Origin of the sequence: Pseudomonas pseudonitroreducens (assembly GCF_021603645.1) — a bacterium.
GTDB classification, from domain to species: Bacteria; Pseudomonadota; Gammaproteobacteria; order Pseudomonadales; family Pseudomonadaceae; genus Pseudomonas; species Pseudomonas pseudonitroreducens.
This window is the reverse complement of the sequence record NZ_BQHJ01000002.1, coordinates 338,853-454,195: the sequence shown is the minus strand read 5'-3', so window position 1 is coordinate 454,195 and position 115,343 is coordinate 338,853. Positions and strand designations below refer to the sequence as shown.

General features: G+C 65.3%; 88 protein-coding genes and 1 riboswitch (2 of these 89 cut by a window edge). Of the genes, 57 read left to right on the top strand and 31 right to left on the bottom strand.

Going from position 1 to position 115,343, the window contains the following annotated elements; all coding sequences use genetic code 11:
- Both metK and L6D89_RS06165 read right to left on the bottom strand, forming a co-directional pair.
- Window positions 1-488 carry the 5' end (the start) of a methionine adenosyltransferase gene (gene metK / locus L6D89_RS06170; protein ID WP_236171197.1) on the bottom strand. It extends 703 nt beyond the left edge of the window, so only the first 488 of its 1,191 coding nucleotides appear in the window; the start codon lies at window positions 486-488; its stop codon lies beyond the left edge, outside the window.
- A 17-nt stretch (window positions 489-505) separates the two neighbouring features.
- On the bottom strand, window positions 506-1,507 hold the full coding sequence (locus tag L6D89_RS06165; RefSeq protein ID WP_236171198.1) for an ArsR/SmtB family transcription factor: 1,002 nt from the start codon (window positions 1,505-1,507) through the stop codon (window positions 506-508).
- A 250-nt stretch (window positions 1,508-1,757) separates the two neighbouring features.
- On the opposite strand from L6D89_RS06165, the gene tkt reads away from it, so the two are divergent.
- From tkt to L6D89_RS06125, 8 genes are all read left to right on the top strand, one after another.
- Window positions 1,758-3,755, top strand: a complete 1,998-nt coding sequence (gene tkt, locus L6D89_RS06160; RefSeq protein WP_236199101.1) for a transketolase — start codon at window positions 1,758-1,760, stop codon at window positions 3,753-3,755.
- Between the two features lie 93 nt (window positions 3,756-3,848).
- The gene (gene epd / locus L6D89_RS06155; RefSeq protein ID WP_236199100.1) at window positions 3,849-4,895 is read left to right on the top strand and encodes an erythrose-4-phosphate dehydrogenase; all 1,047 of its coding nucleotides are present in this window, start codon (window positions 3,849-3,851) and stop codon (window positions 4,893-4,895) included.
- A gap of 28 nt (window positions 4,896-4,923) precedes the next feature.
- Complete coding sequence (locus L6D89_RS06150; RefSeq protein ID WP_236199099.1) at window positions 4,924-6,087, top strand: phosphoglycerate kinase; 1,164 nt, start codon at window positions 4,924-4,926, stop codon at window positions 6,085-6,087.
- A gap of 423 nt (window positions 6,088-6,510) precedes the next feature.
- On the top strand, window positions 6,511-6,846 hold the full coding sequence (locus tag L6D89_RS06145; RefSeq protein ID WP_236171203.1) for an MliC family protein: 336 nt from the start codon (window positions 6,511-6,513) through the stop codon (window positions 6,844-6,846).
- Between the two features lie 120 nt (window positions 6,847-6,966).
- A complete protein-coding gene (fba, locus tag L6D89_RS06140; RefSeq protein ID WP_024764154.1) occupies window positions 6,967-8,031 on the top strand; it encodes a class II fructose-bisphosphate aldolase in 1,065 nt (354 codons plus the stop codon).
- Window positions 8,032-8,133: 102 nt separating this feature from the next.
- Window positions 8,134-8,565 carry a hypothetical protein gene (locus tag L6D89_RS06135; protein WP_236199098.1) on the top strand — a complete coding sequence of 144 codons (432 nt, stop codon included), beginning with the start codon at window positions 8,134-8,136 and terminating at the stop codon, window positions 8,563-8,565.
- 37 nt (window positions 8,566-8,602) lie between these two features.
- Window positions 8,603-9,373, top strand: a complete 771-nt coding sequence (locus L6D89_RS06130; RefSeq protein WP_236199097.1) for a class I SAM-dependent methyltransferase — start codon at window positions 8,603-8,605, stop codon at window positions 9,371-9,373.
- Window positions 9,374-9,422: 49 nt separating this feature from the next.
- Window positions 9,423-9,917, top strand: coding sequence for a YgjP-like metallopeptidase domain-containing protein (locus L6D89_RS06125; RefSeq protein ID WP_236199096.1), 495 nt, complete (start codon window positions 9,423-9,425; stop codon window positions 9,915-9,917).
- Here the strand turns inward: L6D89_RS06125 and L6D89_RS06120 are convergent.
- Both L6D89_RS06120 and L6D89_RS06115 read right to left on the bottom strand, forming a co-directional pair.
- Window positions 9,911-10,378: a hypothetical protein gene (locus tag L6D89_RS06120; RefSeq protein WP_236199095.1), complete on the bottom strand. Its 468-nt coding sequence runs from the start codon at window positions 10,376-10,378 to the stop codon at window positions 9,911-9,913. The genes L6D89_RS06125 and L6D89_RS06120 overlap by 7 nt on opposite strands.
- A gap of 176 nt (window positions 10,379-10,554) precedes the next feature.
- Window positions 10,555-12,984 carry a penicillin-binding protein 1A gene (locus L6D89_RS06115; RefSeq protein WP_236199094.1) on the bottom strand — a complete coding sequence of 810 codons (2,430 nt, stop codon included), beginning with the start codon at window positions 12,982-12,984 and terminating at the stop codon, window positions 10,555-10,557.
- Window positions 12,985-13,169: 185 nt separating this feature from the next.
- Here L6D89_RS06115 and L6D89_RS06110 point away from each other — a divergent pair, with 185 nt between their 5' ends.
- From L6D89_RS06110 to hemE, 11 genes are all read left to right on the top strand, one after another.
- Window positions 13,170-14,234, top strand: a complete 1,065-nt coding sequence (locus L6D89_RS06110) for a pilus assembly protein PilM (protein ID WP_236171208.1) — start codon at window positions 13,170-13,172, stop codon at window positions 14,232-14,234.
- The gene (gene pilN, locus L6D89_RS06105; protein WP_236171209.1) at window positions 14,234-14,827 is read left to right on the top strand and encodes a type 4a pilus biogenesis protein PilN; all 594 of its coding nucleotides are present in this window, start codon (window positions 14,234-14,236) and stop codon (window positions 14,825-14,827) included. Before L6D89_RS06110 ends, pilN begins: the two co-directional genes overlap by 1 nt.
- Entirely contained in the window at window positions 14,824-15,474 is a 651-nt protein-coding gene (pilO, locus tag L6D89_RS06100; RefSeq protein ID WP_236199093.1) for a type 4a pilus biogenesis protein PilO, read from the top strand. The genes pilN and pilO overlap by 4 nt, the downstream gene beginning before the upstream one ends.
- Window positions 15,471-15,995: a type 4a pilus biogenesis lipoprotein PilP gene (gene pilP, locus L6D89_RS06095; protein ID WP_236171211.1), complete on the top strand. Its 525-nt coding sequence runs from the start codon at window positions 15,471-15,473 to the stop codon at window positions 15,993-15,995. Before pilO ends, pilP begins: the two co-directional genes overlap by 4 nt.
- Before the next feature lie 53 nt (window positions 15,996-16,048).
- Window positions 16,049-18,181 carry a type IV pilus secretin PilQ gene (locus tag L6D89_RS06090; RefSeq protein ID WP_236199092.1) on the top strand — a complete coding sequence of 711 codons (2,133 nt, stop codon included), beginning with the start codon at window positions 16,049-16,051 and terminating at the stop codon, window positions 18,179-18,181.
- Between the two features lie 8 nt (window positions 18,182-18,189).
- Window positions 18,190-18,708 carry a shikimate kinase AroK gene (gene aroK, locus L6D89_RS06085; protein WP_236171213.1) on the top strand — a complete coding sequence of 173 codons (519 nt, stop codon included), beginning with the start codon at window positions 18,190-18,192 and terminating at the stop codon, window positions 18,706-18,708.
- Between the two features lie 50 nt (window positions 18,709-18,758).
- Entirely contained in the window at window positions 18,759-19,865 is a 1,107-nt protein-coding gene (aroB, locus tag L6D89_RS06080; RefSeq protein ID WP_236199091.1) for a 3-dehydroquinate synthase, read from the top strand.
- Window positions 19,866-19,871: 6 nt separating this feature from the next.
- A complete protein-coding gene (locus tag L6D89_RS06075; protein WP_236199090.1) occupies window positions 19,872-21,545 on the top strand; it encodes an AAA family ATPase in 1,674 nt (557 codons plus the stop codon).
- 462 nt (window positions 21,546-22,007) lie between these two features.
- The gene (gltB, locus tag L6D89_RS06070) at window positions 22,008-26,453 is read left to right on the top strand and encodes a glutamate synthase large subunit (RefSeq protein ID WP_236171216.1); all 4,446 of its coding nucleotides are present in this window, start codon (window positions 22,008-22,010) and stop codon (window positions 26,451-26,453) included.
- Between the two features lie 27 nt (window positions 26,454-26,480).
- Entirely contained in the window at window positions 26,481-27,899 is a 1,419-nt protein-coding gene (locus L6D89_RS06065) for an FAD-dependent oxidoreductase (RefSeq protein WP_017520506.1), read from the top strand.
- A 188-nt stretch (window positions 27,900-28,087) separates the two neighbouring features.
- On the top strand, window positions 28,088-29,152 hold the full coding sequence (hemE, locus tag L6D89_RS06060) for a uroporphyrinogen decarboxylase (RefSeq protein WP_236199089.1): 1,065 nt from the start codon (window positions 28,088-28,090) through the stop codon (window positions 29,150-29,152).
- Between the two features lie 316 nt (window positions 29,153-29,468).
- Here hemE and gabP read toward each other — a convergent pair whose 3' ends face one another.
- Both gabP and L6D89_RS06050 read right to left on the bottom strand, forming a co-directional pair.
- A complete protein-coding gene (gabP, locus tag L6D89_RS06055; protein ID WP_236199088.1) occupies window positions 29,469-30,860 on the bottom strand; it encodes a GABA permease in 1,392 nt (463 codons plus the stop codon).
- Window positions 30,861-31,103: 243 nt separating this feature from the next.
- Window positions 31,104-32,435, bottom strand: a complete 1,332-nt coding sequence (locus L6D89_RS06050; RefSeq protein ID WP_236171219.1) for an MFS transporter — start codon at window positions 32,433-32,435, stop codon at window positions 31,104-31,106.
- 394 nt (window positions 32,436-32,829) lie between these two features.
- Here L6D89_RS06050 and L6D89_RS06045 point away from each other — a divergent pair, with 394 nt between their 5' ends.
- Both L6D89_RS06045 and L6D89_RS06040 read left to right on the top strand, forming a co-directional pair.
- Entirely contained in the window at window positions 32,830-33,735 is a 906-nt protein-coding gene (locus L6D89_RS06045) for a LysR family transcriptional regulator (protein ID WP_236199087.1), read from the top strand.
- Between the two features lie 423 nt (window positions 33,736-34,158).
- Entirely contained in the window at window positions 34,159-34,926 is a 768-nt protein-coding gene (locus L6D89_RS06040; protein ID WP_236199086.1) for a ParA family protein, read from the top strand.
- Window positions 34,927-34,930: 4 nt separating this feature from the next.
- On the opposite strand, the gene L6D89_RS06035 is transcribed toward L6D89_RS06040, so the two are convergent.
- The 10 genes from L6D89_RS06035 to L6D89_RS05990 form a co-directional block, all read right to left on the bottom strand.
- Window positions 34,931-35,740 carry a universal stress protein gene (locus tag L6D89_RS06035; RefSeq protein ID WP_236199085.1) on the bottom strand — a complete coding sequence of 270 codons (810 nt, stop codon included), beginning with the start codon at window positions 35,738-35,740 and terminating at the stop codon, window positions 34,931-34,933.
- A 76-nt stretch (window positions 35,741-35,816) separates the two neighbouring features.
- Window positions 35,817-36,263 (bottom strand): YiiD C-terminal domain-containing protein, encoded by a 447-nt coding sequence (locus L6D89_RS06030; protein ID WP_236171223.1) that lies wholly within the window; start codon window positions 36,261-36,263, stop codon window positions 35,817-35,819.
- Window positions 36,264-36,348: 85 nt separating this feature from the next.
- Complete coding sequence (trxC, locus tag L6D89_RS06025; RefSeq protein ID WP_236199084.1) at window positions 36,349-36,783, bottom strand: thioredoxin TrxC; 435 nt, start codon at window positions 36,781-36,783, stop codon at window positions 36,349-36,351.
- Window positions 36,784-36,892: 109 nt separating this feature from the next.
- On the bottom strand, window positions 36,893-38,677 hold the full coding sequence (locus L6D89_RS06020; protein ID WP_373874933.1) for a methyl-accepting chemotaxis protein: 1,785 nt from the start codon (window positions 38,675-38,677) through the stop codon (window positions 36,893-36,895).
- 505 nt (window positions 38,678-39,182) lie between these two features.
- Window positions 39,183-40,460 carry a bifunctional O-acetylhomoserine aminocarboxypropyltransferase/cysteine synthase gene (locus tag L6D89_RS06015; protein WP_236199082.1) on the bottom strand — a complete coding sequence of 426 codons (1,278 nt, stop codon included), beginning with the start codon at window positions 40,458-40,460 and terminating at the stop codon, window positions 39,183-39,185.
- A 122-nt stretch (window positions 40,461-40,582) separates the two neighbouring features.
- Complete coding sequence (selO, locus tag L6D89_RS06010) at window positions 40,583-42,043, bottom strand: protein adenylyltransferase SelO (protein ID WP_236199081.1); 1,461 nt, start codon at window positions 42,041-42,043, stop codon at window positions 40,583-40,585.
- Window positions 42,044-42,101: 58 nt separating this feature from the next.
- The gene (gene mscK, locus L6D89_RS06005) at window positions 42,102-45,452 is read right to left on the bottom strand and encodes a mechanosensitive channel MscK (protein ID WP_236199080.1); all 3,351 of its coding nucleotides are present in this window, start codon (window positions 45,450-45,452) and stop codon (window positions 42,102-42,104) included.
- Between the two features lie 83 nt (window positions 45,453-45,535).
- Window positions 45,536-47,278 carry a potassium/proton antiporter gene (locus L6D89_RS06000; RefSeq protein WP_236171229.1) on the bottom strand — a complete coding sequence of 581 codons (1,743 nt, stop codon included), beginning with the start codon at window positions 47,276-47,278 and terminating at the stop codon, window positions 45,536-45,538.
- A gap of 104 nt (window positions 47,279-47,382) precedes the next feature.
- Window positions 47,383-48,060, bottom strand: a complete 678-nt coding sequence (locus tag L6D89_RS05995) for a hypothetical protein (protein WP_236171230.1) — start codon at window positions 48,058-48,060, stop codon at window positions 47,383-47,385.
- A 183-nt stretch (window positions 48,061-48,243) separates the two neighbouring features.
- Window positions 48,244-50,046 carry an acyl-CoA dehydrogenase gene (locus L6D89_RS05990; RefSeq protein WP_236199079.1) on the bottom strand — a complete coding sequence of 601 codons (1,803 nt, stop codon included), beginning with the start codon at window positions 50,044-50,046 and terminating at the stop codon, window positions 48,244-48,246.
- A gap of 178 nt (window positions 50,047-50,224) precedes the next feature.
- Here L6D89_RS05990 and L6D89_RS05985 point away from each other — a divergent pair, with 178 nt between their 5' ends.
- A complete protein-coding gene (locus L6D89_RS05985; RefSeq protein WP_236199078.1) occupies window positions 50,225-51,061 on the top strand; it encodes a 23S rRNA (adenine(2030)-N(6))-methyltransferase RlmJ in 837 nt (278 codons plus the stop codon).
- A gap of 192 nt (window positions 51,062-51,253) precedes the next feature.
- On the opposite strand, the gene msrA is transcribed toward L6D89_RS05985, so the two are convergent.
- From msrA to aceE, 4 genes are all read right to left on the bottom strand, one after another.
- Entirely contained in the window at window positions 51,254-51,901 is a 648-nt protein-coding gene (msrA, locus tag L6D89_RS05980; RefSeq protein WP_236171233.1) for a peptide-methionine (S)-S-oxide reductase MsrA, read from the bottom strand.
- A 132-nt stretch (window positions 51,902-52,033) separates the two neighbouring features.
- Complete coding sequence (locus L6D89_RS05975) at window positions 52,034-54,733, bottom strand: putative bifunctional diguanylate cyclase/phosphodiesterase (RefSeq protein WP_236199077.1); 2,700 nt, start codon at window positions 54,731-54,733, stop codon at window positions 52,034-52,036.
- Between the two features lie 285 nt (window positions 54,734-55,018).
- On the bottom strand, window positions 55,019-56,659 hold the full coding sequence (aceF, locus tag L6D89_RS05970; protein WP_236199076.1) for a dihydrolipoyllysine-residue acetyltransferase: 1,641 nt from the start codon (window positions 56,657-56,659) through the stop codon (window positions 55,019-55,021).
- Between the two features lie 11 nt (window positions 56,660-56,670).
- Window positions 56,671-59,319, bottom strand: a complete 2,649-nt coding sequence (aceE, locus tag L6D89_RS05965) for a pyruvate dehydrogenase (acetyl-transferring), homodimeric type (protein WP_045216080.1) — start codon at window positions 59,317-59,319, stop codon at window positions 56,671-56,673.
- Between the two features lie 244 nt (window positions 59,320-59,563).
- Between aceE and glnE the strand changes: the two genes are divergently transcribed.
- The 12 genes from glnE (at window position 59,564) to L6D89_RS05905 (ending at window position 74,183) form a co-directional block, all read left to right on the top strand.
- Window positions 59,564-62,509: a bifunctional [glutamate--ammonia ligase]-adenylyl-L-tyrosine phosphorylase/[glutamate--ammonia-ligase] adenylyltransferase gene (glnE, locus tag L6D89_RS05960; protein WP_236199075.1), complete on the top strand. Its 2,946-nt coding sequence runs from the start codon at window positions 59,564-59,566 to the stop codon at window positions 62,507-62,509.
- A gap of 301 nt (window positions 62,510-62,810) precedes the next feature.
- Window positions 62,811-63,854 (top strand): lipopolysaccharide heptosyltransferase II, encoded by a 1,044-nt coding sequence (waaF, locus tag L6D89_RS05955; RefSeq protein ID WP_236199074.1) that lies wholly within the window; start codon window positions 62,811-62,813, stop codon window positions 63,852-63,854.
- A complete protein-coding gene (waaC, locus tag L6D89_RS05950; protein WP_236199073.1) occupies window positions 63,851-64,924 on the top strand; it encodes a lipopolysaccharide heptosyltransferase I in 1,074 nt (357 codons plus the stop codon). The genes waaF and waaC overlap by 4 nt, the downstream gene beginning before the upstream one ends.
- Window positions 64,921-66,042, top strand: coding sequence for a glycosyltransferase family 4 protein (locus L6D89_RS05945; RefSeq protein WP_236199072.1), 1,122 nt, complete (start codon window positions 64,921-64,923; stop codon window positions 66,040-66,042). The genes waaC and L6D89_RS05945 overlap by 4 nt, the downstream gene beginning before the upstream one ends.
- Before the next feature lie 33 nt (window positions 66,043-66,075).
- Window positions 66,076-66,882, top strand: coding sequence for a lipopolysaccharide core heptose(I) kinase RfaP (gene rfaP / locus L6D89_RS05940; RefSeq protein ID WP_236171241.1), 807 nt, complete (start codon window positions 66,076-66,078; stop codon window positions 66,880-66,882).
- Complete coding sequence (locus L6D89_RS05935) at window positions 66,882-67,616, top strand: lipopolysaccharide kinase InaA family protein (RefSeq protein ID WP_236199071.1); 735 nt, start codon at window positions 66,882-66,884, stop codon at window positions 67,614-67,616. Before rfaP ends, L6D89_RS05935 begins: the two co-directional genes overlap by 1 nt.
- Entirely contained in the window at window positions 67,613-68,368 is a 756-nt protein-coding gene (locus tag L6D89_RS05930) for a lipopolysaccharide kinase InaA family protein (protein ID WP_236171243.1), read from the top strand. The genes L6D89_RS05935 and L6D89_RS05930 overlap by 4 nt, the downstream gene beginning before the upstream one ends.
- Window positions 68,365-69,852 (top strand): lipopolysaccharide kinase InaA family protein, encoded by a 1,488-nt coding sequence (locus L6D89_RS05925; protein WP_236199070.1) that lies wholly within the window; start codon window positions 68,365-68,367, stop codon window positions 69,850-69,852. Before L6D89_RS05930 ends, L6D89_RS05925 begins: the two co-directional genes overlap by 4 nt.
- Window positions 69,853-69,857: 5 nt before the next feature.
- Entirely contained in the window at window positions 69,858-71,612 is a 1,755-nt protein-coding gene (locus tag L6D89_RS05920; RefSeq protein ID WP_236199069.1) for a carbamoyltransferase family protein, read from the top strand.
- Between the two features lie 63 nt (window positions 71,613-71,675).
- Complete coding sequence (locus L6D89_RS05915; protein WP_236171246.1) at window positions 71,676-72,662, top strand: glycosyltransferase family protein; 987 nt, start codon at window positions 71,676-71,678, stop codon at window positions 72,660-72,662.
- Window positions 72,659-73,342 carry a hypothetical protein gene (locus tag L6D89_RS05910; RefSeq protein WP_236199068.1) on the top strand — a complete coding sequence of 228 codons (684 nt, stop codon included), beginning with the start codon at window positions 72,659-72,661 and terminating at the stop codon, window positions 73,340-73,342. Before L6D89_RS05915 ends, L6D89_RS05910 begins: the two co-directional genes overlap by 4 nt.
- Before the next feature lie 37 nt (window positions 73,343-73,379).
- Window positions 73,380-74,183 (top strand): hypothetical protein, encoded by an 804-nt coding sequence (locus L6D89_RS05905; RefSeq protein WP_236199067.1) that lies wholly within the window; start codon window positions 73,380-73,382, stop codon window positions 74,181-74,183.
- Between the two features lie 81 nt (window positions 74,184-74,264).
- Here the strand turns inward: L6D89_RS05905 and L6D89_RS05900 are convergent, their stop codons facing one another.
- Window positions 74,265-75,185, bottom strand: a complete 921-nt coding sequence (locus L6D89_RS05900) for a glycosyltransferase family 2 protein (protein WP_236171249.1) — start codon at window positions 75,183-75,185, stop codon at window positions 74,265-74,267.
- 471 nt (window positions 75,186-75,656) lie between these two features.
- Here L6D89_RS05900 and L6D89_RS05895 point away from each other — a divergent pair, with 471 nt between their 5' ends.
- Window positions 75,657-77,054, top strand: a complete 1,398-nt coding sequence (locus L6D89_RS05895) for a hypothetical protein (RefSeq protein WP_236199066.1) — start codon at window positions 75,657-75,659, stop codon at window positions 77,052-77,054.
- Here L6D89_RS05895 and L6D89_RS05890 read toward each other — a convergent pair whose 3' ends face one another.
- Complete coding sequence (locus L6D89_RS05890; RefSeq protein ID WP_236199065.1) at window positions 77,055-77,702, bottom strand: lipopolysaccharide kinase InaA family protein; 648 nt, start codon at window positions 77,700-77,702, stop codon at window positions 77,055-77,057.
- A 99-nt stretch (window positions 77,703-77,801) separates the two neighbouring features.
- Between L6D89_RS05890 and msbA the strand changes: the two genes are divergently transcribed.
- The 6 genes from msbA to L6D89_RS05860 all read left to right on the top strand — a co-directional run bounded on the left by msbA (window position 77,802) and on the right by L6D89_RS05860 (window position 86,348).
- Window positions 77,802-79,631: a lipid A export permease/ATP-binding protein MsbA gene (gene msbA, locus L6D89_RS05885; RefSeq protein ID WP_236199064.1), complete on the top strand. Its 1,830-nt coding sequence runs from the start codon at window positions 77,802-77,804 to the stop codon at window positions 79,629-79,631.
- 22 nt (window positions 79,632-79,653) lie between these two features.
- Complete coding sequence (locus tag L6D89_RS05880) at window positions 79,654-80,550, top strand: GNAT family N-acetyltransferase (protein ID WP_236199063.1); 897 nt, start codon at window positions 79,654-79,656, stop codon at window positions 80,548-80,550.
- A gap of 153 nt (window positions 80,551-80,703) precedes the next feature.
- Window positions 80,704-82,116 carry a PIG-L deacetylase family protein gene (locus L6D89_RS05875; RefSeq protein WP_236199062.1) on the top strand — a complete coding sequence of 471 codons (1,413 nt, stop codon included), beginning with the start codon at window positions 80,704-80,706 and terminating at the stop codon, window positions 82,114-82,116.
- An 87-nt stretch (window positions 82,117-82,203) separates the two neighbouring features.
- A complete protein-coding gene (gene hldE, locus L6D89_RS05870) occupies window positions 82,204-83,628 on the top strand; it encodes a bifunctional D-glycero-beta-D-manno-heptose-7-phosphate kinase/D-glycero-beta-D-manno-heptose 1-phosphate adenylyltransferase HldE (protein WP_054906316.1) in 1,425 nt (474 codons plus the stop codon).
- A 220-nt stretch (window positions 83,629-83,848) separates the two neighbouring features.
- Window positions 83,849-85,132, top strand: coding sequence for an acyl-CoA dehydrogenase family protein (locus L6D89_RS05865; protein ID WP_236199061.1), 1,284 nt, complete (start codon window positions 83,849-83,851; stop codon window positions 85,130-85,132).
- 10 nt (window positions 85,133-85,142) lie between these two features.
- Window positions 85,143-86,348: an acyl-CoA dehydrogenase family protein gene (locus L6D89_RS05860; protein ID WP_236171256.1), complete on the top strand. Its 1,206-nt coding sequence runs from the start codon at window positions 85,143-85,145 to the stop codon at window positions 86,346-86,348.
- A 137-nt stretch (window positions 86,349-86,485) separates the two neighbouring features.
- On the opposite strand, the gene L6D89_RS05855 is transcribed toward L6D89_RS05860, so the two are convergent.
- The 4 genes from L6D89_RS05855 to L6D89_RS05840 all read right to left on the bottom strand — a co-directional run bounded on the left by L6D89_RS05855 (window position 86,486) and on the right by L6D89_RS05840 (window position 90,257).
- Entirely contained in the window at window positions 86,486-87,397 is a 912-nt protein-coding gene (locus tag L6D89_RS05855; RefSeq protein ID WP_236199060.1) for an NUDIX hydrolase, read from the bottom strand.
- A 330-nt stretch (window positions 87,398-87,727) separates the two neighbouring features.
- Window positions 87,728-88,531, bottom strand: a complete 804-nt coding sequence (locus L6D89_RS05850; protein ID WP_236199059.1) for an aldo/keto reductase — start codon at window positions 88,529-88,531, stop codon at window positions 87,728-87,730.
- Window positions 88,528-89,703 (bottom strand): NAD(P)/FAD-dependent oxidoreductase, encoded by a 1,176-nt coding sequence (locus L6D89_RS05845; RefSeq protein ID WP_236199058.1) that lies wholly within the window; start codon window positions 89,701-89,703, stop codon window positions 88,528-88,530. The genes L6D89_RS05850 and L6D89_RS05845 overlap by 4 nt, the downstream gene beginning before the upstream one ends.
- 221 nt (window positions 89,704-89,924) lie before the next feature.
- Complete coding sequence (locus tag L6D89_RS05840; RefSeq protein WP_045216137.1) at window positions 89,925-90,257, bottom strand: DMT family transporter; 333 nt, start codon at window positions 90,255-90,257, stop codon at window positions 89,925-89,927.
- Window positions 90,258-90,399: 142 nt separating this feature from the next.
- Between L6D89_RS05840 and L6D89_RS05835 the strand changes: the two genes are divergently transcribed.
- Both L6D89_RS05835 and waaA read left to right on the top strand, forming a co-directional pair.
- Window positions 90,400-91,284, top strand: coding sequence for a LysR family transcriptional regulator (locus L6D89_RS05835; RefSeq protein ID WP_054906323.1), 885 nt, complete (start codon window positions 90,400-90,402; stop codon window positions 91,282-91,284).
- A gap of 237 nt (window positions 91,285-91,521) precedes the next feature.
- Window positions 91,522-92,793 (top strand): lipid IV(A) 3-deoxy-D-manno-octulosonic acid transferase, encoded by a 1,272-nt coding sequence (gene waaA, locus L6D89_RS05830; RefSeq protein ID WP_236199057.1) that lies wholly within the window; start codon window positions 91,522-91,524, stop codon window positions 92,791-92,793.
- A 280-nt stretch (window positions 92,794-93,073) separates the two neighbouring features.
- On the opposite strand, the gene L6D89_RS05825 is transcribed toward waaA, so the two are convergent.
- The 3 genes from L6D89_RS05825 to L6D89_RS05815 form a co-directional block, all read right to left on the bottom strand.
- Window positions 93,074-93,667 carry a helix-turn-helix domain-containing protein gene (locus tag L6D89_RS05825; protein ID WP_236199056.1) on the bottom strand — a complete coding sequence of 198 codons (594 nt, stop codon included), beginning with the start codon at window positions 93,665-93,667 and terminating at the stop codon, window positions 93,074-93,076.
- Window positions 93,668-93,773: 106 nt separating this feature from the next.
- A complete protein-coding gene (locus L6D89_RS05820) occupies window positions 93,774-95,723 on the bottom strand; it encodes an oxidoreductase (protein WP_236199055.1) in 1,950 nt (649 codons plus the stop codon).
- 70 nt (window positions 95,724-95,793) lie between these two features.
- Window positions 95,794-96,144: a cupin domain-containing protein gene (locus L6D89_RS05815; protein WP_236171262.1), complete on the bottom strand. Its 351-nt coding sequence runs from the start codon at window positions 96,142-96,144 to the stop codon at window positions 95,794-95,796.
- A 351-nt stretch (window positions 96,145-96,495) separates the two neighbouring features.
- On the opposite strand from L6D89_RS05815, the gene L6D89_RS05810 reads away from it, so the two are divergent.
- Together L6D89_RS05810 and L6D89_RS05805 are read left to right on the top strand one after the other, a co-directional pair.
- Window positions 96,496-97,569 carry an ABC transporter substrate-binding protein gene (locus L6D89_RS05810; protein WP_236199054.1) on the top strand — a complete coding sequence of 358 codons (1,074 nt, stop codon included), beginning with the start codon at window positions 96,496-96,498 and terminating at the stop codon, window positions 97,567-97,569.
- A gap of 65 nt (window positions 97,570-97,634) precedes the next feature.
- Window positions 97,635-98,423, top strand: coding sequence for a class II aldolase/adducin family protein (locus tag L6D89_RS05805; protein WP_236171264.1), 789 nt, complete (start codon window positions 97,635-97,637; stop codon window positions 98,421-98,423).
- A gap of 598 nt (window positions 98,424-99,021) precedes the next feature.
- Here L6D89_RS05805 and L6D89_RS05800 read toward each other — a convergent pair.
- A complete protein-coding gene (locus tag L6D89_RS05800) occupies window positions 99,022-100,476 on the bottom strand; it encodes a TolC family outer membrane protein (protein ID WP_236199053.1) in 1,455 nt (484 codons plus the stop codon).
- Between the two features lie 173 nt (window positions 100,477-100,649).
- Window positions 100,650-100,757: riboswitch (TPP riboswitch) on the top strand.
- A 112-nt stretch (window positions 100,758-100,869) separates the two neighbouring features.
- Here L6D89_RS05800 and thiC point away from each other — a divergent pair.
- Both thiC and cytX read left to right on the top strand, forming a co-directional pair.
- Window positions 100,870-102,750 carry a phosphomethylpyrimidine synthase ThiC gene (thiC, locus tag L6D89_RS05795; RefSeq protein WP_236199052.1) on the top strand — a complete coding sequence of 627 codons (1,881 nt, stop codon included), beginning with the start codon at window positions 100,870-100,872 and terminating at the stop codon, window positions 102,748-102,750.
- A 116-nt stretch (window positions 102,751-102,866) separates the two neighbouring features.
- On the top strand, window positions 102,867-104,153 hold the full coding sequence (cytX, locus tag L6D89_RS05790; RefSeq protein WP_236199051.1) for a putative hydroxymethylpyrimidine transporter CytX: 1,287 nt from the start codon (window positions 102,867-102,869) through the stop codon (window positions 104,151-104,153).
- Window positions 104,154-104,370: 217 nt separating this feature from the next.
- Here cytX and L6D89_RS05785 read toward each other — a convergent pair whose 3' ends face one another.
- Window positions 104,371-105,123, bottom strand: a complete 753-nt coding sequence (locus tag L6D89_RS05785) for an RsiV family protein (RefSeq protein WP_236199050.1) — start codon at window positions 105,121-105,123, stop codon at window positions 104,371-104,373.
- A 216-nt stretch (window positions 105,124-105,339) separates the two neighbouring features.
- Between L6D89_RS05785 and L6D89_RS05780 the strand changes: the two genes are divergently transcribed.
- From L6D89_RS05780 to L6D89_RS05735, 10 genes are all read left to right on the top strand, one after another.
- Window positions 105,340-105,957 carry an NUDIX domain-containing protein gene (locus L6D89_RS05780; RefSeq protein ID WP_017520423.1) on the top strand — a complete coding sequence of 206 codons (618 nt, stop codon included), beginning with the start codon at window positions 105,340-105,342 and terminating at the stop codon, window positions 105,955-105,957.
- Complete coding sequence (locus L6D89_RS05775) at window positions 105,948-106,406, top strand: DUF1249 domain-containing protein (protein WP_045216166.1); 459 nt, start codon at window positions 105,948-105,950, stop codon at window positions 106,404-106,406. Before L6D89_RS05780 ends, L6D89_RS05775 begins: the two co-directional genes overlap by 10 nt.
- 170 nt (window positions 106,407-106,576) lie before the next feature.
- A complete protein-coding gene (cpdA, locus tag L6D89_RS05770) occupies window positions 106,577-107,386 on the top strand; it encodes a 3',5'-cyclic-AMP phosphodiesterase (RefSeq protein WP_236199049.1) in 810 nt (269 codons plus the stop codon).
- 75 nt (window positions 107,387-107,461) lie between these two features.
- A complete protein-coding gene (locus tag L6D89_RS05765; RefSeq protein WP_236199048.1) occupies window positions 107,462-108,091 on the top strand; it encodes a YqiA/YcfP family alpha/beta fold hydrolase in 630 nt (209 codons plus the stop codon).
- 11 nt (window positions 108,092-108,102) lie between these two features.
- A complete protein-coding gene (parE, locus tag L6D89_RS05760; protein ID WP_236199047.1) occupies window positions 108,103-109,998 on the top strand; it encodes a DNA topoisomerase IV subunit B in 1,896 nt (631 codons plus the stop codon).
- On the top strand, window positions 109,998-111,038 hold the full coding sequence (locus tag L6D89_RS05755; protein ID WP_236199046.1) for an esterase-like activity of phytase family protein: 1,041 nt from the start codon (window positions 109,998-110,000) through the stop codon (window positions 111,036-111,038). Before parE ends, L6D89_RS05755 begins: the two co-directional genes overlap by 1 nt.
- Window positions 111,035-111,559, top strand: a complete 525-nt coding sequence (locus L6D89_RS05750) for a retropepsin-like aspartic protease family protein (protein WP_236199045.1) — start codon at window positions 111,035-111,037, stop codon at window positions 111,557-111,559. Before L6D89_RS05755 ends, L6D89_RS05750 begins: the two co-directional genes overlap by 4 nt.
- A 7-nt stretch (window positions 111,560-111,566) precedes the next feature.
- Window positions 111,567-113,831 carry a DNA topoisomerase IV subunit A gene (parC, locus tag L6D89_RS05745; protein ID WP_236199044.1) on the top strand — a complete coding sequence of 755 codons (2,265 nt, stop codon included), beginning with the start codon at window positions 111,567-111,569 and terminating at the stop codon, window positions 113,829-113,831.
- Window positions 113,832-113,982: 151 nt separating this feature from the next.
- Entirely contained in the window at window positions 113,983-114,705 is a 723-nt protein-coding gene (locus L6D89_RS05740; RefSeq protein WP_236171275.1) for a PqiC family protein, read from the top strand.
- 245 nt (window positions 114,706-114,950) lie between these two features.
- On the top strand, window positions 114,951-115,343 hold the 5' portion of the coding sequence (locus L6D89_RS05735) for an ArnT family glycosyltransferase (protein WP_236199283.1). Its footprint extends 1,164 nt past the window's final position; only the first 393 of its 1,557 coding nucleotides appear in the window; it begins with the start codon at window positions 114,951-114,953; its stop codon lies off the right edge, out of view.

Genomic DNA, 115,343 nt, shown 5'->3' with positions numbered 1-115,343 from the left:
CGCAGCCACGGCAGCAGGCCGGATTTGCGGGCCTCGGCCTGGCGCTCCACCAGACGGTGGGAGAAGCAGATCGGTGCGGGCATCAGCACGTCGGTTTCATTGCTGGCGTAGCCGAACATCAGGCCCTGGTCGCCTGCGCCCTGGTCTTCCGGCTTGGCGCGGTCGACGCCCTGGTTGATGTCCACGGACTGCTTGCCGATGATGTTCAGCACGCCGCAGGTGGCGCCGTCGAAGCCGACGTCGGAGCTGTTATAGCCGATGTCGATGATGACTTTGCGCACCAGCTCTTCCAGGTCGACCCAGGCAGAGGTGGTGACTTCGCCGGCGATGATCGCGACACCGGTCTTCACCAGGGTTTCGCAGGCCACACGGGCGTATTTGTCCTTGGCGATGATGGCGTCGAGCACCGCATCGGAAATCTGGTCTGCGATCTTGTCCGGATGGCCTTCGGAGACGGATTCGGAGGTGAAAACAGAGTATTCGCTCATCTAACGGTTCCTATCATTTACCGGTGGGTGAGGACGCTTCGCGAATCCGGTTTGGCGAAGTGCCGCACCTGGATCTGAAAGCCATTGCGTAAACCGATGTAAACACTTTCGCCGGACGCAAGCCCGGCGGCTTCGGCCCAGAGGGCCAGGTCTTCCTGTTCGAACCCCAGCCAGAGATCACCACAGGCCTCTCGGGCCCAGCTCTGGTCGTGGCTGCAGAGTTCGGTCACCAGCAGGCTGCCACCGGGCTTCACCAGGTGTGCCAGCTGCTTCACGGCCTCCGCGGGTGCGGCGAAGTGATGCAGCACCATGTTCAGCACCACGCAGTCCGCCGCGTCGTCGATGTCCTGCAAGGCATCGCCCAACCGCAGTCGGACGTTGTTCAGGCTTTCGCTGGCGCAACGTTGCCGTGCCATTTCGAGCATGGTCTCGCTGTTGTCCAGCGCCGTGACCTGATCGAAACGCCGGGCCAGCTCGGGGAGGAAACCTCCGTCGCCGGGGCCGACTTCCAGCGCTGTGGCGCCGGGGGCGAAGCTCAGTGCATCGAGCAGCGCCAGCACGCTTTCGCGGTATTGCGGCAGTCCTGCGATCAGGTCCTGGGTCGCCTGGAACTTCTCTGCACTGCGGGCGAAGTAGTCGCGGCTGACGGTGGCACGCTGGGCATGTACACCATCGATGCGGGCGCTGACGTCATCGGCCAGTGCCAGTTCGTCGACTTCTTCGAGCAGCGCCCCATGCAGCGTGCCGCCCAGGCTGTCGCCCTGGGGCAGGGCGCGGCGATAAAAAATCGCGTTGCCTTCGCGGCGGGTGGCGACCAGGCCGGCCTGGGCCAGCACCTTGAGGTGGTGGCTCATGCCCGACTGGCGGACGGCAAAGATATGCGCCAGTTCCAGCACGCCGAACGAATCGTTGGCCAGCACCCGCAGGACGTTCAGCCGCAGCGGATCGCCGCCGGCCTTGCACAGGGCGGCCAGCTGGTCGCAATCGTCGTGGCGGATTTCGGGCAGGCGCAGGCTCATAGGTCGCGCAGTCTAGTCGCGGCTTTCAGGGCGGGCAATAGCTGTATCAAAAAGTTTTGATATTGGAGACGAAAGGCAGCTACAGGCTACAGGCGACAAGCAGCAGGCGGTTGCCGGCCAGGACCTGCGGCCTGCCGCCTGTAGCCTGCAGCCCGAATCTCATTGCCCCGCAGGGCCTGGCTGGGCGAAAATACCGGCCTTTTTTCATTCCCTTCGATCTTTCGAAGCAGCCCCCGCAGGAGATTCAGCGATGCCCAGCCGTCGTGAGCGAGCCAACGCCATCCGCGCATTGAGCATGGATGCCGTGCAGAAAGCCAACAGCGGCCACCCCGGCGCCCCCATGGGCATGGCGGATATCGCCGAAGTCCTCTGGCGTGACTACCTCAAGCACAACCCGAGCAACCCGCAGTGGGCTGACCGCGACCGCTTCGTGCTGTCCAACGGCCACGGCTCGATGCTGATCTACTCGCTGCTGCACCTCACCGGCTACGACGTCACCGTCGACGACCTGAAGAACTTCCGCCAGATGCACTCGCGCACCCCGGGCCACCCGGAGTACGGCTACACCGCCGGCGTCGAGACCACCACCGGCCCCCTGGGCCAGGGCATCGCCAACGCCGTGGGCATGGCGCTGGCCGAGAAGGTACTGGCCGCACAGTTCAACCGCGACGGTCACAGCATCGTCGATCACTACACCTACGCCTTCCTCGGCGATGGCTGCATGATGGAGGGCATCTCCCATGAAGTCGCCTCGCTGGCCGGCACCCTGCGCCTGAACAAGCTGGTCGCCTTCTACGACGACAACGGCATCTCCATCGATGGCGAAGTCCACGGCTGGTTCACCGACGACACTCCCAAGCGCTTCGAAGCGTACGGCTGGCAGGTGATCCGCAACGTCGACGGGCATGACGCCGACGAAATCAAGACCGCCATCGAGACCGCCCGCAAGAGCGATGCGCCGACCCTGATCTGCTGCAAGACCATCATCGGCTTCGGCTCGCCGAACAAGCAGGGCAAGGAAGAAAGCCACGGCGCCGCCCTGGGCGTCGACGAAGTGGCCGCCACCCGCGCCGCGCTGGGCTGGAACCACGCGCCGTTCGAAATCCCCGCAGACATCTACGCCGAGTGGAGCGCCAAGGACACCGGCGCCACCCGCGAAGCCGAGTGGAACAAGCGCTTTGCCGCCTACCAGGCCGCGCATCCGGAACTGGCTGCCGAGTTCGAGCGCCGGGTTGCCGGTGAGCTGCCGGCCGACTTCGCCGAGAAGGCCGCTGCCTACGTCGCCGACGTCGCCCTGAAAGGCGAGACCATCGCCAGCCGCAAGGCCAGCCAGAACGCCCTGAACGCCTTCGGCCCGCTGCTGCCGGAACTGCTGGGCGGCTCCGCGGACCTCGCCGGTTCCAACCTGACCCTGTGGAAAGGCTGCAAAGGCGTGAGCGCCGATGACGCCAATGGCAACTACCTGTTCTACGGCGTGCGCGAGTTCGGCATGAGCGCCATCATGAACGGCGTGGCCCTGCACGGCGGCTTCATCCCCTACGGCGCGACCTTCCTGATTTTCATGGAATACGCCCGCAACGCCGTGCGCATGTCCGCTCTGATGAAGCAGCGCGTGCTGTACGTGTTCACCCACGACTCCATCGGCCTGGGCGAAGACGGTCCGACCCACCAGCCGATCGAACAGCTGGCCAGCCTGCGCCTGACCCCGAACCTGGACACCTGGCGCCCGGCCGATGCCGTGGAGTCCGCGGTGGCCTGGAAGTACGCCATCGAGCGTGCTGGTGGCCCGTCCGCGCTGATCTTCAGCCGCCAGAACCTGCCGCACCAGCCGCGTGACGCCGCCCAGTTGGCCGACGTAGCCCGCGGCGCCTACGTGCTGAAGGACTGCGACGGCGAGCCGGAGCTGATCCTGATCGCCACCGGCTCCGAAGTCGGCCTGGCCGTCCAGGCGTTCGACAAACTCAGCGCCGAAGGCCGCAAGGTGCGCGTGGTTTCCATGCCGTCCACCAGCGTCTTCGATCAGCAGGACGCCGGCTACAAGCAGGCCGTGCTGCCGGTACAGGTTGCTGCGCGCATCGCCATCGAAGCCGCTCACGCCGACTACTGGTACAAGTACGTGGGCCTGGAAGGCCGCGTCATCGGCATGACCACCTTCGGTGAGTCGGCCCCGGCCCCGGCGCTGTTCGAGCACTTCGGCTTCACCGTCGAGAACGTGCTGGAAGTCGCCGCCGAGCTGCTCGAAGCCTGATCGAGGCTTCATTGTAGGAGCGAGCTTGCTCGCGAACCGCTTCGCTCGACTCACGGGCAGGTTCGCTCCTATGAAGATCACCAAGGGATAACAATGTCCAAGCGCCCTTACCGAGTTGCCCTCAACGGCTACGGCCGCATCGGCCGCTGCGTGTTCCGTGCCCTGCACGAGCGCGGCGCCAAGGCCGGTTTCTCCATCGTCGCCCTGAACGACCTGGCGGACCTGGCCAGCCTCGAATACCTGACCCGCTTCGACTCCACCCACGGCCGCTTCCCCGGCGAGGTGAGCGTGGCCGACGGTTGCCTGCATGTGGGCGGCGATTGCGTGAAGGTGTTCCGCGAGGCCGAGCCTGAGGCCATCGACTGGCGCGCCCTGGACGTCGATCTGGTGCTGGAATGCTCCGGCGTCTACAACACCCGTGCAGACGGCGAGCGCTTCCTCGGCGCCGGCGCGCCGCGGGTACTGTTTTCCCAGCCGATGGCCAGCGAGGCGGACATCGACGCCACCGTGGTCTTCGGCATCAACCAGCAGGGCCTCTCCGGCGCCGAAACACTGGTTTCCAACGCCTCCTGCACCACCAACTGCAGCGTGCCGCTGCTCAAGTTGCTGAACGAGGCGGTGGGCATCGAGTACGTCTCGATCACCACCATCCATTCGGCGATGAACGACCAGCCGGTGATCGACGCCTACCACCACGAAGACCTGCGCCGCACGCGCTCGGCCTTCCAGTCGGTGATCCCGGTGTCCACTGGTCTGGCGCGCGGCATCGAGCGCCTGCTGCCGGAACTCGCCGGGCGAATCCAGGCCAAAGCCATTCGAGTACCGACGGTGAACGTCTCGGCTCTGGACATCACCCTGCAGGTCTCCCGCGATACGTCCGCCGAGGAGATCAACCGCGTGCTGCGCCAGGCCGCCAGCGAAGGCCCGCTGAAAGGCCTGCTGGCTTACACCGAGCTGCCGCACGCCAGCTGCGATTTCAATCATGACCCGCACTCGGCCATCGTCGATGGCAGCCAGACCCGCGTTTCCGGCCCCCGCCTGGTGAACGTGCTGGCCTGGTTCGACAACGAGTGGGGGTTCGCCAACCGCATGCTCGACACTGCAGGGCACTTCCTGCAGGTCGCCGCTACTGAACGTTAATCAAACAGCCCCTACAGGACTGACTGTCATGACCGTGTTGAAGATGACCGACCTCGACCTCCAAGGTAAGCGCGTACTGATCCGCGAAGACCTCAACGTTCCGGTGAAGGACGGTGTGGTCAAGAGCGACGCGCGCATCCTGGCCTCGCTGCCGACCATCAAGCTGGCTCTGGAGAAGGGCGCGGCGGTGATGGTCTGCTCGCACCTGGGTCGCCCGACCGAAGGCGAGTTCTCCGCAGAGAACAGCCTGCAGCCGGTTGCCGAGTACCTGTCCAAGGCCCTGGGCCGCGCTGTGCCGCTGGTCAAGGACTACCTGGGCGGCGTCGAGGTGAAGCCGGGTGAAGTCGTGTTGTTCGAGAACGTGCGCTTCAACAAGGGCGAGAAGAAGAACGCCGACGAACTGGCCCAGCAATACGCCGCCCTGTGCGACGTGTTCGTCATGGACGCCTTCGGCACCGCCCACCGCGCCGAGGGTTCCACCCACGGCGTAGCCAAGTTCGCCAAGGTCGCCGCTGCTGGCCCGCTGCTGGCCGCCGAGCTGGAAGCCCTGGGCAAGGCCCTGGGCAACCCGGCGCGCCCGATGGCCGCCATCGTCGCCGGCTCCAAGGTCTCCACCAAGCTCGACGTGCTGAACAGCCTGGCGCTGATCTGCGACCAACTGATCGTCGGCGGCGGCATCGCCAACACCTTCCTCGCCGCGGCGGGCCACAAAGTCGGCAAGTCGCTGTACGAAGCCGATCTGGTCGACACCGCCAAGGCCATTGCCGCCAAGGTCAGCGTACCGCTGCCGGTGGACGTGGTGGTTGCCAAGGAGTTCGCCGAGACCGCCGTTGCCACCGTCAAGGACATCGCTGACGTGGCCGACGACGACATGATCCTGGACATCGGCCCGAAGACCGCCGCCCAGTTCGCCGAGCTGCTGAAGACTTCCAAGACCATCCTCTGGAACGGTCCGGTCGGCGTGTTCGAGTTCGACCAGTTCGGCGAAGGCACCAAGACACTGGCCAAGGCCATCGCCGAAGGTTCCGCCTTCAGCATTGCCGGCGGTGGCGACACCCTGGCTGCCATCGACAAATACGGCATCGGCGAGCAGATTTCCTACATTTCCACCGGTGGTGGTGCCTTCCTCGAGTTCGTCGAGGGCAAGGTCCTGCCGGCCGTGGAAGTACTGGAACAGCGCGCCAAGGCCTGAGCCGGCGCGCTGCCGGGGCGACAGTAAAGCAAACCTCCGCGACATCCTCGGGTCACAAGCCTTGTACGGATGCCAAGGAGAACGGTCATGCGAGCTGTCACCCCTCTGTTGTCGTTTTGCCTCGTGCTGGTGGGTTGCGCCGGAGGCGGCGGAACACCCAGTACCTGTGAAGTGATGAGCCCGCCCGCGGTCATGGTGCCTTCGGACCAGAACCGCGAGCGGGTGGAAAGCCAGAGTAGCGGCGATCCGACTCCTGACCAGAAGCCGGTGAACTGCCCCTGAGGCCTCGCCCGGCGGTCGGGATCACGAACTGGCAGTGCCGTCCGCGCCCTGGCGCAGGCGGCACTGGCGTTCCTGCGGCGGGACGGGCAATCTGGCGCATTGGATATCCGGCGGCGCGTCCGCCCGAAGGAGAGTCGCCCGATGCTGCGTTATATCGTCCCGGCCCTGGCCCTATCGCTGGTGGCGGGCTGCTCGAGCCATTCGTCCGGCGGCAAGTCGGCTTCGGGCAGTGGCTGGAACCACTGGGTCTGTGACAGCAAGGCCGAGGTGCAGTGGCGCTACGTCGATCCCAGCAAGTCGGTGGTCGACCTGAAGCTGGGTGAGGACGACGTTGTCCATCACCTGGAAGAGGAACCCGGCGGCTCCGGCGCTTTCTATAGCGACGGGCTGATCGGCTTGAGCATCAAAGGCGACCAGGGCCTGGTCTACTGGGTCGAGAGCAACGACCTGATCGGCCGTGGTTGCAAGGCGCCCTGAGCGCCGATTGTCCGGCGTGTGCCGGAAGACTTGAACACGGCCTGCCCCTGCGGCAGGCTTCCAAACTTGTAGTTAAGGGGCTCGTGTAACCGAGCCTGACTTCTGGGAGAAGCGAAGACCATGGCACTCATCAGCATGCGCCAAATGCTGGACCACGCCGCCGAGTTCGGCTACGGCGTTCCGGCTTTCAACGTCAACAACCTGGAGCAGATGCGCGCCATCATGGAAGCGGCCGACAAGACCGATTCCCCGGTGATCGTGCAGGCTTCCGCCGGTGCCCGCAAATACGCCGGTGCGCCCTTCCTGCGCCACCTGATCCTCGCGGCCATCGAAGAATTCCCGCACATCCCGGTGTGCATGCACCAGGATCACGGCACCAGCCCTGACGTCTGCCAGCGCTCCATCCAGCTAGGCTTCAGCTCGGTGATGATGGACGGCTCGCTGAAGGAAGACGGCAAGACCCCGGCCGACTACGAGTACAACGTCCGCGTGACCCAGCAGACCGTTGCCTTCGCCCACGCCTGCGGCGTATCCGTGGAAGGTGAGCTGGGCTGCCTGGGCTCCCTGGAAACCGGCATGGCCGGCGAAGAAGACGGCGTGGGCGCCGAAGGCGTGCTGGACCACAGCCAACTGCTGACCGACCCGGAAGAAGCCGCTGACTTCGTCAAGAAGACCCAGGTCGACGCCCTGGCCATCGCCATCGGCACCAGCCATGGCGCCTACAAGTTCACCAAGCCGCCGACCGGCGACGTGCTTTCCATCGAGCGCATCAAGGAAATCCACAAGCGCATCCCCAACACCCACCTGGTGATGCACGGCTCCTCCTCGGTGCCGCAAGAGTGGCTGAAGGTGATCAACGAGTTCGGCGGCGACATCAAGGAAACCTACGGTGTGCCGGTCGAGGAAATCGTCGAAGGTATCAAGCACGGTGTGCGCAAGGTCAACATCGACACCGACCTGCGCCTGGCCTCCACCGGTGCCATCCGCCGCATGATGGCCGAGCAGCCGAGCGAGTTCGACCCGCGCAAGTTCTTCGCCAAGACCATCGTCGCCATGCGTGATATCTGCATCGCTCGCTACGAAGCCTTCGGCACCGCCGGCCATGCCTCGAAGATCAAGCCGATCTCCCTGGAAGGCATGTTCCAGCGCTACGCCAAGGGTGAGCTGGTGTCGAAGGTCAACTGATCTCGAGCCCGGTTCCCGCTCTCGCTCTGTTTCTGAACAGCTGGAGAGCTGAAGAGCCCCGCCCTGCGGGGCTCTTTCGTATCCGCCAGAAGGAAATCGCCGATGCTGCGTGCGTTGCTTTCCATCCTGCTGCTGACGCTCGTCGCCGGCTGTTCGTTGCGCCCGGCCGAGCCTGTTGCGCCGCCACCCAAGCTGCCAGTGGACTTGCCAGTGGACGCGCAGAACTGCCTGACTCACCAGGAGTGCACGCTGAAGACCTCACGCACCCTGCTGTTCGTCTTCGATTACGCTGAGGCGGGCGCAGCCCTGGTGGAGAACGAGAACCGCGTGCTCAGTACTCCCGAGAAAGCGCCGAAGAAAGGCTGGCCGGCCATTCGTATCCAGCTGGCCGATCCGGACGGCGGTCGCTTCGAGTTTTCCAGCGAGTGCCGACAGAAACGCTGCCGGGTCAAGGAATCGCGCCTGCTCAGCTGCTACCGTGACTATCTTGATGGAAAGACCAGTCTTGACGGCAAGGCCTGCCGGTTGCGCTGAGCGCTGGTGCTCAGCTCGGGCGGGCTCTGGAGGCACAATGACGGATGTACATGGCAGTGCGCGGGAGGGTTACGCCCGCGAGGCGAAGACATACGCCCACGGGCGCCCCGACTACCCGGACGAGTTGCTGGGCTGGCTCGGTGAGGAACTGGAGGTCGGCGCTGGCAAGGAGGTCGTCGATCTTGGCGCAGGTACCGGCAAGTTCACCTCGCTGCTGGTGCGCACGGGCGCGCAGGTCACCGCTATCGAACCGGTGGCGGCGATGCGCGAGCAACTGGGCGAGAAGTTGCCAGCGGTGAAGGTGCTCAACGGTACCGCCCAGGCCATTCCGCTCGCGGCGCACAGAGTCGATGCGTTGACCTGCGCTCAGGCTTTCCACTGGTTTGCCGACGAGCGCGCGCTGCGTGAGATTCATCGCGTCCTGCAGCCGGGCGGCCACCTGGGCCTGGTCTGGAATGTGCGCGATGAGCGGGTGGACTGGGTTGCCGAGATGGCGCGCATCGTCGAGCGCTATGAAGGCAGCACGCCGCGTTTCCACACCGGGCTGTGGCGTCAGGCCTTTTCTGGCGCGCGCTTCGAGCCGCTGCGCCTGCGCGAGTTCAGCTACCAGCACGTGGGGCCGCCGGAGCAGGTGATCGTCGCGCGAATCCTCTCGGTGAGCTTCATTGCCATGTTGCCGCAAGAGCAGAAGCAGCGTGTCGCCGAGCAACTTCGCGAGCTGATCGCCAGCCATCCGGACCTCAAGGGACGCGACGAGATCGCGGTGCCCTATCGCACCGAGGCCTACAGCACTCGCGCGCTGTCCTGATTGGCGAATGGGGTAGACTGGTGGCTGTTTCCTCCGCCAGTCGCTCCCCATGTCGCCGCTTCGCTATCTCCAGGCCTATCCGCCGCAACTCCAGGACCAGGTGCGCCAGCTCATCGAGCAGGATCGTCTCGGCGAGTACCTGGAGCGCCGCTACCCCGGTCGCCACGACGTGCAGAGCGACAAGGCGCTGTACAGCTACGCCATGGACCTCAAGCAGCAGTACATGCGCACCGCGCCGGCAGTGGACAAGGTGCTCTACGACAACAAACTGGACGTGGTGCAGCGTGCCCTGGGGCTGAACACGGCGATCTCGCGGGTGCAGGGCGGCAAGCTCAAGGCGAAGAAGGAAATCCGCGTTGCCTCGCTGTTCAAGGAGGCGGCCCCCGAGTTCCTGCAGATGATCGTCGTCCATGAGCTGGCGCACCTGAAGGAGCGCGACCACAGCAAATCCTTCTACCAGCTTTGCGAGCATATGCTGCCCGGCTACCACCAGTTGGAGTTCGACTTGCGCGTCTACCTGACCTGGCGCGACCTGCCTCAGTAATAGAGGCGCCCCAGGTAGAACAGCCCCAGGCACCAGGGCAGCAGCAAGGCGAGGCCGAGGTAGCGTAGCGCTTTGCGCGGACCGCCCTCGCCCTGGTTCAGCCAGTGGATACCCGCCAGCGCCACGGCGTAGACCGCCAGGCCCGCCAGCAGCAGCTCGTATTGTTCTGTCGTCGGTGATACCGGGCCGAGGTGGGTATGGGTCAGGTGCCATGCGCAAAGGATGATGGCCGGTACCAGGAGCAGCAATGCCACCAGGATTCGCCCTGCGAGCCGCAGCAGGAAAGCGATGAACAGCCCGGCCAGGCCGGCGCTGGCAATCAGCACGGCAAACAGTTGGTCCAGATAGACGAGATCAGGGGCGGGTTCGAGCGAACGGGGCTGCGCGAGCAGGCGTAGCAGAGGTGCGCCAAGCATGAGGGCGATCAGGCAGAACAACCAGCCAAGCAGGGGGCGCGGCATTCGAAGCTCCTGATGAAGTTGCTGCGGGAAGCCCCTGACGCGCCGGATGGGGTCGGTCGTCTGGGGTTGTTCGCCGCCGCAAAGCCCAGATTAATCAATGATTTGGCTAAATGCCATGATTTTATCGGGAATGATTCCCGAAAATGAGAAGGCCCCTCCTGGGAGGGGCCTTTGCGTCAGAACAGATCGATCGGCGCTTCTTCGTCGGCTGGCATGCCGCTGCCGGGAGCGCTGCCGGGCGCGAGTTCGTTCATCGAGGGTGGCGTGTCTTCGTTCTTGAACAGTTCGAAGTACGCTCCCGGCGTGCCCGGAGGCGCTGCGCGGCCGGTGACCGGATCGATCCGCAGGCTGACCAGGCCAGGTGGCTCGGGCAGCAGGTGCGACGGCTTGTCTTTCAATGCCGCGCCCATGTAGCGCATCCAGATCGGCAGGGCGACGTTGCCACCGTACTCGGCGCGGCCGAGGCTTTCCGGCTGGTCGAAGCCGACCCACACGGTGGTCATGAAGTCGGCATTGAAGCCGGAGAACCAGGCATCCTTCGACTCGTTGGTGGTGCCAGTCTTGCCCGCCAGGTCATCGCGCTTGAGTGCCAGGGCGCGACGGCCGGTGCCGCGCTTGATCACGTCCTGCAGCATGCTGGTCATGATGTACGCGGTGCGGGCATCGATGACGCGCTCGGCGGCTGCCGGCTCGATGGTGGTCTTGGCCTGGCTCGGGTCATCGTTGCCGAAGGCGTCGGTGGCGGCCGGTTGCGGCGGGGTTTGCACCTGTTCCTCGTTCTGCGGAATGCTCGGCGGGTTGGCCTGGTACAGCACCTGCCCATCGCGGCTCTCGATGCGCTGCACGACGTGAGGTGAAACCTTGAAGCCGCCGTTGGCGAAGACGGTCCAGGCGCTGGCGATTTCCATCGGGGTCAGGGTGGCGGTGCCCAGGGCCATGGAGAGGTTCGGCGGCAGGTCATCCTTGTTCAGGCCGAACTTGCTGATGCAGTCGCGTGCGCGATTGACGCCCAGGGCCTGGAGGATGCGGATCGAAACCATGTTGCGCGACTTGTACAGTGCCTCACGCATGGGGATCGGGCCGAGGAAGGTATTGGTGTCGTTCTTCGGGCGCCAGACCTTGTCCAGGTACTCGTCGTAGAACACCACTGGCGCATCGTTGATCAGCGAAGCGGCGGTGAAGCCGTTGTCCAGCGCGCAGCTGTAGATGAACGGTTTGAAGCTCGAGCCGGGCTGGCGACGCGCCTGGGTGGCGCGGTTGTAGTTGCTCTGCTCGAAGGAGAAACCGCCCACCAGCGCCATGATCGCGCCGTCCTGCGGGTTGAGCGACACCAGCGCGCTCTGCGCGGCCGGTACCTGGGACAGGCGCAGCGAGCCATCGTCCTTGCGCTGCACGCGGATCACGTCACCGGCCTGTACTACATCGCTGGGCTGGCTGGGCATGCGGCCCATGCTGTTGTTGCTCAGATAGGGACGGGCCCACTTCATGCCGTCCCAGCTCAGGGCTTCTTCCTTGCCGTCGCGGGTCATGACCATGGCGCCGCTCTTCTCGACCTGGGTAACGATGGCCGGCTCCAGGCCGCCCAGCGGGCGCTGCTGTGCGATGGCCTGGCGCCAGGCGTCACGAGTCTTGCCGGGGAGGCGGGTTTCCGGGCCGCGGTAGCCGTGGCGCTGGTCGTAATCCTGAAGGCCTTCGCGCAGGGCGGTGTTGGCGTCTTCCTGAAGATTGCTGCGCACTGTGGTGTAGACGCGATAGCCCTCGGTGTAAGCATCGCCACCGAAACGACCGACCAGCTCGGCGCGGGCCATCTCGGCGATGTAGGGGGCTGTCAGCTCTGGCGTCTGGACGTGATAAGAAGCGCCGACCGGCTCCTGAATCGCGGCCTGGTAGCGCTGCTGGTCGATGAAGCCGAGCTTGAGCATGCGCTCGAGAATCCAGTTGCGCCGTTCCAGGCTTCGCGCGGCGTTGGCCAGCGGGTTGTAGCGCGAGGGTGCCTTGGGCAGGCCGGCGATCATCGCCATCTGCGCCAGGCTCAAGTCTTTGATGGATTTGCCGTAATAGACCTGAGCGGCGGCTTCCACGCCGTAGGCGCGGTTGCCCAGGTAGATCTTGTTGACGTAGAGCTCGAGGATTTCGTCCTTGGTGAGCGAGCGCTCGATCTGCAGGGCGAGCAGTATCTCGTTGATTTTGCGGGAGAAGCTTCGCTCGTTGGTGAGGAAGTAGTTCTTTGCCACCTGCATGGTGATGGTGCTGCCGCCGGTCTGTATGTGACCGGTTTTCAATAATTGCGCGGCAGCACGCATCAGGCTTTTGACGTCCACGCCATAATGGTTGGCGAAATTGTCATCTTCAGCCGATAACAGTGCGTGGGTGAAATCCGGGGGGATTTCAGCAAATCGAATCGGCGTTCGGCGCATCTCGCCAAACTCTGCTATCAATTTGTTATCAGCACTGTACACGCGCAGCGGCATCTGCAACCGCACGTTGCGCAAGGCCTCCACGGACGGGAGGTTCGGGCTGAGGTACAGATAGGCGCCGCTGAAACTGAGCAGCACTCCACAAATAATGGTGACGCAAGTCCACCACAGAAACTTCAGCAGGCGCATCGGAAGGTCTTGGATTTCCAGAGAAAAGAAAGAGTTAAGCGGATGGCGCGGTAAAAAGGGAAAAGCTGATCACATTATAAGCAGTTTTTTTGCTGGCGAGCCATTTGCGAAGCTGTCAAGTCTGGTATCTAATGTGGAAAAACATAAATCGTCCGTAAGTCTCGGATGCTGATAGGAAATCAGTCGTGCTAGGGCTCTTCAATAAGAAAGCGAACACGCTGCTGGGGATAGACATCAGTTCGACTTCGGTCAAACTTCTCGAATTGAGCCGCTCTGGAGGCCGCTACAAGGTAGAGGCCTACGCTGTCGAGCCGCTCCCGCCCAATGCAGTGGTAGAAAAGAACATCGCTGAGCTGGAGGGTGTCGGCCAGGCGTTGTCACGCGTGGTCGCCAAGGCGCGCACCGCCGTGAAAACGTCTGCGGTCGCGGTTGCCGGCTCGGCGGTTATCACTAAAACCATCGAGATGGACGGTGGGCTCTCTGATGATGAGCTGGAAAACCAGCTCACGATCGAGGCCGACCAGTACATCCCCTATCCCCTCGAAGAGGTCGCGATCGACTTCGAGGTGCAGGGCACGTCCGCGCGCAATGCGGATCGCGTCGATGTTCTTCTCGCCGCTTGTCGGAAGGAGAACGTCGAAGTGCGCGAGGCTGCGCTGGCGCTCGCAGGTCTGACGGCCAAGGTCGTCGACGTCGAGGCCTACGCGCTGGAGCGAGCGTTCAGTCTGCTGGGAGACCAGTTGGGCGGCAATGCCGACGAGCTCACAGTTGCGGTGGTCGACATCGGCGCCACCATGACCACGCTGAGCGTCCTGCACCACGGTCGCACCATCTATACGCGCGAGCAGCTTTTCGGCGGGCGCCAGCTTACCGAGGAAATCCAGCGTCGTTATGGACTGTCGGTCGAGGAAGCCGGTCTTGCCAAGAAGCAGGGCGGTCTTCCGGATGACTACGACAGCGAGGTGCTGCAGCCGTTCAAGGATGCCGTGGTTCAGCAGGTATCCCGTTCGCTGCAGTTCTTCTTCGCCGCCGGCCAGTTCAACGATGTGGACTACATCCTGCTGGCGGGAGGCACTGCGTCCATCCCTGACCTGGATCGCCTGATCCAGCAGAAGATCGGTACTCCGACCCTGGTGGCCAACCCGTTCGCCGACATGGTGCTGAGCGGCAAGGTCAACGCCGGTGCGCTGGCCAGTGATGCGCCCGCGCTGATGATTGCCTGCGGTCTGGCGATGAGGAGTTTCGACTGATGGCACGCATCAACCTATTGCCGTGGCGGGAGCAGCTGCGTGAGGAGCGCAAGCAGCGCTTCCTGGTGATCCTGGGCGCTGTGTTGCTGGCTTCCGGAGCCGTGATCTTCCTGGGCGACCAGTACTTCAATTCGGCCATCGAGAACCAGAATGCGCGCAACGATTTCCTGCGCAAGGAAATCGCCGTGCTGGATGCGCGGATCAAGGAGATCAGCGAGCTGAAGACTCGCCGCCAGCAACTGCTGGAGCGGATGAAGATCATTCAGGACCTGCAAGGCAACCGTCCGATCATTGGCCGGGTGTTCGATCAGTTGGTTCGCACTTTGCCGGACGGCGTGTACTACACCGGCCTGAAGATGAACGGGAAGTCCATCGCCATTGCCGGCGCGGCCGAGTCCAACAATCGCGTGTCCAATCTCATGCGTAATCTGGACTCCTCGGAGTGGCTGACATCGCCGAACCTGACCGAGGTGAAAGCAGTTACCCAGGGTGCCCTGGATCAGGCGAACGTGTTCCAGCTGACGGTGCAGCAGACCCAGCCCGGCAGCGAGGATCAGGATAAGAAGAGCGCTGCGCAAGGAGCCAAGAAATGAGTCTGGCCAGTTCTCTGGAGAGCTTGCGCAAGATCGATATCAACGATCTTGACTTCAACAACGTCGGCTCCTGGCCAGCGGCGGTCAAGTTCATCGCCTGCGTACTGGTGGTGGCCGTGGTGCTGGCGCTTGGGTACAACTTCCATCTCAAGGAGCTGCAGGAGCAACTCGACCAAAATCGCGAGGAAGAGCAGACGCTCAAGCAGCAGTTCTCGGCCAAGGCATTCCAGGCTGCGAACCTGGATGCCTACAAGGTGCAGATGAAGGAGATGGAAGAGTCCTTCGGTGCCCTGCTGCGGCAGCTGCCGAGCGATACCGAGGTGCCAGGGCTGCTGGAGGACATCACGCGTACAGGCCTGGGCAGTGGTCTGGAGTTCGAAGAGATCAAGCTGCTGCCGGAAGTCGCGCAGCAGTTCTATATCGAGCTGCCGATCCAGATCAGCGTCGTGGGCGGGTACCACGACCTGGCAACCTTCGTCAGCGGTGTGGCCAGCCTGCCGCGGATCGTCACGCTGCATGATTTCGAGATCAAGCCGGAAAGCCCGGATAGCACCTCGAAGCTGCGCATGAGCATCCTGGCAAAAACCTATCGGTACAACGACAAGGGCGTGAAAGTAGCTGCCCCGACTGCAGGAGCCAATAAATGAGGGGGCGCCTGATTATCTGCAGTTTCCTGCTCCTGACTTTGAACGGTTGTGGCTCGGGAGGCGATTTCGCCGACTTGCAAGCCTACCTGGATGAAGTCCGGGCGCGTCCCAAGGGCGCTATCGAACCATTGCCGAAGTTCCAGGCCTACGAGGCGTTCACCTACAGCGCCTCGTCCCTGCGTAGCCCGTTCCAGCCGCCGGTGAAGATCGACCTGGCGGTGAAGCAAAAGGGCAACAAGGTCGTCAAGCCTGACGAAACCCGGGTCAAGCAGTTCCTCGAGGGGTTCAACATCGAAACCTTCGAAATGGTCGGTACCCTGGCCAAGGACAGTCAGGTATTTGCCCTCGTCAAAGGTGCAGGAGGGGTGCACCGAGTGCGAGTGGGTGACTACCTTGGGCGCAACGACGGCAAGATCGTTGCGATCAGCGAAGCCAAGATCGACGTGATTGAAATCGTTCCTGATGGTGAGGGCGGCTGGCTGGAGCGTCCGCGCAGCCTGACTCTCAAGGAACGCTCCTAAGGGCGGGGATGAACATGGATAACAAACAGCAGTCTGCACGACGGATTCAGACGATGAATAGAAAGCTTTCCCGCCTGGGCATTTCCGTGCTCGCGGCCGTATTTGCGCCGGCCCTGCTGGCCGCGAACCTGCAGAGCGTCGATGTCGCAGCCCTGCCGGGCGACCGCGTGGAGCTGAAACTCGGCTTCGACGAGCCGGTGGCTGCGCCGCGTGGTTACACCATTGAGCAGCCGGCGCGCATCGCGCTGGACCTGCCAGGCGTGCAGAACAAACTGGGCAGCAAGAACCGCGAGCTGGGAGTGGGCAATGCCCGCAGCCTGACCGTGGTCGAGGCCAAGGACCGTACCCGCCTGATCGTCAATCTGAGCACCCTGGTGCCATACACCACGCGTGCCGAAGGTTCGAACCTGTACGTCGTGGTCGGCGGGGCCGGCGCAACTTCCAGCTCCTACGCTTCTGCTGCACCGTCTTCCGCGCCGGTTGCCAAACCGGCCCAGCCCAAGCCTTACATTCCGGCCGGCAAGGCGATCCGCAATATCGACTTCCAGCGCGGTGAGCAGGGCGAAGGCAACGTCGTGATCGATCTGTCCGATCCGACTGTCAGCCCCGACATTCAGGAACAGGGCGGCAAGATTCGCCTGGACTTCCCGCGTACCCAACTGCCCGACAACCTGCGTGTTCGTCTGGACGTGAAGGACTTCGCCACGCCGGTGCAGTTCGTCAACGCCTCCGCTGCCGGTGACAAGGCGAGCATCTCTATCGAACCCACCGGCCTGTACGATTATCTCGTTTACCAGACCGACAACCGCATGACCGTCAGCATCAAGCCGCTGACCCAGGATGATGCGGAGAAGCGCAAGAAGGACACCTTCGCCTACACCGGCGAGAAGCTGTCGCTGAACTTCCAGGACATCGATGTCCGTTCGGTCCTCCAGCTGATCGCTGACTTCACCGACCTTAACCTGGTCGCTTCCGACACTGTTCAGGGCAGCATCACCCTGCGCCTGCAGAACGTGCCGTGGGACCAGGCGCTGGACCTGGTGCTGAAGACCAAGGGGCTGGACAAGCGCAAGGTCGGTAACGTCCTGCTGGTCGCTCCGGCGGACGAAATTGCCGCTCGCGAACGCCAGGAGCTCGAAGCGCAGAAGCAGATTTCCGAACTGGCCCCGCTGCGCCGTGAGCTGATCCAGGTGAACTACGCCAAGGCGTCGGACATCGCCAAGCTGTTCCAGTCGGTGACTGGTGCCGGTGGAGCGCCGGGTGCTGGTGGCGCGGATAATCGTGGTTCGATTACTGTCGACGATCGCACCAACGCCATCATCGCCTACCAGACCCAGGATCGACTGGACGAGCTGCGTCGTATCGTGGCCCAGCTGGACATTCCGGTTCGCCAGGTGATGATCGAAGCTCGTATCGTCGAAGCATCGGTCGACTACAGCAAGAGCCTCGGGGTTCGCTGGGGTGGCGCCTTCACCTTCGGCAACTGGGCCAGCTGGGGCAAGGACGGCAACATTGGTGTAGGTGGTAGCAACGGTACCAGCTGTGGTCCGTTCACCGGTGGGTGTACGCTGCCGACCACCAACAACTCGCCGACTCCCTCTGTCGACCTGGGCGCGACCAACGCCACCTCCGGCATTGGCATCGGCTTCGTGTCCAACAACGCGATTCTCGACCTGCAGCTGTCCGCCATGGAGAAAGGCGGCAACGGCGAGGTGGTTTCCCAGCCGAAGGTCGTCACTTCCGACAAGGAAACCGCGAAGATCCTCAAGGGCTCGGAGATTCCGTATCAGGAAGCCAGCTCGAGTGGTGCGACTTCGGTGTCCTTCAAGGAGGCGGCGCTGTCCCTGGAAGTGACTCCGCAGATCACTCCGGACAACCGCATCATCATGGAAGTGAAGGTCAACAAGGACGAACCGGACTACGCCAACGCGCTGAACGGCGTGCCGCCGATCAAGAAGAACGAAGTCAACGCCAAGGTACTGGTCAACGATGGCGAAACCATCGTGATCGGTGGTGTGTTCTCCAACACCCAGACCAAGGCAACCGACAAGGTTCCGTTCCTGGGCGACGTTCCGTTCCTGGGCCGACTGTTCCGTCGCGACTCGGTAACCGACAGCAAGAACGAGCTGCTGGTTTTCCTTACTCCGCGGATCATGAATAATCAGGCCATTGCAGTCGGCCGTTGATCAATGTCGTGTCCAATTTGATTCTGGTAGGCCCGATGGGTGCTGGTAAAAGCACCATCGGGCGTCTTCTCGCCAAAGAGCTTCACCTCGTCTTCAAAGATTCGGATAAAGAGATCGAGCAGCGCTGCGGAGCCAACATCCCCTGGATATTCGATGTCGAGGGCGAGGCTGGTTTCCGCGAGCGTGAGCAAGCGATGCTGGCCGAGCTGTGCGATGAAGGGGGCATGGTAATCGCCACGGGCGGCGGCGCGGTCATGCGCGACGCCAATCGCCTGATCCTCAAGAATGGCGGCAAGGTGATCTACCTGCATGCCTCGGTCGAGCAGCAGATCTCGCGCACGGCGCGCGACAAGAATCGCCCATTGCTGCAGAAGCCCAATCCGGAACAGATCCTTCGTGACCTCATGCAGATGCGCGATCCGCTTTATCGCGAAATTGCCGACGTGATCATCGAAACCGACGAGCGGCCTCCGCGTCATGTCGTTCTGGAGATCATGGAGCGTCTGCGTGAGCTGGAGCGCCATTAACGGCGCTGCAATCTGCGGTATCCTAGTCCCCTTTCTTGCCTGGGGGTTTCATGCGCACACTCAATGTCGATCTGGCCGATCGCAGCTACCCGATCTATATCGGTGAGGGGCTGCTGGATGATCTGCGCTACTTCGAGCCGCACATCCGCGGCCGCCAGGTAGCCATCGTCACCAATGAAACCATCGCGCCGCTGTACCTGGATCGACTGCAGAAGACCCTGGCCGGCTACAAGGTCACCACGGTCGTGCTGCCTGATGGCGAGGCCTACAAGCAGTGGGAAACCCTGCAACTGATTTTCGATGGCCTGCTGACGGCGCGCCATGACCGCAAGACCACGCTGATTGCCCTCGGCGGTGGCGTGATTGGCGATATGACCGGCTTTGCGGCGGCCTGCTACCAGCGCGGAGTCGATTTCATCCAGGTGCCGACCACGCTGTTGTCCCAGGTGGATTCTTCCGTCGGTGGCAAGACCGGCATCAACCACCCGCTGGGCAAGAACATGGTCGGGGCCTTCTACCAGCCCCAGGCCGTGGTCATCGATACCGCGACCCTGAAGACCTTGCCGCCCCGCGAGCTGTCGGCGGGCCTGGCGGAAGTGATCAAGTACGGTTTCATCTGCGACGAGCCCTTCCTCACCTGGCTGGAAGCGCATATGGACGATCTGCTGGCGCTGGAGACGGGCGCGCTGACCGAAGCCATCGAGCGCTCCTGTGCGGCCAAGGCGCGGGTGGTCGGTGCCGACGAGAAAGAAACCGGGGTCCGCGCCACGCTCAACCTGGGCCACACCTTCGGTCACGCCATCGAGACCCACATGGGCTATGGCGTCTGGCTGCACGGCGAAGCGGTGGGAGCGGGAACCGTGATGGCACTTGAGATGTCGCATCGGCTGGGATGGCTGACAAAGGCCGAACTCGATCGCGGTATCCGTCTGCTGGCCGCGGCGAAGCTGCCGGTGATCCCGCCGCAGGAAATGAATGCCGAGCATTTTCTCGAGCACATGGCTGTCGACAAGAAAGTGCTCGATGGCCGTCTGCGTCTGGTATTGCTCCAAGGGCTGGGGGGCGCGGTCGTAACCGCCGAATTCCCCCGTGAGATTCTGGAAGAAACACTGCGCGCTGACTACCAGGCACTGGTCGGTCAGGCAGGAGAACACTGAGGTCCCATGTCCAGCTTGCATGCCGATGAGGCCTTCCTGGCCCACTACCAGTTCAGCCACGACCCGTTCGCACCGCGGGTTCCGGGCTTCAAGTTCTTCCCGGCGCAGCGCAAGCCCGTACTGGGCCAGCTGCACCATCTGGCGCGCTACAGCCACCTGCTGCTGGCCGTCACCGGTCCACTGGGTAGCGGCAAGACCCTGCTGCGCCAGGCCCTGGTCGCCAGCACCAACAAGGACGCGGTTTCCAGCGTGGTGATTTCCGGCCGTTCGGTGACCGACGAGGCCACCTTGCTGCGCCAACTGGCGCAGGGCCTGGGCATCACCCAGACGAGCATCGAAGCGATCCTTGCCAAGGTTGCCCAGTTGGCGATCACTGGCCAGGACGTCTACCTGCTGGTGGACGACGCTGAACAACTGCGCGATGACGCCCTCGAAGTCCTGCTGTTGCTGGCTGCCGGCAATTCCGAGGCGCGCCTGCACGTCTTCCTGTTCGGCGAGCCCGAGCTGTTGTCGCGCCTTGAGGTGCTGTCCGAAGGCGAGGAACGCTTCCACGCCATAGAGCTGCAACCGTACAGCGAGGACGAAACCCGCGAGTACCTGGCGCAGCGCCTGGAAGGCGCGGGGCAGGGTATCGAACTGATTTCTGCTGACTTGCTTGGGGATATCCACGAGCAATCCGGCGGCTGGCCGGGCACCATCAACCAGACCGCCCGCGACGCCATGATCGAAGCGATGCTGGCGGACCGCAGCGGCGAGCGCAAGGCAGTCGGTGCCGGCTTCAAGCTGCCGAAGAAGCACCTGGCCATCCTCGGCGTGGTTGCCATCGGCGTCATCGCTGCCTGGTTCATGCAAGGCAAGACCACCAAGCCGGAGACAGCCAGCAACAGTGCTGCGCAGACTTCCTCGCAGTTGCCGCTGGGCAATGGCACCGCACCGCAACCGGATACCCAGGGCGGTAGCCCGTCCGTCGAGTTCGCCGGTTCCAATCAACCCGTGCCGCTGCCCCTGGTGGGCGACAGCCAGCCGGTGATTCGCGAGCCGATGGCCCAGGCCGGCGGCCAGGAAGATGCCGATGAAGGCGGCATGCCGTCCGCAGCCATTCCGCCGACCGTGACCACCAGCGCGCCACCGGTGACGCCGCTGGCGAACAACGGCCCGAAACCGCTGAACCCGGTACCGCCGGCTCCGGCCCAACAGCAGGCGGCCATTCAACCGGCTCCGACCCCCGCGCCCACGCCGCGCCCAGAGCCGGTCAAGCCTGCCGCCACTGCACCGGCCAAACCGGTCCAGGCTGCCAAGCCGGCGGCGAGCAAACCCGCCACTACGGTTGCCAGCGCCAAGCCGGCGACCGCCGCCAGCAAGCCCGGCGCTGCCACTGGCAGCGCCGGCGGCAGCAGTTGGTACCAGTCCCAGGCCGGGTCGCGCTACTCCGTTCAGGTGCTGGGCACCGGCTCCGAAGCCAGCGCCAAGGCCTTCATCAGCCAGCAGGGTGGTGGTGACTACCGCTACTTCCGCAAGAACCTGCAGGGCAAGCCGTTCTACGTGGTGACCTACGGCAATTTCGCTGACCGCAATGCCGCCCAGGCCGCGATCAAGAAGCTGCCGGCGAAGATCCAGGCCTCCAAGCCCTGGGCCAGGCCGTTCTCCAGCATCCAGCAGGACATTGCCGGCGCGCGCTGAAAGGTTGCACTGTCGCAATACTGAAAAAGCCGAGCCCCGTATCCTGGGGCTCGGCTTTTTTATTGGCTTGTTTCTTTTGCTGCATTCTTATAAAAATGCGACATCGGGTGTCAGCAGTGCGTCAAAAAAATTCAGTGACGTCGCTTTCCCCGTGTGTACAATGACCTCCCTTTGCCTATCGGAAACTCGCCGCTTGAGCGAGTAGACAGGCGAAGTGCTTGAAGAGGGTCTGCTGACGTTTCGTCATGGCCAGGGCCGGAACCGCCGCTACGTTGGGTAAGACGTGGCACCTCGCGCGGAACGGTCATTCCAGGTGAACCAGGGGCATAAGCGGCGCTGCACGATAGATGCGGCCCGAGCCTTTAGGGTGCGCGGGAAACGAGCCTGCACGGCGAAACAGGGCGATGGCGAAACGTCAGCAGACCCTGGAATTTATAAAAGTTTTGCCGGTGAGAGTTCCCTATGAAAGCAGGTCTGTACCATCCTGAGACGTTCAAGGATAACTGCGGATTCGGTCTGATCGCCCATATGACGGGCGAGGCAAGCCACGAACTTCTGCAAACCGCCATCGAAGCACTGACCTGCATGACCCACCGAGGTGGGATCAACGCGGACGGGAAAACCGGGGACGGCTGTGGGCTGCTGATCCAGAAGCCCGACCAGTTCCTGCGCGCCGTGGCCAAGGAATCCTTCGCGACCGAGTTGCCCGGCCAGTACGCCGTGGGCATGGTCTTCTTCAACCAGGATCCGGTGAAAGCCGAAGCCGCCCGCGCGAACATGAATCGCGAGATCGAGCGCGCCGGCCTGAAGCTGGTCGGCTGGCGCAAGGTGCCGATCGACACCAGCGTCCTGGGTCGCCTGGCGCTGGAGCGCCTGCCGCAGATCGAGCAGGTGTTCATCGGCGGTGAAGGCCTGTCCGACCAGGAATTCGCGGTCAAGCTGTTCAGCTCCCGTCGCCGCTCCTCCGTGGCCAACGCCGAGGACGCCGATCACTACATCTGCAGCTTCTCGCACAAGACCATCATCTATAAGGGCCTGATGATGCCGGCGGACCTCGCCGCCTTCTATCCGGACCTTTCCGACGAGCGCCTGAAGACCGCCATCTGCGTCTTCCACCAGCGCTTCTCGACCAACACCCTGCCGAAATGGCCGCTGGCCCAGCCGTTCCGCCTGCTGGCGCACAACGGCGAGATCAACACCATCACCGGCAACCGCAACTGGGCCCAGGCCCGTCGCGCCAAGTTCGCCAACGAGTGGATGCCCGATCTCGACGAGCTCGGCCCGCTGGTCAACCGCGTGGGTTCCGACTCCTCCAGCATGGACAACATGCTCGAACTGATGGTCACCGGCGGCATGGACATGTTCCGTGGCCTGCGCATGATCATTCCGCCGGCCTGGCAGAACGTCGAGACCATGGACGCCGACCTGCGTGCGTTCTATGAATTCAACTCGCTGCACATGGAGCCGTGGGACGGCCCGGCCGGCGTCGTGCTGACCGACGGCCGCTATGCCGTCTGCCTGCTCGACCGCAACGGCCTGCGCCCGTCGCGCTGGGTCACCACCAAGAACGGCTACATCACCCTCGCCTCGGAAATCGGTGTGTGGGACTACAAGCCCGAGGACGTCATCGCCAAGGGCCGCGTCGGCCCGGGCCAGATCCTTGCGGTGGATACCGAGACCGGCCAACTGCTGCAGACCGAGGACATCGACAACCGCCTGAAGTCGCGCCACCCGTACAAGCAGTGGCTGCGCCAGAGCGCGCTGCGTATCCAGGCCACCCTGGACGACGACCAGGGCGTTGCCAGCTACGACGGCGACCAGCTCAAGCAGTACATGAAGATGTTCCAGGTCACCTTCGAAGAGCGTGACCAGGTGCTGCGCCCGCTTGCCGAGCAGGGCCAGGAAGCAGTCGGCTCGATGGGCGACGACACCCCGATGGCGGTGCTGTCCAAGCGCATCCGCTCGCCCTACGACTACTTCCGTCAGGTCTTCGCGCAGGTCACCAACCCGCCGATCGACCCGCTGCGCGAAGCGATCGTGATGTCCCTGGAAACCTGTTTGGGGATAGAGCAGAACATCTTCGAAGAGTCCCCGCACCACGCCAACCAGGCGATCCTGACCACCCCGGTGATCTCCCCGGCGAAGTGGCGGACCCTGATGAACCTGGAGCGTCCGGGCTTCGACCTGCACCACATCGACCTGAACTACGACGAGTCGGTCGGCCTCGAAACGGCCGTGCGCAACATCGCCGATCAGGCCGAAGAAGCCGTACGCGCCGGCAAGGTACTGCTGGTGCTCTCGGATCGTCACATCGCCCCCGGCAAGCTGCCGGTGCATGCGGCCCTGGCTGTTGGCGCCGTGCACCACCGCCTGGTGCAGACCGGCCTGCGTTGCGACTCCAACATCCTGGTGGAAACCGCTACCGCCCGTGATCCGCACCACTTCGCGGTGCTGGTGGGCTTCGGCGCGTCCGCGGTCTACCCGTTCCTCGCCTACGAGGTGCTGGCCGACCTGATCCGCACTGGCGAAGTGCTGGGCGACCTCTACGAGGTGTTCAAGTACTACCGCAAGGGCATCTCCAAGGGGATGCTGAAGATCCTCTCGAAGATGGGCATCTCCACCATCGCCTCCTACCGTGGCGCCCAGCTGTTCGAAGCCATCGGCCTGGCCGACGAAGTTACCGGCCTGTGCTTCCCGGGCACCCCGAGCCGCATCCAGGGCGCGCGCTTCCTCGACATCGAGAACGAGCAGAAGCTGCTGGCCAACGAAGCCTGGAACAACCGCAAGGCGATCCAGCAGGGCGGCCTGCTGAAGTTCGTCTACGGCGGCGAGTACCACGCCTACAACCCTGACGTGGTGAATACCCTGCAGGCAGCCGTGCAGCAGGGCGACTACGCCAAGTTCAAGGAGTACACCGGGCTGGTGGACAGCCGTCCGGTGTCGATGCTGCGCGACCTGCTGAAGGTGAAGACCGTCGAGCAGCCGCTGAGCCTGGACGAGATCGAGCCGCTGGAGTCCATCTTCAAGCGCTTCGACGCGGCCGGCATCTCCCTCGGCGCCCTGTCGCCGGAGGCTCACGAAGCCCTGGCCGAGGCGATGAACCGCCTAGGCGGCCGCTCCAACTCCGGTGAGGGCGGTGAAGACCCGGCGCGCTACGGCACGCTGAAAAGTTCGAAGATCAAGCAGGTGGCCACCGGCCGCTTTGGCGTGACCCCGGAGTACCTGGTCAACGCCGAAGTCCTGCAGATCAAGGTGGCCCAGGGCGCCAAGCCCGGCGAGGGCGGCCAGCTGCCCGGCGGCAAGGTCAACGGCCTGATCGCCCGCCTGCGCTATGCGGTGCCCGGCGTGACCCTGATCTCGCCGCCGCCGCACCACGACATCTACTCCATCGAAGACCTCGCCCAGCTGATCTTCGACCTCAAGCAGGTCAACCCGCAGGCGCTGGTCTCGGTGAAACTGGTGTCCGAGCCCGGCGTCGGCACCATCGCCGCCGGCGTGGCCAAGGCCTATGCCGACCTGATCACCATTTCCGGCTACGACGGCGGTACCGGCGCCTCGCCGATCACCTCCATCAAGTACGCGGGTTCGCCGTGGGAGCTGGGCCTCGCCGAGGCGCACCAGACCCTGCGCGGCAACGACCTGCGCGGCAAGGTGCGGGTGCAGACCGACGGCGGCCTGAAGACCGGCCTGGACGTCATCAAGGCCGCCATTCTCGGCGCCGAGAGCTTCGGCTTCGGTACCGCGCCGATGATCGCCCTGGGCTGCAAGTACCTGCGTATCTGCCACCTGAACAACTGCGCCACCGGCGTCGCCACCCAGAACGACAAGCTGCGCAAGGACCACTTCATCGGTACCGTGGACATGGTGGTGAACTTCTTCACCTTCATCGCCAGCGAAACCCGTGAGTGGCTGGCCAAGCTCGGCGTGCGCAGCCTGGAAGAACTGATCGGCCGCACCGACCTGCTGGAAATCCTCCCGGGCGAGACGCCCAAGCAGGGCAACCTCGACCTCACGCCGCTGCTGGGCAGCGACCTGATCCCGGCCGAGAAGCCGCAGTTCTGCGAAGTCGAGAAGAACCCGCCGTTCGACCAGGGCCTGCTGGCCGAGAAGATGGTCGACCTGGCCCGTGCCGCCATCGAAGGCGCCAAGGGCGGCGAGTACGAACTGGATATCTGCAACTGCGACCGTTCCATCGGCGCGCGGATTTCCGGCGAGATTGCCAAGGTCCACGGCAACCAGGGCATGGCCAAGGCGCCGATCACCTTCCGCTTCAAGGGCACAGCAGGCCAGAGCTTTGGCGTGTGGAACGCTGGCGGCCTGCACCTGTACCTGGAAGGCGACGCCAACGACTACGTGGGCAAGGGCATGACCGGCGGCAAGCTGGTCGTCACCCCACCCAAGGGCAGCCCGTTCAAGTCGCAGGAGTCGGCCATCGTCGGCAACACCTGCCTCTACGGCGCCACTGGCGGCAAGCTGTTCGCCGCCGGCACCGCGGGCGAGCGCTTCGGCGTGCGCAACTCCGGCGCCCATGCCGTGGTGGAAGGCACCGGTGATCACTGCTGCGAATACATGACCGGCGGTTTCATCTGCGTGCTGGGCAAGACCGGCTACAACTTCGGCTCCGGCATGACCGGTGGCTTCGCCTATGTCCTCGACATGGACAACACCTTCGTCGACCGCGTGAACCACGAACTGGTGGAAATCCAGCGGATCAGCGGCGAAGCGATGGAAGCCCAGCGCAGCCACCTGCGCAAGGTGCTGGTCGAGTACGTGGCGGAAACTGCAAGCGAGTGGGGCGCAAACGTCCTGGAAAACCTGGACGACTACCTGCGTCGGTTCTGGCTGGTGAAACCCAAGGCGGCAAGCCTGGGCTCGCTCCTGACCAGCACCCGTGCCAACCCGCAATAAGCGCCTGAAGTTTGATGAGGTCTTGAAATGTCTGAACGTCTGAATAACGACTTCCAGTTCATCGAAGTCGGGCGCAAGGATCCGAAGAAGAAGCTCCTGCGCCAGCGCAAGCGCGAGTTCGTGGAAATCTACGACCTGTTCAAGCCGCAGCAGGCGGCTGACCAGGCCCACCGCTGCCTGGGCTGCGGCAACCCGTACTGCGAGTGGAAGTGCCCGGTGCACAACTTCATCCCCAACTGGTTGAAGCTGGTCTCCGAAGGCAACATCCTCGCCGCTGCCGAACTGTCCCACCAGACCAACACCCTGCCGGAAGTCTGCGGCCGGGTGTGCCCGCAGGATCGCCTGTGTGAAGGCGCCTGCACCCTGAACGACGGCTTTGGCGCGGTCACCATTGGCTCGGTGGAGAAGTACATCACCGATACCGCGTTCGCCATGGGCTGGCGCCCGGACATGTCCAAGGTCAAGCCTACCGGCAAGCGTGTCGCCGTGATCGGCGCTGGCCCGGCTGGTCTGGGCTGCGCCGACGTGCTGGTGCGCAACGGCGTGACCCCGGTGGTGTTCGACAAGAACCCGGAAATCGGTGGCCTGCTGACCTTCGGCATCCCCGAGTTCAAGCTGGAGAAGCAGGTGCTCTCGCGCCGTCGCGAAGTCTTCACCGGCATGGGCATCGAGTTCCGCCTGAACACCGAGATCGGCAAGGACGTAACCATGGAGCAATTGCTCGATGAGTACGATGCCGTGTTCATGGGCATGGGCACCTACACCTACATGAAAGGCGGCTTCCCCGGCGAGGACCTGCCCGGCGTACACGATGCGCTGGACTTCCTGATCGCCAACGTGAACCGCAACCTGGGCTTCGAGAAGTCGCCGGAAGACTTCGTCGACATGAAGGGCAAGCGCGTCGTGGTACTGGGCGGTGGCGACACCGCGATGGACTGCAACCGCACCTCGATTCGCCAGGGCGCCAAGAGCGTGACCTGTGCCTACCGCCGCGACGAAGAGAACATGCCCGGCTCGCGCAAAGAGGTGAAGAACGCCAAGGAAGAGGGCGTGAAGTTCCTCTTCAACCGTCAGCCCATCGCCATCGTCGGCGAGGACAAGGTGGAAGGCGTGAAGGTGGTCGAGACTCGTCTTGGCGAGCCCGACGCCCGCGGCCGTCGCAGCCCCGAGCCGATCCCGGGCTCCGAGGAAATCATCCCGGCGGAAGCCGTGCTGATCGCCTTCGGCTTCCGCCCGAGCCCGGCGCCGTGGTTCGACCAGCACCAGGTGGAGATCGACAGCCAGGGCCGCGTCATCGCCCCGGCCGCCGCGCAGTTCAAGCACCAGACCAGCAACCCGAAGATCTTCGCCGGTGGCGACATGGTCCGCGGTTCCGATCTGGTGGTGACCGCGATCTTCGAAGGCCGCACGGCCGCCGAAGGTATCCTCGACTACCTGGGCGTCTGAGCGTGATTTCGTAGGATGGGTGGAGCCTGCGATACCCATGCAGTTGATGGGTATCGCTTCGCTCCACGCCATCCTACGAAGGTAGGCCGCTGCGGCAGAATGCCGCGATGGACGAAAGGCACGGCACCCGCCGTGCCTTTTCGTTTGGGCTTTGCGAAAATGCCCGCACTTTTTTTCCGGATGCCGTTATGACTGCCCTGAAGAACGATCGCTTCCTCCGCGCCCTGCTCAAGCAGCCCGTCGATGTCACCCCTGTCTGGATGATGCGCCAGGCCGGCCGCTACCTGCCGGAGTACCGCGCCACCCGCGCCAAGGCCGGTGACTTCATGAGCCTGTGCATGAACCCGCAGATGGCCTGCGAGGTGACCCTGCAGCCGCTGGATCGTTACCCGCAACTGGACGCTGCGATCCTCTTCTCCGACATCCTCACCATCCCCGATGCCATGGGTCAGGGCCTGTTCTTCGAAACCGGCGAAGGTCCGCGCTTCAAGAAGGTCGTGACCACCCAGGCTGACATCGACGCCCTGCCGATCCCCGATCCGGAGAAGGACTTGGGTTACGTGATGGACGCCGTGCGCACCATCCGCCGCGAGCTGAACGGCCGCGTGCCGCTGATCGGCTTCTCCGGCAGCCCCTGGACCCTGGCCACCTACATGGTCGAAGGCGGTTCCAGCCGCGATTTCCGCAAGACCAAGGCGATGCTCTACAACAACCCGCAGGCCCTGCACGCCCTGCTGGACAAGCTGGCGCAGTCGGTCACCAGCTACCTTAACGGGCAGATCCTTGCCGGCGCGCAGGCAGTGCAGATCTTCGACTCCTGGGGCGGCGCGCTGTCGGCGGCGGCCTACCAGGAGTTTTCCCTGGCGTACATGCAGAAGATCGTCGACGGACTGATCCGCGAGCATGAAGGTCGTCGTGTGCCGGTAATTCTCTTCACCAAGGGCGGTGGCCTGTGGCTGGAGTCCATGGCCAATACCGGCGCTGAAGCGCTGGGCCTGGACTGGACCTGCGACATCGGCAACGCCCGCGCCCGCGTCGGCGACAAGGTAGCCCTGCAGGGCAACATGGACCCGGCGGTGCTCTACGCCAAGCCAGACGCCATCCGCACTGAAGTGGCGCGTATCCTTGGCGCCTACGGCAATGGCACTGGCCACGTGTTCAACCTCGGCCATGGCGTTACCCCGGAAGTCGACCCGGCTCACGCCGGGGCCTTCTTCGAGGCGGTGCACGAGCTGTCGGCGCAGTATCACTGAGCCTGATGCCGAACTGAAAAAGCCCCGCGGATGCGGGGCTTTTTCGTTTCTGGCTCCGGGGTTCGCGAGCAAGCTCGCTCCTACAGGCCGCGCTATTTTGTAGGAGCGAGCTTGCTCGCGAACCGCCCCGGCACCGGCCCTGCCGATGAATCGCGGACGGAGTCCGCCCCTACGAAAGGGCCGATCTGAGCGCAGGAGGGGACTCCGTCCGCGATCGGCCTGAATGGCGCAATGGATTATGCTGCAATGAAAAAGCCCCGCTCAGAAGCGGGGCTTTTTCATTCCCTCATGGAGCCTCAAGCCCCATCAGGGCGCATCACGCCGCATCGCCCACCAGGCCGGCGGCGCGCTGTGCCTTGCGGCGGTTGGACACCAGCAGACCCGAGCAGACCACCACGACGGTCAGCAGGGTAGTGGCGACTACCTCCATGCGGTGATCCGGGCGGATCAGCATGATCACCAGGGCGCCAACGATGAAGATGATCACCGCCCAGGTCAGCCAGGGGAACAGCCACATCTTCAGCTTCAGCTGGTGGCCCTGGGCGAGCAGCTTCTTGCGCATGCGCAACTGCGACAGGGCGATCACCAGGTACACCAGCAGGGCGATGGCGCCGGAGCTGGCCAGCAGGAAGTTGAAAACTTCGGCCGGGGCCAGGTAGTTGGCGAAGGTGCAGAGGAAGGCCATGGCGGTGGACAGCAGCACGGCGTAGACCGGGGTGCGGCTGGCGCTGGTCACCTGGGCGATCTTCGGCGCGTCACCGCGCTTGCTCAGCGAATACATCATGCGCGAAGCGGTGTAGAGCGCCGAGTTCAGGCAGCTGGTCACCGAGACCAGCACGATGATGTCGACGATCAGCTTGGCGTACGGGATGTGCAGGTGTTCCAGCACGGTCTGGTAGGAGCCCATGCTCACCAGGCGCGGGTCGTTCCACGGCACCAGGCAGACCACGATCAGGATCGACAGCAGGTAGAACAGCGCGATACGCCAGATCACCGAGTTGGTGGCGCGGGTGATCTGTTGCTCCGGGTCCTTGGACTCGGTGGCGGCGATGGTGACGATTTCCGAACCCATGAAGGAGAACATGGTGGTCAGCAGCGCCGCGAGCACGGCGCCCCAGCCCTTGGGCAGGAAGCCTTCGCTGGTCAGGTGGCCGATGCCGGAGACTTCGCTGTTGGGCGAGAAGCCAAAGATGGCCGCGCAGCCCAGCACCAGGAAGGCAATGATCGAGACGACCTTGATCAGCGCCAGCCAGAACTCGAACTCACCGTAGTTCTTCACGCTGAACAGGTTGGTCACGGTCAGCGCCGAAGTGATCAGGAAGGCCAGCACCCAGATCGGTGCGCCGGGGAACCAGGCGTGGATGATCGCCGCAGCGGCGTTGGCTTCCAGCGGGATTACCAGGACCCAGAACCACCAGTACAGCCAGCCGATGGTGAAACCGGCCCAGTGGCCGATCGCGCGGTCGGCATAGGTGGAGAAAGAGCCGCTGTCCGGCTGCGCGACGGCCATTTCGGCCAGCATGCGCATCACCAGGACCACCAGCAGGCCGGCGATCAGGTAGGAAACCATGACGGCGGGGCCGGCTTCGGCGATGGCATGGCCGGAACCTACGAACAGGCCAGCGCCAATGGCACCGGCGATCGAAAGCATCGTGACGTGACGATTTTGCAGGCCTTGGGAGAGCCCTGAAGAGGGGGTGCTGCTCATGCTTTACCTACAACTACGGAGGGAATTGCGTACTGCGGGAGTCGAGGTCCGTTTCAGGATTCCAACAAGTCGTTCGAGATTGTGAACGCAAGGATCGCGCCACATCTTGTTACGACTTAAGTCGTAGGTTGGGAATTTATCCCACAACGCCCGCCTGGCAGGCGTTGTCGGATCTGAGATAAATGTCTTTGCACGACCGTTCCATGTCGTTTTCAGGCATGCAGAGCTTGCTGTGTGTAGAAACTACCCAATCTTGCGGAGTGTGGGCAGGTCTCTGGGTAACACTGGCAGGCGAGCCAGGTGCAAGGCTACTGCCACGGCAATTGCCAGAAGGCCGGCTATGAACAGTCCCACGCCGTTCCAGCCATAGTGGTGCCAGAACACCCCGCCGGCGGTACCGGCGACGCTGGAGCCGACGTAGTAGCAGAACAGGTACAGCGAAGAGGCCTGGCCCTTGGCTGTCAGGGCGCGGCGGCCAATCCAGCTGCTGGCCACCGAGTGCGCGCCGAAGAAACCGAAGGTGAACACCAGCAAGCCGACCAGCACCAGGGCCAGCGGTTGCAGCAAGGTGATCAGTACGCCGCCGAGCATCAGCGCGATCATCGCCCAGAGCACCTTGCGCCGACCCAGGCGGTCGGCCAGGGAGCCGACCCAGGCCGAGCTGTAGATGCCCGACAGGTAGACCAGCGAGAGCACGCCGACGATGGCCTGGCTCAGGTGGTAGGGCTCTGCCAGCAGGCGATAGCCGATGTAGTTGAACAGGGTGACGAAGGCGCCCATCAGCAGGAACGCTTCGAGGAACAGCCAGGGCAGCCCGGCATCGCGGAAGTGCCCGATGAAACCCTCGATCAGCCGGCGCGGCTTGAGCGGTGCCGGGCGGAAGTTCTTCGATTCGGGCAGGATGCGCCAGAACAGCAGCGCTGCGGCCAGGGCGAGCACGCCCAGGGTGGCCAGCGCCACGTGCCAGTTCACGTAGTCCACCAGCACGCCGCTGATCAGCCGGCCGCTCATGCCGCCGATGGCGTTGCCGCCGATATACAGCCCCATGGACAGGCCGATGTGCTGCGGGTGGATTTCCTCGGAGAGGTAGGTCATGCCCACCGCCGCCAGGCCGCTGAGTGACAGGCCGAGCAGCGCGCGCATGGCCAGCACGCCGTGCCAGGTCGGCATCAGCGAGCTGCCGAGGGTGAACAGGGCGGCGAGGACCAGCGAAGCGACCATGATCGACTTGCGCCCGATGGCGTCGGAGATCGGCCCGGTGACCAGCAGGCCGAAGGCCATGGTGATGGTGGAGATCGACAGCACCAGGCTGCTCTGCGCGGCGCTCAGGCTGAAGGCCTCGGACAGTACCGGCATCATCGGCTGCACGCAGTAGAGCAGGGCGAAGGTGGCGAAGCCGCCGGAGAACAGCGCCAGCGAGGTGCGCATGAATTCCGGGGTGCCTTTCTCGATGTAGGTTTCGAGTTCTTCGACGACGCGTACCACGTCGCCGTTCGCCTCGTGCGCGGCTTCCAGCAGGCTCGCCGGATCGTTCGCAGCCGATGGTTCCTCAACGACAGGCGGCTTGGCCGCCATGGGATGTTCTTCCCGCAAAGCCCGCAGGGCAGGTTGACTCACGACACACCTCAGGTTGGTAAAAGCAGGAGGGCCTGGAATGGCGGCAAGGGCCCGCGCGGCCAGGCAGGGAGCAGGTTGGTAGTCGTTATTGGGCTTGTGTGGAAAGGATAAGGAGCGGGCTTTATTATTTCCAATATATTAATCGACACGTTTGATTCGTTTTGCGAATCAAACGCCTGTGACGTCGGGTCAACGGCTGGTTCGCGAGCAAGCTCGCTCCTACAAGGCTCACGCCGTCGTTAACCTGTAGGAGCGAGCTTGCTCGCGAACCGCACGGCACGGGGCTCGACCTATCGCGGACAAAGTCCGCTCCTACCCAGTCCGGAACACCGGCGCTCCAGATGGGGGAAACATGGAACTGCGACACCTGCGTTATTTCATCGCCGTGGCGGAGGAGCTGCACTTCGGCCGTGCCGCCGAGCAACTGGGGATTTCCCAGCCGCCGCTGAGCCAGCAGATCCAGGCGCTGGAAGAAGAGATCGGCGCGCGCCTGCTGGAGCGCACCAACCGACGGGTGGCGCTGACCGAGGCCGGCAAGCTGTTTCTCGACGAAGCGCGGCAGGTGCTGCAGCAGGTAGACCACGCCGTGCTCCTGGCGCGTCGCGCGCATCAGGGCGAGATCGGCGAGCTGAAGGTCGGCTTCACCGCGTCGGCGCCTTTTACCTCCAGCATCCCGCGCGCGATCCTGGCGTTCCGCCAGGCGTATCCGGATGTGCACCTGGATCTGCAGGAGCTGAGCAGCGGACAGGCCGTGCAGGCGCTGCTGGAGGAGCGTGTGCAGGTCGGCCTGATTCGTCCGATCCCGCTGCCGGAAACCCTGGAAGCCGTGGAGCTGTTCAGCGAACCGCTGGTGGCCGTGCTGCGCGCCGATCATCCACTGGCGCAGGCCAGCCAGGACGGCCTGGAGTTCGCCGAGCTGGCGGATGAGCCTTTCGTGTTCTTCCCACGCAGCTACGGCACCGGCCTCTATAGCCAGTTGATGGCGCTGTCGCGACAGGCCGGTTTCAGCCCGCGCATCGCCCAGGAGGCGGGCGAGGCGATGACCATCATCGGCCTGGTCGCGGCGGGGCTGGGTGTATCGATGCTGCCGGCGTCGTTTCGTCGTACGCGGGTGGACGGCGTGGTCTATCGCACCCTGAGCGACCCGGGCGCGACCAGTTCGGTGTGGCTGGTGCGGCGGCGCAACGAGCCGTCGCGCCTGGCGCAGTCGTTCTTCGATCTGGTGACCCAGGAGGTCCAGGCCGGCAGGGCTGGTTGACGGATCAGGGCTCGCTGCCCAGCAGGCTTTGCTGGTACTCGACGCAGTGAGCTTTCCCGGCAGGAGTGCCTGGTCCTGTTCGTCCCGCGCCAGGCAGGCGTCTGCTCGATATCGAATAACGCCGCTCTTGTGGACCCTTGGCATCCCGGTCGACAAATGAGACTTCCCCGACCCGCCAGGAGCTTCGTCGACACGGATCATGGCGCAATATCGGCATTGCCGCGGACGTGCAGAAGTCAAGCAACGTGCGCTGACAAAGTCTTGGGAAGGTTCTCAATTCGCTGTCGCACCGGCTGCGAAGCTTGTGCAGAGAGTCCGCAACCGCTGAGCGGTATACCCAGCCGAGGGGTGAAGTGTGCTCGCCCTTGTCATGGGCTTTGCATAGAATCCCCCAGCACTCGAATGTTCCTGGAGGGATGGCTGATGCGACGCGTGGTGTTCAATCAGAAGGGCGGGGTCGGCAAGTCCAGCATCGCCTGCAACCTGGCGGCAGTGAGCGCGGCGGAGGGCTATCGGACATTGCTGGTGGACCTGGATGCCCAGGCCAACTCCACGCATTACCTCACCGGTCTGACCGGCGAGGACTTGCCGGTGGGTATCGCCGACTTCTTCAAGCAGACGCTGTCGTCCGGACCGTTCAGCCGCAAGGGCAAGGTGGACATCTACGAGACACCGTTCGACAACCTGCACATCGTCACCGCCAGCCCGGAGCTCGCGGATCTGCAGCCCAAGCTCGAGCAGAAGCACAAGATCAACAAGCTGCGCAAACTGCTGGACGAACTGGCCGAAGACTACGACCGGATCTACCTGGACACCCCGCCGGCACTTAACTTCTATACGGTTTCCGCACTGATCGCAGCGGATCGCTGCCTGATCCCCTTCGATTGCGACAGCTTCTCCCGCCAGGCGCTGTACGGCCTGCTGCAGGAGATCGAGGAACTGAAGGAAGACCACAACGAGGACCTGGAGGTCGAAGGCATCGTGGTCAACCAGTTCCAGCCGCGCGCGACCCTGCCGCAACAGCTGCTGGACGAACTGGTGGAAGAGGAATTACCGGTGCTGCCGGTGTACCTGATGAGCTCGGTGAAGATGCGCGAATCGCACCAGGCCTGCACCCCGCTGATCTTCCTCGAGCCGCGGCACAAGCTGACCCAGCAATTCGTCGAACTGCACAACCTGCTGGAAGCCTGAGCGGTTACTGGCTGATCAGCACATCACAGGGCGGCCGGCGCAGGAAATAACGCGTCGCGCTGCCCAGCATGGCCTGCTCGATGGCGCCACGGCTGCGACTGCCGAGTATCAGCAGGTCCGGCGCCCATTCGCGCAACGCCGTCTCCAGCGCCTGCTGGGCGGTTCCCTGCTGCACCGCACAAAGTAACTGCGGCCCGCTGGGCGGGACCTGTGCGCGCTCATCCTGCAGTGCCTGGCGCAACAGCTCGCGCTGGGTCTGCAGATGACTGTCGGCGCGACCGGCCTTCTTGCCTGGCTGATAGGCGTTGAGCGCGAGCAGCTCGGCGGCGGGTGTGAGCAATCGATAGCCGGCGCGCCAGGCCTGGCAGGAGCAGTGCGACAGGTCCAGCCCGGCGAGGGCCTTGGCGTAAGGCGCAGCGGATTCCTCGACAGCCAGCAGGATCGGCGCGCGGCAGTGCCGGGCGATGCGCTCCAGGGTGGTGCCGTCGAAGCGCTCCAGCAGTTGCTGGTGGTGCGCGCCGATCAGCAGAAGGTCAGCGCCCAGCTCCTGCACCGCCTCGGTCACGTTATTGGCTGCGCGGCCCTGGCGGATCAGCAACTGGCAGTCGCCGAGACCACTGCTGCGTGCTGCATCGCGCAGCGCCACCTCGGCAGCTTCGCGGACCGTGGCCATCATGCGGTCGGGGAAGAATTCCTCGATCACGTGCAGCAGCGTGACGCTGGCGCCGTGCTGGCGGGCCAGTTGCGCGGCGCGGCGCACGGCGATGTCCGCCTCGACACTGAGGTCGTGGGCGACGAGCAGGTTCCTGTACATGGTGGGCTCCCTCTGTGGCGCTTCTACTGTCGCGCCACGTAGGAAATTTCACCTTGATGCAGGGCAACCCCCGGATTCAGCGGCTGCGCAACTGATAGATGGCGTGGCTTTCGGCAACCACGTTGCCCTCGTCGTCCTTCAGTTGCAGGTCGAGAACGAACTCTGATTTGCCCTGGTGCGTGGCTTCCTCGCCGATACGCTGGATTTCGGCTTCGCTGAGCTGCGCGTCGACGGTCACGTCACTGGCCGCCGGGCGCAGGAAGCGCAGGCCGGCTTCCTTGACGATGGGGTAGAAGCGCCGGGCGTCGAAGCTGGTCAGCATGAGCACGCCACCGGGCAACTCGGCCACGGTGAACAGGGCGCCGGCGTACATGTTCTGGATATGGTTCTCGTTGCCCTTGAGCGGCATGCGCAGGCGCACGTGGCCAGGCTCCAGCACCTCGGCCTTGAGGCCGGTGCGCTTGACGAAGGCGATGTGCTCTTCGGTGAGCTGGCGGATGAAGTCTTCGGGGTAGGAAGGCATGGGCTTGCTCCGTTGGCTTTCGCCCAAGCCTAGCCGCCCGGCGCGGCCTGGCAATGACCGCGCGGATTGACCGAAACGCTCGTCCTCAGAGGCCCTGGCGGGACAGCCAGTCGAGCAACTGCGGCAGCGGCATCGCACCGCTCTGCCGCGCCACTTCCTGGCCGTTGCGCAGCAGGATCAGGCTGGGAATCGAGCGAATGCCCAGGCGTGCGGAAAGGTTCGGATTGGCATCGCTGTCCAGCTTGGCCAGGCGCACCTTGCCCGACAACCGCGCCGCGGCCTGCTCGAACACCGGCGCAAAACCCTTGCACGGCCCGCACCAGTAGGCCCAGACGTCCACCAGCAACGGCAGATCGCCCTTGGCCTGGGCGGCGAAACCGGCTTCATCGAGGTCGAATGGCGTATCCAGCACGATCGGCGACTGGCAGCGCCCACAGCTGGGCGAATCACCCAGCCGCGCGGCAGGGACGCGGTTCAGGCCGTTGCAGTTAGGGCAGGGGATGATCAGGGGATCGGACATGGCGGGGCTCCAATGGCAATAGAGCAAAGATGGAGCCTTGGCGGGCGGATCTCAACGGTGCGATGTGTGCTTTTCCGAAGAGGGGCCGACTGGCGTCGGCCCATTCACATCACACGCGGAAATGGCTGACCAGCGTCTGCAACTGCCCACCCAGGCGCGCGAGTTCGACGCTGGAGGCGGCGACTTCTTCGTTGGCGGCGGCGGTCTGTTCGGAGACGTCGCGGACGTTGACCACGCTGCGGCTGATCTCCTCGGCCACGGCGCTCTGCTCTTCGGCGGCGGTGGCGATCTGCTGGTTCATCGCCTGGATATTGGAGACGGTGCGGGTGATTTCACCGAGGGATTCGCCGGCCTGGCGGCTCAGCGCGACGCTGTTGGCGGTGAGTTCGCGGCTGCCGAGCATGACGCTGGAGACCTGGCGGGTGCCGCTCTGCAGGCCGGCGACCAGGGCTTCGATTTCTTCGGTGGATTGCTGGGTGCGCTGGGCCAGCCCGCGCACTTCGTCGGCGACCACGGCGAAGCCGCGACCGGCCTCGCCGGCGCGGGCGGCTTCGATGGCGGCGTTGAGGGCCAGCAGGTTGGTCTGTTCGGCCACTGATTTGATCACATCCATTACCTTGCCGATCTTCTCGCTTTCCTGCTCCAGGCGCTGCATCGCCTCGGCGGAACGTTCGACTTCCTCGGCCAAGCGCTCGATCTGCTCAACGGCCTTGTTCACCACACGGTCGCCGTCCTGGGCCTGGTGGTCGGCGGCGGAAGCGGCCTGGGAAGCCTGCTCGGCATTGCGCGCGACTTCCTGCACGGTGGCGGACATCTCGTGCATGGCGGTGGCAACCTGGTCGGTCTCGATCTTCTGGGTGTTGGCACCGGCGCTGGTCTGCTCGGTGACGGCGGAGAGCTCCTCGGCGGCGCTGGCGATCTGGGTGACGCCGTCGCGGATACCGCCGATCAGTTCGCGCAGGCTCTGGCTCATGCGCTGCATGCTCTGTTGCAGGCGGCCGAGTTCGTCGCGGCGGCTGACCTGAATGGTCTGCGACAGGTCGCCGGCGGCGATGCGGTCGACCACCGCCATGGTGTCGTGCAGCGGCCGGGTGATCTGGCGGGTGATGATCAGCGCAGCAATGCTGCCCAGCACCAGCGCGAGCAGGGTTACCAGGGTTTGCAGGCTGCGGGCGCGCGCGCTTTCGGCGTCGCGGCGATCAAGCTGCAACTGGTAGAGATTTTCGCTGATCTTGACGATGTCCTGGCCCTGGGTGGTCATTTCCTTGCGCGCCTGGACGATGCTGGCCATGTTGCCGCGCAGGGTGGTGACCGCGTCGCGATAGGCGCGCAGGGCCGTGCCCAGTTGCTGGACGTATTGCGCTTCGGCGACGCCGAGGACGTTTTCCAGGGCCGGCAGGCCGGCAATGCTTTCGTCGAGGCCACGGGTCACGCCGTCACCGTTGCTGGTGAGCGCGTTGGCGAGGTAGTCGCGCACGTCGTAGCGGGCCTGCAGCAGGTCTTCACGGGTACCGGTGATGGCCTGGAAGCGCGTGGCGCGCTCCTCGTCCGCCGGGGCCTTGAGGATGTCCTGCTGGATCGTGGCCGTCAGTTCGGCGGCGCGGGCAGCATTGTCCTGCAGGGTGCGGCGGGTGATGCCGGCGCTCTGGTAGCCGGCGCGCATGGCTGCCAGGGACTTCTCGTAGTCGGCGATGATGCCGCCGAGCTGGTCGAGCATGCGTACGTTCTCCGGGCTGACGAAGGAGGCACGCAGTTTCTGCTGCTGCGCCTTGAAGTCGGCCAGGGTGGACATGACGTTGGCGGCTTCCTGCTCGGCGCCGTCGGCGATCATGTATTGCAGGCGGGTGATGCGCAGCTTGGTGAGGCGCGAGTTGAGCTCGGTGATGTCGCTCATCCAGTTGCTGCGGTCGATCAGCGAGCCCAGGCCGACCCAGCTGACGATAGCGAGGATGGCGGTGAAGGCGAGGACCAGGCCGAAGCCCAGGGCCAACTTGAGGTTCACGCTCAAGTTGGAAATCCAGCTGTTCATTGACGATCTCCAGGAAAGGTTGTGTGAAGTCAGGCCGTTCGGAGATTGTTCTTGTTGGGGGCCAGGGTGGCGAACCACGTCCAAGCCCTATCGGCAGGATCGGGCGGAACCGTATGGTCACGGGCGAAAAAAGTTATCCACCGGCCGGCGCCTGGAAGGCGGGTCGGAAGGAAAGGGGCAGGGGAAAGGCGGACGAAATCCCTGTTCGCTGGCGTGTCGCGGGGTGCGGTCGCGCGCTGGCTTGCGGCGCTGGGCGGCATTCTACGGAAAGGCAGGCAGGGCGTCTGCAAGATGATGGCAAAGAGATATTGCAGGGGCCGCTGACCCGCGGATGAGGCGCCGGACTGGCGCCTCATCCGGTTGCCACGGGTCAGGCCTTGGCGGCGTCCAGCGCCTGGGCAAGGTCGGCGAGGATGTCGTCGATGTGCTCGATGCCGATGGACAGGCGCACCATGTCGCGTGGTACGCCGGCCTTCTCCAGCTCCTCGTCGTTGAGTTGACGGTGGGTGGTGGAGGCGGGGTGGCAGGCCAGGGACTTGGCGTCGCCGATGTTGACCAGGCGTACCACCAGATTCAGCGCGTCGATGAAGCGCGCGCCGGCTTCCTGGCCGCCCTTGATGCCGAAGGAGAGGATCGACGCGGGCTTGCCGCCCATGTAGCGCAGCGCCAGTTCCTGTTCGGGATGGTCGGAGAGGCCGGCGTATTTCACCCAGCTGACCTGCGTATGGTCCTGCAGGTATTGCGCGACCTTCAGCGCGTTGTCGCAGTGGCGCTCCATGCGCAGGGCGAGTGTTTCCAGGCCTTGCAGGATGAGGAAGGCGTTGAACGGCGAGAGCGCGGCGCCGGTGTTGCGCAGCGGCACGACGCGGCAGCGGCCGATGAAGGCGGCGGGGCCGAAGGCTTCGGTGTAGGTAACGCCGTGGTAGGACGGATCGGGCGTGTTGAGCAGCGGGAAGCGCGCCTTGTTTTCGGCCCAGGGGAATTTGCCCGAGTCGACGACGATGCCGCCGATGCTGGTGCCGTGGCCGCCGATGTACTTGGTCAGCGAGTGCACGACGATGTCCGCGCCATGCTCGAACGGGCGGCAGAGGATCGGGGTGGCGACGGTGTTGTCGACGATCAGTGGCACGCCGTGGCGGTGCGCGGCATCGGCCAGGGCCTGCAGGTCGACGATGTTGCCCGCCGGGTTGCCGATGGATTCGCAGAACACCGCCTTGGTGCGCTCGTCGATCAGCGCTTCGAGGGCGGCAATGTCGTCATGGGCGGCGAAGCGGGTCTGGATGCCGAAGCGCGGCAGCGTGTGGGCGAACAGGTTGTAGGTGCCGCCATAAAGTTTGGCCACCGAAACGATGTTGTCGCCGGCTTCGGCGACGGTCTGGATGGCGTAGGTGATGGCGGCCATGCCCGATGCCACCGCCAGCGCCGCGACGCCGCCTTCCAGCGCGGCGACGCGCTCCTCCAGCACCGCGTTGGTGGGGTTCATGATGCGCGTGTAGATGTTGCCGGCGACCTTCAGGTCGAACAGGTCGGCGCCGTGCTGGGTGTCGTCGAAGGCGTAGGAGCTGGTCTGGTAGATCGGCACGGCCACGGCCTTGGTGGTCGGGTCGGGGCTGTAGCCGGCGTGGATGGCCAGGGTTTCCGGTTTCATTGTTCGAGCGTCCTTGTGGCAGAAAGCCCCGAGGATGCGAGCGGCGCCCGGCCCCGGTCAATGACCGGGAGCAATGTGGCCGGGGCGTCGCTAGATCGCTTTTGGCTGAGCTTATAACCGGCTCAGGACGAGCAACTGATCTCCAGGTGCTTGCCCCAGTCCGGCGGGCGGCGGGTGAAGTGCTCGGCATCCGGCTGCTCTTCGAAGGGCTTGCTGAGCACTTCGTGCAGGCGCCGCACCACGCTGTAGTCGCCCTGTTCGGCGGCCGTGATGGCCTCCTGGGCGAGGTAGTTGCGCAGCACGTAGAGCGGGTTGACGGCGTGCATGCGCGCGCGGCGTTCGTCCTGGCTGCCGCCTTCGCGTTCGGCGCGCGCTTGATAGTCGGCGGCCCAGGCGTCGAAGCCGGCGAGGTCGACGAAATCTTCGCGTACCACGGCCAATGCTTGCTCAGGCGCCTGATCGCCGAGGCGGCGGAAGAACAGCGAGTAGTCCACGGCGCCTTTCTGCATGGTTTGCAGCAGGCGCTGCACCAGCTCCAGATCGCCGTCTTCGGCGCTGCTGAGGCCCAGGCGACGGCGCATCAGGTCCAGGTAGTGCGCCTGGTACAGCGGCAGGAACAGGTCGAGGGTGGCGCGCAGGTCGTCGACTTCGACGAAGGGCGTCAGCGCCTGGCCCAGTGCGGCGAGATTCCAGTGGGCGATCGGCACCTGGTTGCTGAAGGAGTAGCGGCCGCTGTCGTCGGAGTGGTTGCAGATGTGGTTGGCGTCGAAGTCGTCGAGGAAGGCGTAGGGGCCGTAGTCGAAGGTAATGCCGAGGATCGACATGTTGTCGGTGTTCATCACGCCGTGGCAGAAGCCGTAGGCCTGCCAGTAGGCGATCATCTGCGCGTTGCGCTCGATCACTTCGCGGAAGAACGCCAGGTAGGGCTTTTCGTTGTCCAGGCACTGCGGGAAGTACGAATTGAGAACGAACTCGCCGAGTGTCCTCAGGTGCTCTTCCTGCTTGGTGTAGTAGAAGTACTCGAAGTGGCCGAAGCGCACGTGGCTGGGGGCCATGCGCAACAGCATGGCGCCGGTTTCCCGAGTCTCGCGCCATACCGTGGTGCTGGAACCGGTGACGCACAGGGCACGGCTGCTGGGGATGCCGAGGGCGGCGAGGTATTCGCTGGCAAGGAACTCGCGGATCGACGAGCGCAGCACGGCGCGACCATCGCCCATCCTGGAATACGGCGTCTGGCCGGCGCCCTTGAGGTGCAGGTCCCAGTGCTCGCCGGCGTCGTTCACCACTTCGCCCAGCAGCAGGCCGCGGCCGTCGCCCAGGCGGGGGTTGTAGGAGCCGAACTGGTGCCCGGAATAGACCATGGCGCGCGGCTGCGCTTCCGACCAGAGCTTGTGGCCGGCGAAGATTTCGGCGAACACCGGGTTGTCCGCTTCGCTCGGGTCGAGGTCGAGCAGGGCCATGGCCGAGGTGCTGGCAACGACCAGGCGCGGATCGGCGATGGGATCAGGCAGGACTTCGGTGGAGAACACATCGCCCAGGCGGGCGAAGCGGTTATCGAAGACGAGTTCGTCGAGCTTTTTCACAGGTTAACTCCGGACATGTCCGAGCATTGTGCTCGGACATGTCCGAAGGCGTCCACCCTCAGGCCTTGTCGCCGTCAGGCTTGGCCGACAGTTTCACCGGCGTGGCGGCGGGTTGCTGCTGCCCGACGATGACCTGGGCTTCCTGGCCCTGGAAGTTCTTCAGGAACACGTCGACCTGGTTGAACGCCATGTCGATGCCGGCCTCGCGGAAGGCCAGGGCGATGCGCGTGAGGGTTTCGTCCACCGCCGGGTTGCGGTCGCCCAGCTCGCGCACGTGGAAGCGCAGTTCGTAGTCGAAGGTGCTGGCGCTGATGGTGGTGAAGTACAGCACCGGCTCCGGGTCGCGCAGGATGCGGGGGTTGGCGTGGGCGGCTTCCAGCATGATCTTGCGCGCCAGCGGCAGGTCGCTCTCGTAGGCCAGGCCGATCTTGATGGTCACCCGCGTCACCGTATCGCTCAGCGACCAGTTCACCAGTTGGCCGGTGATGAAGGTCTGGTTGGGGACGATGATTTCCTTGCGGTCGAAGTCGGTGATGGTGGTGGCGCGGATGCGGATGCGGCTGACCGTGCCGGACAGCGTACCGATGGTCACCACGTCGCCGATCCGTACCGGGCGCTCGAAGAGGATGATCAGGCCGGAGACGAAGTTGGAGAAGATCGCCTGCAGGCCGAAGCCGAGGCCGACCGAGAGCGCAGCCACCAGCCATTGCAGTTTGTCCCAGCTCACCCCGAGGGTGGACAGCGCGCTGACGATGCCGACGCCGCTGATGGTGTAGGAGAGCAGGGTGGTGATGGCGTAGGCACTGCCCTGGGCCAGAGTCAGGCGCTGCAGCACCAGCACTTCCAGCAAGCCGGGGAGGTTGCGCGCCAGGGCGACGGTCACCGCGGCGATCACCAGCGCCATGATGAAGTCACTGAGGCTGATCGGCGTGGTGGACGCTGCGTCGCCGGTGCCGCTGGTGTACTGGTAGAGCGTTACGTTGTCGAGGTAGGAGACCACGCTGATCAGGTCGGCCCAGACCCAGTACAGGGTGACCACGAAGCCGATCAGCAGGCCCAGGCGGATCAGGCGCATGGACTGCTCGTTGATCTGCTCGATGCCCAGGGTCGGTTCCTCGACGACGACTTCGCTGCCCTCGATGCCTTCCTTGGGCGCGTTCTGCCGTTTCGACAGGGCGCGCTGGTAGGCCAGGCGGCGGGCGGCAACGCCCATGCCGCGGACGAAGGTGGCTTCCACCACCATCCAGAACATCAGCAGGAACAGGGTGTCGATCAGGCGGTCGGTGAGCTTGAGCGCGGTGTAGTAGTAGCCGAAGCCCACTGCGAGGAACAGCGCTACCGGCAGGGCGGTGAAGCCCAGGCCGACGATCATCTTGATCATCGACGGGCGCTCGCTGGACGGGCTGTTGAACAGCAACTGGGCGAGCAGCCAGGTCATGGCGCCGTAGCCGAACAGCACCACGGCGATGCCGATCACGTCATCGGCCAGCGACGCCGGGGAGTGCTCGGCGACAGTGACCACGGCGACCAGCGACATCACCACCAGCCCCAGGCGGCGCATCAGCTTGCCGAGGAACTGCACCTGCGCCTGGCTCCAGTGGAAGTGCCGCTCGGCGATGCCGCCGGGGCGCAGGATGCGGTGCGCGGTGTAGAACACCAGCCACACCTGCGCCATCTCCAGCAGCGCGCTGCCCAGTGTGGCGTTCTGGCCGCGGGCGTCGAGCAGCAGGGCGAGGCCGGCGATGCCCAGCGCCAGGGTGCCGGGCAAGGCCAGCAGCACGGCGAGCAGCAGCGCCAATGGCGTGTGCGCCTGGCTGTCGCGCTTGAAGTGGCCGATGTCGTCGTTCAGCGACTCCAGCTTGTCGTAGAGGAACCGGCGCTTCCACAGCAGCCCGGCGACCAGCAGGAGCAGGGGCAGGAACAGGAAGGGGCGGTCGATCAGGCCCTCGAACAGCTCCTTGACGCCCGAGCCCCAGGGCACTTCGGCCAGTTGGTGGTGCAGCAGGCTCGGGGTCATCTTGAACCAGGACAGGTCCAGCGGGCGGTTGCTGGGAATCCAGAACATCTGCTCGTCGAGGGTGGCGCGCAGGCTGTCGCTGGTTTCCTTGAGCTGCTTCTGGTTCAACTGCAGGGTGATGGCTTCGTTGAGCAGTGCGTTCAGCTCGTGGTTGAGACGCTCCATCAGCTCCAGGCGGGTGTCCACCAGCTCGCCGAGGTCGTGGCGCAACTGCGGGGTGACGCTTTCCTGGGGTTGCTGGGCCAGCAGGTTGTCGAGGTAGACCTGGGTGTTGTTGATTTCGTCGCGCTTCTGGTTCAGCTCGAACTGGTACAGGCGCAGGTCGGCGATCTCGTCGGCGAGGTCCTGGTCAGTCTTGATCACGGGCAGCGACTGCTTCTGCTGGTAGAGGATCTTGGCCAGCAGCAGGCTGCCGCGCAGCACGTTGATCTGTTCGTCCAGGGCCTGTTCGCCCTGGGTCAGGTTGTCCAGTTGCTGCTTGGCTTCGAGGTTGCGCCGGGTCAGGGTGTTGAGGCGGTCGGTGGTGCGCAGCAGGTAGTCGGAAAGCTTCAGGTTGGCGGCGCTCTGCTGGCTCAGCAGGCTGTCGGTGCCGGCGGCCTGGCTGTCCTTGGACAGTTCGGCGACGGTCTTCTCCGACTGTTCGCGGCGCTTGTCGCTGATCATCGCCTGCAGTTCGAGGGTCTCGCGCTCCTCGCGGCCGATGCGCTCGGCCAGCAGGTCGCGCTGGCTGGAGGCCAGGTCGAGCAGCAGGTTGTTGCCGGCCAGTTGCTGGCGCAGCAGGAGATTCTGCGAGGTGAGCATGGCCTGTTCGGCCAGTAGCTCGTTGCGGCGCTCATCCGAGATCGGCTTGGCGCCTTCCTTTCCAGCCTTGATCAGCCCGGCGATTTCCAGCAGGCGTGTCTGGTTCTTGCTCAGGTCGGCCTGGGCCCGCTCCGGTCGGGTCTGCGCGGTGAGGATCTCGCTCTTGGCATCGACCATCTCCTTCTGCCAGGCGGCGAGCTGGGTGGACTGCTCGTTGAGCAGCATTTCCAGCTGGGTCGCGCTGGAGCCGTTGTAACGCTGGCTGGCAGGCTTCTCGCTGCTGGCCTTGAGGCGACCGAGCGCCTTCTGGTTCTCGTTGATCAGCTTGGGCGCATCGGCCAGCCGGCCCTTGAGTTCAAGCAGCTGCTTCTCGCTGTCGGCCTTGGCCGCCAGCAGCTTCAGGGTGTTCTCCAGGCTTGCCTTGATCGGCTTGGCCTCGGCATCGGCCAGCTTGCGGTCGGCCAGGCTGTCGAGGCTCTGCTGCACCTTTTCGGCGCTCGGCGGAGAGGTATCGGCGGCCAGCGCGGGCAGGCCGATGAGTGAGCCGCCCAGCAGGACGGCGGTCAGAAGGGTACGCAGCAGGAATGACATGGTCGCGGGTGGCGGCTCGTGCGGAAAGTGGGCAGAGGGTAGTGCTGGCGGGCCGGCACCCGCAAGCGGGTACCGGTGGGCGGTCAGAGGAACAGACCGGGGCCGGGACGGCCTTCCGGGAATTTGACCCCGACCTTGCGGATCTTGTTCCCGTCCAGGGCGGCCACGGTCCAGGTCAGGCCGTTCCATTCCACCTGGTCGCCGATGATCGCCTGGCCGCCGATCTCATGGGCAATGAAGCGGCCGAGGTTCTGTTCGCCGTCCACGCCTTCCAGCTTCAGGCCATAGAGCGAGGCCACGGCGGAGAGCTGGGCGTCGCCCTCAAGCACGAAGTCACCGAAGAAGCGCGCGCTCAGGCCGCGATCCGGCGCCTGGCTGAACAGTTTGCCCAGCGGCGACAGATCGTGCTCGTGGCCGATCACGCAGAGGATGTCGTCGGCCTCGAGGATGGTGCTACCGGACGGGTGCAGCAACTGGGTGCCACGGAACAGTGCGGCGATACGGGTGCCTTCGGGCATCTTCAGCTCGCGCAGGGCGGCGCCGATGCACCACTTCTCCTTGCTCAGGTGGTAGACGAACAGCTCCCACTCGCTGGTCGGGTGGACTTCCAGGCCGGCGCGGGAGATCGGCGCCGGGTCCGGCGGCACTACCACGCGCAGCAGCTTTGCGGCCCAGGGCAGGCTGGTGCCCTGCACCAGCAGCGAGACCAGGACGATGAAGAAGGCCACGTTGAAGAACAGCTGGGCATTGGGCAGCCCGGCCATCAGCGGGAACACCGCGAGAATGATCGGCACCGCGCCGCGCAGGCCGACCCAGGCGATGAAGGCTTTTTCGCGGCCATGGAAGGCGCGGAATGGGGCAAGGCCCACCAGCACCGACAGCGGGCGGGCAAACAGAATCATCCATAGCGCCAGGCCGAGGGCGGGCAGGGCGATGGGCCAGAGGTCGTGGGGCGTGACCAGCAGGCCCAGTACGAGGAACATGCCGATCTGCGCCAGCCACGCCATGCCGTCGAGCATGTGCATGATGCCGTGGCGCGAGCGGATCGGCTGGTTGCCCAGTACCAGGCCGCACAGGTAGATGGCGAGGATGCCGCTGCCATGCACGGCGTTGGCCACGGCGAAGATCAGCAGGCCGCCGCTGATGGCCAGCAGCGGGTACAAACCGTTGGCCAGGTGGATGCGGTTGATCACCTGCAGCAGCAGCCAGCCGCCGCCCAGGCCCAGCACCGAGCCGATGCCGAACTCGCGCAGGAAGTGCCAGAGGAAGCTCCAGGACAGGCCGCTTTCGCCGTGGGCGAGCATGTCGATGAGGGTGACGGTGAGGAACACCGCCATGGGGTCGTTGCTGCCCGATTCGATTTCCAGGGTCGCGGTGACCCGCTCGTTCAGGCCCTTGCCGCCCAGCAGCGAGAACACCGCGGCGGCGTCGGTGGAGCCGACGATGGCGCCGATCAGCAGACCTTCCATCCAGCTCAGCTTGAACAGCCAGGCAGCGGCGATGCCGGTCAGGCCGGCGGTAATCAGCACGCCGGCGGTAGCCAGGGAAAGCGCCGGCCAGAGCGCCACGCGGAAGCTCGAGACCCGCGTGCGCAAACCGCCATCCAGCAGGATCACTGCCAGTGCCAGGTTGCCCACCAGGTAGGCCATGGGGTAGTTCGAGAAGCCGATGCCGCCAGGGCCGTCAGTGCCCGCGATCATGCCTACGGCGAGGAAGATGACCAGGATCGGGATGCCCAGGCGCGAGGACAGCGAGCTGACCAGGATGCTCATGCCGATCAGCACAGCAGCGATCAGGAAATAGCTGTTGATGGCCACGGCATCCAAAAGGTCGATCTCCGGCGCAAATGAGGGGGGAGTGGCGACACTACGCGAGGATCAGGATGCAGGCCGCATGCCAATCGATTCTAACCTGCGGATTTACAAGGCTGTCAAAGGTTTGTTGAGGACCGTTCGGCGGTGCTGTCGAGCCAGCTCCCGCTGTTCTGCCAGGTCGGCACCAGGTTGAATGTGGGGAGCGCGGTGGGCGCCCAGCTGAGCGCCTCTTCCAGTGGCAGCTGCACGGCATCCAGGCAGGCTTGCCGGTCCCGCTGCAGGGTGGCGCGGGCCTTGCTGATCTCGCCGGCCGTGTACTGCCCCTGGCTGGCGCCCAGTGCGCGTATCTGTGTGTGCCAGAGGTGCCGGGCCGAGCTGCCCGTGACGCCGCAACTGCCCAGCGGGTCGTAGTAGGAGGAGCCGAACTGTGCATAACCGGCGTTGACCAGGGCATTGAAGTAACGGCTCTGCGAGGCAATCGACGTGTGGTCCCCGCCGCGCAGCACGGCAATGCCGTCGTTCATGGCCTTGTCGATGTTCTTCAGGTAGTCGTCGGCGTGCTCGAAGGCTTCCGTGCTGGGCGTGCTGTAGATCGGTGCGGAACTCGGGGAAAGTGCAGCGTAGCGCTGCTTGCCGTCGTCACTCGAACCGGTATTGAACAGCACGAGTGTGCAGCCCAGCGCCACGGCGATGGCAACTACCGGAAACAGCGTCTGGCAGCGACGGCGGAAGGAACGGCTGGTAAGCGTCTGGATGGCCATGGTCGTGAGGTGCGTGAATTTCGCGGACGCCATTCAACGGCATCCTCCTCAGGCCTTGCAGTCGGTCGAGTCAGAGTTATCGGTGGGAATATTCCCTCATTCTGCTGGGCTGTTGTCCCTCAACTTGTGAGGCGCCCGGAAGGGCTGGAATGAGCGGGTTTTCCCGGGCATAAAAAAGCCCCGGACGTGACCGGGGCAGAAGGCACATGCGGGGACCTAGAACCAGGCGTCCTGCATGCTGAAACAGGTGTCGTCGCGGGCTTCGAGCAGCGCCAGGTCGTGGTGGCAGGACGGCACTTCCCAGGTCAGGAAGTAGCGCGCGGCCTGCAGCTTGCCGCGGTAGAAATCGGTGTCGGCGGCGTGGCCGCGCGCCAGCCCTTCCTCGGCGCGAATCGCCTGCTCCAGCCAGCGCCAGCCGATCACGGCATGGCCGAAGACCTTCAGGTACAGCGCCGAGTTGGCCAGGCCCTGGCCTACGCGACCCTGCATCAGGTCGCCGAGCAGGCTCAGGGTGGTCGCCGAGAGGCGCGCCATCAACTGCTCCAGCGGTTCGCGCAGCTTGTCCAGCGAGGTGTGCGCCTGGGCGCGCTCGCAGGTCTGGTTGATCAGGCGGGTCAGTTGCTTGAGGCCGGCGCCGTTGTTCTGCGCCAGCTTGCGGCCGAGCAGGTCCAGCGACTGGATGCCATGGGTACCTTCATGAATCGGGTTCAGGCGGTTGTCGCGGTAGTACTGCTCGACCGGGTACTCGCGGGTGTAGCCGTGGCCGCCGAGAATCTGGATCGCCAGTTCGTTGGCCTTCAGGCAGAACTCCGAGGGCCAGGATTTGACGATCGGGGTGAGCAGGTCGAGCAGTTCATGGGCCTGCTTGCGCTCCTCCTCGGTGGGCAGGGTTTCGCAGTCGTCGACCAGACGCGAGGCGTACAGGCCCAGGTCGAAGGCGCCCTCGACGTAGGCCTTCTGGGTCAGCAGCATGCGCTTGACATCGGTGTGCTGGACGATGGCGACCGGCGCCGAGGTCGGGTCCTTGGCGTCCACCGGGCGGCCTTGCGGGCGCTCGCGGGCGTATTCCAGGGAATACAGGTAGCCGGCGTAGCCGAGCATGATGGCGCCCATGCCGACGCCGATGCGCGCCTCGTTCATCATCTGGAACATATAGGCCAGACCGTGGTGCGGCTTGCCGACCAGGTAGCCGACGCATTCGCCCTTGTCGCCGAAGTTCAATGCGGTGGACGTGGTACCGCGCCAGCCCATCTTGTGGAACAGGCCGGCCAGGGTCACGTCGTTGCGTGCGCCGAGGGAGCCGTCGTCGTTGACCAGGAACTTGGGCACGATGAACAGGCTGATGCCCTTCACGCCGGGCGGTGCGTCCGGCAGCTTGGCCAGCACCATGTGGACGATGTTCTCCGACAGCGGGTGGTCGCCGCCGGAGATGAAGATCTTGTTGCCCTTGATCCGGTAGCTGCCGTCGGTGGCCGGCTCCGCTCGGGTACGGATGTCGGCCAGGGACGAGCCCGCGTGCGGCTCGGTCAGTGCCATGGTGCCGAAGAAGCGCGCCTCGATCATCGGCTGCAGGAACAGGCGTTTCTGCTCGTCGCTGCCGAACGTCTCGATCAGGTGGCTGGCGCCCATGCTCAGCATCGGGTAGGACGAGGTGGCGATGTTGGCCGACTGGAAGTGCGCGAAGCAGGCGCGCGACAGCAGGTGCGGCAGTTGCATGCCGCCCTGTTCGAAGCTGCGCGAGGCGTTCTGGAAACCGGCCTCGTTGAAGGCGTCCACCGCCGGCTTCACTTCCGGGATGAGTACCGCGCCGCCGTCGACGTACTGCGGTTCGTTCTCGTCGTTCTTGCGATTGTGCGGGGCGAACAGCTCCTCGGCGATGCCGCGCGCCGTGGACAGGGCGGCATCGAAGGTCTCGCGGTTGTGGTCGGCGAAGCGTTCGCGCTGGGTCAGGGCCTCGGCGTCGAGCACTTCGTAGAGTTCGAAAGCGAGGTTGCGGGAGCTGAGCAGGGTCTCGGACATGGATCGACCTCCGTGGGAATCGCCGCAGTCTAGTCTGGTGAATGAAGCGCGCACAGAATCATCCATGAGCGTGATAAAGGGCTAAAACACCCGGGCTCCCGGCCGGCGCCGGCGACGGCGGGCTCGCACCGCACCGGCCACAGGACCTAAACTGCGCGCCTTGAGGAGTCCGCTATCGATGAACTACCGCCACGCCTATCACGCCGGCAACCACGCCGACGTGCTGAAACACATTGTCCTCGCCCGCATCTTCGCGCTGATGGCGCGCAAGGACACACCCTTCGCCTACCTCGACAGCCATTCCGGCATCGGCCTGTACGACTTGCTGGGCGATGAAGCCAGCCGTACCGGCGAGTGGGAGTCGGGCATCGGCCGCCTGGTTGAGCGCGATGACCTGCCGGAGTTGCTGCAGGACTACCTGGGCGTCGTGAGTGCACTGAATCCCGATGGCGGCCTGGAGTTCTACCCGGGCTCGCCGGAGCTGGCGCGCCGCCTGACCCGCCCGCAGGACCGCGTGCTGCTCAACGAGCTGCACCCCGAGGATGGCCGTCTGCTCAAGGCCAACATGGCCGGCGAGCGGCGCATCTCGGTGCACCAGGGGGACGGCTGGCTGCTGCCCCGAGCCTTCCTGCCGGTAGCGGAGAAGCGTGGTGTGCTGCTGATCGACCCGCCCTTCGAGCAGCCTGACGACCTGGAACGCTGTGTAGCCGCGCTGGACGAGGCCATCGGCCGCATGCGCCAGACCGTGGTCGCCATCTGGTACCCGATCAAGGATCGCCGCCAGCTCAAGCGCTTTTACCAGCGCCTGGAGAAGAGCTCGGCGCCGAAGATGCTCCGCGTGGAGTTGTGCGTGCATCCGGCCGACACGGCGGACCGCCTGAATGGTTCCGGGCTGGTCATCGTCAACCCACCGTGGCCGCTGGATGAAGAGCTGCGCGGGCTGTTGCCGTGGCTGGCCCAGACGCTGGCGCAGAGTGAAGGCAGCAGCCAGCTGGAATGGCTGATCGCCGAATGAAAAAAGCCCCGGCAGTGCCGGGGCTTTTTCTTGGCGGTGACCGTGACGGTTCAGTGTGGCTCGGACCGATCGCGGACGGAGTCCGCTCCTACGCTACGGATGAGCCAGGTGCCCGTGTAGGAGCGAGTTTGCTCGCGAACCGATCTTGCAGCGGGGTTGTTCGCGAGCAAGCTCGCTCCTACAGGTATGGGTTTACGCCGGCAGGCACACGCCCGTGCCGCCCAGGCCGCAGTAGCCGTTGGGGTTCTTCGCCAGGTATTGCTGGTGGTAGGCCTCGGCGTAGTAGAACGGCGGCACCTCGCGGATTTCCGTGGTGATCTCGCCATAGCCCTTGGCGCTCAGTTCCTTCTGGAAGGCTGCGCGGCTGGCGTCGATGGCGGCTTTCTGCGCCTGGTCGAACCAGTAGATCACCGAGCGGTACTGGGTGCCGGTGTCGTTGCCCTGGCGCATGCCCTGGGTCGGGTCGTGGGATTCCCAGAACACCTTCAGCAGTGCCTCGATGCTGGTTTCACGCGGGTCGTAGGCCACCAGAACCACTTCGCTGTGGCCGGTCAGGCCGGAGCAGACTTCGTCGTAGGTCGGGTTCGGCGTGAAACCGCCGGCATAACCCACCGCGGTGACCCACACGCCCGGCTGTTGCCAGAAGCGTCGTTCGGCACCCCAGAAGCAGCCCAGGCCGACAACGATCTGCTGCACACCGGCGGGGAAGGGCGCGCTCAGCGGATGACCATTGACGTAATGCGCTTCAGGCACTGGCATCGGGCTTTCGCGCCCGGGCAGGGCCTGGGCGGAGCTGGGCAGTTCCAGTTTGTGGGCAAGTATTTGCGAGCGCAGGGTCATGGCATTCGTCTCCTCTGGATAGGGGCGGCAATAGACTCGGGTACTCGCCGAAGATTACAGCGTTTGTTTTGCTTTGCGGGAGGTTTGAGACAACTCGCGAGGATGGCTGCGGGCACGCCGCGCCAGGGCGCCTCACTGCGGGCGGCAGGGGTAGCGCTGCAGGCTGGAGGAAAGGTCGTGGCTGGGGATCGGCTTGTCGAACAGGTAGCCCTGGCCGATGTCGCAGCGGTTGCGCCGCAGGAAAGCCAGCTGGGCGGCGGTCTCGACGCCTTCGGCGACCACCTGCAGCTTGAGGTTGTGGGCCATGGCGATCACCGCCGAGGTGATTTCCATGTCGTCCTGGTTGTCCGGGATGTCCTTGATGAAGCTGCGATCGATCTTGATCACGTCGATGGGGAATTTCTTCAGGTAGCTCAGCGACGAGTAGCCGGTGCCGAAGTCGTCCATGGCCAGGGTCAGCCCTAGGCTCTTCAGGCGCTCCAGTTGCTGGCGGGTGTCGTCGGTGGCGTCCAGCAACAGGCTTTCGGTGAGCTCCAGCTCCAGTTGGCTGGCCGGAATGCTTTCCTCGTGGAGGATCGCGGCGATGGAACCGACCAGGTCCGGATCGCTGAATTGCTTGGGCGACAGGTTGATCGCCATGTGCAGGTCGCCCAGCCCCTTGGCGGCCAGCTCGCGGACCTGGCGACAGGCCTGGCGGATCACCCACTTGCCGATGGGGATGATCAGCCCGGTTTCCTCGGCGACGCTGATGAACTGGTCCGGGCGAATCATGCCCTTCTCCGGATGCTGCCAGCGCAGCAGGGCTTCCAGGCCGAGCAGCGCGCCGCTGCGCAGGCAAAGCTTGGGCTGGTAGTGCACGGCCAGTTCGTCCTGCACCAGCGCGCGGCGCAAGTTGCTTTCGACGAACAGCTTGTAGCTGGCCTCGGCGGTCATCGCCTCGGTGAAGGTCTGCACCTGGTGCTTGCCGTTGGCCTTGGCCTTGTGCAGCGCCAGACCCGCGTGCTTCATCAGCGTCTGCGGGTCCTGCCCGTGCTGCGGCGCGTAGGCGATGCCCACGGAGCCGGTGATGCTGATCAACTGGTTGTCGACGAACAGTGGCTTGTCGAGCACGTCGAGGATCTGCGCGGCAACCTTCTCGCCACGGCCGGCCACGGATTCTTCCAGCAGCACGGCGAACTCGTTGCTGGCGAAGCGCGCCAGGGTGGCGCTGTCGCTCAGGCTGCTGCGCAGGCGCCGGGCGAGGTTGGCCAGCAGCTTGTCGCCGGTCTGGTGGCCGAGGCTGTCGTTGATCCGCTTGAAGTTGTCGATGTCCACCAGCAGCAGGCTCAGCGAATGTTCGCTGCCCACTTGCAGGCGCTCTTCCAGGGCATTGATGAAGAAGTGCCGGTTGGCCAGGCCCGTGAGGTTGTCGCGGTAGGCGAGCTTCTCGATGTGCTGCTGGGCCAGTTTGCTCTGGGTGATGTCTTCGTAGATGCCGATGTAGTGGGTCAGCTCGCCCTTGTCGTCGTAGACCTTGGACAGCGATAGCTGGCCCCAGTAGGGCTCGAGGTTCTTGCGCCGGCTGCGGAACTCGCCTTGCCAGCTGTTCTGCGTGACCAGGGTGGAGCGCGCGTCGAACAGCAATTCGCTGAGGTTGGCCAGCGCCGGCAGCTCGGGCAGGCGGCGACCGCGGACTTCGTCGGCGCCGTACTGAGTGATGGCGGTGAAGCTCGGGTTGACGTACTCCACCAGGCCGTCGCGGTCGATCAGCAGGAAGGCGCTGGCGCTCTGTTCGACAGCGCGCTGGAACAGATGCAGGGCGCTGGAGACGTTGCGCCGCTCGTGGTTCATCAGCACCTGGGCATACTGGTCGGCCAGTTCGCCGGCGAAGGCGATTTCGTCGCTCTGCCACATGCGCACTTCGCCGACGTGTTCCAGGCAGAGCACGCCGACTACTTCGCCGCCGACGCGGATGGTGGCGTCGAGCATGGCGCTGATGCCCTGTGGGCGCAGGTAGCGCATGGCCAGTTCCTGGGTACGCGGGTCCTGCTGGGCGTTGTGAGCGTCGATGGCGCGGCCGCTGTGCACCGCGTCGAGGTAATTGGGGAAGTTGCTGGCGTCGATGTCCTGCGGCTTCTCGTACTGGTCGGTGTCGCGGCGGTAGATGGTCACCGCTTCCAGGCGATGGTCCGGGTGCAGGCGCCAGATGCCGGCGCGGGCCACGTCGTAGGCCTCGCAAGCGGCCTGGGCGATCAGTTGCGCGGCTTCGAGCAGCGGGTCGCTGGACAGGTAGCGGTGTCGCGCCAGGCGCACGATGAGGTTCTGCTGGGTGCGCGAGCGCACCAGGTGCTGCAGGTGTTCGTCCTGGGAGCGCTGGTACATCTCCAGGGACATCTTCAGGCGGATGTTCTGCGCTTCCAGGTCCAGCAGGCGCGGGTCCAGCTCGGTTTCGTGTTCGTCCGCCTCGGTCTGCAGCAGGTAGCCGTGCAGCAGTTGGCGGCCGTGTTGCTGGAACGCCTCGCCAACCTCCAGCACGTTCAGCGTGCCGCGCGGCGAGTGGAGCAGGTAGCGCACCCGGTAGCGGCCGTCCCTGAGCAGTTGCTGCTGCACTTGCTCATGCAGGCGATGGCGCGCCTCGGGCTCCATCAGGCTGGCGTAGGGGGCGTCGAGAATGCCGCAGAGGTCCTGGGCCGGCACGCCGATCTGCCGCTCGCAGCCAGGGTCGAGGAACAGCAGGGTCCAGCTGGGTTCGTTCAGGCGCTCGAAGCGCAGCATCCCGAGCCTCGAAGGGACGGGAAGCTGCGTGACAACCTCGGCCGCCTGACGGCTGGCGGCATCGGGATGACTCTTCATGCGCGGGAGATTTCCAGGGTGCTGGACGAGGTACATGGCCTCGCCCGACTTCTATGGGCGTTGGCAAGATTTGCATGAGGCACGGGGCCATGACAAGCCAAGACTGTATCGGCCGTCACGCAGCGAAGTTGAGTGCGGTGCGGCCGCGAGGCCGAGCCGCCGGTCAGAATCGTGCGGGCAAAAAGAAGCCCCGCCATCCGGCAGGGCTGGAGAGTACGAGCGTGGCGTGCTCGTCGAGAGGAGGGCCGGCGTGGCCGGCCTTTGCAACACTTACAAGAGCAACACTTACAGCAGCAGGGTGCGGATATCACCCAGCAGGTCGGACAGGCGCTTGGTGTAGCGCGCAGCAGCGGCCCCGTTGATCACGCGGTGATCGTAGGACAGCGACAGCGGCAGCATCAGACGCGGCTGGAAGGCCTTGCCGTCCCACACCGGCTGCATGGTCGCCTTGCTGACACCGAGGATTGCCACTTCCGGCGCGTTGACGATCGGCGTGAAACCGGTGCCGCCAATGTGGCCGAGGCTGGAGATGGTGAAGCAGGCGCCCTGCATGGCGTCGGCGGAGAGCTTCTTGGTGCGCGCTTTTTCCGCCAGTTCGGCGGCCTCGGCGGCCAGTTGCAGCAAGCTCTTCTGGTCGACGTTCTTGATCACCGGTACCAGCAGGCCGTCCGGCGTGTCCACGGCGAAGCCGATGTTCACGTACTTCTTGCGGATCAGCGCCTTGCCGCTGGGGGCCAGCGAGCTGTTGAAGTCCGGCATTTCCTTGAGCAGGTGGGCACAGGCCTTCAGCAGGATCGGCAGCACGGTCAGCTTGACGCCAGCCTTCTCCGCCACGGCTTTCTGGGCCACGCGGAAGGCTTCCATCTCGGTGATGTCGGCCGAGTCGAACTGGGTCACGTGCGGCACGTTCAGCCAACTGCGGTGCAGGTTGGCGGCGCCGACCTGCATCAGGCGGGTCATCGCCACTTCTTCCACTTCGCCGAACTTGCTGAAGTCGACTTCCGGGATCGGCGGGATGCCCGCGCCACCGGTAGCGCCAGCCGGCGCGCCGGATTTGGCGCGCTGCAGTTGTTCCTTGACGAACAGCTGCACGTCTTCCTTGAGGATGCGGCCTTTCGGGCCGGTGCCTTTGACTTCGCTCAGCTCGACGCCGAACTCGCGGGCGACCATGCGCACCGCGGGGCCGGCGTGGACCTTGGCGCCGTCACGGCTGGGCGCGCCCACCGGAGCGGCTTCCGCAGCCTTGGCCGGTGCAGCGGCCGGTACCGGAGCGGCGGCAGGAGCGGCAGCGGCCGGAGCAGCCGCCGGAGCTGGTTCAGCGGCAGCCGGGGCAGCAGCGCCCGCGACCTTCAGCTTGAGGATCAGGTCGCCGGTGCCGACTTCGTCACCGATCTTGATCGACACGCTCTCCACCACGCCGGCAGCCGGCGAGGGGATTTCCATGCTGGCCTTGTCCGACTCCAGGGTGATCAGCGACTGGTCGGCTTCGACCGTGTCGCCGGCTTTCACCATGACTTCGATGACGTTGGCCTTGCCGGCGGAGCCGATGTCCGGGACGTGGATGTCCTGGACGCTGGCGCCAGCGGCGGGCGCGGCAGCCGGCGCCGGGGCAGCGGCCGGAGCCTCTGCCTTCGGAGCCTCGGCGGCCGGTGCCGGAGCTTCGGCCTTGGGCGCTTCGGCGGCAGCCGAACCTCCCTCGACTTCCAGCTCGAGGATCTCGTCGCCTTCCTTCAGGGTGTCGCCCACCTTGATCTTCAGGCTTTTCACCACGCCGGCTTTCGGCGAGGGAATCTCCATGCTGGCCTTGTCGGATTCCAGGGTCAGCAGGCTCTGGTCGGCCTCGACGGTGTCGCCGACCTTGACCAGCAGTTCGATGACTTCACCCTGACCATTGCCGATGTCGGGTACACGAATCAGTTCGCTCATCGTGCCTCTCCTCAGCAGTCCAGCGGGTTGCGTTTTTCGGGGTTGATGCCGAACTTGGCGATGGCTTCGGCCACGACCTTGGGTTCGATATCACCGCGATCGGCCAGGGCTTCCAGCGCGGCCAGCACCACCCAGTGGCGGTCGACTTCGAAGAAGTCGCGCAGCTTGCGGCGGCTGTCGCTGCGGCCGAAGCCGTCGGTGCCCAGGACCTTGAATTCCTTGCTCGGAACCCACTGGCGGATCTGCTCGGCGTAGAGCTTCATGTAGTCGGTGGAGGCGATGACCGGGCCCTTGCGGCCGGACAGGCACTCTTCGACGTAGCTCTGCTTGGGCTTCTGACCCGGGTGCAGGCGGTTCCAGCGCTCCACGGCGAGGCCGTCGCGGCGCAGTTCGTTGAAGCTCGGAACGGACCAGACGTCGGCGCCGATGCCGAAGTCTTCGCGGAGGATCTTCGCGGCGGCTTCGACTTCGCGCAGGATGGTGCCCGAACCCAGCAGCTGCACGTGATGCGCGGCGTCCTTCTTGTCCTCATCGAGCAGGTACATGCCCTTGATGATGCCTTCCTCGGCGCCCTTGGGCATGGCCGGCTGGACGTAGTTCTCGTTCATCACGGTGATGTAATAGAAGATGTCCTGCTGCTCTTCGATCATCTGCCGCGAGCCTTCGCGGATGATCACCGCCAGCTCGTAGGCGTAGGTCGGATCGTAGGTGCGGCAGTTCGGGATGGTCGCCGCCAGCAGGTGGCTGTGACCGTCTTCGTGCTGCAGGCCTTCACCGTTGAGGGTGGTACGGCCGGCGGTGCCGCCGATCAGGAAACCGTGCGCGCGGCTGTCGCCTGCGGCCCAGGCCAGGTCGCCGATACGCTGGAAGCCGAACATCGAGTAGAAGATGTAGAACGGTAGCATCGGCTGGTTGTGCGTGGAGTACGAGGTACCCGCGGCAATCCAGCTGGACATGGCGCCGGCTTCGTTGATGCCTTCCTCGAGGATCTGACCTTTCTTGTCCTCGCGGTAGAACATCACCTGGTCCTTGTCGACCGGCTCGTACAGCTGGCCGACGGAGGAGTAGATGCCGAGCTGGCGGAACATGCCTTCCATACCGAAGGTACGGGCTTCGTCGGGCACGATCGGGACGATGCGCGGGCCGAGTTCCTTGTCCTTGACCAACTGCGAGATGATCCGCACGAAGGCCATGGTGGTGGAGATTTCGCGGTCGCCCGAGCCGTCGAGCATGGCCTTGAGGGTTTCCAGCGGGGGAACCGGGACCTGGAAGCTCTTCTCGCGGCGCACCGGCATCACGCCGCCCAGCGCGGCACGGCGGGAAGCCAGGTACTTGGCTTCGGCGCTGCCTTCTTCGGGGCGGTAGAACGGCAGGTTTTCCAGATCGGCATCCTTGATCGGGATGTCGAACTTGTCGCGGAACGACTTCAGGGACTCGACGTCGACCTTCTTGACGTTGTGCGCGATGTTCTTCGCTTCGCCGGAACCTGTGCCATAGCCCTTGATGGTCTTGGCCAGGATGACGGTCGGCTGGCCCTTGTGGTTGACCGCCTGGTGGTAGGCCGCATAGACCTTGTAGGGGTCGTGGCCGCCACGGTTGAGTTTCCAGACTTCCTCGTCGGAGAGGTCCTTGACCATCTCCAGCAGCTCCGGACGCGCACCGAAGAAGTGCTCGCGCACGTAGGCGCCGTCTTTGGCCTTGTAGTTCTGGTACTCGCCGTCGATGACCTCGTCCATGCGCTGCTGCAGCAGGCCGGCGGTGTCCTTGGCGAACAACGGGTCCCAGAAGCGACCCCAGACCACCTTGTTGACGTTCCACTCGGCGCCACGGAACACGCCTTCGAGTTCCTGGATGATCTTGCCGTTGCCGCGAACCGGGCCGTCGAGGCGCTGCAGGTTGCAGTTGATGACGAAGATCAGGTTATCCAGCTTCTCGCGGCCGGCCAGGGAGATCGCGCCCAGGGATTCCGGCTCGTCGCACTCGCCGTCGCCCATGAAGCACCAGACCTTCTGCTTGCCGGCGGGAATGAAGCCGCGGCTTTCCAGGTACTTCATGAAACGCGCCTGGTAGATCGCCTGGATCGGGCCCAGACCCATGGATACGGTCGGGAACTGCCAGAAGTCCGGCATCAGCCAGGGGTGCGGGTAGGAGGACAGGCCGTTACCGTCCACTTCCTGGCGGAAGTTGTTCAGTTGGTCTTCGCTGATGCGGCCTTCGAGGAAGGCGCGGGCGTAGACGCCGGGGGAGGCGTGGCCCTGGAAGAACACCAGGTCGCCGCCGTGTTCGTCGGTCGGGGCCTGGAAGAAGTAGTTGAAGCCTACGTCGTAGAGAGTCGCCGAGGAGGCGAAGGAGGAGATGTGGCCACCCAGATCCGGGTCGTTCTTGTTGGCCTTCATCACCATCGCCAGGGCGTTCCAGCGCACCAGGGAGCGGATCCGGCGTTCCATGAACAGGTCGCCGGGCATGCGCGCTTCGTGGGTGACCGGGATGCTGTTGCGGTACGGCGTGGTGATGGCGTAGGGCAGTTGGGTGCCGGACCGGCTGGCCAGCTCGCCCATACGGGTCATCAGGTAATGGGCGCGGTCTTCACCTTCACGGTCCAGGACCGATTCCAGGGCGTCCAGCCATTCCTGGGTTTCGACGGGATCGAGGTCTTGCATGGCTTGCTCCAGGGCGGAAAGGCTTCCAGAATCGGAAGCCAGTAGATCGTTGCCGATAGCTGCGCCAACCTCGTGGGCGACGCGGCGAATTCTTGGAAGTGCTCCGGGGGTACGCCCGGCGGGTTGTAGTTTTACTACAAATCGCCAGCGGATACATCCCTCCCCTCGAAAAAGTTAGTAGTAAAACTACAGGGGCACGAAAAGATAGGAATGCCGGCGCCTCGCCGACCACTCAGGATAGACCATGAGCCTGCCGTCCCTGGCCGCTTTGCCGGCCACTCTGAAGCCTCTCGCCGAGCGAGCTGAGCAGAATTTTCGCACCGCCATCGCCGCCTCTTCTCCCGAGCAGATCGCCAGCTTCGAAGCCTGGTCCGACGAGCGGCATGCCGATTTCTCCCGCGTCACCGCCGGCAGCGATTTCGTTGCCGAGCAGGTCCAGCGCGATCCTGCCTTTCTATTGGAGCTGGCCGCGACCGGTGAGCTGGAGCGTGGCCTGCAGCCCGGCGAGATGGGGGCGCAGCTGGAAGCGCTGCTGGCCGATTGCGCCGACGAAGACGAGTTGGGTCGCCGCCTGCGCCGTTTCCGTCGACGCCAGCAGGTGCGCATCATCTGGCGCGACCTGAGCCGCCGCAGCGACCTGGCCGGTACCTGTCGCGACTTGTCCGACCTCGCCGACGCCTGCATCGACCAGTCCCTGGCCTGGCTCTATCAGCGCAATTGCCAGCAGTTCGGCGTGCCCATCGGCCATCGCTCGGGGCTGCCGCAGAAGATGATCGTGCTGGGCATGGGCAAACTGGGCGCGGGCGAGCTCAATCTGTCGTCCGACATCGACCTGATCTTCGGTTATCCCGAGGGTGGCGAGACCCAGGGCGCCAAGCGCGCGCTGGATAACCAGGAGTTCTTCACCCGCCTGGGGCAGAAGCTGATCAAGTCGCTGGATGCCATCACCGTCGAGGGCTTCGCCTTCCGCGTCGACATGCGCTTGCGCCCCTACGGCTCCAGTGGTCCGTTGGTACACAGCTTTGCCGCGCTGGAGCAGTACTACCAGGACCAGGGGCGCGACTGGGAACGCTACGCGATGATCAAGGCGCGCGTGGTCGGCGGTGACCAGGAAGCCGGCCAGCGCCTGCTCGAACTGTTGCGCCCGTTCGTCTACCGCCGCTACCTGGACTTCTCCGCCATCGAGGCGCTGCGCACCATGAAGCAGCTGATCCAGCAGGAGGTGCGGCGCAAGGGCATGAGCGAGAACATCAAGCTGGGCGCCGGCGGCATCCGCGAGGTGGAGTTCATCGCCCAGGCCTTCCAGCTGATCCATGGCGGCCGTGACCTCAGCCTGCAGCAGCGGCCGTTGCTGCGCGTGCTGGCGATCCTCGAAGGGCAGGGCTACCTGCCGCCGCAGGTGGTCGCCGAACTGCGCGAGGGCTACGAATTCCTGCGTTACGCCGAGCATGCCCTGCAGGCCATTGCCGATCGGCAGACGCAGATGCTGCCGGAAGACGAGTTCGAGCGTATTCGCGTCGCCTTCATCATGGGCTTCGCCAACTGGTCGGCTTTCCACCAGGCGATCAACCAATGGCGAGAGCGCATCGACTGGCACTTCCACCAGGTCATTGCCGACCCGGATGAAGACGAGGACGGCAAGGTCGATACCACCATTGGTGGCGAGTGGATTCCGATCTGGGAGGAAGCGGTGGACGAGGAGTCCGCCTGCCGCCAGTTCGCCGACACCGGCTTCGCTGAGCCGGCGCTGGCCTGGAAGCGCCTCACTGACCTGCGCCATGGTGCGCAGGTGCGCGCCATGCAGCGCCTGGGACGCGAGCGGCTGGATGCCTTCATGCCGCGCCTGCTGAACATGATCGCCGAGCGCGGGCCGGCCGATGTGCTGCTGGAGCGCACGCTGCCGCTGATCGAAGCAGTGGCGCGGCGTTCGGCTTACCTCGTGCTGCTAACCGAAAACCCCGGCGCGCTGGAGCGCCTGCTGACCCTCTGTGCGGCGAGCCCGATGGTGGCCGAGCAGATTGCCCGCTTCCCGATCCTGCTCGACGAACTGTTGAATGAAGGACGGCTGTTCCGTCCGCCGCAGGCTGCCGAACTGGGCGCCGAGTTGCGCGAGCGGCTGACGCGTATTCCCGCGGACGACCTCGAGCAGCAGATGGAGACCCTGCGCCACTTCAAGCTCGCCCACGGCCTGCGCGTTGTGGCCTCGGAGATCGCCGGCACCCTGCCGTTGATGAAGGTCAGCGACTACCTGACCTGGCTGGCCGAAGCGATCCTCGAGCAGGTGCTGAGCCTGACCTGGGACCAGCTGGTACAACGCCACGGCCGCCCGACCCGGGCCGACGGCACGCCTTGCGATCCGGATTTCATCATCATCGGCTACGGCAAGTCCGGCGGCCTGGAGCTGGGCCACGGTTCGGACCTGGACCTGGTATTCATCCACGACGGCGACCCGCAGAGCGAGACCGACGGCGAGAAGTCCATCGACGGCGCGCAGTTCTACACGCGCCTGGGGCAGAAGATCATCCACTTCCTCACCGCGCAGACGCCCTCGGGCATGCTCTATGAAGTGGATATGCGCCTGCGCCCGAGTGGCGCTTCCGGGCTGCTGGTCAGTTCGCTGCGCGCCTTCGAGGCCTATCAGCTGGGCGAAGCCTGGACCTGGGAGCACCAGGCGCTGGTGCGTGCTCGCGTACTTGCCGGCTGCCAGCGGGTGGCCAGGGCTTTCGAGGCGATCCGCGCGAAGGTGCTGGGCCAGCAGCGCGACCTGGCCGAGCTGCGCAAGGAGGTCAGCGAGATGCGCGCCAAGATGCGCGACAACCTCGGCACCCCGAGCACCGCCGCCGGTACCGCACCGAATGCCTTCGAGGCCGCGGCCCCGTTCGATCTCAAGCAGGATGCCGGTGGTATCGTCGATATCGAATTTATGGTGCAATACGCGGCCCTGGCCTGGTCGTGGCAGCACCCGGAGCTGGTGGAGTTCACCGACAATATCCGCATTCTGGAAGCGCTGGAGCGGGTCGGGTTGATGTCCGGCGAGGATGTCCTGAAGTTGCAGGATGCCTACAAGGCCTACCGGGCGGCGGCGCACCGATTGTCCCTGCAGAAGCAGCCGGGCGTGGTGAGCGGCGACCACTTCCATGCCGAGCGGCGCATGGTGATGCAGATGTGGAAAGCCTTCGAGCTGACCTGATTCGCTGCGATTTCCCTCCCCAGGGCTTTTGAACGATGGAGCCAGCATCCGGCGGGATGGTGATCGCCGGAGCAGGCCGCGCTGCCAGTCGCTTGCGCAGGTCTATAGATGTCAGGAGCAAGGCGCGTGATGCCATTGCGCCAGGTCACAGGGAGTGACGAAATCCGCCCGGCCGGTTTGCCGGCTGGGCTAGACTGCCGGCATTCGATGCTCGGCACCCGACCGTGAGGGCACGCGCTGCACGGCTGGATGAATGGAGTACGGGGAGGCGAGAGCCTCCCCGGTCGTTTCTGGAAAAGGCATGAGAATTCTGATCGTAGGCCCCTCCTGGGTGGGCGACATGGTGATGGCGCAGACACTCTTCCAGTGTCTGAAGCAGCGGCATCCGGACTGCGTGATCGACGTGCTGGCGCCCGACTGGAGCCGGCCGATCCTCGAACGCATGCCCGAGGTGCGCCAGGCCCTGAGTTTCCCGCTCGGCCATGGTGTGCTGGATATCGCCGCGCGCCGGCGCATCGGCAAGTCCCTCAAGGGTCAGTACGACCAGGCCATCCTCCTGCCCAATTCGCTCAAGTCGGCGCTGGTGCCATATTTCGCCGGCATCCCCAAGCGCACCGGCTGGAAGGGCGAAATGCGCTACGGCCTGCTCAACGACATCCGAACGCTCGATAAAGAGCGCTACCCGCTGATGATCGAGCGCTTCATGGCACTGGCTTTCGAGCCGGGTGCCGAGCTGCCGCAACCTTATCCACAGCCGCGCCTGGCCATCGACCCGCAGAGTCGCGAGGCCGCACTGGCCAAGTTCGGCCTGAGCCTGGACCGCCCGGTGCTGGCGCTGTGTCCCGGCGCCGAGTTCGGCGAGGCCAAGCGCTGGCCGGCCGAGTATTACGCCAAGGTCGCCGAGGTGAAGATCCGCGCCGGCTGGCAGGTGTGGATCTTCGGCTCGAAGAACGATCATCCCGGCGGTGAAGATATCCGCATGCGGCTGATCCCCGGCCTGCGCGAAGAGTCGGTGAACCTGGCCGGCGAGACCGCCCTGGCCGAGGCCATCGACCTGATGTCCTGCGCTGCTGCCGTGGTCACCAATGACTCCGGCCTGATGCATGTGGCTGCCGCACTCAACCGCCCGCTGGTGGCGGTTTACGGTTCCACTTCGCCGCAGTTCACCCCGCCGCTGGCCGACCAGGTGGAAATCGTCCGCCTGGGTCTGGACTGCAGCCCGTGCTTCGATCGCGTGTGCCGCTTCGGCCACTACAACTGCCTGCGCGAACTCAAACCGCGCCCAGTGATCGAGGCGCTGGACCGACTGGTTGCCGACCCGGTGGACGTGGAAAGCGCCGAATGAGGGTCCTGCTGATCAAGACCTCGTCCCTGGGCGATGTCATCCATACCCTGCCGGCGTTGACCGACGCCGCCCGCGCCATTCCCGGCATCCAGTTCGACTGGGTGGTTGAGGAAGGCTTCGCCGAGATTCCTGCCTGGCATCCGGCCGTGGCCCAGGTGATCCCGGTGGCGATCCGTCGCTGGCGCAAGAACCTCTGGCAGACTCTCAAGAGCGGCGAGTGGAGCCGCTTCAAGCGTCGCCTCAAAGAGGTCGACTACGACCTGGTGATCGATGCCCAGGGCCTGCTCAAGAGCGCCTGGCTGACCCGCTACGTGCGCCGTCGTACTGCGATCGCCGGGCTGGACCGGGAGTCGGCCCGCGAGCCGGCTGCCAGTCGCTTCTATAACCGCACCTATCCGGTCGCCTGGGGCCAGCACGCCGTCGAGCGTGTGCGCCAGTTGTTCGCCCAGGCGCTGGATTACCCGTTGCCCGCTGGCACCGGCGATTACGGCCTGGATCGCAATCGCCTGCTGGACGCGGTGGAGACCGAGCCCTACCTGGTATTCCTGCATGGCACCACCTGGGTGACCAAGCATTGGCCGGAGGTCTACTGGCGTGAGCTGGCCCAGCGTATGGGCGAGCGCGGCTGGAAAGTCCGCCTGCCCTGGGGCAACGAAGCCGAGCGGCAGCGCGCCGAACGGCTGGCCGAAGGCTTGGAAAACGCCTCGGTGCTCCCCAGATTAAGCCTTGCCGGCATGGCCAAGGTGCTGGCCGGCGCCTCCGCCTGCGTGGCGGTCGACACCGGACTCGGACACCTGGGCGCTGCCCTGGACGTGCCGACGCTGTCGTTGTTCGGCCCGACCAATCCTGGTCTCACCGGCGCCTACGGGCGTTCGCAGGTGCACCTGGCCAGTGACTGGCCTTCGTGCGCGCCCTGCCTGCAGAAGACCTGCACCTACCAGCCGACGGCCGAAGACAAGCGCCAGTTCGACCTGCGGCATGAACAGCCTCTGTGCTTCACGCGGCTGAACCCGCAGCGCGTGTCGACCCAGCTGGAGGCACTGCTGCTGGCCCCGGAGACGCTTCGATGACCCTGGCTTTCGTCCTCTACAAATATTTCCCGTTCGGCGGGCTGCAGCGCGATTTCATGCGCATCGCCCTGGAGTGCCAGCAGCGCGGCCACGCGATCCGCGTCTACACGCCGATCTGGGAAGGCGAGGTGCCGCCCGGTTTCGATGTGCGCGTGGCGCCGGTGAAGTCCTTGTTCAACCATCGCCGCAATGAAAAATTCAGCGCCTGGCTGGCGGCGGACCTCGCGCGCTCGCCAGTGGATCGGGTGATCGGCTTCAACAAGATGCCTGGTCTGGACGTCTATTACGCCGCTGACGGCTGCTTCGAGGACAAGGCGCAGACCCTGCGCAATTCCTTCTACCGTCGCTGGGGCCGCTACAAGCACTTCGCCGATTACGAGCGCGCGGTGTTCGCCCCGGAATCGAAGACCGAGATCCTGATGATCTCCGAGGTTCAGCAGCCGCTGTTCATCAAGCATTACCGCACGCCCGCGGCGCGCTTCCACCTGCTGCCCCCGGGCATCGCCCAGGACCGCCGCGCACCGGCCAACGCCGGCGAGATTCGCGCCGAGTTCCGCCGCGAGTTCAAGCTGGCAGAGGATGACCTGCTGCTGGTGCAGATCGGCTCCGGCTTCAAGACCAAGGGCCTGGACCGCAGCCTCAAGGCGCTGGCATCGCTGCCTCGTTCGCTGCGCAAGCGCACACGCCTGATCGCCATCGGCCAGGACGATCCCAAGCCCTTCCTGCTGCAGGTGAAGGCGCTGGGCCTGTCGGACAACGTACAGATTCTCAAGGGGCGCAGCGATATCCCGCGCTTCCTGCTCGGCGCCGACCTGCTGATCCACCCGGCGTACAACGAGAACACCGGTACCGTGCTGCTGGAAGCGCTGGTGGCCGGGCTGCCGGTGCTGGTCACCGACGTCTGCGGCTATGCCCATTACATCGACGAGGCGAAAGCCGGTCGTGTGGTGCCGTCGCCCTTCGAGCAGGAGCGCCTGAACGGCATGCTCCAGGAGATGCTGGAAGACGACGCCGCGCGTGCCGACTGGTCGCGCAATGGCCTGGCCTACGCCGATAGCGCCGACCTCTACAGCATGCCGCAGCATGCGGCCGACGTGATCCTGCGGGGGAACGCATGAAGCATCGTGCTCGCTCCTACAAAGGCGCTGCCCATGAAGCTTGAGCTGCACGAACCGTTCAAAAGCCTCTGGGCCGGCAAGGACCCGTTCGCCGAAGTCGAGCGCTTGCAGGGCAAGGTCTATCGCGAGCTGGAAGGCCGCCGCACGCTGCGTACCGAAGTCGACGGGCGCGGTTTCTTCGTGAAGATTCATCGCGGCATCGGCTGGGGCGAGATCGTCAAGAACCTGTTCAGCGCCAAGCTCCCGGTGCTCGGCGCGGGCCAGGAGCAGCGTGCCCTGGAGCGCCTGCACCAGGCCGGCGTGGCGACCATGACCTCGGTGGCCTATGGCGAGCGTGGCGGCAATCCTGCCAGCCAGCATTCCTTCATCGTCACCGAGGAACTGGCGCCGACCACTGACCTGGAAGTGCTGTCGCTGGATTGGCTGCAGCAGCCGCCGCAGCCGCGCTTGAAGCGCGCGCTGATCGCCGAGGTGGCGAAAATGGTCGGCACCATGCACCGCGCCGGGGTCAACCACCGCGACTGCTACATCTGCCACTTCCTGCTGCACACCGATCGCCCGATCAGCGCCGATGACCTGCGCCTGTCGGTGATCGATCTGCACCGCGCCCAGACCCGCGCCGCCACGCCACGCCGCTGGCGCAACAAGGACCTGGCGGCGCTGTATTTCTCGGCGCTGGACATCGGCCTTACGCGCCGTGACAAATTGCGCTTCCTGCGTGGTTACTTCCTGCGCCCGCTGCGTGACATCCTCCGCGAGGAGGCCGCGTTGCTGGCGTGGATGGAGCGCAAGGCAGCCAAGCTCTACGACCGCAAGCAACGTTATGGAGACCTGCTCTGATGGCCGGCTGGGTACTCGAAGCCGACTACCAGCATCTCGCCGCCGAATTCGGCAGCCTGGATGCCGTGTTCGCCCTTGAAGGCGAGCGCATCACCAAGGATGCGATGTCCGACGTGGTGCGCGTGGAGCGCGACGGTGTGCGTTATTACGTCAAGCGCTACCGCAAGCCGGGCAAGGGCTTGCGTCGCTATCTGCCGCGCCCGCGGGTGAAGGCCGAGTGGCAGAACCTCAAGCAGTTCGCCAAGTGGGGCATACCGACCGCGCAAGTGGTGGCCTATGGCCTGGAGCGCGTCAACGGTGGCTTCTCCCGCGGCGCAATCATTACCCGCGAGCTGGTGGGCACCGAAGATCTGCACGCCCTGGCCCGGCGCGACGATCCGCGCCTGAAGGATCACGCCTGGGTCGAACATGTCATGCGCCAGCTGGCCGGCTACACGCGAACCATGCATGACCACCACTTCACCCACAACGACCTGAAGTGGCGCAACATTCTGGTGGATGGAAACGGCACGGTGTACTTCATTGATTGCCCGATTGGCGATTTCTGGATCAGCTTCATGCTGCGCTACCGGATCACCAAGGACCTGGCCACCCTCGACAAGGTCGCCAAGTACCACCTTTCCTACACGCAGCGCCTGCAGTTCTATCTGCTCTACCGGCGCCGCGAGCGATTGAATGCATCGGACAAGCAACGTGTCCGGCAGATCGTCCATTTTTTCGAGGGACGCGAGTGAAGGATTTCATTGCTGAGGACGACCAGGCTCTGCTGGAAAGCAACGCCCTGGCCGATTTCGACGCCCTCTGGGACCTGCAACTGGTGGCCGTGGATGAGCCCAACACCGAGCGCGGTGGCTGGAGCAGCGTGTACCGCCTGGAGCTGGATGGCACCGCCTACTACCTCAAGCGCCAGAGCAACCACCTGACCCGCAGCCTGAAGCGCCCGCTGGGCGAGCCAACCTTCAGCCGCGAGTTCCGCAATATCCAGCGCTACCATCAACTCGGCATCCCCTCCATGCAGGCGGCCTTCTTCGGTGCGCGGCAGATCGGCGGCGAGCGCCGCGCAATCCTCATGACCCGCGCCCTGGACGGCTGGCGCGACCTGGACAGCCTGCTGCAGGGTTGGTCGAATCTGCCCGCCGAGCGCCGCCAGGCCATCCTGCGCGCCTGCGGCATGCTCGCCCGGCGCCTGCATGAAGCCGGGCAGATGCACGGCTGCTTCTATCCCAAGCACATCTTCCTGCGGGAAACCGACGACGCCTTCGAGGCGACCCTGATCGACCTGGAGAAGACCCGCCCGCTGTGGTTCGGCCAGCGCGACCGCGTGCGCGACCTCGAACCGCTGCTGCGCCGCGCGCCGGACTGGAACGAGAGCGACGTGCGCCACCTGCTCGCGGCCTACCTGGGCACCGCTTCCAGCGGCCCGGAGGTCGACGACTGGTACCGCCGCCTCGGTGCGCGCCGCAAGAAGAAGGAAAACCGCGCATGAGGTTGTCCGCCCTGCGCGATGCCGGCCGTGCCCCGGCGCTGCCCCTGCGCATCGAGCTGGAAGATGGCGCCGGCCCGGCCGAACTGCGCCTGGACAACCTGTTGCGGGTACTGCCTGGGCAGCGCTACGTTGCTGCGGCCAATTGGCGCGGCCGCCCGGTGCTGGCCAAGCTGCTGGTCGGTGGCAAGGCCGCGCGACACTTCCAGCGTGAGCGCGACGGCGTGCGCCTGCTGGCCGAGCAAGGCCTGACCACGCCGGCATTGCTGGCCGACGGGCTGAAGGACGGCGAGGGCGGCTGGTTGCTCTTCGAGTTCCTCGACAATGCCCAGAGCCTCTGGGACGCCTGGCGTGCCGTGGAAGGCGAGCCGCTGCTGTCCGACGGGCAGAGCGCCGTCATTGCCGAAGCGCTGACGGCCATCGCCCAGCTGCACGCCAAGGGCCTGTGGCAGGAAGACCTGCACCTGGACAACCTGCTGCGCCACGCCGGCAAGCTGTACCTGATCGACGGTGCCGGCATCCGTGCGGAAACACCCGGTCAGCCGCTGTCGCGCAAGCATGTGCTGGAAAACCTCGGGGTGTTCTTTGCCCAGTTGCCGGCCAGTCTCGATCCGTTCCTCGAAGAGCTGCTGATCCACTATCTGTTGGCCAACGGCGAGCACGCGCTGCCGCTGGAGGCGCTGCAGAAGGAAATCGCCAGGGTTCGGCGCTGGCGCGTCGGCGACCTGATGAAGAAGATCGCCCGTGACTGCAGCCAGTTCAGTGTGTTCAAGGGCCCGTTCGGCCTGCGCGCGGTGCGTCGCGAGGAGGAGGAGGGCCTGCAGCCGCTGCTGGCCGACCCCGACGCGTTCATCGCCAGGGGGCACCTCTACAAGACCGGCGGCGCCGCGACAGTCGCCAAGGTCGAGCTGAATGGCCGGCCACTGGTCATCAAGCGTTACAACATCAAGAACCTGCTGCACTGGTTCAAGCGCTTCTGGCGTCCCAGCCGCGCCTGGGGCGCGTGGCGCGAGGGCAACCGCCTGGCCTTCCTCGGTATCCCCACGCCGCGTCCGCTGGCGGTCATCGAGCGCCGCTGGCTCTGGCTGCGTGGCCCGGCCTTCCTGATTACCGATTACCTGGCGGGTCAGGATATAATCGACCGTTTCAAACCCTACCTGGAGCAACAGGCAGGGGGCGGCCTGCCGCCGGAGACAGACCTTGCAGCCCTGGACAGACTGTTCGCGGCGCTGGTGCGCGAGCGCATCAGCCACGGCGACCTGAAGGGGCACAACCTGTTCTGGCAGGAGCAGGGCGAAGGCGGGCAGTGGTCGTTGATCGACCTCGATGCCATGCAGCGCCACTCGCGAGAAGCGAGCTTCGCCCGCGCCTATGCCCGCGACCGTGCGCGCTTCCTGCGCAACTGGCCAGAGGGCAGCGCACTGCACCGGCTGCTCGACGAACGTTTACCGCGGGTGCCCGGCACCCGCCCAGATGAAAGAGGCTAGACCCTGTGGCATTGACCATCCTCGGCCTGTCCGGCGCCGTAAGCCATGACCCTTCCGCCGCCCTGTACATCGACGGCAAGCTGGTCGCGGCCGTCGAAGAAGAGCGCTTCGTCCGCGACAAGCACGCGAAGAACCGCATGCCCTACGAGTCGGCCAAGTTCTGCCTGGAACAGGCCGGGATCAAGCCGTCGGATGTTGACGTGGTGGCCATTCCCTTCGCCCCCATCAGCATCTTCGACAAGGCCCGCTGGCACTACGCCAAGCGTTACGCCTATGCGCCCGACCGCGCGCTGGACGCCATCCTGCTCGGCAACCGTCGCTACCACCGCTACTACAAGCGTATCCAGTGGTGCCTGCAGCAGCTGGGCTTCGACCTGAAGAAGGTCAAGATCCAGCCGGTCGAGCACCACCTGGCCCACGCCTCCAGTGCCTACCACTGCTCGGGCTTCAAGGAGAAGACGGCGATCCTCGGGATCGACGGCAAGGGCGAGTACGCCACCACATTCTTCGGCTACGGCGAGAACGGCAAGATCCACAAGATCAAGGAGTTCTACGATCCGGACTCCCTGGGCGGCCTGTACGGTGCGATCACCGAGTACCTCGGCTTCGACATGCTCGACGGCGAGTTCAAGGTCATGGGCATGGCGCCCTACGGTGACGCCAGCAAGTACGATTTCTCGCGTCTGGCCAAGTTCGAGAACGGCGAGCTGACCATCAATACCGACTACGCCAACGTCATCGGCTTCCGTCGCTACAAGGAAAAGGGCAAGGGCTACTACTTCTCGCCCAAGCTGATCGAATGGCTCGGCCCGAAGCGTGAAGGCGACATCGCCGACGATCCGTACATCCACTATGCCGCCAGCATCCAGGCTCTGTTCGAGAAGCTGGCGCTGGAGATGATGGATTACTACCTGGGCGACATCATCCGTGAAACCGGCAAGGTCGCCTTCGCCGGCGGTTGCGCGCTGAACGTCAAGCTCAACCAGAAGATCATCGCCCGTCCCGAGGTCAAGGAGCTGTACGTGCAGCCCGCGGCCAGCGACGCCGGCACCGCGGTTGGCGCCGCCGCCTATGTCTCCTGGGAGCGTGGCGTGCCGGTCGAGAAGATGGAACACGTCTACCTCGGCCCGGAATACAGCAACGAAGACGTCATCGCCGCCTGTGCCCGTCACGAGGCCAAGCCGCAGTGGCGCAAGATCGACAACGTGCCTGAGCACATCGCCAAGGTGCTGGTCGAAGGCAATCCGGTGGCCTGGTTCCAGGGCCGCATGGAGTTCGGCCCGCGTGCCCTGGGCGGCCGCTCGATCATCGGTTGCCCGAGCATCACCGGCGTGGCCGATCGCATCAACGCGCAGATCAAGTTCCGCGAGCGCTGGAGGCCCTTCTGCCCGTCGATGCTGGATACCGTCGGCCCGCAGATGTTCAAGATCGACCACCCGGCGCCGTTCATGACCTTCACCTTCGAGGTCAACGAGGAGTGGAAGACCCGCGTGCCGGAAGTCGTCCATGAAGACGGCACCTCGCGTGCCCAGGTCCTCAAGCGCGAGTTCAACCCGCGCTACTACGACATGATGAAGGAGCTGGAGAAGCTCACCGGTAATGGCGTGGCGCTCAACACCTCGCTGAACCGCCGTGGCGAGCCGATGATCTGCTCGCCGACCGATGCGCTGAACATGTTCTACGGCTCGGACCTGCAGTACCTGATCATGCAGGACATCCTGGTAGTCAAGGAAGGCACCGCCGTCAGCCAGGCCGACTGAGTCCGCCAGGCTGTTTCCAGCCGGCTCCGCCAGGGGCCGGTTTCCATGTCGGGAAGACACGTCGTGAAAGTGATGTTGATGGTGATGGACGAGCAGAGGGTCATCCTCGATCGTCTTTATGAGGTCATCCAGAGCAATTGCTCCGAGTGCGAGATTCATCGCCTGAGCAAGGCGCAGCAGATGAACCTGGGACCCTACCTCATCGCCGCCGATTACCGTCGTTTCGACCGGATCGTGATCTTCTCGCGCCTCAAGCGCATGGTGCCCCAGCTCGCCGTGCTGCGCTGCCTGCCCAACCTGGTGATCCTCGAGCACGACGCCTACCAGAACTACATGCCTGGCAGTAAGTATCGCGGCAAGTACTCGGCGCTGCTGCACAAGCTTCCGGGGGCGCGCATTCTTGTGTCGGGCGCACTGGTGGCCCAGCGCCTGGCGGACGAAGGGATCGACGTGCGTTTCGTCTCCAAGGGCTATGACGAGGAGATGCTGCGCAATATCGGCAGCGAACGCGATATCCCGGTCGGTTTCCTCGGCAGCCTGAAGAGCAGCGAGTACAGCCAGCGCAAGGACATGCTGGAGAGCATCGCCGAGCGCGTGCCGATGCTCATCACCCGCACCGCTTCCGGGGCGGAGTATCTGCAGACGCTCAACCGTATCGCGATCTTTGTCAGCGCCGATATCGGCATGGGCGAGTTCATGATCAAGAACTTCGAAGCCATGGCCTGTGGCTGCGTCCTGCTGGCCTGGAGCCAGGGCGAGGAAGACCGCCTGCTGGGCTTCGAGGACATGCGCAACGTGGTGTTCTATCGCTCGGTCGACGAGGCGGTGGAGCGCATCCAGCAGCTCCAGGCAGACCCTGAGCTGGCCGCGCGGATTGCCCGGGCCGGTCAGGCCTTCGTCGAGGAGCGCTACACCTTCGCCCGGGTGGGCAAGGATCTTGCGGCCGCCATCGCCGAACCCCTGCACGGTTGGTCCATGCCCGGGGCGCTGACCCGCTGGTGGGCGCGTATGCGCTTCGGCTTTGCCGTCGAGGCGAAAGGTCGATCGTGAGCCGGAGTAGTCATACCGCGGAATGGGTTGAAGACAACCTGCCGCCGGAGCTGAGGGCTGTCCTCGGTTGCGCCGAGCGAGTCATCCTGGTCGCGAACAACCCGGCGATCAGCGCCAGGGATTTCGAGGCACTGGCGCTTGGCCCGCGCGATGTCGTGGTGAGCTTCAATACGGCGGTCAAGGCCGAGTTGCTGAGCGCCGAGACGGTCAACGTATTCGTCCATGGCTACCACGGGCAGGACTTCCATTTCTTCGGATTGCCGTGCCGCCCTTGCATCACGAGGCTGTTCGAGCAGTCACCGCAGCGCTGCTTCAGCCTGCTGGTGGGAGTGGTCAACCCGATGTCGGCGCTGCCGCGGGTGGCGATCTACGAGGATCGCATCCCATTGCCCAGCCTGCTCGACTACCCCCGCATACGCCCCAGTGGCAAGCCGTTCGCCGGCCCCTCCACCGGGTTCAACGCCATGGTGCTGTTCGACTGGTTGCGTGGCAGGCCCGGTTACTCCTACGAGTTGCTCGCCCTGGGCTTTTCCAACGAAGCGGGCACTCTCTGGAAAGGACATGCGTGGGACTACGAGCGCGCCTGGATGCAGGCTTCCCGCGTGCGTGTGATTGCCCTGGAGAACACCGGCAAGCGCTGGTGGTGGCCTTGGCGTTTTAGAGGCAGGAAAGGTCAATGAGCGGCTGTCAGTCGAACTTTTTCAGCGGAGTCGGGCTGTGAAGATTGCCGTCGCCTTCTTTGGTATTCCGCGCAATTCCGACCTGTGTTTTCCGCAGATTCAGCGCAACGTCCTGCAGGCTCTGCCGGCCACTGCGCAGGTGTCGTGCTTCTACCATCTCTATCGCCTGCAGCAGGTGTTCAACCCCCGTTCCGGCGAGGCGGGTGTGCTGGGCGAGGAGAACTTCGCTCCTTTCCAGGGGATGACCGGTCTGATCGAAGAGCCGGAGCTTTGCCTCGAGCGTTGGAATTTCGAAGCGATAAAGCAGCGCGGGGATACCTGGAAGGATGATTTTCGCTCCATCCGCAACCTGATTCACCAGCTCAATTCCCTGCACCAGGTGACTTCGCTGCTGGCGCCGACGGATCCGGACTTCGTCGTGTATGTCCGTCCGGATATCTTCTTCCACGACCCGTTGCCAGGCTATGTGTTTGACCAGCCACAGCGGCGCCGCAAGAACGTCTATGTGCCGAACTGGCAGTGGTGGGGCGGGCTCAACGACCGCTTTGCCATCTGTGGTCGCGAGATGTACCGGGCCTACGGCTGCCGGGCCGAGGAAATGCTGAACTTCTGTGATGCAAGCGGACGCTCGCTGCACTCCGAGCGCCTGCTGAAGTTCGCCTTGCAGCGCCACGGCGCGCGGGTCTGCCTGATGGATACCACTGCCTCGCGGGTGCGCATCGACGGGCAGTTCGCCGAGGAGCCATTCTCACCCAAGCGCTCCATGGGCAAGCGCGAGAATCGATACTTCCACAAGGGCGCACGGCTGCGCACCTGGCTGGACAGGTACGGCATTCTCTAGGTTCTGCGGCTGAAGGCCCGGAGCGGGCCGGGTATCCGCTGAACCTGCCCAGCCCGGTCGGGTCGAGCAGGTTGCAAGGTCCTACTTGGCGACTTTCTTCCTGCGCTTGGCATTGAGCCAGAGGCGCAGCGCCTTGCGCGTATAGGACAGCTTGAAAACGACTCGCCAATCGCGCTTGAGGGCCATGCGGAAGAAGTGTTTGGCCGAAGGGTCGTCGTCCGTCAGGTAGGCTTCGCGGAACAGCGACAGGCAGCGTTGCGTGTAATAGGCCTTGCTCAGCCGCTGCCAATCGCCATCGAGGCGTCGGAAGACTTCCTCGACCAGCTCCACCCCGATCTGCTTCGAGTAGTGGAACTGGTGGCGCAGGCTGTCATCGTGGCGGTGGATGGTCGCCAGGGGTTTTTCCAGGATGGTGCAGGGATAACTGGCCAGCACCTGCGCAAACACCGGGATGTCCTCGGCATTGCGGAAGTTCTCCGGATACAGGCCGCGCTCGAACACCTCCCGATGCATGACGCAGGCACCGTTGGAGAGGTTGATGTTCTTGTCGATGAGATAGCCGCGCACCCGTTCCTGCGGCGTCTGCGGCAGCGCCTGGGGCGTGCGCTCGACCGTTCGGCCGCAGGTCTTTGCCAGGTAGCCGCCAATCACCATGCGGCTGTGCGGGAACTGCTCGATGTGCTGACGCGCGGCTCGCAAGGCCCCGGGCGCCATTTCATCGTCGGCGTCGAGGAAGATCAGGTAGTCCCCTCGGGTTTCGGCAATTCCGCGATTGCGCACGCTGGCGAGCCCGCCGTTTTCCTTGCGCAGGCTGCGGAAATTGCCGAACTGGTGATGAAGGGCCTCGATCAGCGCCGGCGTATCGTCCGAGGAGCCATCATCGATGATCAGCAACTCGCTGTGCTCATCCAGTTGAGCGGCGACGGATTCGACCGCGCGGCGAAGCACGTGCGCATAGTTGTACGCGGGAATTACAACGCTGATCAGTGGTCTTGCTGTCATGAGAAGAGCGTCATTGCGTAGCTGTCCATCCACTAGCTGGCATCAGAATATGCGAGGCTGCGATCTGCTCCGGGGCATTCGTCACAGCAAATTCAAGTTAAGTCGCAGTGCCTTGTGCCTGCTTGGCCCTGGAGTGACTCGACGCGAGTGCTGCTGCACAAGTTGTTCCGGGGCGACGAATAGTATCCTGTTGAAAGACTTGTATCCAAGGTTCTACAGACGGTCAGATGCGCTTGCGGCGTTCTCCCCGGAAAACCTGTGCCCAGCGTCGTTTCGGCGTCTCAGGCGAGGGAGAGTGCTTGGTCCGGGTTGATTCTTTGAGCAGGAAACTGCTGAATGCTGCCTTTCTGGTGATTCATATCCGAGATGAAGGGTTTCATGGGTAGTCATGTAGTCGGGCGTTCGTTTTTTTCCACGGCCAGCGAAGGAAAGCTGCTGTGGTGCGTTTTCCTTGCCAGCCTCGTTTTGTCATTGATTGCATCCCTCTGCAACCCGATCATCGGGCGTGATGCAGCGCTGTACATGGATCTGGCGGGCATCTACCAGCAGCAGGGTGTCACCGGGGCGTTACAGCGCTTCGACTGGCCCTGGTTCTCCGTGCTGCTGGGCCTGACCAGCCAACTGACGGGCTTGAGCTTCGAACTGCTCGCCCGGGTGTTCTGCGAGTTGCTCACTGCGCTCGCCTGTGTTGCCTGCGTCGACCTGGTCCGGCGCACTCGCCCGGAAGTCCTGCCCTGGGCCTGCCTCGCCGTGCTGGCGGTCCCGGCATTCAACGAATATCGCGGTGACATCCTGCGGGAGAACGGTTTCTGGGCGTTCTCGCTGATCGGCCTGTGCTACATGCAGAGCTGGCTGCAACAGCGCCGCCCGCGCAGTTTGTTATTGGCCGGCCTGGCTATCGTCCTGGCGGCGGCGTTTCGCTTCGAGGCCGTCTACCTGCTGCTGATCGTGCCGCTGGTGGAGGTGTTCAAGGCTCGCGGGGATGATCCTGTGCGTCGTGGTTTGCGCTTCGCCACCGGCGTGGCGTTGGTGGGCGCGGGCGCCGCTGCGTTGCTCTGGGCCAGCCGGCATGGCCTGTTGCCCCAGGGACGAGTGGCGGACCTGGTGGGCTACCTGAACCTGTCGGGCGTCTGGCATAACTTCTACGTGTTCGCGGATGGCGTGGCGAGGGCGATGCCTTTCGAGTATGCCCGTGACAGTGCTCCGCAGATCATCTTCTTCGGCCTGCTGGGTTACGTGGCGAGCAAGGTGCTCAGTGCCTTTGGCGTGCTGCTGGTGCCGCTGCTCGTGGGCACCGCTGCGCAGTGGCGCGAGCGGGAAAGCCGCTGGCTGCTGCTGGATCTCGCTGCCTTTGGCTACATCGCGTTGTTGCTGGTTTTCACCTTGAGCCACCTGTTCCTGTCGAGCCGCTACGTGGCCTTCGCCGCGTTCCTCCTGCTGCCGCGGGTTGCCTGGGGGCTGAGCCTGATGGCGCAGCGCTGGCCGCGCATCCGGATTGCCCTGGTGACGATCCTGGTGCTGATGGCCGTGGCTAACGTGGTGTCGTTTTCTGCGCCCAAGACACACTTGCGCGACGCCGGTCACTGGGTAGGCGAGCACCTGCCGAAGACGGCGCGTGTCTTTCAGGATGACAATCGGGTGAGTTACTACGCCGGCTGGGGGTATGGCCGCGAGGGGCTGGAGAGCGATCAGGCGCTGGCGCTGACCGGCAATGGGGCCTACGAGTACTTCGTGCTGGATCTCAAGCGCAAGGCCAGCGAGCAGTTGCCGGCGCTGGAAAAGCGCGGGCTGGTGCCGCTCGCGACCTTCCACAATCGCAAGGGCGAGACTTATGTCGTCCTGCGTCGAGCTGGTGCACAGCAGCCCTGACTAGGGCTGCTGCAGCGTTTGCTCCAGTGAGCCGGGCGGCCAGGGCATGGCGCTGGCCTGCCGATAGCCCTGGCAGAGCTGTGCCCCACCGTCTGCCAGCAGCCATGCCCTGTCCTGCGTGTAGCGCAGCATATGGGCGAAGTTGCGTTTGCGCTGCAGTCGGTTCAGCGCCCGGCGCTGGGTCTTCATGTCCGCTATGTCGATCAGGCCCAGTTCGCCCTCGGGGGTCTGCACGACGTTGCCCAGGTGCAGCGAGCGGAAATACACCCCGCAGTCGTGCAGCCTGGCGATGAGCGAGCCGAGTTGCTGGCGCAGTTGCTCGTCAGTCTGGCCGGCGCTGATCAATTGGCGCAGGGTCAGGCCGGGCAGCGGCTGGTAGTGCACGACGTCGCGGGCGATATCGGTGATGCGATGGACACCGATGATCTGCGGGCAGGGCACTCCCAGCTTGTGCAGGGTGCTGGCGTTGTCCGCGAATCGCTGCGCATAGGGATAGAACGCCGCGGAAGAGATCAGGCGCTTGCGGCGGAACAGTTTGAGGAAGTTGCCATCGGCCAGGCGCAGGACCTTGTCGCCATGCTTGTCGGCTTCCACAACCTGGGCGCCAGCGCGCAGCGATTCGTAAGCGGAGAGAGCGAGGTCTTGCATAACGGGTCCCTGAACGGTAGCCGGCTATAGTAGCCCAGCCGCCGGGCAAACGAGAGCGCTGTGTTATAATCCCCGACCTTTTAAGCGTGCGATTCCTCCATGTCCGGTAAAGAACCCCAGGCGCCTTCGAGCCTGAAGATCTACTTCCGACTGCTGACCTATGTGCGTCCGTACATCGGCATGTTCCTGCTCAGTATCGTCGGCTTCCTGATCTTCGCCGCGACCCAGCCGATGCTGGCGGGCATCCTCAAGTACTTCGTCGACGGCCTGGCCCATCCGGATGCCAAGCTGTTCCCCAACGCCCCCTGGGCCTGGCTGCGTGATCTCTCCCTGCTCTATGCGGTTCCGCTGCTGGTGGTGCTGATCGCCGTCTGGCAGGGCATCGGCTCGTTCCTCGGCAACTACTTCATCGCCAAGGTTTCCCTGGGCCTGGTCCAGGACCTGCGCATCGCCCTGTTCAATAACCTGCTGACGCTGCCCAACCGCTATTTCGACAGCAACAACTCGGGCCATCTGATCTCGCGCATCACCTTCAACGTGACCATGGTCACCGGCGCCGCCACCGACGCCATCAAGGTGGTGATCCGCGAGGGGATGACCGTGGTCTTCCTGTTCCTCTCGCTGCTGTGGATGAACTGGAAGCTCACCCTGGTGATGCTGGCGATCCTGCCGATCATCGCCGTGATGGTGACCAGCGCCAGCCGCAAGTTCCGCAAGCAGAGCAAGAAGATCCAGGTGGCCATGGGCGACGTGACCCATGTGTCCTCCGAAACCATCCAGGGCTACCGCGTGGTCCGCAGCTTCGGCGGCGAGACCTACGAGCGCCAGCGCTTCCAGAATGTCACCAGCGAGAACACCAAGAAGAACCTGCGCATGAACAAGACCTCGGCGATCTACACGCCGATGCTGCAGCTGGTGATCTACAGTGCGATGGCTGTGCTGCTCTACTTCGTGCTGCTGTTGCGCGGGGATGCCACGGTCGGTGACCTGGTGGCGTACATCTCCATGGCGGGCCTGCTGCCCAAGCCGATTCGCCAGTTGTCGGAAGTCAGCTCCACCATCCAGAAGGGTGTGGCGGGTGCGGAGAGCATCTTCGAGCAACTCGACGAGACGCCCGAAGTGGACAACGGCACCCTGGAGCGCGATCGCGTCAAGGGCCGACTGGAAGTGAAGAACCTCAGCTTCACCTACCCGGGTACCGAGCGAAAGGTCCTGAACGAGCTGAACTTCAGCGTCGAGCCGGGCCAGATGGTGGCGCTGGTCGGTCGTTCCGGCAGCGGCAAGTCGACCCTGGCCAACCTGATCCCGCGCTTCTATGACCACAGCGAAGGGCAGATCCTGCTCGATGGCACGGACGTCGAAGACTACAAGTTGAGCAACCTGCGCCGCCACATCGCCCTGGTGACCCAGCAGGTCAACCTGTTCAACGACAGCGTGCTCAACAACATCGCCTACGGCGACCTTGCCAGCAGGCCGCGCGAGGCGGTGGAAAAGGCCGCCGAGGACGCCTTCGCCCGCGAGTTCATCGACCGCCTGCCCGAAGGCTTCGACACCGAAGTCGGCGAGAACGGCGTGATGCTCTCCGGTGGCCAGCGTCAGCGCCTGGCGATTGCCCGCGCGCTGCTCAAGGATGCGCCGGTGCTGATCCTCGACGAGGCCACCTCGGCGCTGGATACCGAGTCCGAGCGGCACATCCAGGCCGCCCTGGAGAAGGTCATGGAAGGCCGCACCACGCTGGTCATCGCCCACCGCCTGAGCACCATCGAGGCGGCGGACCTGATCCTGGTGATGGACCAGGGGCAGATCGTCGAGCGCGGTACCCACGACCAGTTGATTGCCCAGAACGGCTATTACGCCCGCCTGCACGCCCGTCAGTTCGCCGACGATCCGGTGGATGGCGGCGAGCTGAGCGTCGAGCAGCCGGTATGACGATGGTGCGGATTTCCCAGGCATGCTGAACCGACTGCGATTCTTCCGCGAACGCGGCTGGACGCCCATCGCGGCGGCCGACTATGCCGCCGCCTGGCAGCGCTTCGGCGGCAGCGTCGCCACCCACCCGGATGTAGTCGAACGCCTGGCCGGCCTGGCCGGCATTGCGGTGCGCTACCTGGGCTGGTTCGAAGGCAACGAGCTGCGCGCTGCCGTACCGACCTGGGGGCGCCACCTGGCGCTGTCCAAGGACGTGCTCAAGCGTGAGGGCAGGAAGGCGCTGTTCGACCTGGGCAATGCCGAGATCATCCTGCCGATCGCCGAAGGCGCGCGCATCGAGCTGCGCCATCAGGTGCGCTACCTCTCCGAGCTCAATCGCGAGCAGGTTGGCGACGCCCGCGAGCAACCCGAGCAACTGGCGATGAACCGCGCGCCGGCCGATTTCTCGAAGAAGTTCCGCTACAACCAGCGCCGCGAACAGCGCCTGCTGGAAGAGGCGGGCGGCGTGCTGCAGCCCATGAGCGAGCTGAGCCCCGAGGAGCAGGCGCGCATTTATGCCGACCTGTTCCAGCGCCGCTGGGAGTTCGAGGTGCCGGGCAAGGCGCGGCTGGCCGAAGTGTTCAGCCTGATGCGCGAATTCATGCGTGGCTCCCTGGTACGCCTGGACGGCGAGCCGGTAGCGATCCAGATTCTCTATCGGGTCGAGGCGCCGAAGTGGATCAGCGTCGAGTACATCAACGGCGGCGTGGCTCCGGAAAACCGCGAGTTCAGCCCCGGCAGCGTGCTCAGTTTCGTCAATACGCAAGAGGCCTGGGCCGAGGCCGAGGCGCTGGGCAAGCCGCTGCGCTATTCCTTCGGCCGCGCCGACCGCGAGTACAAGGATCGCTGGTGCCACCGCGTGCCGGTGTTCCAGGTCTGACTTCAGGCTCTTCGTAGGAGCGAGCTTGCTCGCGAATAGCTCAGCCGCAGAGTTGGGTTCGCGAGCAAGCTCGCTCCTACAGCCCACCTGCAACGCCCTTACCTGATTGCGGGAGCGAACTTCGTCCGCGATTGGTTTTAACGGAGAACGATCATGAGCGCCCGCAAGCAGCAACTGCTCAAACAGCACCGCCGCAAGAAGCGCGCGGTCCTGCTCGTCGCCTTGCTGGCGCTGATCCTGCTGGGCATCTTCGCGCCCTGGTGGAGCGTGCCGCTGGCCGTGTTTCTCGGCTGGCTCGCCCATGAAGCCTGGTTTGCCGACCACCTGTTCTATTCGCCGCGCGATGACTACCGCTACGACTTCCCCGAGGGCTCCGTCGCCCTGCCGGTGTCCCTTGGCTCGCACGGCCTGCACGTAGCCACCGGCGCGTTGCCGGAGAACGAGGAAACGCTGGTGCTGGAGATCGAGGTGAAGGCCTCGCTGCTCGGCCGCTGGCTCGACCCGCAGGTGCTGATCGAGGGCGTCGAGGTTGATCGTCAGGACTTCGAGCGCGGCGTCAGCGGCAAGCGCTACCTCAACCTCTCCGGCCAGGGCGAAGCGCTGCGCGCCGGACATCTGCGCATTCGCGGCCGCCATTGCCGGCTGGCGCAGCACGGTGTGCTGCATGCCTTCCATAATCCGGACTACGCACAGAAGCGCCTGTTGATCATCGCGCCCCACGCGGACGATGCCGAACTGGCCGCCTTTGGCCAGTACAGCCGCTGCCCGGAGGCCTGGATCGTTACCTTGACCCAGGGCGAGATCGAGGCCGAGCACTACCAGCGCCTGGGTCTGGACAAGGCCGCTGCGGCGCGCCTGAAAGGCCGCCTGCGGACCTGGGACAGCATTGCCGCTCCGCTCTGGGGCGGCGTGCCGGCCGAGCGTTGCGTGCAGCTGGGCTACTACTGCCTGCAACTGCCGGCCATGGCGGCCGAGCCGAGCCAGGCGTTCGGCTCGAAAGAGTCCGGCGAGACCGACATCCGCAGCGTGCGCGGCTTCAATCCGTTCCCCCTGCCGGGTGACAGCGACGGCGCGCCGACCTGGCTCAACCTGGTGGCTGACCTGACCACGCTCATCGAGCACATCCGCCCGGAAGTGATCCTCACCGCGCACCCGGAGCTGGACCCCCACGCCGACCACGTGCACGCCACCCGCGCGACGCTGGAGGCGATCGGCCGCAGCAGCTGGAAGCCGCAGGCCCTGCTGCTCTACGCCAACCACCTGCACGACAACGACCGCTGGCCCATGGGCCCGGCGGACGGCGGCATCGCCCTGCCACCCTGTATCGAGGCATTGCCGGCCGACCCGCTGTGGAGCCCGGTGCTGGATCCCGCGGCGCGCATCGACAAGGCCCAGGCCCTGGCCCTGCAACACGACCTGCAGACCCCGCTGACCGGCAAGAAGCGCCTGCGCCGGCTGATTCAGCGCGTGCTCGCCGGGCGCCAATGGCCGGTCACCGGCGACGACGAGTTCTTCCGCAAGGCGGTGCGGCGCCACGAGTTGTTCTGGGTGCGCAAAGTCCCGTAGAGATTGCCGTGACCGCCCGGTGCCCGGCGCAAGTCGCAGCGGGCGGCTATGGTATTATCCGCGGCGATTTCGACCTGCGGAGTTCCCATGAAATTGACCATGCCCCGTTTCGACCAGGCCCCCGTTCTAGTAGTCGGCGACGTGATGCTCGACCGCTACTGGCACGGCGCGACCTCGCGCATCTCGCCCGAGGCGCCGGTGCCCGTGGTGCGGGTCGAGCAGCATGAGGACCGCCCCGGTGGCGCCGCCAACGTCGCGCTGAACCTCGCCGCCCTCGGCGCCCCGGCCTTCCTGGTCGGCGTCACCGGCGTCGACGAAGCCGCCGACAGCCTGAGCGACAGCCTGCAGGCGGTGGGCGTGACCACCCGCTTCCAGCGCATCGCCGGGCAGCCGACCATCGTCAAGCTGCGGGTCATGAGCCGTCACCAGCAACTGCTGCGCGTGGACTTCGAGGAAGCTTTCCGCACCGACGCCGTGGCGCTGTCCGCCGATGTCGAGGCGCTGCTCGACCAGGTCCGCGTGCTGGTGCTCTCCGACTACGGCAAGGGCGCGCTGAAGAACCACCAGGCGCTGATCCAGGCCGCTCGCCAGCGCGGTATCCCGGTGCTGGCCGACCCCAAGGGCAAGGACTTCGCCATCTACCGTGGCGCCAGCCTGATCACCCCGAACCTCTCCGAGTTCGAAGCCATCGTCGGTCGCTGCACCGACGAGGCTGACCTGGTCGCCAAGGGCCAGCAACTGATGACCGAGCTGGAACTCGGTGCGCTGCTGGTCACCCGTGGCGAACACGGCATGACCCTGCTGCGCCCCGGCCACAGTGCCCTGCACCTGCCGGCCCGCGCGCGCGAAGTGTTCGACGTCACCGGCGCCGGCGACACGGTGATTTCCACCCTGGCCGGCGCTATCGCCGCCGGTGAGGACCTGCCGCAAGCCGTGGCCCTGGCCAACCTGGCCGCCGGCATCGTTGTCGGCAAACTCGGCACTGCCGCCATCAGCGCCCCGGAACTGCGCCGCGCCGTGCAGCGCGAGCAGGGCTCCGAGCGTGGCGTACTGAGCCTCGACCAGCTGCTGCTGGCCATCGAGGACGCCCGCGCCCACGGCGAGAAGATCGTCTTCACCAACGGCTGCTTCGATATCCTCCATGCCGGCCATGTGACCTACCTGGAGCAGGCGCGCGCCCAGGGTGACCGCCTGATCGTCGGGGTCAACGACGATGGCTCGGTCACCCGCCTGAAAGGCCCGGGCCGCCCGATCAACAGTGTCGACCGCCGCATGGCCGTACTCGCCGGCCTCGGCGCGGTGGACTGGGTCGTCAGCTTCGGCGAAGACACCCCCGAGCGCCTGCTCAGCGAGGTCCGTCCGGACGTGCTGGTGAAGGGCGGTGACTACGGCGTCGAGCAGGTGGTCGGTGCCGACATCGTCAAGGCCTACGGCGGCGAGGTCCGCGTACTGGGCCTGGTGGAAAACAGCTCCACCACCGCCATCGTCGAGAAGATTCGCCACCAGGGCTGATCTGCTTTCGCTTGCCTGGGCCGCTCCTGCAGGGAGCGCCTTTTGTAGGAGCGAGCTTGCTCGCGAACAAACCCCGTTGCGGGGCCATTCGCGAGCAAGCTCGCTCCTACAGTCTTCCCCACTGACCGCTCTGCCAGTGACCAACGGCAAAGCGGTCATGGTTCCCCCGCCATTTCCCGGCGCATGATCGGGGCATCCACCCTCCGCGGAGCGAGATGCCATGACCACCGACGTGCAGGGCCGCGCCCTGGCCGTGCTGAACCGTGTCGCCCAGGCCGACTGGCCTGACCGACTCAAGCTGCGCAAGCCTTTCGAAAGACTGCTCTACAGCGGCAGCCGCACCGGCTTCCGGCTGGCCAGCGAGCGTGCCGCCAAGCAGCCCAAGACCCCACGCAAGGCCGACCCGGACGGGCTGTTCGACCTGTCGCTGTCCGACGAGCAACAGATGCTCGTGGAGATGCTCGAAGGCTTCGCCGCCGAAGTGTTGCGCCCGGCCGCCCATGAGGCCGACGCCAAGGCCAGCCTGAGCCTGGAGCTGCTGGCCCAGGCGCAGGAGCTGGGTTTGACCCACTACGGCGTCAGTGAAGTGCACGGCGGCATGGCTGGCGAGCGTACCGTGGTGAGCAATGCGCTGATCGCTGAAGCCCTTGCCCGCGGCGACCTGAGTCTGGCCGCTGCGCTGCTGGTACCACTGTCGGCGGCCAACTGCATTCGCCGCTGGGCCTCGCCGGAGCAGCAGGCGCGCTGGCTGCCGGCCTTCGTCGCCGAAGAAGCGGTGCCGCTGATCGCCATTGCGGTGAATGAACCGCAGCTGCTGGCTGATCCGCAACGCTTGTCCACCAAGGCGCGCAAGCGCGGGGCGAGCTACACGCTGACTGGGGAGAAATGCCTGGTGGTGCGTGGCGTGGATGCGCAGAAACTGATCGTCGCAGCGGATGCCGGCGATGGCCCGGCGCTGTTCCTCATCGATACCCGCGCCAAGGGCGTCGAGGTGCGCGCCGAGCCGGCGATGGGCCTGAAAGCCACCGGCACCGCGCGGATACGCTTCAAGAGCGTGAAAGTGCCAGCCGAGCAGCGCTTGGCGGCGGAACGCTTCGACTATCAAGCCTTCCTCGACTACGCCGCGCTGGCCTGGTGCGCGCTCGCCGTGGGCACTGGCCAGGCCGCGCTCGACTACGTGATCACCTACTGCAACGAGCGCGAGGCTTTCGGTGAGCCGATCAGCCATCGCCAGGGCGTGGCCTTCATGGTCGCGGACATTGCCGTGGAGCTGGACGCCATGCGCCTGATGGTCTGGCGCGCCTGCGCGCTGGCCGAGCGCGGCCAGGCGTTCCACCGCGAGGCCTACCTGGCGAAGCTGCTCTGTGCCGAGAAGGCGATGAAGATCGGTACCGACGCGGTGCAACTGCTCGGCGGCCATGGTTTCACCCAGGAACACCCGGCCGAGCGCTGGTATCGCGACCTGCGCGCGGTCAGCCTGATGGCTGGCGGCCTGCACCTGTAAGGAGCCTTGCATGTACCTCGAGACACCGAAGAAATTCCGCACCTTGCAGAACCAGGCGCGCCAGGTCGCGGAGAACTACCTGCGACCGATTTCCCGCAAGTACGACAAGGCCGAGCACGCCTATCCCAAGGAACTGGACCTGCTCGCCGCGCTTTTGGACGGCATGAACGCCGGCTCGCCGGATGCGGTCGGCGCCACCTCGGCGAGCAAGCGCAAGGCCGGCGCGGAGGAGGGCGTGAAGAATGGCGGCAACCTGTCCGCCTGCCTGGGCGTGATGGAAATGTGCTGGGGCGACACCGGCCTGTTGCTGGCCATGCCGCGCCAGGGCCTGGGCAACGCCGCTATCGCCGCGGTGGCCAACGAGGAGCAGCTCAAGCGTTTCTCCGGCACCTGGGCGGCCATGGCCATCACCGAGCCGGGCTGCGGTTCTGACTCCGCGGCGATCCGCACCAGCGCTACCCGCGATGGCGATCACTACCTGCTCAACGGCGAGAAGATCTTCGTCACCTCGGGCGCCCGCGCCGATGCGGTGGTGGTCTGGGCGACCCTGGACAAGAACCTGGGGCGTGCGGCGATCAAGTCCTTCGTGGTGGAGAAGGGCACGCCGGGCATGACCGTCACTCGGCTGGAGAAGAAGCTCGGTATCAAGGCCTCGGACACCGCCTCCATCAGCTTCAGCGATTGCCGCGTACCGGCGGCCAACCTGCTGGGCAACGCCGAGATCGATGTGCAGAAGGGTTTCGCCGGGGTGATGGAAACCTTCGACAACACCCGCCCGCTGGTGGCAGCCATGGCCATCGGCGTGGCCAAGGCCTCGCTGGACCGAACCCGCGAGCTGCTGAAGAAGGCCGGCTGCCGCTTCGATTATCGCCAGCCGCTGCTGACCGCCAGCCACGCCGAGGCCACGTTGTACCGGCTTGAGGCCGAATGGGAAGCGGCGCGCCTGCTGACCCTGAAGGCGGCCTGGATGGCCGATAACCGCCTGCCCAACTCCAAGGAGGCTTCCATCGCCAAGGCCAAGGCCGGACGAGTAGCCAACGAGGTGACGCTGAAATGCGTCGAGCTGGCGGGAGCGCTGGGTTATGGGGAAGAAGAGCTGCTGGAGAAATGGGCGCGGGATTCGAAGATCCTCGACATCTTCGAGGGTACCCAGCAGATCCAGTTGCTGATCGTCGCGCGGCGCCTGCTGGGCAAGAGCTCCAGCCAGCTGAAGTAAGGCGGAGCGCTTTTCGTAGGAGCGAGCTTGCTCGCGAACCGCCCCAACGACTGCTTGGCCGGTGTGCACCGTTCGCGAGCAAGCTCGCTCCTACAGATTCCGCCCTGCCGTCAGGCAGGGCGAATCAGATTACGGCCTCAGGCCGTGCGCCGCCCGCTACCGGCATTGCCGGCGGCGGGCGGCCACTGCTCCATCCATTCGCGGAAGCGGATGCGTTCTTCGCGCACCAGCCAGCCATCCTGCTCGGCGAAACTCTCCGACAGCCATACGCCGCGAGTGCTCGCCTTGCACAGTTCGCCCTTGCTCAGGGTGAACAGCTCGCCGGTCGGCTGCCCATGTTCCAGCGGCAGCAGGTAGATGTCCGGGCGCCGGCGATCCAGGCGCGCCACCAGTGGGCCGCTTTCGAGTTTCTCATCGACATGGAACAGGCTGACTTCACGGGCATCCTTGGGTAGTTCCATGCGCAGGTCATAGACCAGTTGCAAGGAGGCTGTCGGCAGGTGCACGTAGGCTTGCGGACGCTCCAGCAGGCGCAGCGCGCCGGCCTGCACCGGGCGCGAGGCGCCGGACAGCGGGGTCAGCGAGAAGTGGCTGGTTTCGCGGTAGCGCAGGATGCCCTCGTAGGGCGTCGGCAGCCAGGTGTCGCCGAAGCGCCCGCCGAGCCAGCCATCGGCGGTTTCCACCAGGCATTCCTCGGCGACTTCCTGGATCGCGGTGAGCAGCGGCAGGTTCAGTTCGTGGGCCGGCACATAGCCGGAAATCAGCTTGAGCACGGTGTCACCACGATCCAGGCGGCGCTGGCGCACCAGAATCCAGTGGTCGCGGCCCTGGTAATTCAGGGTCAGGCGCACCGAAACGCCGAGATTGGCCAGTTCGGTGGTAAAGCGTTCGGTTTCATGGATCTCGATGGGGCGGCGCTTTTCCAGCACCTGGGCGAAGTTCAGGGGCTTGCCGAGGGTCTGGTAGGCGAGCCCTTCCGGGCTGGCTTCCACCAGCAGCGGCAGGGTCTTGAAGGCGGTCGGGTCCTTGCGGGCGAGCGTACGGGGCATGTGGGGGTTCCTTCTCGTACAGGGCGCCGGGTTGCGCCGGGCGCGTCCTTTTTCAAAGGCGACGCCGACGCCAACGCTGACCGTCTGCTGGAGACGGACCGGCCGATCGTTCTTTACGGGGTCGCTACAACCTAGACAGCCTGACACCGATCCTGGTGTCATCGAAAATCAAAAAGATTTCCGGATTTTTCCCTGAAAGGCTTGGTGATTCCGAGATTTTTGCAGGGGAATCACCGGCTGGCGACAGTTTCTATGCCCACGGTTTTCGCCGGGGGAGTTGCAGCATGGCACAGGAATACGCAATCCACATGACCGTACGGCGTCTGCCGATCAGTGGTCGAGCACCTCGGCGGCGATGCTGACGTTGTGCGCCAGATGCAGCGGATTGATGGTGCCGACGATGGCGCTGGCCACTCCCGGATGGCCGAGCACCAGCTCGAAGCTGGCGCGCACCGGGTCGACGCCGGGAGCGAGGGCGGCGTGGCCGCTGGCCAGGGCCTTCTTGATCAGGATGCCGCGGCCATGGGCCTGGGCGTGGTCGATCACCGGCTTTTCCGCCTGCTCGTTGAGGTTGTAGGTGACCATGGCGCAGTCGCCGCGCTCCAGGGCCAGCAGCCCGCCGTCGGCGGTCTTGCCGGAGAAGCCGAAGCCGCGGATCAGCCCTTCGTCCCTCAGGCGCTCCAGGGTCGCGTAGACCTCGGTGCCGCGCAGGATGTCCAGGTCGTTGCCGTCGGAATGCACCAGTACCAGGTCGACGTAGTCGGTCTCCAGGCGCCGGAGGCTGCGCTCGACGGAGCGACGCGTGTGGGCGGCGCTGAAGTCGAAGTGCGAGAGTCCGCCGTCGAACTCCTCGCCAGTCTTGCTGACGATCACCCACTGATCGCGCTGGCCGCGCAGCAGCGGGCCGAGGCGTTCCTCGCTGTGGCCATAGGCCGGCGCGGTGTCGATCAGGTTGATGCCCAGGTCGCGGGCCAGGGCGATCAGGTCGGCGGCCTCGCGGTCATCGGGGATGCGGAAGCCGGCGGGATATTTCACGCCCTGGTCGCGGCCCAGCTTCACGGTGCCCAGGCCCAGCGGCGAGACGTTCAGGCCGGTGCTGCCCAGCGGGCGGTGCAGGTGGTGCAGAGTCTTCATCCGAACAGTTCCTCCCAGACCGGGCGGGCCATGGCGGGGCGTGGCAGTGCGGGCAGGGCCGCCGCGGCCTGTGGGCGAACTCCGGCTTTATCCAGGGACTCCAGCACGCGGTCGGCGAAGTTCGGCGCCAGCGCCAGTTTGGTCGGCCAGCCGACCAGCAGCGCGCCGTTCTCGGCGAGGAAGGCGCTGTCCGGGCGCAGCAGGTTGTTCTGCGAGGGTTCGGCGCGGTCCACGCGCAGGGTGGCCCAGCGCGCGGCGGAGAGGTCGATCCAGGGCACCAGCTTGTGCAGTTCGCGCTGCGCCTCGGCGATCTGCTCGGCCTCGTTGCGCGCCACGCCTCCGGCTTCGGCAATGTCGCCACCCAGGTACCAGACCCAGTCGCCATTGCTCAGCGGGTGGGTGGTGACGGTGACGCGGGGTTTCGGCCCGCCACCCAGGCAGTGGGCGTAGAGCGGCTTCAGGGTCGGCGCGGTGAGCAGCACCATGTGCAGCGGGCGGCGCTGCATCTCCGGGCGTTCCAGGCCCAGCTCGCGCAACAAGGCTTCGTTGCCGGCGCCGGCGCTGAGCACCACGCGCTGGGCACCGATCTCGCGGCCGTCGACGCGCAGGCCGACCAGCTTGTCGCCTTCGCGCAGGGCTTCGATGCGTTCGCCGGCGAGCAGGCCGTCACCGGCCAGTTCGGCGAGGCGAGCAACCAGGCTGGGCACGTCCAGCACCAGCTCGGTGAGGCGGTAGGCCTTGCCCTTGAAGGCTTTGTCCTGCAGGGCTGGCGGCAGGTCCGCACCTTTTACCTGGGCGACGCGGCTGCGTACCGCCTTGCTGGCGAAGAAGCTGGTGAGGTTGCCGGCCAGGCCGCCCGGGGACCACAGGTAGTGTGCGTCAGAGAGCACGCGCACGCCGCGCAGGTCCACTTCGCCAGTGCCGGCCAGGCAGTCGCGCCACAGCGCGGGCATGTCGGCGATGGCTTCCGAGGCGCCGGTCAGCGCGCCGTGCAGCGCGTACTTGGTGCCGCCATGGATGATCCCCTGCGAGCGCATGCTCTGCACGCCGCCCAGCGCGGTGTTCTCCACCAGCACGGTGGAAAAGCCGGCGCGACGCAGGCGGGCGTTGAGCCAGAGACCGGCGATGCCGCCGCCGACGATGAGGATGTCGGTGCTCAGGGATTCGGACATGAAAGCGCCTCGAAGGGAAAAACGAAGCGCGCAGTATAACCCTTGTAGGCCGCAACCAGCCGTCGTTGCCCTCACCCCAGCCCTCTCCCAAAGGGAGAGGGAGCCGTCTGTGCCGGCTGATACCGAGGTTTCACTTCGTGTCGAACGGTCCCCTCTCCCGCTTGCGGGAGAGGGTTAGGGGGAGGGGCTCTTCAGGGCTGGCCGTTAGCTACTCACCCTCTTTAATGACCCGCGGTGCGGGAGAACAACTGGATGACCACCACGCCGCTGACGATCATGCACATTCCCAGTACCGCGGCGGTGTCGAGTTTCTGCTGGTAGAGGAACAGCGCGGCAACGCTGACCAGTACGATGCCCAGGCCGGCCCAGATGGCGTAGGCGATGCCCACGGGAATGCTGCGCACCACCAGGGTGAGCATCCAGAAGGAAATGGCGTAGCCGACGATGACCAGGATCAGCGGCAGGGGCGTGGAAAGGCCTTTGACCGACTTCAGCGAAGCGGTGGCGACGACTTCGGCGACGATGGCGATGGCGAGGTAGAGATAGCCGGGCATGGTGGGTGCTCCCCGGAACGACACGCCGCTCGGTATGAGCGACACGCTGCTGACGTTCGATTCTGCCGGGCATTCTAGTCTTCCCGGCGATGGGATAAAGTCATTACCTATCTGCTTTTGAGATAGGAGATGGAGGCAAGTCATGCAGTGGAACCTGGACCAGTTGCGTCTCTTCGTCAGTGTCGCCGACCAGTCTTCCTTCTCGGCAGCGGCACGCCAGCTGCAGCGCGTGCAGTCGGCGGTGAGTTCGTCCATCGCCCTGCTGGAAAGCGACCTGGGCGTGACCCTGTTCGAACGCAGCAGTGGCCGCCAGCCGGTGCTGACCGCCGAAGGGCGCGCGCTGCTGGATGAGGCACGGGAAGTGTTGCGCCAGTGCGAGCGCCTGGAGAGCCGCGCCCGCTCGCTGGTCTGCGGCACCGAGCCGCTGTTGCGCCTGGCCCAGGACGAGGCGATGCCCTACCAACCGGTGCTCTCGGGCCTGGAAGCGCTGGCGCAGGAATTCCCCAGCGTGGAGGTGCAGCTCTCCAGCAGCGCCCAGGGCGACGTGGCGCGCAAGCTGCTGGAGCGCCGTGCGGACCTGGGCTTGCTGTTCCATCATGAGGGCATGCCGGAGGAACTCGAGCGGCAGCGCCTGGGTACCATCGAGATGGTCACCGTGTGCGGCGCCGGGCATGAGCTGGCGAAGCTCGACTATGCCGACCGCCGCGAGCTGGCGCGGCATCGCCAGTTGCTGATGGCCCCGCAGGACAGCCACTACCCCGGCGGCGAGCAGATCAGCCCGCTGGTCTGGCGCGCCGACAGTTTCTACGCCATGGCCGAACTGCTGATGCGCGACCTCGGCTGGGCCTGGCTGCCGACCCACGTGGCGCAGTACCCGGCCTACCAGCCGCTGCTGGTCGAACTGGCCAGCGACTGGACGCCGCCGCCGCTGGTGGTGGAGCTGGTCTGGCGCCGCGACGAGCCGCTGGGGCCGGCGGCGAACTGGCTGGGCGAGTGCTTCGCGGAGCATCTCGCCGCGCCGGTCTGAAGAGGTTTTCGTAGGGCGAATAACCTGGAACAGGTTATCCGCCGGCTCTTGCTCGGCGGATAACGCTGGCGCGTTATATGCCCTACGACTGAGCAGCTTCCGTAGGAGCGGACTCTGTCCGCGATGATTTCCCCACGCGCCGGTGGCCGATCGCTGACGAAGTCCGCTCCTACGCGCCTCCCACCTCATGCGCCAATTGCAGCGGGCCGGGCGGGTAATTTGCTACTCTCCGCCGCCATGAACCGGACCCTCTATACCCTGCTGTTCCACCTGGGCCTGCCGCTGGTCGCGCTGCGCCTGTTCCTGCGTTCGCGCAAGGCCCCGGCCTACGCCCAGCGCGTCGGCGAGCGCTTCGCCCTCGGTCTGCCGGCGCTCAAGCCCGGCGGCATCTGGGTGCACGCGGTGTCGGTGGGCGAGAGCATCGCCGCCGCGCCGATGATCCGCGCGCTGATGCAACGTCATCCCTGCCTGCCGATCACTGTCACCTGCATGACGCCCACCGGCTCCGAGCGCATCCGCGCACTGTTCGGCGACCAGGTGCAGCACTGCTACCTGCCGTACGACCTGCCCTGGGCGGCGGCGCGCTTCCTCGACCGCGCGCGGCCGGTGCTGGGCGTGATCATGGAAACCGAGCTGTGGCCCAACCACATCCACCAGTGCGCCAAGCGCGGCATTCCGGTGGCGCTGGCCAACGCACGGCTGTCCGAACGTTCGGCGCGCGGCTACGCGCGCTTCGCCGGGCTGACCCGGCCGATGCTCGAAGAGATGAGCTGGATCGCCGTGCAGACCGAGGCCGAAGCCGAGCGCTTCCGCCAGCTCGGCGCGCGCCCGGACTGCGTGAGCGTGACCGGTTCGATCAAGTTCGACCTGACCATCGACCCTGAACTGCTGGCCCGAGCCGCTGACCTGCGCAGCCAATGGCAAGCGCAGCTGCGGCCGATCTGGATCGCTGCCAGCACCCACGCCGGCGAAGACGAGATCGTCCTCGCGGCGCACCGCCAACTGCTGGAAAAGCATCCGGAGGCGCTGCTGATCCTGGTGCCACGTCACCCGGAGCGCTTCGGCCCGATGTTCGAGTTGTGCCAGCGTGAAGGCTTCCGTACCCAGCGCCGCTCCACCGGCGAACTGGTCACGGTGGACACCCAGGTCCTGCTGGGCGACACCATGGGCGAACTGCTGTTCCTCTACGCGCTGGCCGACGTCGCCTTCGTCGGTGGCAGCCTGGTGCCCAATGGCGGCCACAACCTGCTGGAGCCGGCGGCGCTGGGCAAGCCGGTGCTGTCCGGCCCGCACCTGTTCAACTTCCTGGAAATCGCCGCGCAACTGCGCGAGGTCGGCGCACTGCGCGAAGTGGCCGACGCGCCGTCGCTGGCGGTGGCCGTGGCCGCCTTGTGGGATGAACCGGCCAGCGCCGAGCGCATGGCCGAGGCTGGGTTGGGGGTGATGAAGGCCAATCAGGGCGCGTTGGCGCGCTTGCTGGATGGCCTCGGCAGGTTGATCAAGGGCTGATTGGCATTGGTGCTGACCCTCTCCCGGAGGGAGAGGGGACCGCTCGGTGTCAGGCGGCACGCTGAGTCAGCCGGAGAAAGCAGTTTTAAACGCCTCGCCGACAGGTTGCCTGCCGACCTGCCCCCTCTCCCTCAGGGAGAGGGCTGGGGTGAGGGGAGAGGCTCCAGAGTTTCCCGGGACCTCGACTGTAGGAGCGAGCTTGCTCGCGAACGCTCTTTCGGCAGCAACGGCATCAGGCAGGTTCGCGAGCAAGCTCGCTCCTACGAAAAGCCCCGAGACTTCAGAACGTCGGCGGGGTAATCACCCACAGCACCACCGCGTCCACATCCCCCGGATTGCCATAACGGTGCGGCTCCTGGCTGGAATAGCTGAAGCTGTCGCCCTCATTGAGCAGGAAATGGCGCTCGCCCACCCATAGCTCGAACGTGCCGCTGAGCAAATAACCGGCTTCCTCGCCCTCGTGGCTGTAGCTCTGCTGGCTGTAGGTGCCGGGCGGGAACTTCGAGTGGAGGATTTCCAACTGGCGGCTGGGCTGCGGGCTGAGCAGTTCGTCGACGATGCCGTCCTCGTAATGCACGCTGGTGCGAGCGTTGCGCCGCACCACGTAGCCGGCGTCGGCCGGGTCGACCTGCACTTCGCTGGCGAAGAACCACTGGATGGTCACACCCAGGCTGCGGGCGATGTTGAACAGTGCCGGGATCGACGGGTAGGCGAGGTTGCGTTCCAGCTGGCTGATGTAGCCGGCGGTCAGTCCGCTCTGTTCGGCCAGTTCCGCCAGTGTCATGCCGCGCCGCTTGCGCAGGCCGCGGATGCGGGTGCCGAGGAACTGCGCTTCGGCGTTGGCGGGTGCTTCCTGCGGGGCTTTGCGGCTCATGCGAAGGGTCCGGGAGTGAAAGGCTACAGGCTACAGGCTTCAAGCGGCAGGCTGAAGCGGCTCTTGCTCCTGCATGCCGCCTGTAGCCTGCTGCCTGCGCTCGCTCTTAAATCTCCCAGCCTGCCTTCAGCCCTTCGTAGATGGCCTCTTCCGCCGTGCGCGGTGCCAGGCAGTCGCCGATGCGGCGCACCTCGGCCAGGTCGGCGATCTCGTCGGCCAGGTCGTCCACCGGCTGGTGGCCCTGGCAGAGCACCAGGGTGTCGATGTTTTCCACCAGCATCGGCTCGCCGCTGGCGGTGTGCTGCAGGTAGACGGTGCTGTCGTCGACGCCGTACAGGCGGGCGTAGGTGGTGATACTGATGCCCAGGCGGTGCAGTTCGCCGGCCAGGTGGTCGCGCACGTAGAGCGGCAGGCTTTCGCCGGCGTGAGTGCCGTTCACGGCGAGTTGCACCTGGTGGCCGTCGCGCACCAGGCGCTCGGCGATGCCGGGGGCGATCCAGTCGGCGCGCCAGTCGGTGACCAGCACCGAGCGGCCGAGCTTCACTTCGCCGCGTAGCACCTGCCAAGCGTCCACCACCTGTAGTTCGCCGGCTTCCTCGTAGGGAGGGCGATAGGGCACGGCGCCGGTGGCGACGATCACGACGTCGGGGCGCTCGGCTTCTACCAGCGCGCGGTCGACGCGGGTGTTGCGGCGCACTTCGACGCCGGCCAGTTGCATTTCGCGCTGCAGGTTGGTGGACGCGCCGCCGAACTCCGCGCGGCGCGGCAGGAGCTGGGCGAGATTGACCTGGCCGCCCAACTGAGCGGTGGCCTCGCAAAGGGTGACGTCATGACCACGCTGGGCAGCGACAGCGGCGGCCTTCATGCCGGCCGGCCCGCCGCCGACCACCAGTACGCGTTTGCGCTGGGCGGCCTTCTTGCGTTCGGCGTAGATCAGCTCGCGGCCGGTCTCCGGGTGCTGGATGCAGGAGATCGGGTAGCCGCGGTGGAAGTGGCCGATGCACGCCTGGTTGCAGGCGATGCAGGCGCGCACGTCCTCGACGTGGCCGCTTTCGGTCTTGCTCGGCATCTGCGGGTCGCAGATCAGCGCGCGGGTCATGCCGCAGACATCGGCCTGGCCGCGGGCGACGATCAGCTCGGCTTCCTGCGGCTGGTTGATGCGCCCGGTGACGAACAGCGGGATATCCAGGTTGCGCTTGAAGGTGCCGGCCTCGTTGGCCAGGTAGGCCGCTTCGATGGCCATCGGCGGCACGATGTGGATGGCGCCGCCCAGGGAGGCGGACGTGCCGGCGACGATGTGCACGTAGTCCAGGTCTTTCTGCAGCCCTTTGACGCCCTGCAGCGATTCGTCTTCGGTGAGGCCTTCGGGATCGCGCTCGTCGGCGGAGATGCGCAGGCCGATGATGAAGTCTTCGTCGGTGGCGGCGCGGATGGCGGCGATCACTTCGCGGGTGAAGCGCAGGCGGGCGTCGAGGTCGCCGTTGTAGCCGTCGTTGCGGCGGTTCACCCGCGGGTTGAGGAACTGCGCCGGCAGGTAGCCGTGGCTGGCGACTACTTCCACGCCGTCGATGCCGGCAGTGTGCAGGCGCCGTGCGGCGGCAGCGTAGCCTGCGATGATCTCGTCGATCATCGCCTGGCTCAGCTCGCGGGGCATCACGCGGAAGCGTTCGTTGGGCGAAGCGGACGGAGCGTAGGCCACGGCCAGCAGGCCATCGCTGGACTCCATGATCTCGCGACCGGGGTGGAATACCTGGGACAGCACCACCGTGCCCTCGGCGTGACACGCCTCGGCTATGCGCCGGTAGCCGGGGATGCACTCGTCATCGGTGGCCATCAGCACGTGAGAGGTGTATCGCGCGCTGTCGTGCACGCCGGCGACCTGCAGCACGATCAGGCCGACGCCGCCCTTGGCGCGGGCGGTGTGGTAGGCCACCAGCTGATCGTTGACCAGGTTGTCGGTGGGCATCGAGGTGTCGTGCCCGGTGGACATGATGCGGTTCTTCAGCGCCTTGCCGCGAATCTGCAGCGGGCTGAACAGGTGGGGAAACTGGCTCATCGGGCAACTCCGGATTCTTGTTGTGGTGCAGCGTTGAAGCATCGGCCGCGTCGGCGGCCGGAGGTTGGACTCAAGCGTTGCGCGCCTGCCAGTCCACCGGATAGAGGGCGTAGAAGACGCAGGCTTTCTCGCCTTCGTAGGCCAGCGGCGTGCGCTCCGGCACCCAGATCACATCGCCCGGCTTGGCCTCGATCACCTGGTCGGCCAGGCGCAGGCGGAAGTTGCCTTCCAGCACCACGATCAGTTCGTCGTAGAGCACTGTCCACTCGATGGAAACGCCGTCGAAGCGAGCCAGGCCGGCGCCCATGGTTTCGCTGTCCGCCGGGCCGATCAGGCGGCAGATGGCGGCGCGTTCGATGTCTTGTCCGCCGTAGGGCTGGAACTGCAGGGCGGATTGCTGGAAGTGGCGAACCTGGGACACGGCGGCTTCTCCTGGGGCGGGCAATGCTTTCTAAGCAATTGTTGTTTAAGTTCTCTCTATGGAAATTTACCGCCAGTAAAAAATCAACTTGTTTTTTTAAAAGTGACTGGGTAGTTTCGATGCCGCTCCCGGAGTTTTCCGGGGGCAACCGCGACGTGCTCCACAACAACTACAAGAGGAGAGGCGCATGAACCGTCCCGTACGGTCCCCCCTCGCACGGCGGGTCCACCCGCTGGCAATCGATTCATCTCTGCCCTGTCTTTCTTGCTCCGTGGTTCCGGCGCGCCCGTCCTGCGTGTGTGCGGCCATTCCGGCTGCGCCCGCTGCCACCTACGACTGGGGGTATGCCCGATGACTTTGCGTCAAAGCACTTTCCACAAACGCTTCTTCCGCAAGACCGCCGCCGCGCCACTGCTGCTCGCCCTCGGGCTGTGCTGCGGCGTCGCCCAGGCCGCCGAGAACATGGTGGTGGTCGGTTATGGCGGCGCGGGCCAGAAGGCCCAGGACGCGGCCTTCTTCCAGCCGTTCAGCAAGCAATCCGGGGTCGGCGTGACCCAGAGCGAATACAACGGCGAAATGGCGCGCATCAAGGTGATGGCCGACACCGGCCATGCCGACTGGGACGTGGTGCAGATCGAGGGCCCGGACCTGGCCCGAGGTTGCGATGAAGGCCTGTTCGTACCACTGGACTGGCAGCAGATCGGCGGCAAGGACCAGCTGATCCCGAATGCCGCCAAGGATTGCGGCTCGGCTGCGCTGGTATGGGGCGTCGCCATCGCCTACGACGCCGACAAGCTCAAGCCGGCGCCGCAGTCCTGGGCGGATTTCTGGGACGTGAAGAAATTCCCCGGCAAGCGTGGCCTGCGCAAGCGCGCCATCTACAACCTGGAGTTCGCCCTGATGGCCGACGGCGTGAAGCCGGCGGACGTCTACAAGGAGCTGGCCACCAAGGCCGGCGTCGATCGTGCCTTCGCCAAGCTCAACCAGATCAAGCCCTACGTGCAGTGGTGGGAAGCCGGCGCACAACCGGCGCAGTGGCTGGCCGCCGGTGACGTGGTTATGACCACCACCTACACCGGGCGTATCGCCGATGCCTACAAGGGCGGGCGCAACCTGCAGCTGGTCTGGCCGGGCAGCCTGTACGGCATGGACTACTGGGCGATCATCAAGGGCTCGCAGCATGTCGATGCGGCGAAGCGCTTCATCGCCTTCGCCAATCAGCCCGATGCCCAGGTCGACTACGTGAAGCACATTGCGTATGGTCCGACCAACAAGCAGGCCGCCGAACGCCTGCCGTCCGATCTCGCCGGCTGGGTGCCGACCTCGACGCAGAACCTGCCCCAGGGCCTGGCGATGGACGACGAGTTCTGGGTTGACCATGGCGAGGAGCTGGAAGAGCGCTTCAACGCCTGGGCCGCGCAGTAACCAGAACGTGAGCGTGGCGCCGGGGCCTCCGCCCCGGCGTCTTTTGCCTTGAGGAGAAGTGCACCATGACGTCGCTGCAGGCGCCCAGCCGCGCCACCTGTTCGCCCGAGGAATGGAAGCTGCGCGAGGAGCTGGCGGCCTGCTACCGCCTGATCGCGCACTACCGCATGACCGACCTGATCTTCACCCATATCTCGGTGCGTATTCCCGGTCCCGAACACCATTTCCTGATCAACCCCTACGGCCTGATGTTCGACGAAATCACCGCTTCCAGCCTGGTGAAGATCGATCTCGGCGGCCATGCGGTGGAGCCGTCGCCGTACAAGGTCAACCCGGCCGGCTTCGTGATCCACAGCGCCATCCACGGCGCTCGCGACGACGCCCAGTGCGTGCTGCACACGCATACCCGCGCGGGTTGCGCGGTGGCGGCGCAAGCCTGCGGATTGCTGCCGCTGAACCAGATCTCCCTGGAGTTCTACGGGCGCCTGGGCTACCACGACTACGAAGGCATCGCCCTGTCCATGGACGAGCAGGAGCGCCTGGTGCGTGACCTGGGCGATCACTATGGCCTGATGCTGCGCAACCACGGTCTGCTGACGGTGGGGCAGACAGTGCAGCAGGCGTTCCTGCGCATGTACTACCTGGAGAAGGCCTGCGACATCCAGTTGGCGGCCCAGGCGGGCGGCGAGCTGGTGATTCCACCGGAGGAGGTGTGTCGTCACACCGAGCAACAGTTCAACGCCCCGGCGCGGCCGCTGGCCGAAGGCGAGCTGAGCGATCCGGATGGCTACGACCTGGCCTGGTCGGCGCTGTTGCGCATGCTGGATCGCGTCTCGCCGGGCTACCGCGACTGATCACTCGGCCACTCCGATTCTGGCCCTCGGGCGCGGTTCATCCAATTGCGGGCAGAGTCCGCCCCTACGCACGGAATAAGGCTTGCGTAGGAGCGGACTTCGTCCGCGATGTCTCCTCGGCGGCTCCGTTGATGAGCTTGGCGCGTGGTCCAACCAATCGCGGACAGAGTCCGCCCCTACGCATGGAATAAGGTTTGTGTAGGAGCGGACTTCGTCCGCGATGTTTCCTCGGCGGCTCCGTTGATGGGCTTGGCGCGTGGTTCAACCAATCGCGGACAGAGTCCGCTCCTACGCATGGAATAAGGCTTGCGTAGGAGCGGACTTCGTTCGCGATGTCTCCTCGGCGGCTCCGTAGATGGGCTTGGCGCGGGGTTCAACCAATCGCGGACAGAGTCCGCTCCTACGCATGGAATAAGGTTTGCGCAGGAGCGGACTTCGTCCGCGATGTCTACTCGGCGGCTCCGTTGATGGGCTTGGCGTGGGGTTCAACCAATCGCGGACAGAGTCCGCTCCTACGCACTGTGTGGCCCCTGGCGGGGCGGGCTGTATGGCTGAAAAGAAAAAGCCCCGCATCGCGGGGCTTTTTCGTGGGGCGGGATCAGTACTTCGAACCGGCCTTGAGCTGCGCCTCGGCGGCCTTGGCCAGGTCCGGCGGCAGAAAGTCCTTGTCCGGGTTGTAGTCCGGCTTCAGGTACGCGCCCAGTGCCTCCAGGTCGCTCGGCGCGAGGGTGCCGGCGGTCTGCTTGAGGCTGAGGTTGTCGAGGATGTAGTCGTAGCGGGTGTTGTTGTAGTCGCGCACCGAGTTGTACAGGGAACGCTGGGCGTCCAGTACGTCGACGATATTGCGGGTACCAACCTGGTAACCGATCTCGGTGGCTTCCAGCGAGCTCTGGTTGGAGATGATCGCCTGGCGACGCGCTTTCACCTGCTCCACGTCGGTGTTCACCGCGCGATGCTGGTTGCGGGCGTCCTGCACCACCTGGCGGCGCTGGCTCTCGCGCAGCTGCTCGCTCTGGTTCAGGCGCTGGTAGGCCTCGCGGACCTGGGAACTGGTCAGGCCGCCGCTGTAGATCGGCACGCTCAGTTGCAGGCCGATACTGGTCTGGTCGACGTACTTGCCGTAGTGCGGCTCGCCCGGTACGCCGGAGTTGGAGAAGCCCAGGGCATCGTTGTCGCCCTTCTGGTACTGGGCCACGGCGTCGACGGTCGGCAGGTGGCCGGCCTTGCGCTGGCGCAGGCTCTCTTCGGCGGCGTCGACCGCGTAGTTGCTGGCCTGCAGGCGCAGGTTCTGCTGCACCGAGGTGTCCACCCAGGCCTTGGCGTCGTTGGGAACCGGCGCCACCACCGGCAGCGAGTGGAGGATGCCCTCGATGGCGCTGTACTCGCGGTTGGTCAGGGTCACCAGGGCCTGGAAGGCGTCATCCACCTGCTGCTCGGCGACCAGGCGGTTGGCCCGCGCGGTGTCGTAGCTGGCCTGGGATTCGAGCACGTCGGTCTTGTCGGACAGGCCGACGTCGAAGCGCTCATTGGACTGGTCGAGCTGGCGCTTGAACGCTGCTTCCTCGGCCTTGCTGGCGGCCAGGTTGTCCTGGGCACGGAGCACGCCGAAATAGGTCTGGGCAGTCTGCAGGATCAGCTGTTGCTGGGTCGCGGAGAATTCCAGCTGGGCCTGTTCGGTGGTGTTTTCCGCGGCCTTGAGCTGGAACCAGCGGTCCGCGCGGAACAGCGGCTGGCTCAGGCTCGCCTGTACCAGCTGGGTGTTGCGGTTCAGCGTGGCGCTGGGGGTATCCAGCGAAGTACGGGTCGACCCGGTGCTGGCGCCAGCATTGATCTGCGGCAGCAGGCCGGAGCGCGCCTGGGGCACTGCTTCCTTGCGCGCCAGGTAATCGGCCTGGGCGGCGGCAAGGTCGGCGTTGTTGTCGACGGCGTCTTTATAGACGTTGATCAGGTCCGTCTTGGTGGGGAGCGAGGGAGCGGCCGGAGCGGGCTGTGCAGCCCAGGCAAAGCCTGTCGTTGCGGCTACAGCGACAGCCAGAGAGAGTCTGCGCAGCATTCGTTCATCCTGGAAAGTGATGCGAGGTGGGGCAAGGCTACGGTCGCCGCCGGTGGCGGTCAAGGCGCGTTCGTACGAGCCTTCCGAGGCAGGAGTGTAGCTGGCTGCAAGTACTTCGGCAGTTTTCGGTCAGACGGCGTTGGCTTATCGCAGTGCACTTGATTAGACTGCGGGCGTTCTTGTCGGGGTGCCCCATTGCGAGGGGCTGAGATCGGATAGTTCCGGATCCCGTTGAACCTGATCGGGTTAGCACCCGCGTAGGGAACAAGAAGTACGCACCCCGCGGCGCATTCCGCCCCGGCCCCAGCCCTTCCCGGGGTGCGTCCCTTCGCTGCAGCAAGCAGCTCCTCTCGTCCCAGGTTCTCCCCGGCAATCAACCCCAGGAGAGCCAGGATGAGCACCCAGAAAAACAACGTCACCCGCCTTGAACAGCTCGATCGCCAGTCGACCCAGCCCTTTCCGAATTCGAAGAAGGTCTACCTGACCGGCTCGCGCCCGGACATCCGCGTCCCCGTGCGGGAAATTTCCCTTGCCGATACCCCGACCGCCTTTGGCGGCGAGCAGAACGCCCCGGTAATGGTCTACGACACGTCCGGTCCCTACACCGATCCGGACGTCCGCATCGACCTGCGCAAGGGCCTGCCGGACGTGCGTTCGGCCTGGATCGACGAGCGCGGCGACACCGAGATTCTCCCCGGCCTGACTTCCGAGTTCGGCCAGTCGCGCCTGGCCGATGCCAGCCTCGACGCCCTGCGCTTCGCCCATGTACGTACCCCGCGCCGCGCCAAGGCCGGCGGTAACGTCACGCAGATGCACTACGCGCGCCAGGGCATCATCACGCCGGAGATGGAATACATCGCCATCCGCGAGAACATGAAGCTGCAGGAAGCCCGTGCCGCCGGCCTGCTGGAAGCGCAGCATCCGGGCCAGAGCTTCGGCGCGAGCATTCCGCAGGAGATCACCCCCGAGTTCGTCCGCGACGAAGTGGCCCGTGGCCGCGCGATCATCCCGGCGAACATCAACCACACCGAACTGGAGCCGATGATCATCGGCCGCAACTTCCTGGTGAAGGTCAACGGCAACATCGGCAACAGCGCGTTGGGTTCCTCCATCGAGGAAGAAGTGGAAAAGCTCACCTGGGGCATCCGCTGGGGCGCCGATACGGTGATGGACCTGTCCACCGGCAAGCACATCCACGAGACCCGCGAGTGGATCCTGCGCAACAGCCCGGTACCCATCGGTACCGTGCCGATCTACCAGGCGCTGGAGAAGGTCAACGGCATCGCCGAGGACCTGACCTGGGAAATCTTCCGCGACACCCTGATCGAACAGGCCGAGCAGGGCGTGGATTACTTCACCATCCATGCCGGCGTGCTGTTGCGCTACGTACCGCTGACCGCCAAGCGGGTCACCGGCATCGTCTCCCGTGGCGGCTCGATCATGGCCAAGTGGTGCCTGGCCCATCACCAGGAGAATTTCCTCTACACCCACTTCGAGGAAATCTGCGAAATCATGAAGGCCTACGACGTCAGCTTCTCGCTGGGCGACGGCCTGCGTCCGGGCTCTATCGCCGACGCCAACGACGCCGCGCAATTCGGCGAGCTGGAAACCCTCGGCGAGCTGACCCGCATCGCCTGGAAGCACGACGTCCAGGTCCTGATCGAAGGCCCCGGCCATGTGCCGATGCACCTGATCAAGGAGAACATGGACAAGCAGCTGGAGTGCTGCGACGAGGCGCCGTTCTACACCCTCGGCCCGCTGACCACCGACATCGCGCCGGGCTACGACCACATCACCTCGGGCATCGGCGCGGCGATGATCGGCTGGTTCGGCTGCGCCATGCTCTGCTACGTCACGCCCAAGGAACACCTGGGCCTGCCGAACAAGGATGATGTGAAGACCGGGATCATCACCTACAAGATCGCCGCGCACGCCGCCGACCTCGCCAAGGGCCACCCGGGCGCGCAGATCCGCGACAACGCGCTGTCCAAGGCGCGCTTCGAGTTCCGCTGGGAGGACCAGTTCAACCTCGGCCTGGACCCGGACACCGCCCGTGCCTTCCACGACGAGACGCTGCCCAAGGATTCGGCCAAGGTCGCGCACTTCTGTTCCATGTGCGGGCCGAAGTTCTGCTCCATGAAGATCACCCAGGAAGTCCGCGACTACGCCAAGGAAAACGGTCTCACCGATGAGCAGAAAGCCATCGAGGCCGGCTTCCAGGAACAGGCCGCGCGCTTCAAGGACGAAGGCTCGGTGATCTACAAACAGGTCTGACGACTCAGCTACAAGCGGCAGGCTGCAGGCAAGAGCAAGGAGCCGCTCGGCGCCTGCTGCCTGCCGCCTGAAGCCTGTCGCCCAATTCCAACAATTATTCGAGCCCTGCACGCATCGTGACCACTACCGCCATCGATTATTCACCGACCTCCGCCGTGGGCAGCGCCCAGCGTGTGCTCGGCCTGCGCGACCTGTTCTCCCTCTGGTTCTCCCTGGGCATCGGCCTGATGGTGCTGCAGACCGGCGCGCTGCTGGCGCCGGGCCTGGGCCTGGCCGGCGCGCTGGGCGCGATCCTGCTCGGCACCCTGGTCGGCGTGCTGCTGCTGGCCAGCGCCGGGGTGATCGGCACCGACACCGGCCTGTCCGCCATGGCCTCGCTCAAGCTCAGCCTGGGCAGTCACGGCGCCGCTTTGCCGGCGCTGCTCAACCTGCTGCAACTGGTCGGCTGGGGCGCCTTCGAGATCATCGTCATGCGCGATGCCGCCAGCCTGCTGGCCACCCGCGCCTTCGGCGAAGGTGGCGCCTGGACCAACCCTGCGCTGTGGACCCTGGTGTTCGGTGCGCTGGCAACTCTGCTGGCGGTCGCCGGTCCGCTGGCCTTCGTGCGTCGGGTGCTGCGTCGCTGGGGCATCTGGCTGCTGCTCGCCGCGTGCATCTGGCTGACCTTTGACCTGTTCCAGCGCGCCGACCTGGCGGCGCTCTGGGCCAAGGCCGGCGACGGTTCGCTATCCTTCGCCGTGGGCTTCGATATCGCCATCGCCATGCCGCTGTCCTGGCTGCCGCTGATCGCCGACTACTCGCGCTTCGGCAAGCGCGCCGGGCACACCTTCACCGGCGCGGCACTGGGCTTCTTCATCGGTTGCTTCTGGCTGATGGGCCTGGGTGTCGCCTACACCCTGGCGTTCGCCCAGGGCAGCGATGCCAATGCACTATTGCTGGCGCTGGCCGGCGCGGGCATGGGCGTCCCGCTGCTGCTGATCCTGCTCGACGAGTCGGAAAAGGCCTTCGCCGATATCCACTCGGCCGCGGTGTCCAGTGGCATCCTGCTGCCGCTCAAGGTCGAACACCTGGCGCTGGCGATCGGCGTGATCTGTACCCTGATCGCCTGGTTCGCGCCGCTGGAGCAGTACCAGAACTTCCTGCTGCTGATCGGCTCGGTGTTCGCGCCGCTGTTCGGCGTGGTGCTGATCGACCACTTCGTCCTCCGTCGCCGCGCGCCGGCCGCGATTCCCCATGGCCTGCGCTGGGGCTCGCTGCTGGCCTGGGGTGGTGGCGTGGTGGTGTATCACCTGCTGGCGAACTGCCAGCCGGACCTGGGTGCGACCCTGCCGGCGCTGGTGGTGGCGGGTGTGCTGCAGCTGCTGCTGGGGCGTGTGGGCGTGAAAGTGCCGGCTTCGGCGTAAGGCGCATTGCAGCGGGATTTTGCGTTGCTTTGAGCGATCGCGGACAGAGTCCGCTCCTACCCTCAGGCCGGGCGTAGGAGCGGACTTTGTCCGCGATTGGCTTCCGGCTGCTGTGAACTTCTGCGTAACGCTGCTCGCGAGCAAGCTCGCTCCTGCAGGTAGCCGGTAACGCCGAGTGTGCTCTTCGTAGGAGCGAGCTTGCTCGCGAACCGGACCTTTACTGCGCCCCGCGCCCGGGGAAGTAATAGGTCTTCACGATGCCGTTCAGGCGCGGGTACGGAATCTTCAGCTCCGGGTGCCCGACCGAATGCGGGGCGATGCGGTCGATGTCGTACTTGAGCGTCAGCGCGCCGAAGGTCAGGGCGAAGTGCTCGGTCGGCTGGAATGGCCAGTTCTTCGAGAAGTTCGGGTCCTGCTCGTCCAGCTTGTTCTGCAGGATCCACGCCTGGTGCGCCATGCGCGCCACTTTCCAGAAGTTGTCCTCCTGGCCGGGCAGAAGAATGTCCTGCAGGGTGAGCACCTTGTGGATGCGTCGATCATAATTGATGAACGCGCGGCCGGGCTGGCCGTACTCGCCGCCGGTGAAGCGATAGCTGGACAGCTCGATGATCACCAGACCGTCATGCTGTTCGCGGATCTTCGCTTGCAGGTAGGAACTCCAGCCGGGCTGGGCCGAATCGAGGAAGCGCTTCTCGTAGACGTCCAGGCTGGCGGGGGCCGCACCGTCGCCTTCGCGGGCCAGTTGCAGCAGTTGCGCGTTGATCGCGTCGTTGAGTGCCGGCTCGTCGGCGAAGCTGACGGTATCGAGGTTGAACAGCGGGCACTGTTCGTCCTGGCAGCCGGGTTTCGCGTGTTCGAAGGCGGTGTGGCTCGCGCTCAGCGGCTCGTCGAGGGAGGGCTTGAACAGACCCTGGCACGCCCCCAGTAACAGGCAGATGCTGCCCAGGGCGGCAAGTTTCAGAAGTCGCATGGGAATCCTTGTCGTTGACGTTCGCCGGCAATCGGAGTGGTTCGACCGCCATCGGCGCTGCCGGTTCGGCGGCTGAGTATGAACCACTTTGGCGGAACGACGGCAGTGTGCGACGGTCACAGCAGACCGGCCGCCCGGCGGCCGCGAAAGAGGCTGCGCCTGCTCCGGCGGCGCGATAGGATGGCGCGAAGTTCAACCTAGAGTGAGTGGAACGGGATGTCGGAAACGTTCAAGCCAGGGCCCCAGGACATCGAGATCCAGAAGCGCGAGCAGTGCTTCAAGGGCTTCTACAAGGTCGACCGCCTGCACCTGCGGCACCGCCAGTTCGCCGGCGGCATGGGCCCGGTGCTCAAGCGCGAATTGTTCGTGCGCCACGATGCCGTGTGCGTGCTGCCCTACGATCCGCAGCGCGATGAGGTGGTGCTGATCGAGCAGTTCCGCGTCGGCGCCATGGACGCCGGGGTCAATCCCTGGCTGATGGAGCTGGTCGCCGGGCTGATCGACAAGGACGAGGAGCCCGAGGAAGTCGCCCGCCGCGAAGCGGTGGAAGAAGCCGGCCTGACCCTCGGCGCACTCTGGCCGATTGCCCAGTACCTGCCATCGCCTGGCGGCAGCAACGAGCTGGTCCACCTGTTCGTCGGTCGCTGCGACAGCAGCAATGCCTCGGGCATCCACGGGCTGGAGGAGGAGGGCGAGGACATCCGTGTCCACGTCATGCCGTTCGAGGAAGCACTGCAAGCGGTGCGCGACGGCCGTATCAACAACGCGGCGAGCATGCTCGCCCTGCAATGGCTGGCGCTCAATCGCGCCGAGGTAAGGGGGTTATGGGTGTGAATCTGCTGCGCGAGCGCTATCGCGTCGACCTGGCGGGGTTGCAGGCGACCTGCGAGGCGAACTACTTGCGCCTGATGCGCCTGTTGCCGGAAATGCGCGAGGCCCAGGTCTCGCGCCGCGTGGCGCTCAGCGAAGGCGAGCGGCTGCTCGGCGTGCTGGCGCTGGACGTGATCGAAGCCTGTCCGTACACCACCGTCCTGCAGGTCCGCCAGGAGCTGGGCCTGCCCTGGCTGCCGGCGCCCAAGCTGGAAGTGCGGGTGTACCACGATGCGCGCATGGCCGAAGTGGTTGGCGCCGAGCAGGCGCGCCGCCTGCTGGCCATCTACCCCTACCCGAACCAGGCGATGCACCAGCCGGACGAGAAGAACCAGCTCAACCAGTTCCTCGGCGAGTGGCTGAGCCACTGCCTGTCCTGCGGGCATGAGCTGGAGCCGGTGCTGCAACGCTGAAATCGCGATGGTGGCCATATGACATGGCTGCGCCGTGATATTCTGCCCGCCCATCGCAGACTCGTGTCCCTAACTGTGATCTGTGACGCTTTCCCGGTTTGCTCAGGGGGGCGCCTGTCACCATACTTCGTCACGAATCCCCGCACGCCCGCCTCAAAGGAGAAGGCGCATTGCCCACCCAGTCCAGCGCTTTCGACTCCGTCCTGGTCGTCCAGCTTTCCGACAGCCACCTGTTCGCCGAAGAGAACGGCCGGCTGCTGGGCATGGATACTGCCGACAGCCTGACGCAGGTCGTGCGCCTGGTGGGTGAAGAGCAACCGGCGATCGACCTGGTGCTGGCCACCGGCGACCTCTCCCAGGATGGCTCGGTAGAGTCCTACCAGCGTTTCCGCAGCCTTACCGCGCCGATTGCCGCGCCGATCCGCTGGTTCCCCGGCAACCACGACGAAATGGGGCCGATGCGTGAAGCCGCCGCCGGTACCGACCTGCTCGAACCGGTGATCGACCTGGGCGCCTGGCGGGTGATCCTGCTGGATTCCACCATTCCTGGCGCAGTGCCGGGGCAGATGACCGTCGAGCAGATCCAGTTGCTCGAGCGTGCCATCCAGGCCGCGCCGGACAAGCACCTGCTGATCAGCTTCCACCACCACCCGGTACCCATCGGCAGCCAGTGGATGGACCGCATCGGCATCTATAATCCGGAACGCCTGTTCGCCGTGCTCGACCGCTATCCGAACGTGCGCTGCCTGCTCTGGGGCCACGTACATCAGGAGATCGACCGGATGCGCGGCGACGTGCGCCTGTTGGCCTCGCCATCCACCTGCGTGCAGTTCACCCCGGGCAGCGAGGACTTCTGTGTCGACAGCCCGGCGCCGGGCTATCGCTGGCTGCGCCTGCTGCCCGATGGGGGCGTGGAAACCGGTGTTTCGCGGGTGACCGACATCGAGTTCGAAGTCGACTACAGCATCAAGGGTTATTGATCGGTCACGTTTGGAACGCCTTGCGACGCTGACCCACTTGCGGCATGCCACTTGCAGCTTGTAGCCTCCCGGCCCATGACCGCATTCCTCTATATCCACGGATTCAACAGTTCGCCCGGCTCGCAGAAGGCGCGCCAGTTTACGGCCGCCATGCAGCGCCTGGGCCTGGCCGATGGGCTGCGCGTGCCCGCGCTGCACCATCATCCGCGCCAGGCCATGGCGCAGCTGGAAGCCGCCGTCGCCGAGCTGGGCCAGCCGCTGCTGATCGGCAGCTCCCTGGGCGGCTATTACGCAACCTGGCTGGCCGAGCGCCATGGCCTCAAGGCCGTGCTGATCAACCCGGCCGTCGCCCCGCACCGGCTGTTCGACGGCCAGCTCGGCCCGCAGACCAACTATTACAGCGGCGAGACCTGGGAACTGAGCCTGGATCACGTTGCCGCGCTGGCGGAACTGGAAGTCGCCGCGCCTGTCGACGGCTCGCGTTACCAGGTGTGGCTGCAGACCGCCGACGAAACCCTCGACTACCGCGCCGCGGAGCGCTTCTACCGGGCCGCTGCACTGCGCATCGAGTCCGGCGGCGATCACAGCTTCCAGCGCTTCGTCAGCCATCTGCCGACACTCCTGGCCTTCGCCGGCGTGCCGTCCAGCCAATGGCGCGACGTGGATTTCTCCGAATTTGAAGCCATCACCTCTTCGACTGATTAAGCAGGAACCCCATGGCCCAGCAGAACGCCTATAACGCAGACGCCATCGAGGTTCTCTCCGGCCTCGATCCGGTGCGCAAGCGCCCGGGCATGTACACCGACACTTCCCGGCCCAACCACCTGGCCCAGGAAGTCATCGACAACAGCGTCGACGAAGCCCTCGCCGGCCACGCCAAGAGCGTGCAGGTGATCCTCCACGAGGACAACTCGCTGGAAGTGATCGACGACGGCCGCGGCATGCCGGTGGACATCCACCCCGAAGAGGGCGTGCCCGGCGTCGAACTGATCCTCACCAAGCTGCATGCCGGCGGCAAGTTCTCCAACAAGAACTACCAGTTCTCCGGCGGTCTGCACGGCGTCGGTATCTCGGTGGTGAACGCGCTGTCGACGCTGGTCGAGGTGCGCGTCAAGCGCGACGGCAACGAATACCGCATGACCTTCGCCGATGGCTTCAAGTCCAGCGACCTCGAAGTCGTCGGCAGCGTCGGCAAGCGCAACACCGGTACCAGCGTGCACTTCTGGCCGGACGCCAAGTACTTCGATTCGCACAAGTTCTCCGTCAGCCGCCTGAAGCACGTGCTCAAGGCCAAGGCCGTGCTCTGCCCGGGCCTGCTGGTGAGCTTCGAGGACAAGTCCAGCGGCGAACGCATCGAGTGGCACTACGAGGATGGCCTGCGCTCCTACCTGGTCGATTCCGTCTCCGAGAACCTGCGCCTGCCCGACGAGCCGTTCTGCGGCGCGCTGGCCGGCAACAAGGAAGCGGTGGACTGGGCGCTGTTGTGGCTGCCCGAGGGCGGCGAATCGCTGCAGGAAAGCTACGTCAACCTGATTCCTACCGCCCAGGGCGGCACCCACGTCAACGGCCTGCGCCAGGGTCTGCTGGACGCGATGCGCGAGTTCTGCGAATTCCGCAACCTGCTGCCGCGCGGCGTCAAACTGGCCCCGGAAGACGTCTGGGAGCGCATCGCCTTCGTCCTCTCGATGAAGATGCAGGAGCCGCAGTTCTCCGGCCAGACCAAGGAACGCCTGTCCTCCCGTGAGGCTGCCGCGTTCGTCTCCGGCGTGGTCAAGGACGCCTTCAGCTTGTGGCTCAACGCCCACCCCGAACTGGGCCTGCAACTGGCGGAGCTGGCGATCAGCAACGCCGGCCGGCGCCTCAAGGCGGGCAAGAAGGTCGAACGCAAGAAGATCACCCAGGGCCCGGCGCTGCCCGGCAAGCTGGCCGACTGCGCGGGGCAGGACCCGATGCGCGCCGAGCTGTTCCTGGTGGAGGGTGACTCCGCCGGCGGCTCGGCGAAGCAGGCGCGGGACAAGGAGTTCCAGGCGATCATGCCGCTGCGCGGGAAGATCCTGAACACCTGGGAAGTGGATGGCGGCGAAGTGCTCGCCAGCCAGGAAGTCCACGACATCGCCGTGGCGATTGGCGTCGACCCGGGCGCCGCGGACCTCTCGCAACTGCGCTACGGCAAGATCTGCATCCTCGCCGACGCCGACTCCGACGGCCTGCACATCGCTACCCTGCTGTGCGCGCTGTTCGTCCGTCACTTCCGCCCGCTGGTGGAAGCCGGGCATGTCTATGTCGCCATGCCGCCACTGTTCCGTATCGACCTGGGCAAGGAAGTCTTCTACGCCCTGGACGAGGCCGAGCGCGACGGCATCCTCGACCGCCTAGCCGCCGAGAAGCGCCGCGGCAAGCCGCAGGTCACCCGATTCAAGGGCCTGGGCGAGATGAACCCGCCGCAGCTGCGCGAAACCACCATGGACCCGAACACCCGTCGCCTGGTCCAGCTGAACCTGGAAGACACCGAGGGTACCGTGGAAATGATGGACATGCTGCTGGCCAAGAAACGCGCCGGCGACCGCAAGTCCTGGCTGGAAACCAAAGGCAACCTGGCGGACATCGCCTGATGCGCTGGCTGTTGGCCCCGCTCGGCCTGTGCGCCGGCCTCGCTGTCGCCGCCCAGGTCGCCGAACCGGCGCCCAAGGCTGGCGCAGCGGTCGCGACGCCCGTGGCACCGGCATCGCTGCAGTTCGTCGCCGAGCACCCGGTGGAGGGCATGCCCAGCGGCAATCTCTCCGGGTTGGCGCTGTGCGGCAACGAGATGTGGACGGTGTCCGATCGTGACGACGACCGCATCTACCGTCTGTTGATCGACGAGACGCCGGGCAAGGCCTGGCAAGCCACCGCCGAGCCCTTCGTCGTACCGGGTACGCCGGAAAGCGGGCTGTCCTGGGGGGCGAAGGCGCGTGTCAGCGTCGGCGGCCTGCTGCGCGGCGGCGCCATGGACTTCGAAGGCATCAGTTGCGATCAGGCGGGCAACCGCTACGTCGTCAGCGAAGGCTATGCGGCGGTCCTGCTGTTGCCGGCTGCTGGCGAACCGAGTTGGTTGCCGCTGCCGCAGAGCCTGCTGCGCCAGGCGCGCGCCAGCGGCCTGCTGATGGAATTCAACGCGCTCTACGAAGGCATCGCCGTCAGCGCCGACGGCAAGCAGCTTTGGCTGGCCGCCGAGCGTCAACGCCGTGGCCTGCTCAAGGTGCACAACGAAAACGGCACCTGGAAATGCGAAGGCAACTGCGTGATGCTCAGCGAAGGCGGCACTGCGCTGCCACCGCCGGAGCTGGGCGCCGAGCGGGCGCTGCCGATCGATTTCTCCGATCTTGCGCTGTACAAGGACAAGCTGTTCACCCTGGAACGCCTGGCGCACCAGATCTGCCGGCGCGACGCCAAGACCGGTGCGCAGGAGCTGTGCTGGTCCTTCGCCGCCGGCGCACTGGCCCCGGAACGGCGCTATGACCTGCCTTACGGCGTGGCCGAAGCGTTGATCCTCGACGACCAGGGTGCCTGGATCGGCCTGGACAACGGTGAGCACGCCCGTGCCGATGGCGACGGACGCCCCTACGTGCTGCGCTTCGCGGCACCGGCCGGCGGCTGGCTCGGTGGCAAATGAACGACGCAGTACCCGGCAAGCGGATCGGCAAGATCATGATGTTCCTCGCCTGGGGCGCGGGCATCCTGCTCGCCACGCACTACTTCGGCGCCTGGGAAACCCGTCAGCACAATCCCAATCCGCAGCCGCAATCGACCCGCGCCAACGGCGAAGTGGAAGTGCGACTGGTGGGCAACCGCGCCGGCCACTATGTGGCGGACGGCCGGATCAATGGCGAGGCGGTGACTTTCATGCTCGACACCGGAGCCACCCAGGTGGCCCTGCCGCAGCGCCTGGCCGACCGCCTCGGCCTGCCGCGCGGCTTGCCGGTGACCCTGGACACCGCCAATGGCCGCAGCCAGGGCTGGCGCACGCGCCTGCCCAGCCTGCAGCTTGGCGACATCCGCCTGACCGATGTGCCGGCGCTGATCGCGCCGGGCATGGAGGGCGACGAGGTGCTGCTTGGCATGAGCGCACTCAGACAACTCGATTTCACCCAGCAGGACGGCACCCTGGTGCTGCGCCAGCGATCTACACCGTGAGGCACGCATGAGCGAAACCCTCGATCTGAGTCTGGAGGGCGTGGAGCGCCGGTCACTGGCCGACTTCACCGAACAGGCTTACCTGAACTACTCCATGTACGTGATCATGGACCGCGCCCTGCCGCATATCGGCGACGGCCTCAAGCCCGTACAGCGGCGTATCGTCTATGCCATGAGCGAGCTGGGCCTGGACGCGGACGCCAAGCACAAGAAATCGGCGCGTACCGTCGGTGACGTGCTGGGTAAATACCACCCCCACGGCGACTCGGCGTGCTACGAGGCCATGGTGCTGATGGCCCAGCCGTTCTCCTACCGCTACCCGCTGGTGGACGGCCAGGGTAACTGGGGTGCGCCGGACGATCCCAAGTCCTTCGCCGCGATGCGTTACACCGAAGCGCGCCTGTCGCGCTATGCCGAGACCCTGCTCTCCGAGCTGGGCCAGGGCACCGCGGACTGGGTGCCGAACTTCGACGGCACGATGGACGAGCCGGCCGTGCTGCCGGCGCGCCTGCCCAACCTCCTGCTCAATGGCACCACCGGCATCGCCGTGGGCATGGCCACCGACATTCCGCCGCACAACCTGCGCGAAGTGGCGGCCGCCTGTATTCGCCTGCTGGACGAGCCACAAGCGACTGTCGCCGACCTCATCGAGCACGTGCCCGGCCCGGATTTCCCCACCGAGGCGGAAATCATCACCCCGCGCGCCGACCTGCAGAAGATCTACGAAACCGGCCGTGGCTCGGTGCGCATGCGCGCCGTGTACCGCGTCGAGGACGGCGACATCGTGGTCACCGCGCTGCCGCACCAGGTCTCCGGGGCCAAGGTGCTGGAACAGATCGCCGGGCAGATGCAGGCCAAGAAGCTGCCGATGGTCGCCGACCTGCGCGACGAGTCGGACCACGAGAACCCGACCCGCATCGTCATCATCCCGCGCTCCAACCGCGTGGATGCCGAAGAGCTGATGACCCACCTGTTCGCCACCACCGACCTGGAAAGCTCGTACCGGGTGAACATGAACGTCATCGGCCTGGACGGCAAACCCCAGGTCAAGGACCTGCGCCAGGTGCTCAGCGAGTGGCTGACCTACCGTACCGACACCGTGCGCCGCCGCCTGCAATTCCGCCTGGACAAGGTCGAGAAGCGCCTGCACCTGTTGGAAGGCTTGCTGGTCGCCTTCCTCAACCTCGACGAAGTCATCCACATCATTCGCACCGAGGACCAGCCCAAGCCGGTCCTGATGCAGCGTTTCGAGCTCTCCGAGCTGCAGGCCGACTACATTCTCGACACCCGCCTGCGTCAGCTGGCGCGCCTGGAAGAGATGAAGATCCGCGGCGAGCAGGACGAGCTGGCCAAGGAGCGCGCCAAGTTGCTGGCGATCCTCGGCTCCGGCGCCAAGCTGCGCAAACTGGTGCGCGACGAGCTGGTCGCCGACGCCGAGACCTACGGCGACAACCGGCGCTCGCCGATCGTCGCCCGTGCCGAAGCCCGCGCGCTGTCGGAAACCGAGCTGATGCCCACCGAGCCGGTGACCGTGGTGCTCTCCGAAAAGGGCTGGGTGCGCTGCGCCAAGGGCCACGACATCGATGCCACCGGTCTGTCGTACAAGGCCGGCGACGGCTTCAAGGCGTCCGCGCCAGGTCGTTCCAACCAGTTCGCGGTATTCATCGACTCCACCGGGCGCAGTTACTCACTGGCCGCCCACAGCCTGCCGTCGGCCCGTGGCCAGGGCGAGCCGCTGACCGGCCGCCTGACGCCGCCGCCGGGCGCGACCTTCGACCGGGTGCTGCTGCCGGAGGACACCGCGCTGTATGTGCTGGCCTCCGACGCCGGTTACGGCTTCGTTGCCAAGGGCGAGGACATGCAGGCCAAGAACAAGGCCGGCAAGGCCCTGCTCAGCCTGCCCAACGGTGCGCAGGTGATGGCGCCGCGTCCGGTCGCCGATGTCGAGCAGGACTGGATCGCCGCCGTGACCACCGAAGGCCGCCTGCTGCTGTTCAAGGTTTCCGACCTGCCGCAATTGGCCAAGGGCAAGGGCAACAAGATCATCAGCGTGCCGGGCGACCGCGTGGCGAGCCGCGAGGAATACCTCACCGACCTCGCCGTGCTGCCGCCGGGCGCCACCCTGGTGCTGCAGGCCGGCAAGCGCACGCTGTCTCTCAAAGGGGACGATCTGGAGCACTACAAGGGTGAAAGAGGGCGTCGTGGCAACAAACTGCCGCGCGGTTTCCAGCGAGTGGATGCCTTGCTGGTAGAATCGCTGTCTCAGGATTGAAACGCGGTTCGATACATTCTGCCTCTGGAGCTGAGGCGCCGGTTGAGGGATGATACGTCCCTTTGGCTACCGGCGCCTCCGCGTGCCGCCTGAAGCTATAGTGAAATTTGTTGGAAGTAGCGCCGAATTTCGGCGAATGACGGTGATCCAGATGAGCGCTTGGCGCGTCTTGGCCTTATTTTCCCTCGTCAGCCTCCTCGGGCTGACGGGCTGTACAGTGAACCGGCCGACCCAGTTGTACCAACTGGATGCGGGTGCGGTTCCTGTGCCGACCCGTGACAACGGTGTCGCTGTACTGCTCGGTCCGGTATCCCTGGCCGATTACCTGAAGCGCGAGACCATGGTCCAGCGCCAGGCCGACGGTATTCTCAACCTCTCCACCGAAGCCCGCTGGGCCGGCAGCCTGGAGACCAATGTCAGCCAGCAGCTGATGCGCCTGCTCTCGGGCGAGCTGGACAGCACCCGCCTGGCGCTGTTCCCGGAGAAGCCCGGCTTCACCCCGCAGGTGCAGGTCATGCTGACCATCAGTCGCCTGGATTCTGGCCCCAAGGAGCCGGCGGTGCTGGAGGCGCGCTGGCGTCTGCTCGACCAGAAGGGCGAGTTGCGCGACAGCCGTGTGTTCCGCGAGGAAGAGGCGCATTCGGGCAGCGTGCAGGATCAGGTGCGGGCCCAGGGCGACTTGCTGCGCAAGTTGTCGGTCCAGCTGGCCCGTGACGTGCGTCCGGTGGCGACCGCCGTTGCCGAGCAACAGGCCGCGCCGCCGCGCAAGCCGCAGGTCGCCAATACCGAGCAGGCTGCGAAGCCCAAGGAAGAAGGGCCGAAGATCCCGCTGGTGGTGCCGATTCGCACCGATGTCGAGGTTTACCGCTTCTAGGTCACCTCGCGCCGATCGACACAGCCGCGGCCCGCAGAGCATAGCTTTGCGGGCCGTTTTGCTTCTGCCGTGGCCGGTTTTGACATCTTCTTGACGGCCTCCGTGGTATCTACGGGCGCTTGTGCAGGCTGGTGGCGTCCGGACGTTTCCGCGCAGGGCCTGCGAGAGACTCGCGCGTGTCGTCATTCCCTCCTACCTCCGGTGTTCAGGCGGAATCCGCCCTGAGTCGTCAGACGCTTTGCGTGATGCTGGCGGCGCTGGTGCTGTTTCTGCTCGGCGTGCAGGGCGATGCCTTTGTCGGCTTCGACTCGCGCTTCGTCCTGTTCGCCCGCGAAATGCTGCGTCACGGGCCGAGCTGGTTCCCGACCACCTACGGCGCGCCCTATCCGGACTACCCGGCCACCGCGACCCTCCTGACGTACCTGTTGTCGCTGCCGCTGGGGCGGGTCACGGAGCTCACCGCCTGGTTGCCCACCGCACTGGCAGCGTCTATTTGCACTGGCGTGGTGTATCGCCTGGTGGCGCCGTTCTCCCGCTCCTGGGCGCTGATCAGCGTGGCGATGCTGCTGCTGACGGCCACCTTCGTCAGTGAGACGCGTGCCGTCTCCCTTGACCTGATGGTGGCCGCGGTGGGGTTG

Bases quoted from the DNA above. Each gene is read 5' to 3' on its own strand.
- L6D89_RS06120 (WP_236199095.1), bottom strand. From the start codon at position 10,378: ATGCCGCGCCCCCTGCTTGGCTGGTTGTTCTGCCTGATCGCCCTCATG.
- L6D89_RS05765 (WP_236199048.1), top strand. From the start codon at position 107,462: ATGACCGCATTCCTCTATATCCACGGATTCAACAGTTCGCCCGGCTCG.
- L6D89_RS05985 (WP_236199078.1), top strand. From the start codon at position 50,225: ATGAACTACCGCCACGCCTATCACGCCGGCAACCACGCCGACGTGCTG.
- hemE (WP_236199089.1), top strand. From the start codon at position 28,088: ATGACTGCCCTGAAGAACGATCGCTTCCTCCGCGCCCTGCTCAAGCAG.
- L6D89_RS06125 (WP_236199096.1), top strand. From the start codon at position 9,423: ATGTCGCCGCTTCGCTATCTCCAGGCCTATCCGCCGCAACTCCAGGAC.
- L6D89_RS06115 (WP_236199094.1), bottom strand. From the start codon at position 12,984: ATGCGCCTGCTGAAGTTTCTGTGGTGGACTTGCGTCACCATTATTTGT.
- L6D89_RS05845 (WP_236199058.1), bottom strand. From the start codon at position 89,703: ATGTCCGAATCCCTGAGCACCGACATCCTCATCGTCGGCGGCGGCATC.
- gabP (WP_236199088.1), bottom strand. From the start codon at position 30,860: ATGAGCAGCACCCCCTCTTCAGGGCTCTCCCAAGGCCTGCAAAATCGT.
- L6D89_RS06065 (WP_017520506.1), top strand. From the start codon at position 26,481: ATGTCTGAACGTCTGAATAACGACTTCCAGTTCATCGAAGTCGGGCGC.
- L6D89_RS06135 (WP_236199098.1), top strand. From the start codon at position 8,134: ATGCTGCGTGCGTTGCTTTCCATCCTGCTGCTGACGCTCGTCGCCGGC.
- L6D89_RS06030 (WP_236171223.1), bottom strand. From the start codon at position 36,263: ATGCCTTCCTACCCCGAAGACTTCATCCGCCAGCTCACCGAAGAGCAC.
- L6D89_RS05800 (WP_236199053.1), bottom strand. From the start codon at position 100,476: ATGCTGCGCAGACTCTCTCTGGCTGTCGCTGTAGCCGCAACGACAGGC.
- L6D89_RS06045 (WP_236199087.1), top strand. From the start codon at position 32,830: ATGGAACTGCGACACCTGCGTTATTTCATCGCCGTGGCGGAGGAGCTG.
- rfaP (WP_236171241.1), top strand. From the start codon at position 66,076: ATGAAGCTTGAGCTGCACGAACCGTTCAAAAGCCTCTGGGCCGGCAAG.
- pilN (WP_236171209.1), top strand. From the start codon at position 14,234: ATGGCACGCATCAACCTATTGCCGTGGCGGGAGCAGCTGCGTGAGGAG.
- aceF (WP_236199076.1), bottom strand. From the start codon at position 56,659: ATGAGCGAACTGATTCGTGTACCCGACATCGGCAATGGTCAGGGTGAA.
- aroB (WP_236199091.1), top strand. From the start codon at position 18,759: ATGCGCACACTCAATGTCGATCTGGCCGATCGCAGCTACCCGATCTAT.
- L6D89_RS06075 (WP_236199090.1), top strand. From the start codon at position 19,872: ATGTCCAGCTTGCATGCCGATGAGGCCTTCCTGGCCCACTACCAGTTC.
- thiC (WP_236199052.1), top strand. From the start codon at position 100,870: ATGAGCACCCAGAAAAACAACGTCACCCGCCTTGAACAGCTCGATCGC.
- L6D89_RS05850 (WP_236199059.1), bottom strand. From the start codon at position 88,531: ATGAAGACTCTGCACCACCTGCACCGCCCGCTGGGCAGCACCGGCCTG.
- L6D89_RS05865 (WP_236199061.1), top strand. From the start codon at position 83,849: ATGACCACCGACGTGCAGGGCCGCGCCCTGGCCGTGCTGAACCGTGTC.
- L6D89_RS06145 (WP_236171203.1), top strand. From the start codon at position 6,511: ATGCTGCGTTATATCGTCCCGGCCCTGGCCCTATCGCTGGTGGCGGGC.
- glnE (WP_236199075.1), top strand. From the start codon at position 59,564: ATGAGCCTGCCGTCCCTGGCCGCTTTGCCGGCCACTCTGAAGCCTCTC.
- L6D89_RS06015 (WP_236199082.1), bottom strand. From the start codon at position 40,460: ATGAAACCGGAAACCCTGGCCATCCACGCCGGCTACAGCCCCGACCCG.
- L6D89_RS05820 (WP_236199055.1), bottom strand. From the start codon at position 95,723: ATGAGCCAGTTTCCCCACCTGTTCAGCCCGCTGCAGATTCGCGGCAAG.
- L6D89_RS05775 (WP_045216166.1), top strand. From the start codon at position 105,948: ATGGGTGTGAATCTGCTGCGCGAGCGCTATCGCGTCGACCTGGCGGGG.
- L6D89_RS05860 (WP_236171256.1), top strand. From the start codon at position 85,143: ATGTACCTCGAGACACCGAAGAAATTCCGCACCTTGCAGAACCAGGCG.
- L6D89_RS05995 (WP_236171230.1), bottom strand. From the start codon at position 48,060: ATGGCGTCCGCGAAATTCACGCACCTCACGACCATGGCCATCCAGACG.
- parC (WP_236199044.1), top strand. From the start codon at position 111,567: ATGAGCGAAACCCTCGATCTGAGTCTGGAGGGCGTGGAGCGCCGGTCA.
- L6D89_RS05785 (WP_236199050.1), bottom strand. From the start codon at position 105,123: ATGCGACTTCTGAAACTTGCCGCCCTGGGCAGCATCTGCCTGTTACTG.
- L6D89_RS06040 (WP_236199086.1), top strand. From the start codon at position 34,159: ATGCGACGCGTGGTGTTCAATCAGAAGGGCGGGGTCGGCAAGTCCAGC.
- epd (WP_236199100.1), top strand. From the start codon at position 3,849: ATGTCCAAGCGCCCTTACCGAGTTGCCCTCAACGGCTACGGCCGCATC.
- L6D89_RS05755 (WP_236199046.1), top strand. From the start codon at position 109,998: ATGCGCTGGCTGTTGGCCCCGCTCGGCCTGTGCGCCGGCCTCGCTGTC.
- L6D89_RS05990 (WP_236199079.1), bottom strand. From the start codon at position 50,046: ATGTCCGAGACCCTGCTCAGCTCCCGCAACCTCGCTTTCGAACTCTAC.
- L6D89_RS06150 (WP_236199099.1), top strand. From the start codon at position 4,924: ATGACCGTGTTGAAGATGACCGACCTCGACCTCCAAGGTAAGCGCGTA.
- L6D89_RS05900 (WP_236171249.1), bottom strand. From the start codon at position 75,185: ATGACAGCAAGACCACTGATCAGCGTTGTAATTCCCGCGTACAACTAT.
- L6D89_RS05740 (WP_236171275.1), top strand. From the start codon at position 113,983: ATGAGCGCTTGGCGCGTCTTGGCCTTATTTTCCCTCGTCAGCCTCCTC.
- L6D89_RS06130 (WP_236199097.1), top strand. From the start codon at position 8,603: ATGACGGATGTACATGGCAGTGCGCGGGAGGGTTACGCCCGCGAGGCG.
- L6D89_RS06035 (WP_236199085.1), bottom strand. From the start codon at position 35,740: ATGTACAGGAACCTGCTCGTCGCCCACGACCTCAGTGTCGAGGCGGAC.
- L6D89_RS05835 (WP_054906323.1), top strand. From the start codon at position 90,400: ATGCAGTGGAACCTGGACCAGTTGCGTCTCTTCGTCAGTGTCGCCGAC.
- L6D89_RS05805 (WP_236171264.1), top strand. From the start codon at position 97,635: ATGACGTCGCTGCAGGCGCCCAGCCGCGCCACCTGTTCGCCCGAGGAA.
- L6D89_RS05945 (WP_236199072.1), top strand. From the start codon at position 64,921: ATGACCCTGGCTTTCGTCCTCTACAAATATTTCCCGTTCGGCGGGCTG.
- mscK (WP_236199080.1), bottom strand. From the start codon at position 45,452: ATGTCATTCCTGCTGCGTACCCTTCTGACCGCCGTCCTGCTGGGCGGC.
- L6D89_RS05780 (WP_017520423.1), top strand. From the start codon at position 105,340: ATGTCGGAAACGTTCAAGCCAGGGCCCCAGGACATCGAGATCCAGAAG.
- aceE (WP_045216080.1), bottom strand. From the start codon at position 59,319: ATGCAAGACCTCGATCCCGTCGAAACCCAGGAATGGCTGGACGCCCTG.
- waaA (WP_236199057.1), top strand. From the start codon at position 91,522: ATGAACCGGACCCTCTATACCCTGCTGTTCCACCTGGGCCTGCCGCTG.
- L6D89_RS05825 (WP_236199056.1), bottom strand. From the start codon at position 93,667: ATGAGCCGCAAAGCCCCGCAGGAAGCACCCGCCAACGCCGAAGCGCAG.
- L6D89_RS06020 (WP_373874933.1), bottom strand. From the start codon at position 38,677: ATGAGCGACATCACCGAGCTCAACTCGCGCCTCACCAAGCTGCGCATC.
- trxC (WP_236199084.1), bottom strand. From the start codon at position 36,783: ATGTCCGATCCCCTGATCATCCCCTGCCCTAACTGCAACGGCCTGAAC.
- L6D89_RS05925 (WP_236199070.1), top strand. From the start codon at position 68,365: ATGAGGTTGTCCGCCCTGCGCGATGCCGGCCGTGCCCCGGCGCTGCCC.
- waaF (WP_236199074.1), top strand. From the start codon at position 62,811: ATGAGAATTCTGATCGTAGGCCCCTCCTGGGTGGGCGACATGGTGATG.
- L6D89_RS05890 (WP_236199065.1), bottom strand. From the start codon at position 77,702: ATGCAAGACCTCGCTCTCTCCGCTTACGAATCGCTGCGCGCTGGCGCC.
- L6D89_RS06050 (WP_236171219.1), bottom strand. From the start codon at position 32,435: ATGGCGGCCAAGCCGCCTGTCGTTGAGGAACCATCGGCTGCGAACGAT.
- parE (WP_236199047.1), top strand. From the start codon at position 108,103: ATGGCCCAGCAGAACGCCTATAACGCAGACGCCATCGAGGTTCTCTCC.
- hldE (WP_054906316.1), top strand. From the start codon at position 82,204: ATGAAATTGACCATGCCCCGTTTCGACCAGGCCCCCGTTCTAGTAGTC.
- L6D89_RS06090 (WP_236199092.1), top strand. From the start codon at position 16,049: ATGAATAGAAAGCTTTCCCGCCTGGGCATTTCCGTGCTCGCGGCCGTA.
- L6D89_RS05855 (WP_236199060.1), bottom strand. From the start codon at position 87,397: ATGCCCCGTACGCTCGCCCGCAAGGACCCGACCGCCTTCAAGACCCTG.
- msbA (WP_236199064.1), top strand. From the start codon at position 77,802: ATGTCCGGTAAAGAACCCCAGGCGCCTTCGAGCCTGAAGATCTACTTC.
- L6D89_RS05935 (WP_236199071.1), top strand. From the start codon at position 66,882: ATGGCCGGCTGGGTACTCGAAGCCGACTACCAGCATCTCGCCGCCGAA.
- L6D89_RS05975 (WP_236199077.1), bottom strand. From the start codon at position 54,733: ATGAAGAGTCATCCCGATGCCGCCAGCCGTCAGGCGGCCGAGGTTGTC.
- waaC (WP_236199073.1), top strand. From the start codon at position 63,851: ATGAGGGTCCTGCTGATCAAGACCTCGTCCCTGGGCGATGTCATCCAT.
- pilP (WP_236171211.1), top strand. From the start codon at position 15,471: ATGAGGGGGCGCCTGATTATCTGCAGTTTCCTGCTCCTGACTTTGAAC.
- L6D89_RS05810 (WP_236199054.1), top strand. From the start codon at position 96,496: ATGACTTTGCGTCAAAGCACTTTCCACAAACGCTTCTTCCGCAAGACC.
- gltB (WP_236171216.1), top strand. From the start codon at position 22,008: ATGAAAGCAGGTCTGTACCATCCTGAGACGTTCAAGGATAACTGCGGA.
- fba (WP_024764154.1), top strand. From the start codon at position 6,967: ATGGCACTCATCAGCATGCGCCAAATGCTGGACCACGCCGCCGAGTTC.
- L6D89_RS05750 (WP_236199045.1), top strand. From the start codon at position 111,035: ATGAACGACGCAGTACCCGGCAAGCGGATCGGCAAGATCATGATGTTC.
- L6D89_RS06165 (WP_236171198.1), bottom strand. From the start codon at position 1,507: ATGAGCCTGCGCCTGCCCGAAATCCGCCACGACGATTGCGACCAGCTG.
- L6D89_RS05840 (WP_045216137.1), bottom strand. From the start codon at position 90,257: ATGCCCGGCTATCTCTACCTCGCCATCGCCATCGTCGCCGAAGTCGTC.
- tkt (WP_236199101.1), top strand. From the start codon at position 1,758: ATGCCCAGCCGTCGTGAGCGAGCCAACGCCATCCGCGCATTGAGCATG.
- L6D89_RS05875 (WP_236199062.1), top strand. From the start codon at position 80,704: ATGAGCGCCCGCAAGCAGCAACTGCTCAAACAGCACCGCCGCAAGAAG.
- L6D89_RS05880 (WP_236199063.1), top strand. From the start codon at position 79,654: ATGCTGAACCGACTGCGATTCTTCCGCGAACGCGGCTGGACGCCCATC.
- pilO (WP_236199093.1), top strand. From the start codon at position 14,824: ATGAGTCTGGCCAGTTCTCTGGAGAGCTTGCGCAAGATCGATATCAAC.
- msrA (WP_236171233.1), bottom strand. From the start codon at position 51,901: ATGACCCTGCGCTCGCAAATACTTGCCCACAAACTGGAACTGCCCAGC.